The 115,343-nt window shown below is 39.5% G+C and carries 92 protein-coding genes and 5 tRNA genes (1 of these 97 running past the window's edge); 57 read left to right on the top strand and 40 right to left on the bottom strand.

The annotated features are described in order from the left end of the window. The 4 genes from ACWICE_RS09535 to ACWICE_RS09520 form a co-directional block, all read left to right on the top strand. On the top strand, positions 1–876 hold the 3' portion of the coding sequence (locus ACWICE_RS09535; RefSeq protein ID WP_454298212.1) for a dipeptidase. It extends 213 nt beyond the left edge of the window; only the last 876 of its 1,089 coding nucleotides appear in the window; its start codon lies off the left edge, out of view; it ends in the stop codon at positions 874–876. A gap of 822 nt (positions 877–1,698) precedes the next feature. Beyond that, positions 1,699–4,869, top strand: coding sequence for a SusC/RagA family TonB-linked outer membrane protein (locus tag ACWICE_RS09530; RefSeq protein WP_454298211.1), 3,171 nt, complete (start codon positions 1,699–1,701; stop codon positions 4,867–4,869). Between the two features lie 8 nt (positions 4,870–4,877). Beyond that, positions 4,878–6,707, top strand: a complete 1,830-nt coding sequence (locus ACWICE_RS09525) for a RagB/SusD family nutrient uptake outer membrane protein (protein WP_454298210.1) — start codon at positions 4,878–4,880, stop codon at positions 6,705–6,707. A gap of 11 nt (positions 6,708–6,718) precedes the next feature. Beyond that, complete coding sequence (locus ACWICE_RS09520; RefSeq protein ID WP_454298209.1) at positions 6,719–7,687, top strand: discoidin domain-containing protein; 969 nt, start codon at positions 6,719–6,721, stop codon at positions 7,685–7,687. An 82-nt stretch (positions 7,688–7,769) separates the two neighbouring features. Here ACWICE_RS09520 and ACWICE_RS09515 read toward each other — a convergent pair whose 3' ends face one another. After that, positions 7,770–8,330 (bottom strand): hypothetical protein, encoded by a 561-nt coding sequence (locus ACWICE_RS09515; protein ID WP_454298208.1) that lies wholly within the window; start codon positions 8,328–8,330, stop codon positions 7,770–7,772. 225 nt (positions 8,331–8,555) lie between these two features. Between ACWICE_RS09515 and ACWICE_RS09510 the strand changes: the two genes are divergently transcribed. Next, positions 8,556–9,080, top strand: coding sequence for a hypothetical protein (locus ACWICE_RS09510; protein WP_313259430.1), 525 nt, complete (start codon positions 8,556–8,558; stop codon positions 9,078–9,080). 108 nt (positions 9,081–9,188) lie between these two features. Here ACWICE_RS09510 and ACWICE_RS09505 read toward each other — a convergent pair whose 3' ends face one another. After that, entirely contained in the window at positions 9,189–10,484 is a 1,296-nt protein-coding gene (locus ACWICE_RS09505; RefSeq protein ID WP_454298207.1) for a CitMHS family transporter, read from the bottom strand. A 212-nt stretch (positions 10,485–10,696) separates the two neighbouring features. Between ACWICE_RS09505 and ACWICE_RS09500 the strand changes: the two genes are divergently transcribed. From ACWICE_RS09500 to ACWICE_RS09485, 4 genes are all read left to right on the top strand, one after another. Beyond that, entirely contained in the window at positions 10,697–11,818 is a 1,122-nt protein-coding gene (locus tag ACWICE_RS09500) for a hypothetical protein (RefSeq protein ID WP_454298206.1), read from the top strand. A 240-nt stretch (positions 11,819–12,058) separates the two neighbouring features. Continuing rightward, positions 12,059–16,039: a LamG-like jellyroll fold domain-containing protein gene (locus ACWICE_RS09495; protein WP_454298205.1), complete on the top strand. Its 3,981-nt coding sequence runs from the start codon at positions 12,059–12,061 to the stop codon at positions 16,037–16,039. A 215-nt stretch (positions 16,040–16,254) separates the two neighbouring features. Continuing rightward, positions 16,255–16,728, top strand: a complete 474-nt coding sequence (locus tag ACWICE_RS09490) for an LIC11966 family surface protein (protein WP_254527301.1) — start codon at positions 16,255–16,257, stop codon at positions 16,726–16,728. A gap of 271 nt (positions 16,729–16,999) precedes the next feature. Next, a complete protein-coding gene (locus tag ACWICE_RS09485; RefSeq protein ID WP_454298204.1) occupies positions 17,000–19,525 on the top strand; it encodes a tetratricopeptide repeat protein in 2,526 nt (841 codons plus the stop codon). Between the two features lie 149 nt (positions 19,526–19,674). Here the strand turns inward: ACWICE_RS09485 and ACWICE_RS09480 are convergent, their stop codons facing one another. The 4 genes from ACWICE_RS09480 to ACWICE_RS09465 form a co-directional block, all read right to left on the bottom strand. After that, positions 19,675–19,881, bottom strand: a complete 207-nt coding sequence (locus tag ACWICE_RS09480) for a hypothetical protein (RefSeq protein WP_454298203.1) — start codon at positions 19,879–19,881, stop codon at positions 19,675–19,677. Positions 19,882–19,965: 84 nt separating this feature from the next. Further along, on the bottom strand, positions 19,966–20,952 hold the full coding sequence (locus ACWICE_RS09475) for a lipoate--protein ligase (RefSeq protein ID WP_454298202.1): 987 nt from the start codon (positions 20,950–20,952) through the stop codon (positions 19,966–19,968). Between the two features lie 454 nt (positions 20,953–21,406). Beyond that, positions 21,407–21,598, bottom strand: coding sequence for a 30S ribosomal protein S21 (rpsU, locus tag ACWICE_RS09470; RefSeq protein ID WP_093097788.1), 192 nt, complete (start codon positions 21,596–21,598; stop codon positions 21,407–21,409). A gap of 82 nt (positions 21,599–21,680) precedes the next feature. Next, positions 21,681–22,313 (bottom strand): HAD family hydrolase, encoded by a 633-nt coding sequence (locus ACWICE_RS09465; protein WP_454298201.1) that lies wholly within the window; start codon positions 22,311–22,313, stop codon positions 21,681–21,683. Between the two features lie 86 nt (positions 22,314–22,399). Here ACWICE_RS09465 and ACWICE_RS09460 point away from each other — a divergent pair. After that, positions 22,400–22,473: transfer RNA gene (locus tag ACWICE_RS09460), tRNA-Ile, on the top strand. A gap of 1,123 nt (positions 22,474–23,596) precedes the next feature. Here the strand turns inward: ACWICE_RS09460 and ACWICE_RS09455 are convergent. The 3 genes from ACWICE_RS09455 to ACWICE_RS09445 form a co-directional block, all read right to left on the bottom strand. Further along, positions 23,597–23,668, bottom strand: a tRNA-Arg gene (locus ACWICE_RS09455). 89 nt (positions 23,669–23,757) lie between these two features. Further along, a complete protein-coding gene (locus ACWICE_RS09450; RefSeq protein ID WP_454298200.1) occupies positions 23,758–24,390 on the bottom strand; it encodes a hypothetical protein in 633 nt (210 codons plus the stop codon). Positions 24,391–24,403: 13 nt separating this feature from the next. After that, positions 24,404–26,713, bottom strand: a complete 2,310-nt coding sequence (locus ACWICE_RS09445) for a TonB-dependent receptor (RefSeq protein ID WP_454298199.1) — start codon at positions 26,711–26,713, stop codon at positions 24,404–24,406. Between the two features lie 174 nt (positions 26,714–26,887). On the opposite strand from ACWICE_RS09445, the gene ACWICE_RS09440 reads away from it, so the two are divergent. Beyond that, positions 26,888–27,073: a hypothetical protein gene (locus ACWICE_RS09440; RefSeq protein ID WP_454298198.1), complete on the top strand. Its 186-nt coding sequence runs from the start codon at positions 26,888–26,890 to the stop codon at positions 27,071–27,073. A 98-nt stretch (positions 27,074–27,171) separates the two neighbouring features. On the opposite strand, the gene xerD is transcribed toward ACWICE_RS09440, so the two are convergent. Further along, positions 27,172–28,065, bottom strand: a complete 894-nt coding sequence (xerD, locus tag ACWICE_RS09435; RefSeq protein ID WP_454298197.1) for a site-specific tyrosine recombinase XerD — start codon at positions 28,063–28,065, stop codon at positions 27,172–27,174. 122 nt (positions 28,066–28,187) lie between these two features. Here xerD and ACWICE_RS09430 point away from each other — a divergent pair, with 122 nt between their 5' ends. Further along, on the top strand, positions 28,188–31,046 hold the full coding sequence (locus ACWICE_RS09430; protein WP_454298196.1) for a M16 family metallopeptidase: 2,859 nt from the start codon (positions 28,188–28,190) through the stop codon (positions 31,044–31,046). Positions 31,047–31,063: 17 nt separating this feature from the next. Here the strand turns inward: ACWICE_RS09430 and ACWICE_RS09425 are convergent, their stop codons facing one another. Continuing rightward, positions 31,064–31,405 (bottom strand): hypothetical protein, encoded by a 342-nt coding sequence (locus ACWICE_RS09425; protein WP_454298195.1) that lies wholly within the window; start codon positions 31,403–31,405, stop codon positions 31,064–31,066. A gap of 451 nt (positions 31,406–31,856) precedes the next feature. Further along, entirely contained in the window at positions 31,857–32,255 is a 399-nt protein-coding gene (locus ACWICE_RS09420) for a hypothetical protein (RefSeq protein WP_454298194.1), read from the bottom strand. Positions 32,256–32,459: 204 nt separating this feature from the next. On the opposite strand from ACWICE_RS09420, the gene ACWICE_RS09415 reads away from it, so the two are divergent. Continuing rightward, entirely contained in the window at positions 32,460–33,446 is a 987-nt protein-coding gene (locus ACWICE_RS09415; protein ID WP_313259399.1) for a hypothetical protein, read from the top strand. A gap of 68 nt (positions 33,447–33,514) precedes the next feature. Here ACWICE_RS09415 and lysS read toward each other — a convergent pair whose 3' ends face one another. Further along, on the bottom strand, positions 33,515–35,233 hold the full coding sequence (gene lysS / locus ACWICE_RS09410; RefSeq protein WP_454298193.1) for a lysine--tRNA ligase: 1,719 nt from the start codon (positions 35,231–35,233) through the stop codon (positions 33,515–33,517). Between the two features lie 269 nt (positions 35,234–35,502). Here lysS and ACWICE_RS09405 point away from each other — a divergent pair, with 269 nt between their 5' ends. The 6 genes from ACWICE_RS09405 to ACWICE_RS09380 all read left to right on the top strand — a co-directional run bounded on the left by ACWICE_RS09405 (position 35,503) and on the right by ACWICE_RS09380 (position 40,473). Further along, positions 35,503–35,751, top strand: a complete 249-nt coding sequence (locus ACWICE_RS09405) for a type B 50S ribosomal protein L31 (RefSeq protein WP_093096812.1) — start codon at positions 35,503–35,505, stop codon at positions 35,749–35,751. A 75-nt stretch (positions 35,752–35,826) separates the two neighbouring features. Further along, positions 35,827–37,029, top strand: a complete 1,203-nt coding sequence (locus tag ACWICE_RS09400) for a putative sugar nucleotidyl transferase (RefSeq protein ID WP_454298192.1) — start codon at positions 35,827–35,829, stop codon at positions 37,027–37,029. Between the two features lie 23 nt (positions 37,030–37,052). Next, complete coding sequence (tpiA, locus tag ACWICE_RS09395) at positions 37,053–37,820, top strand: triose-phosphate isomerase (RefSeq protein WP_454298191.1); 768 nt, start codon at positions 37,053–37,055, stop codon at positions 37,818–37,820. 3 nt (positions 37,821–37,823) lie between these two features. Then, entirely contained in the window at positions 37,824–38,666 is an 843-nt protein-coding gene (gene prmA / locus ACWICE_RS09390) for a 50S ribosomal protein L11 methyltransferase (RefSeq protein WP_454298190.1), read from the top strand. Continuing rightward, entirely contained in the window at positions 38,667–40,037 is a 1,371-nt protein-coding gene (locus ACWICE_RS09385) for a UDP-N-acetylmuramate--L-alanine ligase (RefSeq protein WP_454298189.1), read from the top strand. A 106-nt stretch (positions 40,038–40,143) separates the two neighbouring features. After that, positions 40,144–40,473 carry a helix-turn-helix domain-containing protein gene (locus ACWICE_RS09380; RefSeq protein ID WP_093096800.1) on the top strand — a complete coding sequence of 110 codons (330 nt, stop codon included), beginning with the start codon at positions 40,144–40,146 and terminating at the stop codon, positions 40,471–40,473. 135 nt (positions 40,474–40,608) lie between these two features. On the opposite strand, the gene ACWICE_RS09375 is transcribed toward ACWICE_RS09380, so the two are convergent. Further along, positions 40,609–41,469 (bottom strand): sigma-70 family RNA polymerase sigma factor, encoded by an 861-nt coding sequence (locus ACWICE_RS09375; protein ID WP_093096797.1) that lies wholly within the window; start codon positions 41,467–41,469, stop codon positions 40,609–40,611. 301 nt (positions 41,470–41,770) lie between these two features. On the opposite strand from ACWICE_RS09375, the gene ACWICE_RS09370 reads away from it, so the two are divergent. Further along, positions 41,771–41,977, top strand: a complete 207-nt coding sequence (locus tag ACWICE_RS09370; RefSeq protein WP_093096784.1) for a helix-turn-helix domain-containing protein — start codon at positions 41,771–41,773, stop codon at positions 41,975–41,977. Here the strand turns inward: ACWICE_RS09370 and fmt are convergent. Next, the gene (gene fmt, locus ACWICE_RS09365; RefSeq protein ID WP_454298188.1) at positions 41,974–42,906 is read right to left on the bottom strand and encodes a methionyl-tRNA formyltransferase; all 933 of its coding nucleotides are present in this window, start codon (positions 42,904–42,906) and stop codon (positions 41,974–41,976) included. The genes ACWICE_RS09370 and fmt overlap by 4 nt on opposite strands. Positions 42,907–42,998: 92 nt before the next feature. On the opposite strand from fmt, the gene ACWICE_RS09360 reads away from it, so the two are divergent. The 4 genes from ACWICE_RS09360 (at position 42,999) to ACWICE_RS09345 (ending at position 48,062) form a co-directional block, all read left to right on the top strand. Next, a complete protein-coding gene (locus ACWICE_RS09360) occupies positions 42,999–44,216 on the top strand; it encodes an ABC transporter permease (protein WP_254527282.1) in 1,218 nt (405 codons plus the stop codon). Between the two features lie 108 nt (positions 44,217–44,324). Beyond that, positions 44,325–46,460 (top strand): cation:proton antiporter, encoded by a 2,136-nt coding sequence (locus ACWICE_RS09355; protein WP_185212235.1) that lies wholly within the window; start codon positions 44,325–44,327, stop codon positions 46,458–46,460. 17 nt (positions 46,461–46,477) lie between these two features. Next, positions 46,478–47,740 (top strand): NADP-dependent isocitrate dehydrogenase, encoded by a 1,263-nt coding sequence (gene icd, locus ACWICE_RS09350; RefSeq protein ID WP_185216409.1) that lies wholly within the window; start codon positions 46,478–46,480, stop codon positions 47,738–47,740. 64 nt (positions 47,741–47,804) lie between these two features. Continuing rightward, on the top strand, positions 47,805–48,062 hold the full coding sequence (locus tag ACWICE_RS09345; RefSeq protein WP_454298187.1) for a hypothetical protein: 258 nt from the start codon (positions 47,805–47,807) through the stop codon (positions 48,060–48,062). Between the two features lie 230 nt (positions 48,063–48,292). Here ACWICE_RS09345 and katG read toward each other — a convergent pair whose 3' ends face one another. Continuing rightward, positions 48,293–50,572: a catalase/peroxidase HPI gene (gene katG / locus ACWICE_RS09340; RefSeq protein ID WP_454298186.1), complete on the bottom strand. Its 2,280-nt coding sequence runs from the start codon at positions 50,570–50,572 to the stop codon at positions 48,293–48,295. Positions 50,573–51,027: 455 nt separating this feature from the next. Between katG and ACWICE_RS09335 the strand changes: the two genes are divergently transcribed. Continuing rightward, on the top strand, positions 51,028–51,414 hold the full coding sequence (locus ACWICE_RS09335; RefSeq protein WP_185212231.1) for a hypothetical protein: 387 nt from the start codon (positions 51,028–51,030) through the stop codon (positions 51,412–51,414). Positions 51,415–51,520: 106 nt separating this feature from the next. Here the strand turns inward: ACWICE_RS09335 and ACWICE_RS09330 are convergent. From ACWICE_RS09330 to ACWICE_RS09320, 3 genes are all read right to left on the bottom strand, one after another. Beyond that, positions 51,521–51,605: transfer RNA gene (locus ACWICE_RS09330), tRNA-Leu, on the bottom strand. A 5-nt stretch (positions 51,606–51,610) separates the two neighbouring features. Then, a tRNA-Gly gene (locus ACWICE_RS09325) sits at positions 51,611–51,683 on the bottom strand. A gap of 64 nt (positions 51,684–51,747) precedes the next feature. Continuing rightward, the gene (locus ACWICE_RS09320; RefSeq protein WP_454298185.1) at positions 51,748–52,239 is read right to left on the bottom strand and encodes a regulatory protein RecX; all 492 of its coding nucleotides are present in this window, start codon (positions 52,237–52,239) and stop codon (positions 51,748–51,750) included. Positions 52,240–52,308: 69 nt separating this feature from the next. Here ACWICE_RS09320 and ACWICE_RS09315 point away from each other — a divergent pair, with 69 nt between their 5' ends. Genes ACWICE_RS09315 through ACWICE_RS09305 form a run of 3 tightly spaced genes read left to right on the top strand, consistent with a single transcriptional unit; the run spans position 52,309 to position 55,990 of the window. Next, positions 52,309–54,744, top strand: coding sequence for a bifunctional UDP-N-acetylmuramoyl-tripeptide:D-alanyl-D-alanine ligase/alanine racemase (locus ACWICE_RS09315; RefSeq protein WP_454298184.1), 2,436 nt, complete (start codon positions 52,309–52,311; stop codon positions 54,742–54,744). A 1-nt stretch (position 54,745) separates the two neighbouring features. Continuing rightward, positions 54,746–55,372: a DUF502 domain-containing protein gene (locus ACWICE_RS09310; protein ID WP_454298183.1), complete on the top strand. Its 627-nt coding sequence runs from the start codon at positions 54,746–54,748 to the stop codon at positions 55,370–55,372. Between the two features lie 9 nt (positions 55,373–55,381). Then, positions 55,382–55,990, top strand: a complete 609-nt coding sequence (locus ACWICE_RS09305; RefSeq protein ID WP_454298182.1) for a hypothetical protein — start codon at positions 55,382–55,384, stop codon at positions 55,988–55,990. A gap of 79 nt (positions 55,991–56,069) precedes the next feature. On the opposite strand, the gene ACWICE_RS09300 is transcribed toward ACWICE_RS09305, so the two are convergent. The 9 genes from ACWICE_RS09300 to ACWICE_RS09260 form a co-directional block, all read right to left on the bottom strand. After that, the gene (locus tag ACWICE_RS09300; RefSeq protein ID WP_254527272.1) at positions 56,070–56,462 is read right to left on the bottom strand and encodes a hypothetical protein; all 393 of its coding nucleotides are present in this window, start codon (positions 56,460–56,462) and stop codon (positions 56,070–56,072) included. Positions 56,463–56,579: 117 nt separating this feature from the next. Beyond that, entirely contained in the window at positions 56,580–57,650 is a 1,071-nt protein-coding gene (locus tag ACWICE_RS09295; protein ID WP_454298181.1) for a PA0069 family radical SAM protein, read from the bottom strand. A 55-nt stretch (positions 57,651–57,705) separates the two neighbouring features. Beyond that, complete coding sequence (gene ppk1 / locus ACWICE_RS09290) at positions 57,706–59,838, bottom strand: polyphosphate kinase 1 (RefSeq protein ID WP_214648411.1); 2,133 nt, start codon at positions 59,836–59,838, stop codon at positions 57,706–57,708. Between the two features lie 600 nt (positions 59,839–60,438). After that, positions 60,439–60,819: a hypothetical protein gene (locus ACWICE_RS09285; protein ID WP_254527270.1), complete on the bottom strand. Its 381-nt coding sequence runs from the start codon at positions 60,817–60,819 to the stop codon at positions 60,439–60,441. Further along, a complete protein-coding gene (locus ACWICE_RS09280) occupies positions 60,819–61,397 on the bottom strand; it encodes a DJ-1/PfpI family protein (RefSeq protein ID WP_185212224.1) in 579 nt (192 codons plus the stop codon). The genes ACWICE_RS09285 and ACWICE_RS09280 overlap by 1 nt, the downstream gene beginning before the upstream one ends. A gap of 18 nt (positions 61,398–61,415) precedes the next feature. After that, positions 61,416–61,982 carry an NADPH-dependent FMN reductase gene (locus tag ACWICE_RS09275; RefSeq protein WP_454298180.1) on the bottom strand — a complete coding sequence of 189 codons (567 nt, stop codon included), beginning with the start codon at positions 61,980–61,982 and terminating at the stop codon, positions 61,416–61,418. A 315-nt stretch (positions 61,983–62,297) separates the two neighbouring features. Then, positions 62,298–62,867 carry a pentapeptide repeat-containing protein gene (locus ACWICE_RS09270; protein ID WP_454298179.1) on the bottom strand — a complete coding sequence of 190 codons (570 nt, stop codon included), beginning with the start codon at positions 62,865–62,867 and terminating at the stop codon, positions 62,298–62,300. Positions 62,868–62,889: 22 nt separating this feature from the next. Beyond that, complete coding sequence (locus tag ACWICE_RS09265) at positions 62,890–63,462, bottom strand: Crp/Fnr family transcriptional regulator (protein WP_454298178.1); 573 nt, start codon at positions 63,460–63,462, stop codon at positions 62,890–62,892. 43 nt (positions 63,463–63,505) lie between these two features. After that, on the bottom strand, positions 63,506–65,191 hold the full coding sequence (locus ACWICE_RS09260) for a pseudouridine synthase (RefSeq protein WP_454298177.1): 1,686 nt from the start codon (positions 65,189–65,191) through the stop codon (positions 63,506–63,508). Positions 65,192–65,336: 145 nt separating this feature from the next. Between ACWICE_RS09260 and ACWICE_RS09255 the strand changes: the two genes are divergently transcribed. The 4 genes from ACWICE_RS09255 to ACWICE_RS09240 all read left to right on the top strand — a co-directional run bounded on the left by ACWICE_RS09255 (position 65,337) and on the right by ACWICE_RS09240 (position 68,211). Then, positions 65,337–66,296 (top strand): aldo/keto reductase, encoded by a 960-nt coding sequence (locus ACWICE_RS09255; protein WP_454291226.1) that lies wholly within the window; start codon positions 65,337–65,339, stop codon positions 66,294–66,296. A gap of 27 nt (positions 66,297–66,323) precedes the next feature. After that, positions 66,324–66,794 carry a Dps family protein gene (locus ACWICE_RS09250; RefSeq protein WP_185212218.1) on the top strand — a complete coding sequence of 157 codons (471 nt, stop codon included), beginning with the start codon at positions 66,324–66,326 and terminating at the stop codon, positions 66,792–66,794. Between the two features lie 148 nt (positions 66,795–66,942). Continuing rightward, positions 66,943–67,761 carry a ZIP family metal transporter gene (locus ACWICE_RS09245; protein WP_185212217.1) on the top strand — a complete coding sequence of 273 codons (819 nt, stop codon included), beginning with the start codon at positions 66,943–66,945 and terminating at the stop codon, positions 67,759–67,761. Positions 67,762–68,013: 252 nt separating this feature from the next. Then, the gene (locus tag ACWICE_RS09240) at positions 68,014–68,211 is read left to right on the top strand and encodes a hypothetical protein (protein ID WP_454298176.1); all 198 of its coding nucleotides are present in this window, start codon (positions 68,014–68,016) and stop codon (positions 68,209–68,211) included. A gap of 475 nt (positions 68,212–68,686) precedes the next feature. Here the strand turns inward: ACWICE_RS09240 and ACWICE_RS09235 are convergent, their stop codons facing one another. From ACWICE_RS09235 to gyrA, 3 genes are read right to left on the bottom strand one after another with little or no spacing between them, the layout of a single operon-like run. Continuing rightward, positions 68,687–69,862 carry a tetratricopeptide repeat protein gene (locus tag ACWICE_RS09235; protein ID WP_254527263.1) on the bottom strand — a complete coding sequence of 392 codons (1,176 nt, stop codon included), beginning with the start codon at positions 69,860–69,862 and terminating at the stop codon, positions 68,687–68,689. Between the two features lie 17 nt (positions 69,863–69,879). Beyond that, entirely contained in the window at positions 69,880–71,013 is a 1,134-nt protein-coding gene (locus ACWICE_RS09230; RefSeq protein ID WP_214648410.1) for a tetratricopeptide repeat protein, read from the bottom strand. Further along, positions 70,976–73,540 carry a DNA gyrase subunit A gene (gene gyrA / locus ACWICE_RS09225; RefSeq protein ID WP_454298175.1) on the bottom strand — a complete coding sequence of 855 codons (2,565 nt, stop codon included), beginning with the start codon at positions 73,538–73,540 and terminating at the stop codon, positions 70,976–70,978. The genes ACWICE_RS09230 and gyrA overlap by 38 nt, the downstream gene beginning before the upstream one ends. Positions 73,541–73,881: 341 nt before the next feature. Here gyrA and serC point away from each other — a divergent pair, with 341 nt between their 5' ends. The 4 genes from serC (at position 73,882) to lysA (ending at position 78,500) form a co-directional block, all read left to right on the top strand. Next, a complete protein-coding gene (serC, locus tag ACWICE_RS09220; RefSeq protein WP_454298174.1) occupies positions 73,882–74,949 on the top strand; it encodes a 3-phosphoserine/phosphohydroxythreonine transaminase in 1,068 nt (355 codons plus the stop codon). 5 nt (positions 74,950–74,954) lie between these two features. Further along, on the top strand, positions 74,955–75,902 hold the full coding sequence (locus ACWICE_RS09215) for a D-2-hydroxyacid dehydrogenase (RefSeq protein WP_185216387.1): 948 nt from the start codon (positions 74,955–74,957) through the stop codon (positions 75,900–75,902). Positions 75,903–76,017: 115 nt separating this feature from the next. Continuing rightward, positions 76,018–77,331, top strand: coding sequence for an aspartate kinase (locus tag ACWICE_RS09210; protein WP_454298173.1), 1,314 nt, complete (start codon positions 76,018–76,020; stop codon positions 77,329–77,331). A 5-nt stretch (positions 77,332–77,336) separates the two neighbouring features. Then, positions 77,337–78,500, top strand: coding sequence for a diaminopimelate decarboxylase (lysA, locus tag ACWICE_RS09205; RefSeq protein ID WP_454298172.1), 1,164 nt, complete (start codon positions 77,337–77,339; stop codon positions 78,498–78,500). Between the two features lie 265 nt (positions 78,501–78,765). On the opposite strand, the gene clpB is transcribed toward lysA, so the two are convergent. Beyond that, positions 78,766–81,366, bottom strand: a complete 2,601-nt coding sequence (clpB, locus tag ACWICE_RS09200; RefSeq protein ID WP_185212208.1) for an ATP-dependent chaperone ClpB — start codon at positions 81,364–81,366, stop codon at positions 78,766–78,768. A gap of 244 nt (positions 81,367–81,610) precedes the next feature. Here clpB and ACWICE_RS09195 point away from each other — a divergent pair. Beyond that, positions 81,611–81,683: transfer RNA gene (locus ACWICE_RS09195), tRNA-Thr, on the top strand. A 52-nt stretch (positions 81,684–81,735) separates the two neighbouring features. Here ACWICE_RS09195 and ACWICE_RS09190 read toward each other — a convergent pair. Together ACWICE_RS09190 and ACWICE_RS09185 are read right to left on the bottom strand one after the other, a co-directional pair. Further along, positions 81,736–81,972: a hypothetical protein gene (locus ACWICE_RS09190; protein WP_185212207.1), complete on the bottom strand. Its 237-nt coding sequence runs from the start codon at positions 81,970–81,972 to the stop codon at positions 81,736–81,738. A gap of 2 nt (positions 81,973–81,974) precedes the next feature. Beyond that, positions 81,975–82,823 (bottom strand): universal stress protein, encoded by an 849-nt coding sequence (locus tag ACWICE_RS09185; RefSeq protein ID WP_185212206.1) that lies wholly within the window; start codon positions 82,821–82,823, stop codon positions 81,975–81,977. A gap of 200 nt (positions 82,824–83,023) precedes the next feature. Here ACWICE_RS09185 and ACWICE_RS09180 point away from each other — a divergent pair, with 200 nt between their 5' ends. Together ACWICE_RS09180 and ACWICE_RS09175 are read left to right on the top strand one after the other, a co-directional pair. Beyond that, positions 83,024–83,632 carry an RNA polymerase sigma factor gene (locus ACWICE_RS09180; protein WP_454298171.1) on the top strand — a complete coding sequence of 203 codons (609 nt, stop codon included), beginning with the start codon at positions 83,024–83,026 and terminating at the stop codon, positions 83,630–83,632. A 12-nt stretch (positions 83,633–83,644) separates the two neighbouring features. After that, on the top strand, positions 83,645–85,018 hold the full coding sequence (locus tag ACWICE_RS09175; protein WP_454298170.1) for a hypothetical protein: 1,374 nt from the start codon (positions 83,645–83,647) through the stop codon (positions 85,016–85,018). A gap of 1 nt (position 85,019) precedes the next feature. On the opposite strand, the gene ACWICE_RS09170 is transcribed toward ACWICE_RS09175, so the two are convergent. Continuing rightward, positions 85,020–85,631: an HAD family hydrolase gene (locus tag ACWICE_RS09170; protein ID WP_185212204.1), complete on the bottom strand. Its 612-nt coding sequence runs from the start codon at positions 85,629–85,631 to the stop codon at positions 85,020–85,022. Between the two features lie 87 nt (positions 85,632–85,718). Then, positions 85,719–86,909, bottom strand: a complete 1,191-nt coding sequence (locus ACWICE_RS09165; RefSeq protein ID WP_185212203.1) for a proline dehydrogenase family protein — start codon at positions 86,907–86,909, stop codon at positions 85,719–85,721. A gap of 95 nt (positions 86,910–87,004) precedes the next feature. Here ACWICE_RS09165 and ACWICE_RS09160 point away from each other — a divergent pair, with 95 nt between their 5' ends. The 14 genes from ACWICE_RS09160 (at position 87,005) to ruvB (ending at position 106,699) form a co-directional block, all read left to right on the top strand. Continuing rightward, entirely contained in the window at positions 87,005–87,211 is a 207-nt protein-coding gene (locus ACWICE_RS09160; RefSeq protein ID WP_454298169.1) for an RNA-binding S4 domain-containing protein, read from the top strand. Positions 87,212–87,298: 87 nt separating this feature from the next. Further along, complete coding sequence (aroB, locus tag ACWICE_RS09155; protein ID WP_313259333.1) at positions 87,299–88,363, top strand: 3-dehydroquinate synthase; 1,065 nt, start codon at positions 87,299–87,301, stop codon at positions 88,361–88,363. 5 nt (positions 88,364–88,368) lie between these two features. Further along, a complete protein-coding gene (locus ACWICE_RS09150; RefSeq protein WP_454298168.1) occupies positions 88,369–89,094 on the top strand; it encodes a ThuA domain-containing protein in 726 nt (241 codons plus the stop codon). 517 nt (positions 89,095–89,611) lie between these two features. Continuing rightward, positions 89,612–92,884, top strand: coding sequence for a SusC/RagA family TonB-linked outer membrane protein (locus ACWICE_RS09145; protein WP_313259330.1), 3,273 nt, complete (start codon positions 89,612–89,614; stop codon positions 92,882–92,884). 28 nt (positions 92,885–92,912) lie between these two features. Beyond that, positions 92,913–94,604, top strand: a complete 1,692-nt coding sequence (locus ACWICE_RS09140) for a RagB/SusD family nutrient uptake outer membrane protein (protein WP_313259327.1) — start codon at positions 92,913–92,915, stop codon at positions 94,602–94,604. A gap of 120 nt (positions 94,605–94,724) precedes the next feature. Further along, positions 94,725–96,020, top strand: coding sequence for a D-alanyl-D-alanine carboxypeptidase (locus ACWICE_RS09135; RefSeq protein ID WP_454298167.1), 1,296 nt, complete (start codon positions 94,725–94,727; stop codon positions 96,018–96,020). A 43-nt stretch (positions 96,021–96,063) separates the two neighbouring features. Next, a complete protein-coding gene (locus tag ACWICE_RS09130; RefSeq protein WP_454298166.1) occupies positions 96,064–97,380 on the top strand; it encodes an MFS transporter in 1,317 nt (438 codons plus the stop codon). Continuing rightward, positions 97,380–98,111, top strand: coding sequence for a (Fe-S)-binding protein (locus tag ACWICE_RS09125; RefSeq protein WP_454298165.1), 732 nt, complete (start codon positions 97,380–97,382; stop codon positions 98,109–98,111). Before ACWICE_RS09130 ends, ACWICE_RS09125 begins: the two co-directional genes overlap by 1 nt. 20 nt (positions 98,112–98,131) lie before the next feature. Then, on the top strand, positions 98,132–99,010 hold the full coding sequence (locus ACWICE_RS09120; protein WP_185216369.1) for a sugar phosphate isomerase/epimerase family protein: 879 nt from the start codon (positions 98,132–98,134) through the stop codon (positions 99,008–99,010). A 482-nt stretch (positions 99,011–99,492) separates the two neighbouring features. Then, complete coding sequence (locus ACWICE_RS09115) at positions 99,493–101,076, top strand: peptide MFS transporter (RefSeq protein WP_313259322.1); 1,584 nt, start codon at positions 99,493–99,495, stop codon at positions 101,074–101,076. Between the two features lie 201 nt (positions 101,077–101,277). Next, the gene (locus ACWICE_RS09110; RefSeq protein ID WP_185212194.1) at positions 101,278–103,068 is read left to right on the top strand and encodes a peptide MFS transporter; all 1,791 of its coding nucleotides are present in this window, start codon (positions 101,278–101,280) and stop codon (positions 103,066–103,068) included. Between the two features lie 21 nt (positions 103,069–103,089). Next, entirely contained in the window at positions 103,090–104,622 is a 1,533-nt protein-coding gene (locus ACWICE_RS09105) for a peptide MFS transporter (RefSeq protein WP_454298164.1), read from the top strand. Positions 104,623–104,912: 290 nt separating this feature from the next. Continuing rightward, positions 104,913–105,647: a polyprenol monophosphomannose synthase gene (locus ACWICE_RS09100; protein ID WP_454298163.1), complete on the top strand. Its 735-nt coding sequence runs from the start codon at positions 104,913–104,915 to the stop codon at positions 105,645–105,647. Positions 105,648–105,676: 29 nt separating this feature from the next. After that, positions 105,677–106,699: a Holliday junction branch migration DNA helicase RuvB gene (gene ruvB / locus ACWICE_RS09095; protein ID WP_185212191.1), complete on the top strand. Its 1,023-nt coding sequence runs from the start codon at positions 105,677–105,679 to the stop codon at positions 106,697–106,699. On the opposite strand, the gene ACWICE_RS09090 is transcribed toward ruvB, so the two are convergent. The 3 genes from ACWICE_RS09090 to ACWICE_RS09080 all read right to left on the bottom strand — a co-directional run bounded on the left by ACWICE_RS09090 (position 106,691) and on the right by ACWICE_RS09080 (position 111,306). Then, entirely contained in the window at positions 106,691–107,248 is a 558-nt protein-coding gene (locus tag ACWICE_RS09090) for a hypothetical protein (RefSeq protein WP_454298162.1), read from the bottom strand. The two genes, ruvB and ACWICE_RS09090, sit on opposite strands and share 9 nt — an antisense overlap. 62 nt (positions 107,249–107,310) lie before the next feature. Next, positions 107,311–109,794 carry a DPP IV N-terminal domain-containing protein gene (locus ACWICE_RS09085; protein ID WP_454298161.1) on the bottom strand — a complete coding sequence of 828 codons (2,484 nt, stop codon included), beginning with the start codon at positions 109,792–109,794 and terminating at the stop codon, positions 107,311–107,313. 87 nt (positions 109,795–109,881) lie between these two features. Further along, positions 109,882–111,306 (bottom strand): ATP-dependent DNA helicase, encoded by a 1,425-nt coding sequence (locus ACWICE_RS09080; RefSeq protein ID WP_454298160.1) that lies wholly within the window; start codon positions 111,304–111,306, stop codon positions 109,882–109,884. A gap of 73 nt (positions 111,307–111,379) precedes the next feature. Here ACWICE_RS09080 and ACWICE_RS09075 point away from each other — a divergent pair, with 73 nt between their 5' ends. From ACWICE_RS09075 to coaD, 3 genes are read left to right on the top strand one after another with little or no spacing between them, the layout of a single operon-like run. Further along, positions 111,380–112,165 carry a DUF3822 family protein gene (locus ACWICE_RS09075; RefSeq protein ID WP_313259310.1) on the top strand — a complete coding sequence of 262 codons (786 nt, stop codon included), beginning with the start codon at positions 111,380–111,382 and terminating at the stop codon, positions 112,163–112,165. Further along, on the top strand, positions 112,156–112,689 hold the full coding sequence (gene rsmD, locus ACWICE_RS09070; protein WP_185212186.1) for a 16S rRNA (guanine(966)-N(2))-methyltransferase RsmD: 534 nt from the start codon (positions 112,156–112,158) through the stop codon (positions 112,687–112,689). The genes ACWICE_RS09075 and rsmD overlap by 10 nt, the downstream gene beginning before the upstream one ends. 2 nt (positions 112,690–112,691) lie before the next feature. After that, entirely contained in the window at positions 112,692–113,165 is a 474-nt protein-coding gene (coaD, locus tag ACWICE_RS09065; RefSeq protein WP_185212185.1) for a pantetheine-phosphate adenylyltransferase, read from the top strand. On the opposite strand, the gene ACWICE_RS09060 is transcribed toward coaD, so the two are convergent. Beyond that, the gene (locus ACWICE_RS09060; protein WP_454291211.1) at positions 113,157–114,467 is read right to left on the bottom strand and encodes a DEAD/DEAH box helicase; all 1,311 of its coding nucleotides are present in this window, start codon (positions 114,465–114,467) and stop codon (positions 113,157–113,159) included. The two genes, coaD and ACWICE_RS09060, sit on opposite strands and share 9 nt — an antisense overlap. Positions 114,468–114,887: 420 nt before the next feature. Here ACWICE_RS09060 and ACWICE_RS09055 point away from each other — a divergent pair, with 420 nt between their 5' ends. Beyond that, complete coding sequence (locus ACWICE_RS09055) at positions 114,888–115,130, top strand: hypothetical protein (protein WP_313259304.1); 243 nt, start codon at positions 114,888–114,890, stop codon at positions 115,128–115,130. Positions 115,131–115,343: the final 213 nt, after the last annotated feature.

The raw sequence follows: 115,343 nt of genomic DNA, 5'->3' as shown, positions 1-115,343 counted from the left end.
GTAGAGCACGGAAGTGTTCTTCCAGGTTGGTTATCTCCCGAACAGGCATGGGCACAAACTCAAGGGCAATTAGCTTGGTACAAAGCGATGGAAGAGGATGGGCAGCTAAAAATGATCCGGACAAAAGCGGAACTAGATGCCCATGTCGCGCATTGGAATGATAATATTGGAGATGTGAAAAAAGCCATCGGATATATCCTTAGCTTGGAAGGTGCTGATTCCATCGTTAACCTGTCAAATCTTGAAAAGGCATATGATTATGGCCTTCGTGCACTTGGTCCCGCCCATTATGGACCAGGTCGGTATGCCAATGGTACGGATTCCAGTGGAAAGTTAAATCAGGATGGAATTGCCTTGCTCCAGGAAATGGACAACCTCCATATGATCCTTGATGCAACCCATCTCAATGACGATGCATTTTGGGATGCTTTAGATCGATATAAAGGGCCTATATGGGCCAGTCACAACAACTGCCGGACATTTGTTGATCATAACCGTCAATTTTCTGATGATATGATCAAGGCTCTGGTTGACAGAAATGCTGTTATTGGCGTTGCACTGGATGCTTGGATGATGGTCCCAAATTGGGTACGGGGGACATCTACTCCAAAAGAAACAGGTTGCAATATGGAGATCATGGCCAACAATATCGACCATATCTGTCAGATTGCCGGCAATACCAACCATGTAGCAGTAGGCAGTGATTTGGATGGCGCATTTGGAAGAGAACAATGTCCCTATGATCTGGAAACCATTGCCGATATCCAAAAAGTATTCCCGATCCTAAGAAATAGAGGCTATGCGAAGGAAGATATACAGAAGATTGCAAACGGCAATTGGTTGAGGTTTATGAGGGGGAGTTTGAACCAAGATTAAAGGAATTAGAGGATGGATCAAGAACTGGGAATGAACGAGGATGGGGTTCGACTTTGCTCACCACGAGGATTGGAGGATTGGCCAAGATTATTGTTTTTCCCTCCCAGTTATTAGTTTTCAAGGTTGATAGAGACAAATTGGATGGGCCAGACGGTTTAAACGAAAATACGTTACTATAAATGGGTAATTTACGACAATCTGCCCTAGAATGGCTGAAATATTTTAGAAAGGTATTGAACAATATAAGGTAGCGAAAAAAAGGTATTCGATTAATCGAATGCCTTTTTTTGTTAATTCTAGGTAACTTATCGTAACAGGGACTTTCTTGCAAAAAAAATAATCCAAATCTTGATCCATCCTCTCATCCTTTCCATCCTGGTTCAAACTAAAAATTTTAATAAACCCCTAGCATTTTCATTTTTTGACCTCCATTTTTCCTTAAATTTTCATCCTATCTGTTTTATCGATTTTAGTCTGACCTGACTTTGACCTTATTCGAGACATATTCCGAATTTTCCGAATATGGGTCGAATGAATCTCGAATTTGTCCCGATTGCACAACTCAAATTTTTATTGATTTTCAGGTTCATGTTATACATAATAAATTGTGTAACAAAATTGTTATTAACGTAGGGTTAATATTAGTAAATGCCTAAAATAATGGTTTTAGCACAGTAAAAATCGGGTTATGTGTTTTTATTGATTTAATTTTTTAATGAAAATCCCTGAATTCGTTAAAAATTTACGCAAACGATTGCTGTTTTTTTTCCTCTAATTAACTCTTATCATTACCCCAATAATCAATTTTACTAACCGCTAACTATGAACATGAAAAAGGGTCAACCTATTAAAAAACCTATGTCCAATGTTTTTAAGCTTGTCCCAAAATGGGGTCAGGTTTCCGTAGCAACCTTATTGATTTCATCGATGTGTCCAATTGATGTTTTAGGTGCCACAAACATTTCGGAATTATTTCCAGCCGTAACCATGATCGATCAACAGCAGACCGTTTACACAGGAACGGTGAAGGATGCCAATGGTAATCTTTTGCAGGGGGTAACCATCTCCGTAAAGGGACAGACCAAGGCGCTGACTTCTACCGATGCCAATGGTAGGTTCGTTGCTGAAGTACCATCAGATGGTACCCTTGTTTTCAAATTGGTAGGCTTTGAATTCCTAGAAGTGCCGCTGACAGAAAATGAAAAGGACATTACAGTAACTTTAAATGAGGATCTGGCAGGAATCGATGAAGTTGTTGTTGTCGGATTCGGTACGCAGAAGAAAGAAAGTAATGTGGGCTCGCAGGCGACAATCAAGCGAGAAGAGCTCAAGGTTCCAGTTGCTAACTTAACGACAGCTATTGCAGGTCGTTTAGCTGGGGTTGTTGCGACGCAACGCAGTGGAGGTCCTGGTTCTGGTGGTGCAAACCTGTTTGTTCGCGGGGTATCTACTTTCGCAAGTTCACCTCAGTCACCATTATTGATCGTCGACGGAGTACCAGATCGTGATATCAACAATATCGATCCAGAGGACATCGAAAGCTTCACCATCCTGAAGGATGCAACCGCCACTGCCGTTTACGGTACGAGAGGTGCGAATGGGGTTATTATCATCAATACCCGTAAAGGTAAGGCTGGTAAACCTTCCATTTCTGCCGAACTGCAACAGGGTATCACAGGATTTACGTACCTGCCTGATTTCGTAGATGGACCGACCTTTATGGAATTGTTCAACGAAGGTTTGACTATGCGTGGTAAACAACCTTTCTACACACCTGAAAGAATAGAATTGCACAGAACTGGTGCCGATCCGGATCTATATCCAAATGTGGATTGGTATGATGTGCTTTTTAAGAACAATGCAACCAATAACAGGGCAAACGTTAATATTACCGGTGGTGCAGATATCGCCCAATATTATTTGTCTTTAGGCTATTACAACGAAACCGGTCAGTTCAGGACTGAAGATATCGACACCTACAATTCAGCATTGAAAGAGGATCGATTTAATTTTACCAGTAATTTGACCGTCAATGTAACCCCAAATACCAAGATTGATTTTGGTATCAATGGTTTCTTGAAAAACTATAATGAACCGGCAAGGGGTAGGGACTATATTTTCGCTTTGGCGACTCAGACCTCACCACATGTAATTCCAGTTCAATATTCGGATGGCTCATGGCCATTTGTGAAGGGTGCAACAGAAAACCCATTTAAGGCTTTGACCCAATCGGGTATCAATAACAGATATGATAACGTGGTTCGTTCCAACCTGAGATTGACCCAGCAATTAGGGTTTGTAACTGAAGGTTTGAGTGCTAATGGATTATTCGCATTTGATGCAACGGTTCAATCCGTTCTTTCTAGGGTGAGAAACCTGCCATCTTATTTTGCTGAAGGTAGAGATGATGAAGGCAATCTGATCTTGAACTTGACGGATGCAGGATCTCCAGACCTAAACTTTGGATTGGGAAGATCATCAACCCGCCGTCTATATGCAGAAGCTTCTTTGAACTATAACCGTGCATTTGGAGACCATGAAGTTGGCGGTTTATTGTTGTTCAACCAAACCGATTTCTCCGATGCAGCTTCCAATGTAGGTTCTTATCAAGCGGCAATTCCTTACAGAAATAGAGCATTGGTGGGAAGAGCAACTTATGCTTACAACAGAAAATACCTATTTGAATCCAACTTCTCTTATTCCGGATCTGACAACTTTACGCCAAACAACCGTTTTGGTCTGTTCTCTTCCGTAGGTTTAGGCTGGGTGATCTCGAATGAGGAATTCTTTGAACCATTTAAAGAACATATTGATCATTTGAAATTACGCTATTCCTATGGTTCTTCAGGAAACTCAAATACCGGAAACCGTTTCTTGTACCTAACAAGATTTTCGCAAGATGGTGGTTCCTATAATTTCGGTATTCCAGGATCTCAAAGAGGTTTTACAGGTTATGTAGAATCCTTGATGCGTGGTGATGTAACTTGGGAAACTTCCTACAGACATAATATCGGTTTCGAGATCAATCTGTTCAATAGCGAATTGCAATTCATTGCTGAGTTATTTAAGGAAGATAGAGAAGGTATCTTGATGCAAGGATTGGATATTCCTTATGTATCGGGATTTAATTCTGGAAACGTTCCATATAAAAATATCGGTGAAACAGCCAATAAGGGTATCGACTTGACCTTGGAGTACAACAAGCAAATGACCAATGGTTTCTTTATGGCAAGAGGTACGATGAACTACAACTCTAACCGTGCTGTGAAAGATAACTTACCACCATGGGCATTCCCATACCTTAACAGAGAAGGTCACCGTATCTCTCAACGTTTCGGATACATTGATCAAGGTTTGTTCAAGACTGATGAGGAAATTGCAAACTCAGCATCTCAAGCTGGTGATGTACGCGTAGGTGATATCAGATACAAGGATTTAAATGGAGATGGTATCATTAACTCCAATGACCAAACTGCCATTGGATATGGCTCAACACCATTGTTGACTTATGGTATTACCTTAGGTGGAGGATTTAAAGGATTTGATATGAGTTTATTCTTCCAGGGTTCAGGTTTGGTGGATCTTAACTATGCAAGTGGTTTCGCAGTGACCCCGTTCTCGCAAGGTGCGACTTACGGAAACATGTACACCAATCTATTGGATCGTTGGGATCCAAATAACCCAGATAAAGAAACTTTATACCCAAGGTTGTCAACCAACGAAACCGTTACGACCAACTACTATGGAAGTACATATTGGTTGCACCGTTCGGATTTCATTCGCTTGAAGCAAGCCGAATTTGGTTACAACTTTACAGACAGATCATGGTTGGATAAAATTGGTGTTTCTAAGTTCCGGATCTATCTGAATGGAACCAATTTGTTCACAATTTCAAACTGGGATTTCTGGGATCCAGAAATGGGAGATGGTAGAGGAGCAGCTTATCCTATCACACGAGTTTACAATATGGGGATAAGACTAAATTTTAAATAAGAACAGCAATGAAAATCAATTATAAAAATATTACGTGCATGTTGTTGCTTGCAGCAACGACGATGTCCATGAACAGTTGCAACGATAAGTTCTTCGATGCACAACCGGACAACCTATTGAATATTGAAACCATTTTTTCCAACCGTAGGCAGACAGAAAACTATTGGGGAGGTTTGTATTCTCCAATCCAAGATGTTTGGGATCAGCCATATAGTTACTTTTGGTCAGCGATCACCGACGAAATGGATGTATCCAATTGGCAGGAATTCCCAGCGAATTCAGGGGCATTATCAGCGGATAATGTAAATACCATGTATGTCAATTATTACAATAAGATCAGACAGGCTCAGATTTTCATTGATAATGTTGATCGCTGTACAGAACTATTGACAGCAGAGAATGGTGCTACATTGGTGAAAGAATACAAAGCAGAGGCGAAATTCTTAAGAGCTTTTTATTACTGGTCGGTCATGAAGATGCATGGTCCAGCGGTAATCCTTCCTTTGATCAGTGAAGAGGCTGCGGGAGATAATTACCAGATTCCTAGAAGTTCTTGGGATGAGTCGGTTGCCTTTGTTATTGCACAGATAGATGAGTCGATCAAAGACCTTCCGGTTGAACATTTCCAAGCGGGAACGACAACAGCTGATGGTACACAATTAGGTCGAATCAATAAAATGGTCGCCGAAGCTGTAAAATCTGAAATTCTATTGTTCCATGCTAGTCCTTTGTACAATGGTAACACGGCTATGGCCAATTGGAGAAACTTAGATGGTAAGCAATTGATCAATCCAACATATGATGCTTCACGCTGGCAAAAAGCTGCTACCCAAGCAAAAGCGGCAATCGATTTAGCCGAAGCAAATGGTAAGGCCTTATTTGTAAAAACGGGTGCCAACGATTTTGAAACAGCCTTTCTTTCCACTAGAGATGTATTCTGGGACGGATACCAAAAAGAAGGTATCTGGTTAAGACCAGCGACCAACCGTTACCAATGGGAAATCCATGCCTCACCTAGAGCGATCTCGGGTACAGCATACAATGGATTGGCAGTTGTTCAAGAGTTGGTGGATGATTTCAGGATGCAAAATGGACAAACGATCCAACAAAGCAATACTTACAATGAAAACACCTATTCAAGTGTAGAGACAAGATACTATGCAGAAGGAACCAACAAAATGTATATGGACCGTGAACCAAGATTCTATTCCTATATCACATTTAATGGATCATTGATTCCGGGAGCTCCAAAAACAGGGATGAAATGGGTAGAGTTTTTCGCAACAGGTAATTCAGGTAAAAATGGTGCCCCTAGGGATTGGCCTAAAACAGGTTATACCGCTAGAAAGAATGTTCACCCCTCATTTTCTGTGGACCCATCGAATGCCACTAACCGTGCAGCCATGTTGATCAGGTTATCGGAGCTATATCTAAACTATGCTGAGGCATTGAATGAAGCACAACCTAACCATCCAGATGTATTGGTTTACTTGAATAAAGTTAGAACTAGAGGCGGACTTCCTGCTTTGACTTCAGGTTTATCACAAGCGAGAGTAAGACAAGAGATCCGTACTGAGCGTAGAGTGGAGTTATGTTTTGAAGGAAAGCGCTTTTTTGATGTAAGAAGATGGAAAGTTGCTGACCAAGAAGGTTATAGACAAGGGGGTAATTATGAAGGAATGGATATGACCAAAGGTACGGCTATCAATAGTCCTGATTTCTATAAACGTGTGCCAGCAGTATTGAGAGCACCATGGGAGGACAAAAATTACTTTATGCCTTGGCATCAAATGGAAATTGACCGTAATAAACAATTGGTACAGATTCCAGGCTATTAATCATGAATTTTATGAAAAAGAATAATAAATCATTTATTGCAATCTGTATAGGGTTATTGGCCATGGTTTCCTGTAAGGAAGACATCCCAACCTATGAAGAATTGAACGATACCCGAGAAGAAGCGAAGTTAAATGTACAGAAGGCTTCTGATGGTAGACAAGACCTTGTGCTTTTTCCGCAGGTCGATGAAAGAAAAGACCAGTTTAGGGTTAATTATGGTGGCGTAGGTTTACCGGCTGAAGATCTGCGTGTAAGCTTTGCCCAAGACCAAAAAGCATTGGATAGTGTCAATAAGATCCGTGAAATCAATGGACAGGAGTTACTATTGCCATTTCCGGCAGGAAGTTTCAATATCGATAGGGAGTCTGTCGTGATCCCTAAGGGGAAGACCAGCTCTGAATATCTGACATTGACCTATAATCCTAAGAAGTTTGATCTGAGCAAGGAATATATGTTGGCTCTAACGGCTTCGAATGATCAAGGATATTCCTTTTTCCCTACTGGGAAAACCATTCTCTATTATGCAGCGGTAGTGGAGAAGGTTCTTCCAAAAGCAAAATGGGAGGCTAAGGCAGATTCTGAGGAGCTGACTGGAGAGGGAGAATCAAATGGTAAGGTAAAATTTGTGATTGATAACAGTATCAATACGTTCTGGCATACGCAATGGCAGGGTGGTCAACCAAAATTCCCGCATTGGGTAGAGGTTGATTTCAAGGAAGATCTATATGTTACTCAGATTGGTTTGACCAGGAGGCAGAATGATACCAATGGCTTTAAAACCTTTGATATTTTAGGTAGCACCGATGGAACCACTTGGAAAACCCTAGCTGCTGATCAAGTTATGGAAAGGACAGAAATCGAGATGCAGAAATTTGCAGTTCCAGCTCAATACCTGAAAAAGATCAAGATCAATATTAAGGACAATTTCAACAATCAGGCTTCCACTCATCTTGCTGAAATTGATGTGATTGGGTATTAAGAAAAGCGTTAGTTAAGTTTAGATAATTATTAGATTAATTAGGTTATGGTCGTTTAGCAATAAACGGCCATTTTTTATCCCTTTAGTCTGTAAAGTTTTCGTTGTAGTAATCCTTGGACAGAATGCTGAATTTCCATAGATTAATTTTTTGATAGTTAGCCATTCTCACTTTTGTTGTCACAGTCTGGATTACACTAGATTTTCCCTTATAAAGTTGTATCATCTTATCCCCCCTAAAGTGGTTGTCCGATAAATAGTAGTTGTTAGATTTTAATTTTAAACGGTAATTTTTAAAGATTTGAGGGTTATAGATATCAATAGAGATACTTTTTATAACTTTTTGAGGCGTGATTAAAAGATAGATTCTTGTCTCTTCATTTTTCTTGGTAAAGTGGCTTTTGGCGAATCCTCCAACTTTATTGGCCAGGTACTCGGAGGCATTGGATGCTGTATAGTTCAAGATTATTAAAGTGTTGTTATTGTCATTTGTTAAGCTGACTATTTTCCAATCTTTCTTTTGAAGATAATTTATGCTTTTGTCGGCATGCATCTTTTTGAGCATAATAATTTGCTTAAGGGATAGATTTTGGGCATAGTTTAAAGAACTGATAAAGAATAAAATAAGGGTAAGTATATGTTTCATTTGAAAAAGTTTATGCAAAATTATATTAATATTTCCTATTAGTTAAATGTTTGTTAAAAATTTAATGTATTTTTAATTGTCTAGCATTTTGCTAATCTTGATGGAAGAAGTCGTATTCACGCGCTGAGATAGCCGTTAATATTTACTTAAAATCCAATAAATTGAGCATAAATGATTATTTTATGCTTGATAACGATTTAATATTAACACACTAGCTAGTTTACTATGGAAAACAAATTGGAAAAGGCATCCTTAGAATTGATCAAATCGCTTAAATTACCAGCATTAGTTTCAGAAATTTTCAATGGGAATATTTCAGATCCGGAGATAGATGAATTGATGAAATATGATTATCATAAAGCTGACTCGATTTTTGAATTAAGTGAGGAAGGACGAGAAATCTATCATGTGGAAAGATTTATGCCAATTTTACAATTCAATAGTTCACAGATATTGGCTTATGATGTTTTGCGATCAGGATTTATTCTCTATGATTTGGAGGTAGGAATAGAAAATCCACATGCCTATACCTGGGATGGTGTATGGTTAGATGAGGTTTCTTTTTGGTGGGAAAACGAATGGCAGGACGATGAAATCCGTAAGGTGGCCAAAGCGCTTGATTTGAAATACGTTGATGAAATCATAGAAAGTTTGGAGCAAAATGATGAAGAAGGTACGCTTTCCACTTTTGAAGAAAAAGATGCTTGGTTGAATAAAATGATTAATAAATATGGATTGAGGGTGGGATAAAAGGTATTCTTGGATTGCCGTTAGGATGGATCTATATCGGATTAGAAACCGATATAGATCCATTTTTTGTATTATATCATGGGATTATGATGTTGAACCTTTTCTGAATTACATCCATAAATACATAATGAACAATAAGACGATGCCAAAAGCCCATACCCAGAAGAAAGCATATTTAATATATTTTCCCAATTCCACATTGGCTAATCCCACTGCCAACCAAACAGCTGGAGCAAAAGGGCAAATAAATGTACCTACAATATTTCCTACCATCATAAATTGTATTGCCCTGCTGCTATCGACTCCATATTCCGAAACGATCTGTTCGATGACAGGAAATAAAGCGAAATAGGTCGCGTCTGTACTGAGCAAGAGTTCAATTGGAACACCGAGAAATGCGATGATATAGTGTAGATTGGGAACCGCCTGTTTTGGTAATACTTTTACGAGATCATTGGCAATGGATTCAAGCATACCACTTTCGCTGAGGATACCCATAAAAGATCCTGCAACAATAATTATGGAAGCCATTAATAAGGCATTGGGGGCATGAGCTTTTATCCGTTGCATCTGTTGATCTTTTTTTGGAAAGTTTAAGAAGAGAACGATACTGCAGCCCAACATAAATATTAATCCCGGTGGCAATATTCCAGAGAACAATAATATGAAGATAAATAGAGCAATCAGACTGTTTAACCAAAGTGGTTTAATATGTTTTTTGTCAATATGTGTTGTATGTTCCATTATTTCTGGGTTTTCTTCTTCAAGTGTTAGATCAACCAACTTTCCATTGTTCTTCACTTTCTCTCGCCAACCAAAATAAAAGGCCATCATCAGGACCAACAAAAAGCCCATGATCTGTATTGGAATCAAAGGTTTCCATAAATCAAAGGGGTCCATTTCCAGAACAATGCCGGCTCGGCCCATTGGGCCTGCCCAAGGGATCAGGTTCATGACTCCAGCACTTAAACCAACCAAGAGGAGTAGCAAATGGGGGCTCATTTTTAGGCGTTGATAGATAGGGAGCAATGGAGGAATCGTTAAGAGGAAGGTTGATGCTCCGGACCCGTCAATATGGGCTATGGCAGCTATTATTACCGTACCGCAAGTGATGGCTATCGGATTGGAACCCGTTTTTCTCAGAACAAAATTTATAAGGGGGTCGAAAAACCCGATATCCTGCAATATCCCAAAAAAGAGGATCGCAAAAATAAACATGACAGCAATCCCAGTAACTTTATTGATTCCTTCAGTATAGAAGGTTGCAATTTCACTTTGGGAAAACCCCGCCAGCATTGCAGCCGCAAGCGGGACAATACTCAGAACAACAATGGGAGAAAATCGCTTACCCATCAAAAGAATAACAATTACCAGGATTGTTATCAAGCCAATAATACTTAGCATATAAGATTTATTTTAATTGATTATCTAGGGAGATATATTTTAAGCAACAAAAATTAATCATTGATAAAATAATTATCTTTACAATTGGGATGCAAATTAGTGATCTATTCAGGAATTAATAGGAGATAAGGAATTCGGAATGGTTTCTAAAGCTGTATAACGCTTTCCGAAATATTTCCGAAAGAACTAAGGGCTTAATTATCAAAAAATTTATGGTGGTTTTATCTAACAAGGAGGATTTGATTGAATTAATTGAACGGGTAATTGAAAAGTATGAAAAAGATACAGGCAATATCATCAATAAAAATACCAATCGGGAAAATTATGTAAAATTGGCCAAGGTCTTGAGTGAAATCAGTAAACAATTGCCGTATACTTCCTCGGACCTATTACATGAGGAATATGAAGAAGATGTGCAGCCTAACCTTGGCTATCCTAATCGAAAATATGATATTACCGGTGGTCAATTGAAAGATGCGTACTTTGGGATCGTCAATAAGCCTCGACCATATCTGATCGATGCATGTTTAATTTATCTGACGGGCAAGGGGGCTGGAGCAATTCGAGAATTTCAATGTGCAACAGCTACTCGCTGGTCTTTGCTTCAAAGAAATTTGGGGCTGAAGCCTAAAACGCTAATCACCTTACTTGTATCGAGTTTTGTCCTTATCCTGATATTTGGAATTACTGTACTTCAATTAGGCAGAAATAAGAATATTGAAACTGCTTACCAACCTACATCAGCTGAAATAAAGGCTTTATCTGGGATTTGGCTGTACTATACTGGAGCACCTCAAGCTAGATCCAATGAACCGGGACGATTTCGTCAATTTGTAAACAATATCGTGGAAGTGAAGTACCATGAGGGGAGGTTTGAATTTATTCGGCATGGAGCTAATATCAATCATTATGGTCATATGGTCTACAATTCGCCTTCAGTTGTGTCAATCCATAGTTATGTGAAGCGAAAGAAAAATGGGGAAGTCCTATCGCCAAGTCATTCTTTGGCAAGGATGGATAGCTTGAATAGGAGTATGGTTGCATTATCTGCTACCTGGAGCTTTGAATCAGACAATAGGGATGAAATCATTGCTATCCGTAATCTATATAAAAAGCTGGCAGATGAGGGACGTTTGTCGGAAATCAAAAATACACAGGACAATGCAGCCTGTAAATGCAAGATTATGGAATGGCGGTTTGGAAATAATAGCAAACAATTTAAACTTCAATACCAACATTTGGATAAGCACGAAAATGAGGAATTGAAAATGAATTTGAATGAAGAAAGTATCTTATTGTTGAAGCCTCGAAAGGATGTAGTTTTGTTGGAATAAAATCATGTTTATTTACTTGAATCTTTTCATTAGTTTCTTCTTGATTATTAATAAATTATAAGCGGTAATATGCTGTTCTTCAGTTTGTTGCCTTCTTCCCTAAGTATTTTTGCCACTTCACTCATTTACGGTTGCTATTCACTCATAACCAAGCTTTTGCTACTGTTTAACTAGTAGTTTTAAGGTTCCATTTTTATCAATAGATAATTTGGTTCTTTCTATTATTTAAACAAAATTATCATGGAAAACTTGTTTTCATTTAAGGTTAAGGAAGGTCAGATACTTCCTGATACCGGAGTGCTCAAAAATCTGAATTGGAAGACGGTGGGAGAAGTTGGTTTGGAAGGGACGGCGATGAAGCTTTCCGATTCGCACGTGGACATGGAATTAGAAATACCGGATGATCAGCTCAATGAATTTACCTTGACATTGGAGGTAACTCCAGACCAGGTAAATGGAAATAAACAGATGATTTTTGAGAGTGAGGGGAAACCGATCTCACTTTATTTGGATCCTAACGGAAATTTGATCACAGAAATGGAAAGTGATCAAGGCGTGAAAAGTTTAATGAGTTCCGAACCAATGCCAGCAGGCAGGGCTAGTACCATCCGCGTGTTAAAATATGCCGATGGAAAGGCCGAATTGGAAGTCAATGGGAAAGTCGTGGCCACTGATGCCAATATGGGCAAAATAAATAATTGGGGCAAACAGCAATTCCGTTTAGGGGGATCCTTTAATGGTTCTGCCAATTCTTTCCAAGGGAGCATTGCTAAAATAGAAATGGAAAATGGTGCGATTAGCTCAAGCTTGCTGCAGGAAAGGGCAAAAGAGGTGGGCATCATTTCGCAAAAGATTAAAGCAGCATTAGATATTCAAAATATCCTAGTCCATATAGATTTTAATGAAGGAAGAAGTCAATTAAAAAGGATCAAGCAGGTCATGCAGTCCTTAGGGATTAAGTCTATCGATGATTTGGGTACCTTGAAGTTGGATGGGAGTAAAAGTATTAAGCCAGGCGATGTATTGATTGGCAGAAAGAGATCTTTTTTAGACTCGATTAGATGGGAGTCTGTGTCAGAAGCCTTCAATTCGGCAACCATTACCTCCAAAGTGGATATGTTGAATAATAAACTGGGGAATGCCAAGAGCTTCAAACATTTTGATATCAAGAAAACTACAGTACCTAATATACTGGGGCGAGGAGGAAACAGAAGGAGAGGTATAAATTTAGGTGCTTCCAATCCAAAGTCTACCGGGATGAAATGGAAGGATCTTTTTAAGGAAACCGATGGAAAAATAGAATTAAAGAACAAGACCGATTTCAAGAAAACCTTTGAAGCGATAAACCCTTCTTTATGGCCTACTTTGACGGAAGGTTATCAGGTCATGGGAGGCCCATCAGTAATCGGGCAAAGGGAGACGGTCATCATTGCCAAAAAGATTGATTTAACCAATGTGCATTTGGAGGTTTCAACTGATGTGGAGACCCTGACGATATATGCGGAAGAGTTGATCTGTGGGCCAGATGCGTGGATTATTTGGAAAAGACCAGGTGGATTTACCCCGGCACGCACGGATGATCCTTATTTGAATGGTTTACCGAATTATAACCGTTCACCGCGGAGTCGGGACTATGATAACCATACCGGAAGGCAAGGTGGTCGAGGAGCTGATGGTATGGTTGGGCAAAATGGAGCGGCAGGTAGAAATGCACCCAATTTAAAATTATGGGTAAAGGATTTGAAGAATCTTCCAAATATAGATTTGAATGGTGAAAACGGTATTCAAGGAGGCCAAGGGCAACGCGGTGGGAATGGTGGCAAAGGAGAAGGCGGACGATTTGGGAAAGCGTGGTTTTGGGGTTCTTGCTATAGTGAAGGTGGGAATGGAGGCCGTGGTGGGGACGGTGGCAACGGTGGAAATGGAGGAATTGGTGGGGTGGGAGGAAATGCCGGTAATATTTCCATCGGAGTACTTATAGGAACTTTGGAACAATCTGTTACCCAACAAAGTTTTAAATGGAAAAATCAAGGTGGGCAGGCAGGTTTTGGAGGTCCCGGAGCTGAGGGTGGTGATGGTGGACAGGGTGGCAGACCGGGAAATGGAGAGGATTGCCATGGTGCCAGGGCTGGTGATACGGGAGCGAAAGGACAACGTGGTTATGATGGACCTTTGGGGCAATATAATGGACAGGATGGGGAAAATGATTTTTTTCAATTCACTCAAGCTGATTGGGATGAACAGATGACCTTGCCATTTATTACTTCCGCAAGCACCTATGAAGTGTTTCCAGGTGATAAAATAATCCTCAAAGGAAATGTCTTTACGAGTGCTGATACCTTTATTTATGATGGAACTGTAACCTTGTCGAAAAACTTGCTTCCTGATGGTACCATGGAAGTGACCATGCCGGCCGATGCAAAGGGTGGCTCTAAGGTGATATTTTTTAAGAGAGCCTCAGATAATAAGGAAAGTAATCGCATCATTGTTCGGATCAAACCTCAACTGGATGAGTTTGTAAACGGACTGATTCCGGGTTCTTTGGTGGAGGTCACAGGAAAAGCATTTTTGGATGGAGCAGCGATCTTGGTCAATGGTCAGAGTCTACCTACCACGGTTTCGAACGCTGGAACAAAACTGAGTTTTACCATGGTAGGTGTCGATGAGGGAATGCAGGTGGGAGTTGAAAAATCCTTACAGGTCCAGAATCCTGATGGTATGCGCAGTAATATCCGTGTTGCCAAGGTGAAGGGTATTCTAGAAATTCGCTTTAAGTATGGTCACAACAATTTAGGATTCCATAATCCTAACATCGGTAAGCCAAGTTGGGATACCTTTAAGGCAACCTTTGGAAGTTCAGAAGTTTGGCATGAGACGATCGATCCCATATTTGGACATCCTATCCTTACCGCTGCATTTTACGCCTTTTATTATTACTTCCTGAAAGGGAAGGGAGATGGTGGTTTAGCTACAGGATTTTGTACATCGATGTCGGCCAAGGTTGCCGATAACCTGTTCAATGAGAACCTGAATATCTCGACCATTCCTCAGGCAGATATTATGACTGAACTCACCGGTATTCATGGCAAGTTGTTGAGCAAGGAATCTTTGCTTTATTTTCATGATTGTGGAAGAAGGGCAGGCAAGAATATTGAGACTGCCATAAGACAGATTGAAACCACCTTCTTGAAAGGATGTGACCGGAATAATTCACCATTGCTGTTTTTTGTTCCTTCGGGTGAAGTTTGGGATAGTGGCTATTTTGATAAGTTAAGTGATTCACATTGTATCTTCCCTTATAAATTTATATATCCTGACAATCATCCCGGAGCGCAGCTTTCTGCTGATGGAAAAACAACGATTAATAGTTTGGATGGCGTGCAGCTCAAAGTATGGGATTGCAATAACCATGATAATGAAGATTGTTTCCTAACTTTTTCTTTAGAAGATGGAGAATTGCGATATAGCTACAACAAGAAGGCGGGCTTTACTTTAAGTAACGGAATTACCTTAGCTATGATGAGCAATGGAGCCTATAATCTTGCGGATCATGATATGCCGTTTTCTGGACCTTTTGGTTTGAGCACTTTTATTTTAGACTTTTTGTTGAGCCCAGCAGATATTGAAGTTACCGATGCTGAAGGTAGAAAGACCGGTAACTTTGATGGAAAGCTGTATAGTGATATTCCAAACAGTCATCCTTGTTATCTTATCCCTGGAGCTTATCTGTTGCCATTTGGACAGAGCTTGACCCGTAATATCAAAGGCACTGCAAATGGCAGCTATACATACAATAGTATCATGCCGGATGGAGCGATGATAAAGCTAGAAAACATAGAAACCAAGAAAGATGAACGTGATATCTTGATGGTTAATGCAGATGCTACACAGATTAGATTAAAGAGTCAAAGGAATAAACCATTGGGACTGACCTTTTCCAGGGTCATTGAAAATGAAATCCGAAGTATTAGCATAAAAGGATTGCAATTGCATGAAACCGAAGATGTGGACATGACCTTGGCACCCGACTTAAGCTTCTGTCGATTTGCTAACCCAAAAATGATCTCCGAGGTATCGGTTGAAGCAACCGTAATGGATGCTACAAAAGCTATAAAATCGAAACTCATGAAGAGCATACAGGTTCAAGCCGATGCTGACTTGGTATTTGCCATGAGTAATTGGAAGGATATGAACTTTCAATTGGATTCTATTGCTTACTAGCAAAAATCAGTGGCAAAAAGATTGATTTTGAAGCCATATTATTAAGGTTTTTGACCTGATTTACGGGTTGGCAGTTGAATAATTAAAGTATTATTAAAAAATCCCTGATTTCAGCTATAGGTATGCACTTGTTTTTGGAATAAATTTGTAATAACAATTTGAAAGTATGTTTCAATATTGGATTTGAAAACAAGTAAAAAATAAAAAAGCATATTATGATAAGAAAATCTTTTGCATGCCTAGCCGTATTAGGCGCATTGACCCTAGGAAGTTGTGGATCTAGCTCGAAGAATGCAGCGGAATACAACAATTCAATCATTACAGTGATCAATGAGAATGAGTCACATATTGCCAATATGAACTCAGCAATGACCTCTGCGGATTATGCCAAAGCAGAAACCGTACGTGGCGAATGGGAAAAAGCTTTAAGTGCTGATATCAAGAAAGTAGAAGATCTTGGTGATTTTAACGGAGACGGTGAATTTCAGAAAGCTGTCGTGGATGGCTTAAAAGGTTACCAGAAAATAGTAACGGATTCTTATCCTAAATTGATCGAAATCCGTAAGAACAATGTTGAAGATCCAGCTACGGAAACTAAGTTGTTGGATGATATCAATAAAGCGTTTGAAGATGCTGCGAATAATGTGAACAAGGCTTCAGATGCCTTCGAAGCAAAATACAATAAGTAGGTTATTATTAAGTCAAATAAAAATAGCCCTGACCTGAAGGTTGGGGCTATTTTTGTTATAATAATTCTTGATTTTAATCTATATAGAGAAATAATTCCTTTTGTTCCAAATGTAAATATATTGGCATTGAGTTTGCCTATTTCCTTACAATCCACCTGAATGTGATAGGAATTTTTTAGTTTTGGGTATCACACTTTAGGGGGAGAACATAAATCATTATTATTTCCATCAGGAAAGAATGTTTGGGAAAGCTATGAAATACGGACGAACAATGATACTTAAACAGAGGATTCGCAATAATTACTTAAAATATATACTTACCGGAACCTTTTCCGTTATGCTGGTTGCAGGCTATGCGCAAGAAGAGAAAAAGGAGCAGGTGCCTACCAAACCATTGGAAAGAACTAAACCACAGGATATGGATTCCATTGAGGTGGTTAGGGATTACCGTCCAATGTTGGCCGATGCAGTAAAGATGCGAAGGAGTCCGGAGATGAACATCGACCGGAAAGCTTTAGAGGTCGAACTTCGCCAGATTGCAGCGGGGATGTATTTTAAGAAGAATGGTTTCAAGGAGCCATATCACTTTCCTCTTCCGCAGAAATATCCAAATGCTAAGGGCAGCAATATTGACAACAACAGGATCGGTATTATTGCCTATAGGGGTACGGAATTTGAAAGAGCGACTTCCATTCTGAAAAAAGTAGAGCCGGGAGATGCTTTTTATCAAAGTTCCATTATCGCCTTAGGCTATATGGCTCAAGAAAGCGGAGATAAACAAGGCGCTCGTGACGCTTTCTATAAAGCTTCAAGACTTAGTTTCGACGAAGATCTAAAGGCAGATGCGCTATATAACTACGCTAAAATCTTATATGACCTGGACTCTGTCCAAGCCTCTTTAGTTCCCCTTCAGCAATTTATTCAAATGACCTATGACAATCTTGACAAAGAGGAGAAAGGTTCAGAGACTACAGAAGTAAGAATGGCTAAGGTTTTGGCGGGTTCCAGCAATTTTCAGGTTGCTGTCTACCTATTGGAATCATTCGACAATAGGGAAGAGGTTGCCGATAGGGTCTACCAGAAGATAACCTATTACAGAGGGTTGGAGTTTTACAATGAGCGTGCCTTCGAGAACAGTATTTCCATGTTCATGCGTTCCGAGAAATACCCGTTTGATACAGAAATGGCAGCATTAGCTACCTATTGGAAGGCAGAAGCCATGTACGAGGTCCGTAAATACGGTGAAGCGGTCGATAACTTTACCAAATTCCTTCAGTTGCCCGTTGCCAAACAAACCTCTGTGTACAATTATGCAAATTATGCCTTGGCATACTCAGCATTCCGTATCAACAGATATAGTGTGGCGGCGCAGTACTTTGAACGCTTTCTTGCATATGAAGGAGGGGGATTGGATAAAAACACCCGATTTGATGTGATTGCGCGATTAGGCGATTCTTATCTGTCCATGCGAAACTATGGAAAAGCCAATGAATACTACGATCAATTGATCGATGAAAAGGCACCAAATCAGGATTATGCCTTGTTCCAACATGGTATTATCCAAGGATTGCAGGGCGACAATGAAGCCAAGCTCAATACTTTGCGTTCAGTAGTGGAGAAATTCCCAGGATCCAATTATGCAGATGATGTGGCCTTTGAAATCCCATATATCTATTTCGTGAAAGGTGATTACGATGTTGCAATCGAAGGTTTGCAGAAGATGATCGAAAAATATCCTCGTAGTAGCTATGTTCCGAGAGCATTGATGACCATTGGGCTTGTCCAATACAATAAAGACGATTCCGAAGCTGCGATGGCTACCTTTCAGAAAATTGTAAAGGATTACTCTAAAACCAGTGAGGCCTCACAAGCCTTGCTATCCATAGAAAATATATATCTTGATCAAGGTGATGCTACCAGTTATATCCAATATGCTACCAGTACGAATATCACTGACCTGAGTCCAGCAGAACAGGATAACCTAGCTTTTCAAGCCGGTAATACCTTATTCAACAGAGGGCAATATGGTCCAGCTGTGGAAGCCATCAATGCCTATTTTGATAAATTTCCGAAACCTAGGCAAGAGAAACATGCGCGATACATCAGAGGGGTGAGTTTGTACCATACGAACCGACCTGAGGAAGCCTTGCATGACCTGAACATCATCTTGAACGACTGGACAAGCCAGTACACCGAGAAAACCTTGATGACTGTCGCTGCGCTGTACCTTAAACTGAAGGAATACAACGAAGCTATCGTGCACCTCAAAAAACTGGAACTCAATTCAGATTATAAGGATAACTATGGCTATGCCATTACCAACCTGATGATCTGTTATTATGAAATCGGTGACTATGAGCAGATGCAGAATTATGTGGAACTGATCAAGAATTACAATAATGCAACCGAGGCAGAAATTGCAACCGCCCATCTTTATAGCGCCAAAGCTTATGAGAAAGAAGGGAATGCAGAGTCTGCTTTGAAGGAGCTGAATCTGGCAGCACTGAAAAGTAAGGCTACAGCCAGTGCAGAAGCTAGGTACCGTGTAGCTGAATTGCAATATGCCAAGAAACAATACACAAAAGCACAGGAATCAGCCTTTGATGTAATCAATAACATGGATAACAATGATTATTGGGTTGCAAAGAGCTTTATTCTCCTTGCTGACACCTATGCCCGCAAAGGCGATGCTGTTCAGGCAAGAAGTACTTTGGAGAGTGTTATTGAAAATTACGAAGGCGATGATGATATCATCCCTGAAGCAAAAGATCGTTTGCAGAAATTGAAAAAGAAGTAAATGCCAAAAGGTTGATTTATGAGCTTAAGAATTTATAATTAAACCATAAATAAAAGAGAAAGCCTTTCAGGACATCCTGAAAGGCTTTCTCTTTTTATAAGGATTCATTACATGAAGATATGTTAATACATTATTCTCAAAATTTTCTATTAGAGGATAAGTGTAACAGAATAAAAAAGCGTGTAATAAGCATTGGTATCTTTTACCCATTGAACCTGAACAGGAAGCACATTTTTTATGTCCTTGATATTATTTTCCTCAATGTAGGCTTTTATCTTTGCCTCTATTTTTATTCCGCCAGTATATTTTTCATTGGCATGAACATCAACGCTGCCTGTTATTACCTTTATTTCCATATAAATATTTTTCCTGTTATTATTATAGATTGAGAGCTGTTGATTTGAATCTTAAATTCACATCAGCACCCGCTAGCATTCCAACTACCTAAATAAAGAGATGATTTCATCCACCGTCACCTTGCCAAAATATGCCGTAAGATCAACAGAATTTAGCAAAGTTCGGATATCTTCTTCATTGTGGTTGATGCCGACCAGCTTAGCTTCAAGCTCTTCAATAGGCTTAGAAGCAAAGAAATCTCCGAAGATCTTTACCGCATTGATCACTCCACCCTGTAAAACATCCATGTGGAGCTCTATAAAACCAGAAGGGACTTTGATCGCATTTTTGAAGTTATACATTGGTGAAAAACCAAAGTTCCAGTCCCAAGTGCCATATTTTTCAGCAATTAACTTTTCTACAGCTTTCACGTCTTCATCCGTCAACTCATAAATGCTCGCCTGCGGATTATCAATCATCATCTGATCGATTAATGCTTGCTTTATATGGTCTATGCTCACATGATCGGACAAATATTCTTTCAGGTTTATCACCCTTGAGCGATTGGATTTTACTGCCTTATCCTGATACTTTAATGGGTTTATCTTCAATGCATCTGCCAAGATACTCATCTCCGAATCAAACAATATGGTTCCATGTTGGATCATCTTCCCAGCTTTGGCAAGCTTTGCATTCCCACTGAACTTCTTGCCATCCACCAATAGGTCATTACGACCTTCCAGACGACCAGGTATTCCAAACTGATGTAATACGTTGAGTACCGGCTGGGTAAACCTCGCAAAGTCCATAAACTCTTCCTCAATTAACTTCGTATGGAAAGAAAAATTCAGGTTGCCCAAATCATGGTATACCGCACCACCACCAGACATCCTCCGAACCACTTTAATACCATTCTCCTGAACATATTCTAGATTGATCTCTGCCAAAGTGTTCTGGAACTTTCCCACAATAATTGCAGGAGCATTGATGTATAATAGAAATATAGGTTCAGTAGGGTATTTATAAAGTAAATATTCTTCTAGCGCAATGTTGAAATATGCATCAATAGAAGATGAATCGATAATTAACATATTTTTTATAGGATAAAATCAAAGCTACTGAAAATTTAAAGGAATTGGGATTTGCCTGACGGCAAGCTCCCAATTTTTTATGAAATGATTGAGGAGGTATAAGTTTGTTTAGATAACCCCTGGAAGGGGTGAAATATTTTTCTATACCTTTTTGTGTCACCCTGAGGGCAGCCCCGAAGGGTCTCGGAACTATCCACAATCATTTGAAATAGATTGTTCATCTTACGATGACAACGATCATTAAAAAAATAAAAATAGATTCTTCGTTTTACTCTGAATCCCTCTCTGAGATCTTGTGTACCTCTGGTGACAATGGAAAAGGATAACTTATGTGCGACTTAATTCCTGCAGGGGAGCAGAAGTATTTTAGGTTAATACAAAGCTGATGTTCGCTGGAAAACCCTCAACTATATACAATAAAAAAAGCTGCCCTTGAGCAGCTTTTTTTATATTATTACGCATTATCTTGATTTAAAGATTGCTTATAAATAGCCTTCTTAACTTGGATACGACGAGCAACAGATTTTTTCTCATAAGCTTGACGCGAACGTAATTCTCTTAAAACACCAGTCTTCTCGAATTTCTTCTTGAAACGTTTTAATGCTCTATCTAGAGATTCTCCTTCTTTTACATTTACAATAATCATAGCTTTTTTGTATACCTCCTTCCGTCGTGAAAATTCTTGGTCTGCAAAGATAAGTAAAGCAATGACATTACGCAAGGTAATTCTAATATAATTTCAAGTCAGCAACAATCTGCTCCAATGGCCTCTCTGCGCTGCACAGAACTGTCTGGATACCAATCTTTTTTGCGCCTTCCAAATGCTGCGGACTGTCATCGATAAACAGCGATTCTTCGGGAATTAGATTATTCTGCTCCAATACACGTTCAAAAATTGCAGCATCCGGCTTGCGTAAACCCTCTAAATGGGAATAATAGGTCCGTTCAAAAAATACATCATTACTAGGGACGCCATATTTCTCCTGGATATGGTTCATGCAATAAGCATAATGCAGTTCATTATTATTGCTACAAAGGAAAGTACGGTAATTGTCCCTTAGATTCTCCAAGATTTCATGCTTTCCCTCGGGTACACCAATCAATAAGGAATTCCAGGCAGTATCTATCTGTTCATCGCTTAGATCGTATCGATCGGCCTTCTTACGGACGCCGTCCCGAAACTCGGGAACAGAAATCTCTCCTTTGTCAAAAGCGTCAAACAAAGAGTCCTGACCGTGATGTCCAAAAAAATCATCTACGTTTTTAATCCCTAAATCCATAAAGGCTTGACGCACTTTAGGAAAGTCAATCATAAAGATTACATTTCCATAATCCAGAATAACATTTTTAACTTTTTGCATATAAAAATTTTGTTTTCTCGTCTCAAATATCGATAATTGCATCGTCAAAACGGGTATCCAATACCCATTTTAACAGCACAAAAACTGCGCCTATAGCTCAGTCGGTTAGAGTAGAAGACTCATAATCTTTTGGTCCCTGGTTCGAGCCCAGGTGGGCGCACATAACAAACTCCCTCTCCATTAAATGGTTGAGGGTTTTTTGTTTGACTAAGCAACCGCAAAGTTGCGTAAGTAAAAATTGGCTTTTAAAATTTTTGAATCAGAACCCTATCGGGTTCCATTATTTTAGAAAGACATGACCCGTTTGCCTGGAAGTAGCGCAAAAAGATATTCGATTAATCGAACATCTTTTTGCATTAGCCCTATTTTGTTCGATACCATTTCTAAAATAATTCTGCCATTCTAGGGCAGTAAATCACAAAAATAACTTTCCCTTCCTGGTGTCAACCTGAGGCACGAAGGTTCTCGGAACCATAAAAACATTGATTGAACTGGCGAACAGGTCATCCATCCTCGATGGATAATGACACGTTTTGAGACAATTCCGTACATATTATTCACGATTCGTCCAGAATAGTAAATGTCTCGGAGAGGGATTCAGAGCGCAACGAAGAATCTATTTTTTATTATTTTTTAGAATTGTTGTCATAGTAAGTTTGAGAAAGTATAGTTGGAGATCAATCGGGAAACCCTCAGTGTGACACAAAAAGGGAATAGAAAAACATTTCACCCACGCTGTGGGTTATCCTTTGAACGCTATACCTTTCTACAAAGATGTCACCCCCTCTAAGGGTTCTCTTTCAATCGATTCAACCTATTACAAAGATGTCAGCCTCGCTAGTGGTTTTTGATTAGAAGAATTAGTATTTAGACATGTTGGAAATAGTTGGTCCTTTTTTTATACCTCTAGTTTTTGGAGAATATTCTTGCCATGGAGAAGGTTTGTTTTTAAAATATTAGAAGGATCTGCTCATAAAATGATAAAATAATCCTGTTTTTTTGACTGAAAATTTGGGGATATAGTAGGGGTTTTATTCGAGGCATTTTCGAGAATGATTCGGGAATAGTATTGGAATACTATTGCTCATTTTGCGAATTTTCAATATATGTCTCGAATGAGGTCAGAATTAAGGCTGCAAGTATTGGCTAAATATAAAAAGATAAAGGTTAAGGTCCTGTTTCCAATTTTTATCAATTTGGAAAAGTTTTCGTTTGGCAGGAGTCTAAATACTAAATACTCCCTACTATATACTAAAAAAGCCGCTTTAAGCGGCTTTTTTCAGTACCTCCGGTAGGAATCGAACCTACATCATCAGAACCGGAATCTAACATTCTATCCATTGAACTACGGAGGCGGCTCGCCAAAAATAATACTTTTTATGGGTTTTATACAACAATAGCCTGCTGATTTTAGCAAGCTATTGATTTTGAGCATCTCAATGTATTAATGACCTTCGTGGCCTTCTGCTACAAGGTGCAATTCCACTTTAAGATCTAGGTCGTTTGCACCACCGAATTTGTTGAAATCTGGATTGAAGATATCAGTTTTAGGATTGATCGTATTCTTGACGCCAGGGTTTAAGTGGCGCATCAAATAACGGAAGGTAAAGCTGTCTGAAGCTTTCAAAACTGTGATATATCCTGTAATACCTACGTTAGCGGCTTTACCATCGGCTGTTTTATCGCTGTATTCTGCTGCAAGTGTACCTGCAGGTGCACCCAAAAGGAATGCAAAATGCTGGTCAGCACGGTCGATAAAGGTTTGTTGGCTTTCACGACCAGCAAAATCTTTGACCATTAGTTCGAACTTGTATGATTTTCCTACTTCCAAATGAACATGAGCACCTACTGGTGGAAGGAATTTCTCGCCTGTAAACTCCACTTTTTCGATTTCAGGATTAGCGATATCATGGTAGTGGTAATGGTCATCGTGTTTTTCAGCTTCCACTTCGGTAAAGGTCAAAGTTGCTGCACTCACTTCTTCTTGGTCGATTTCTGGAGTAGGGTCGTCCTTAGAACAAGATAGGAAAGTGAAGAAAGAAGCTAATATGAATAAAATAAAGATGTTTGATTTCATGATGTGATTTTTTTTAGAATTTATAGTTAAGTGATAGAATAAAATTCCTTCCTGGGCGGTGGGCATAGTACCTAAAACGGTCCATGTAATCTTTGTAGCTTGTATTGAAAAGATTTTCAACGGCCAAGGAAAGTTGGAGCTGCTGTTTATTAATAGTTAGTGGATGTGTAATATATGCATGAAATAAGTGGTATGCGGCTGGGGGAGCAACGTAATCCGTTCCTTCAGTATACCTATTCTGTTTGGCTACATACTCATGGCTCAGTTTGATATATCCTTTTTCAGGACCAGCATAATACCACTGTACGGCATTCTGTATCCTGTCTGATGGGATATAGGGCAAGAAAGTGTCGGTACTGATGTTCTTGGCCCGGACTAGGCTAGCTTGCAGGGTGTATTGAAGGATTGGCATAAACTTCCATTTCAATTGAAGGTCTGCACCATAGAATAGCGCTTTGTCCTGTCCATAACTAAATACTGGAAAGGTACCACGGATGGTCTGGCGCACAGAATCTGGATTTGGCGCAGCGTAGATATAATTATGGATATATTGTCCAAATACATCTGCTGTCAAGGCTAAAGTTTCAGATTTATGGGAAATGGAATGAACCCATTTTAATCCTTGCTCTGCTTTGAGGTCCAAGTTTCCGATTTCATAGATGCCGGCACCGTGGTGTACACCATCGCTGTACAGTTCGTTGGCTGTAGGCGCACGCCAAGCAAGGCCAATGCTGCTTTTGTATTGCCAAGCAGGATTGATATTGAACGCTGCTGCAATGGAGCCAGAGAAGTTATGGAAGCTACGAGTATCCTCCAACAGATATTGCTGAGGGACTGACTGTTCTTTATCGGTATATTTATAACGATATCCTGCTGCGTCGAAATACCGATAGTCGTAGCGCCAACCTGCTTCCAATAGCCATTTGTCGAATTGGAATTGATGGATCCCGAAAATGCCCAGGGAATAATTATCGAAGTTAGGGATGATAGGAGTGGTGCCCGTTCCGGCGGTATTATTGTTTACCTGATTACCTAGATCGATCCCAAAACTATGCGATTTCGCCTTCAGCATCACTTCGAGTTGTTGTGCGGTCAATACCATATCCGACATGGGAATATTGTCTGCAACCGCTCTGCGCATATCAAATTCCTTGCGATGGTTCTGCTGGAAAGAATATTGGGCTTCCAGTTGAAGTCCGCTGTTCAGTTTGTATTGATATTTTAATTTCCCTAATTGATGGGTTACATCTTGTTTAGGGGCATTGATCTTATAGCTGAAATCGTATTTTTCAAATGGTTCCCCATTTTCTATCCGCGCATAGATATCTACGATACTTCCTATATGGGCTCCATAGAAAACCCCCAGTTCAGTTGAAAATCTGCTGTAATATGCTTCCAAGAAATTGTTTTCCTTGCGGTACTGTACCGTTCCGGAGAAATTGATCTCTTCAACGCCGGTATTTCCCAATATATAATTTGGAGTCCTGCTATCGCCAAGTTTTTTACCTGAACCTTGAAGTTTCCAAGCTAAGCCTTCGATGGATTTAATTCCGCCTTGTAATTGTAAGTTGGCAGATCCACCGCGTCCATTGGACTGGGCAATAAGATCGGCTCGGCCGTGGAATTTGCTAGGGTCGATTTGCTGAGCCTTCGCGATCAATACTCCGCCCAATGCATCTGCACCATAGCGAACTGCCTGTGCACCTTTGATGACTTCAAATTCATCTGCCGTAAAGGGGTCCATTTCTGGTGCATGTTCCATTCCCCATTGCTGTCCTTCCTGTTTCACTCCGTTGTTCAAGAGAATAATCCGGTTGGAATGCAAACCATGGATGACCGGTTTTGCCACTGAATGGCCCGAATTTAGAATGGAAACACCCGAAAGCTTAGAAAAGACCTCAGCGGCTAACTTACCCTTGCTTTCTTCGATCTGTTCTTTATCAAGCTTTGCTCTGACAGCTGCTCGTTGTTCTTCAACTTGTGCAGAAACATGTACTGCGTCGATTTTCTCGGTGTAGCTTTTCAATTTGATTTTCAGAACAATATCAGAATCCACATGAACTGGTTGTTCAAAGGTTTCGTAGCCTAAGGCCGTAACTTTTAGCGTAAGGTGTTGATGTCCTTGGCCCACCTTAATCTTAAAGTTGCCATGGGTATCGGATGAGGTATTGATGTCTGAGTTATCGATTCTGATATTTGCTGCAAATATCGGTTGATCGTTCTCATCCATGACCATACCTTTTATGTATTGATTGGATTGGGCCTGTGCCACAGCGCTATTCAAAATAAATAGGATGAGCACGGTCCATGCATATTTCAACATGTATGTTGTGGTAAAAAAAAAAGTGTTAAATGCTATTTATTACACGTTTGGGGTATAATAGGCATAGGGTGGAGCCCGAAGGCTTTTGCTGGATTTGGGTTCCAAAATCGGAGCTTCAAAGACTTGGATGCTTTGAATCGTGTTTAATAGAAAACCTTTCGGATTAGATTCCCAATGGAAAGGGGGTTCAATCTGTATACCTTGCTGAAAGAAAAGAAAACAATAGTGACAGTCCTCTCCGTGGGAATGATCGTGCTGATGTTTATGATTAACTTCGCAGGCATCTTGGTTTTCATGGGAATGATCATGGCGGTGCAAAACGATCAGGCTGATGGAAAGGAACATGATGCCAATCCATAAGGATGATATTACCTGTTTATACGACCTCAATAATCTAATCACAGTGCAAAGATAAGTTAAATGCAATGCTGTTGCAAATTAAATTAAACTTTGTTGCATTATGACCTAGGGTGAAACTGGGTAATTACACTTTGTAGGTATTCTTTGTCGATGTGAGTATAAATTTCGGTAGTCGTAATGCTCTCATGGCCAAGCATATCCTGTACTGCCCTTAAGTCTGCACCACCTTCCACAAGATGGGAGGCAAAACTATGGCGAAAGGTGTGGGGGCTGATCTCTTTGCTCAGACCAATCTTATTGGCGAGGTCTTTAATGATCAAATAGATCATGACTCGGGACAATGGTGCGCCCCTGCGATTTAAGAAAACATAATCTTCTTTGCCAGGTTTGATTACCTGATGTACACGGATCTCGTCCAAATAAAGCTTTAGGAACTTGATCGCTTGCTGACCTATTGGGATAAGTCGTTCTTTATTTCCCTTTCCTTCCACTTTTATGAACTCCACATCAAGGAAGAGATTCGATATTTTGAGGTTGCAAAGTTCAGAGACCCGAAGTCCACATCCGTATAGGATTTCGAGGATGGTTTTGTTCCGCATGCCTTCTGGCGATGAAAGATCAATGGCAGCGATAAGTTCGTCGATTTCTTGGATACTGAGAACAGCAGGGATTTTTCTGGAAAGGCGAGGGGACTCGATCAATTCAGCTGGATTATTTGGAAAGCCATGTTCAATCTGAAGGAATCCGAAGAAAGTCTTAATGCCAGAAAGGAGTCGGGCTTGGGTGTATTCGGAAACGGCGAATTCATTGATCCATTGCAGAAATTGCTGTATATGTTGGGTTTGGAATTGCTTCAGTTCAATTTGTTGTAATTCGGCAAAACTCTGAAGTTTTTGGACGTCATTTAAATAGGCTGCAATACTATTGTCACTCAATCCTCTTTCCAATAATAAGTAACGTTTAAAATCCCTTTTTGTCAGTTCCCAATCCATTTGTTAAAAATATATAATTCTATAGTTTGAATAGAAGATTTGTTTTAAAGCTAAATAAATTTATTGTAGATTGCTTTCCAAATATAATTTAGTAACCATTCTAGTAAATTTTTTTTGAAATTATGAAACTTCTAAAACCCTTGGCATTAGCATTTTTATTGCCTTTTGCAACAGAAATGGCTAGTGCTTATGTGCCAACAAACTTTAACCCAGAGGCGAAGGTCATCTTGATGAATGACTCCCTGAAATGGGACGCTAAATTGCCATTTGATAAAGATGTTATTAAAGGCAAGTTAGCAAATGGATTTCAATACTATATACGCAAAAACTCGGAACCGGAAAAACGTGTGACCATGTACTTGGCGATGAAAGTCGGTTCTATCCTGGAAAATGAAAAGGAATTGGGATTGGCGCACTTTATGGAGCACATGAACTTTAATGGTCTTAAACATTTCCCTAAGAATGATTTGATTGACTATTTGCAAAAAGCAGGTGTCCGTTTTGGATCGGACTTGAATGCCTATACCAGTTTTGATGAAACTGTCTATCAATTGCCTATTCCTTCTGATGATCCTGAATTGTTAAAAAATGGATTACAGGTAATGCGTGATTGGGCACAGGATGCCTTATTGGAAACCGACGAGATCAATAAGGAGCGTGGCGTAATCATGGAAGAGATGCGTGGTGGTAGAGGTGCTCAGCAGCGTATGCGTGATCAGTACATCAAAGTGATGTTAAATGGCTCGCGCTATGCAGATCGCCTTCCAATCGGAACGGAACAGGTGATCATGAACTTTGATCCGGAAGTTATCCGTAATTTCCATGCTGAATGGTACCGTCCTGATCTACAATCCTTAATTATTGTAGGGGATGTAGATCCTCAGCAGATGGAGGCGGAAGTGAAAAGATTGTTCTCGGACATGAAGGTTCCTAAGACCATAAAACCGCGTACAGAATACAAAGTTGATCTATTAAACAAGAACCAATTCATTAAGGTAACAGATCCAGAAATGACCTATACCGTTGGTCAGATCATGATCAAGCACCCAGAAGAAAAGGTAAATACGGTCAAAGACTATAGAAGAGAATTATTGAAAGATGTCTTCAACCAAATGATCAATGCCCGTTATAGTGAATTGAGTCAATCTGCCAATCCTCCTTTCATTCAAGGTGGTGTGGATATCTCGGGATTCCTTGGCGGATTGGATAATTTAGGTGCATTTTTCGTTTCTAAACCTGGACAGTTCGAAGAAGGATTTAAAGCAGTGGTCAGAGAACTTGACCGTTTCCAAAGGTTTGGTTTTACAGAAACTGAATTTAAACGCGCTGTCAGCTCGATTGCGAAAAATAATGAGACTTCTTATGTGGAGCGTGACAAAAGAAAGTCAGAAAGCTATGTAAATGCTTATCTGAACCATTTCTTGAAGGATGGTCCTGCATTGAGCAATGAAGATCGCTATGAAATCACGAAACAATTATTGCCGACATTGACCCTAAAAGAAGTGGAAGCTGTTGGAAAGGAATTCTATAAGGATATAAACCGAGATGTTTTGATCTTGGCTCCGGATGCAGAGAAAGACAAACTTCCTGAAGAAGCCGCTGTAAATTCATGGTTTGCAGCTATCGAAAAGGAAGATCTAAAACCGTATGATGATAAGGTTTCTGATTTGCCAATGTTGTCTAAAACCCCAGTTAAGGGTTCGATAAAATCTGAAAAATCAATTGATGGGATAGAAACCAAAGAATTGACCTTGAGCAATGGGGTTAAGGTTCTATTGAAACCGACCAAGTTCAAGAATGATCAGATCATGATCTCTGCTTATAGCCCAGGTGGTACTTCATTATATTCAGATGCTGACTATATGTCTGCTTCTTTTGCTGGAAATTTAGTGAACAGTTCAGGTATCGGACAATTGAATACCGTGGAATTGCAGAAAAGCTTGACCGGCAAGGAAGTCAACATCAGTCCGTACATTACAGAGCGTTCTGAAGGGTTGAGAGGTGCTACAGACAAGGAGAGTTTGAAAACTGCCTTCGAAATGGTCTATGGATATTTTACAGAGCCTAGAATTGAGGATGATGTGTTCCAAAGTACCATTAGCAAGCAAAAGGACATGATGGCAAACCGTGAAAACGATCCAAACTTCGTTTACAGTGATGCTATACAGCGTACGCTTTATGGAAATAGCATCCGTCGTGTTCCTTATGGTATTAACGAACTTGATAAAGTGAACCAAGCTAGAGCGTTAGAGATCTATAAAGATAGATTTGCCGATGCTTCTGATTTTACTTTTGTGATTGTTGGTTCCTTCACTGAGGAAGAAATCAAACCATATTTAGAAGAATATGTTGCTTCATTGCCAACAACAAACCGTGATGAAAAGCCTAAGGACCTGAACCTTTATGAAAAAAATAAGGGAGTTGAGAAAATCGTAAATAAAGGTAAAGAGGCGAAGGCCATGGTTCGTTTGACCTTATATGGAGATTATACCTATAATGAGCAGGAGAACATCAATGCAAGCGCTGTGGAGACTATTCTAACCAATAAATTGATCGAGCGCCTTCGCGAGGAAGAAAGTGGTGTTTATGGAACTGGAGCAAGGTTCTCCTACAGTAAATTCCCTAAACCAAGATATTCCTTCCTGATCGTTTTTGGAACAAGTGTGGACAAATACCCTTCCTTGATCAATTCATCCATGGATGAGATCAAAAAGTTAAAAGCCAATGGTCCATCACAGGTTGATCTGGATAAGTTCAAGATTGAAGAAAAGCGTCAGTTGGAATTAAGCCTAAGGGAAAATGGTTTCTGGGCAAGTGAAATACTTGGTTCAGTTCAGAATCAAACGGATCCAACCAATGTTACCCGTTATCTGGAAGAACTAGATAAAGTAACCGTGGAGTCTGTCAAAGAAGCCGCAAATAAGTACCTGAAAGAAGAAGACTTCTATAAGTTTATTCTCCTTCCGGATGCCACAAAATAAAAACAATAGCCCCCGCCTTAAAACGGGGGCTTTTTGTTTTTAGACAGTAAATGGATTTGAACCAGGATGGAAGGGATTGGAGGATAGGCCAAGATCATGGAATTAACCAGGATGGAAGGGATTGGAGGATAGACCAAGATCATGGAATTAACCAGGATGGAAGGGATTGGAGGATAGACCAAGATCATGGAATTAACCAGGATGGAAGGGATTGGAGGATAGACCAAGATCATGAAATGTATCAGGATGGAAGGGATTGGATACACCAAGATCATGGCATGAATTAGGATGGAAGGGATTGGAGGATAGACCAAGATCATGGAATGAACCGGGAACCTAAGGATTAGAGGATAGACCAAGATTGCAGCAATATGGGGTTAGAAAGGTGTCAAATTTGGTAGGTAAAGAACCCCTTTTGGGGTTCCATTATTTTAGCAGAGATGGCACGCTAGCCTGGAGGTCACGCAAAAACGCTGTATTGTTGGATACCATTGCTAAAATAATACTGCCCTTCTAGGGCAGTATGCCGTAAAAAAGATTTTTTTCTGGAAATTAAACTTGGGATTGCTTAGCTAGAAACATAGTTCTAACCAACTTGTAATTGGTAAGCACGAAAATTCTCAGAATAAACACAGCATACTTCTTTATGAAATTTTATGTTAGCCATTTTGGCGTACAGTTCCTCAATCGAAGATTTAGGATTACATTTTTTTTTAAAGAATTGGGAGTGCGATAATAGTTTTGCTGCTCTAGCCGTTCCGACGTCTTGTTGTCTTATGTCTAATGTCTTGTGTCTAATGTCTAACCACCTTATTTCTCTTTCATCTTCACATATTTATGTGAATAGCAATCAAAGCAGTCTTCTTGAAGGGTTAGAGTGCTGTCTTGTCGATAAACAAATACCTTATGGGGAGCTTCATTGAACAACCAGCTGTCCTTGTTATTGAGCATGGACTTGGTTAGCGTGAGTTTATAGGGCAGGGTGGAGGTCAGTTCACCATTTTCATAATAGTACACGCTGTCTTTTGTTATTTGAAGGTGCTTGATCTCTCTTGTAGATTCGGGAGTTTTCGTGATTCCGGCAAATCCTCCGGAGGTTTCAATCCATTGCCAATTCCCAATGATTTTGGGTGGTTTTGTGCTGCTGCCTTGGTTGCTTGCGCAGGCAGCCAAAAGTGGGATGAAGTATATAAAATTGAGCTTTTTCATAGATTTTGTTTTAAGCCATATTGTCTAAAATAAGTAAACGGTAAAATATTTCAATTGTTTTGATTAGATGGAATACCTTAATTTTTAGCTATGATTTGAAACTGAAAAATTATTATAATAAAAAACCCATTTTTCATTAATCTTTTGACTGTTTCGATTGTCATAAAACATATATTTACATTTATTAATTGTTTGATAAAAATTATGAAATCACATTCTATTAAAATCATTGCTTTTTCATTATTCGTATTTATTTCGTGCTCAAAAGAAAATAATATTCCTATACAGGAAGATGAAGAGCAGTATAAATTTGTTTCTATTGCTGTTGATGATAAAAATGATGAATTTTTGGTTGATGAGCTTAATGCAGACCAGATTTATCCAGGAAGGATATTCAATTTAAAAAGTCAACAAAATGGATTTGACTTGGATTATTTTGATGCGTATAAAAAGCAACCAATAAGTTTCAGTATCTCTCAGATGAATCTTGCTTTCGAGAATGAAAAATTTGAAAGTTTCAAGCAGTTTCAGGACCTTATGATAGAAAATAAAGATAGAGCGGTAAAATATTTGGAATCAACTGCTGGTTCTGGACTATATTTTAATGATTTCAATATGTTTAAGGGCTATTTTGTTAATGTGAAGGAAAGAGATCTATTCTATAAGGAGATGTTGGGTTACAAAGAAGTAAAGAACAGCGTATTTGGTTTTGATAAAAGTTTGACTGTAAATCCACGAATGAGTTTACCTGATCAAAATGAATTGATCTTGCAATCTGATTATGACAAAATAAAAATCAACAATCCTGATCTGTATTATGTTAATTGGGTCTATTATGGTCTGGTTTCTTATTATGTCCTGCAATCAGACTTTCCTCAAGCGGAATTTGTTAATGCATATGAAAAATGCGTAAAGGATATCAAATTATCTGCCCAAGAAATGAAAGTTTTAGATGAAACAAGATTCGTTGTTTATCATCGTAATAGTGGCATGAAAGAAACGTTGATTGAGAAGGCAACAGGAGCTGAAAAAATCAATAGTTTATTTAAACGTTGGACAAAGATTAAAAAGGAAAGTATTTTGGAATTGAATTATCCATTATATTTTACAGCTGTAAAATTGGGTAGTTTCAGTAAATATTTTCAGGAGTATAAGTATGATTATATGACAAAGCAATTAGTTGTTAACTAATCCACATATAGGATTAAAAAAAAGCTCCAATGATTATTCAATGGAGCTTTTTTAATGTTTTGTTATGTTTATTCGAACCAAGCCAAGACTTCGTCTTTTGTTGGCATGGCAACGTCTAATTTCATTTTCTTACGCATTCCGCCCAAGTCATTGAAAACTTTGTTTGGGTTAGCTTCTTTAAGAAGTTCTATGGTCGTGAATCCCATTTTTTGAAGAACGGGAACCCAAGCTTCAGGAATTCCTTGTTCTACATAATCAGCAGTTGAAGCAACTTTTGCAACTTTTTCAGGACGCATCTGAGGGAAGAACAGTACTTCTTGGATTGAAGGGGTGTTGGTCAAGAACATGATCAATCTGTCCATACCGATTCCTAGTCCTGAGGTAGGCGGCATGCCATATTCCAATGAACGCAAGAAATCTTGGTCAATGAACATGGCTTCGTCATCACCTTTCTCAGAAAGTTTTAATTGATGTTCAAAACGCTCTCTTTGATCGATAGGATCGTTAAGCTCAGAATATGCGTTTGCAATTTCCTTACCGCAGACCATTAATTCAAAACGTTCAGTCAATTCTGGATTGTCTCTATGTTTTTTGGTCAACGGAGACATTTCGATAGGGTAGTCCGTGATAAATGTAGGTTGGATAAAGTTTCCTTCACATTTCTCTCCGAAGATTTCATCGATCAACTTTCCTTTACCCATCGTTTCATTCACGTCGATTCCCATGCCTTTTGCAGCCTGACGGATTTCGTCCTCTGATTTTCCTGTAATGTCAAAACCAGTGAATTGTTTGATCGCATCTGTCATGCTCACCCTAGGGTAAGGCGCTTTGAAATCAACCTGATGCTCTCCAAAGGTAGCTTCTGTTCTTCCGTTTACTGCAATGGCACAGTGCTCTAAAAGATTCTCTGTGAAATCCATCATCCAATTGTAGTCTTTATAGGCTACATAGATTTCCATTACGGTAAATTCTGGGTTATGTGTTCTGTCCATACCCTCATTTCTGAAGTTTTTGGAGAACTCATACACTCCATCAAAACCTCCGACGATCAATCTTTTCAGATAAAGCTCATTGGCGATACGCAAATACAATGGGATATCTAATGCATTATGATGGGTAATAAACGGACGTGCAGCCGCTCCTCCAGGGATTGCCTGTAAGATCGGAGTCTCTACTTCCATATATCCAGCGTTGTTGAAGTATACACGCATGGCGTTGAAAAGCTTCGTACGCTTAACAAAAATCTCTTTATTATGGGAGTTTACGATCAGGTCAACATAGCGCATTCTATAGCGTTGTTCTGGATCTGTAAAGGCATCAAAAGTCTTTCCGTCTGCTTCCTTAACGATAGGAAGAGGTCTCAAAGCTTTGGTAAGTACCTTTAAGGTTTGGACGTGGATACTGATTTCTCCCGTTTGGGTGGTGAACACAAAACCAGTGATACCAATGATATCACCGATATCCAATAACTTTTTGAATACGGTATTATATAAGGTCTTGTCTTCGTCAGGGCAGATGTCATCACGTTTTACGTAAGCTTGAATACGTCCGGTCGAATCTTGAAGTTCCAAGAATGAGGCACTCCCCATCACACGGCGACTCATGATACGTCCGGCAAAACTGATGCTCTTATAGTTGATCTTATCTCTTTCGTAGTTTTCTAAAATATCTTCAGCCGTAGCATTTACTTTGAACTCTTCAGCAGGGAAGGGGTCAATGCCTAGGTCGATCAAGGCTTTCAGGTTTAGCCTTCTTTGTTGTTCTTGTTCAGATAATCCGATGCTCATTTTACGTACAACTTATAATGTTGAGCAAAAGTAAGAAATTAGAACTATTTAAAGATGCTTATACAGAAAAAAGGCTTGTATTTGACGGGATTTGTTTACTTTTGTAATTCTGCTGATGAAAATTCTCGGAAATGTATTTGCTGATTCAAAGGCAAGTAGAACTTATTCACAGGTGTGGAAATGAATTTGTTTATGTTTTTTGTATTTGAATGAAAAATAAATTATCTTTGCACCTCAATTGTTGAATTATATAGTAATCATAAGATAAAATGAAAAAAGATTTGCATCCATCAAACTACAGATTAGTTGTATTTAAAGACATGTCTAATGACTACGCTTTCGTTACTAAATCTTGTGTTGATACAAAAGAAACTATTACTTGGGAAGATGGTAACGAGTACCCATTGGTAAAGTTAGAGATTTCTCACACATCACACCCATTCTACACTGGTAAGATGAAATTGGTTGATACAGCTGGACGTATTGATAAATTCCGTAGCCGTTACAACAAAAAGTAATATTCTTTACTATAAAGAAACTGATATTATCCCGATAAAGTTTATTTGTCGGGATTTTTTATGTACATTTATTTCATGTCGCTAACCATAGTTTTATTTGATAACGCGCACTGGCGTAAGCGTCTCTTTCCTTTTGCTTCAACCCGTCCGGTTGGCAATATCAGAACAGGTATTTGTACATTGAATGAAAAATGGGAGCATATTTTCCAATCTCCGGTAACTTATTTTACTGCTGATCATCTATCCGGAAAATACCCCTTTGAACATCAGGATTCTCCTGAATTTCTTTTTATCAGGGCCAATGTCCTGCCTTCTGAAAGCTTGGTCAAAGAATTGAAAGCAATGGAAAAAGGAGATGTGCTGGTCGATGAAACTTCATGGATCGCCATCAAGACCAGCGAACCTAGTCTGGACCTTGAAAACCTATTTGAAAGTTACAATCCCATCAAGTCATCTTCTGAAATACACTGTATAAACTTTCTGGAAGATATATTCCTTCAAAATAAATCCCAAATACTTTTCGACTATAATTTATTGACCGCTGGTCGCCAATCTGCTGCTATCAGTGAGACTAACATGGTTTTTGGTTCTTGGATATTTATTGAAGAGAGTGCTCAGGTGGAAGGAGTAAGCTTAAATAGCTTGGAAGGGCCTATTTATATAGGAAAGGATGCAAAGATTGAAGAAGGGGCGTTTTTGAAGGGTTATGTGGCTATTGGTGATGCTGCCAGGGTGAAGTCGGGAGCGAGGATATATCCAAATACCAGTATAGGTCCGGGAAGCACCGTTTGCGGAGAAATCAATAATACGGTGATCTGGGGAAACAGTGCCAAAGGACATGAAGGCTATTTAGGTTGCTCTGTGATCGGCGAAGGCTGCAACATAGGAGCCGGATCCTCCAATTCGAATCTGAAAAACAATTGGCAATTTGTACGGTTGTTTGATTATGAGGATCTTAGCTACCGTGAAACCAGTGAATATAAATGTGGATTATTTATGGGTGACTATGCGATGTGTGCCATAAATTCTTCATTTACAACAGGGTCCGTAATTGGCGTCGGCTCACAGATTGCAATGTCAAAATTTATTCCCAAATTTGTGCCTGATTTCAGTTGGTTGACCGACAGAGAATCGACTGCTTATACTTTTGAGAAATTTATCGATATGATGGAGCGAAGGGAACAAATAACAGGTTCGGATAGTCTGCAAAGCAATCTCTCCATTTTCAAATATATATTTGATGATGTCAAATACCTACATGTGGAAAATCAATCTTAAACATATAATAAATACAAAACACTATGCGTAAAAATATTGTAGCTGGAAACTGGAAAATGAACATGGATTATGAGCAAGGAATTAGCTTGTTCTCAGAAATCGTGAATATGGTGAAGGACGAGGTGATTGGAAACCAAGAAGTCGTTGTATGTAGCCCATTTATCCATTTGGCAGCAATTTCTAAATTAAGAGCTTCTACCAAGAATGTATCTATCGGTGCCCAAAATATTAGTCAACACGAATCTGGTGCTTATACTGGTGAGATCTCTGCATCGCAGGTGAAATCTACTGGTGCAGAATACGTGATTTTGGGACACTCTGAACGCCGTGCTTATTTTGGTGAAACAGATGAGCTTTTGGCAGAGAAAGTTGATGCCGCACTTAAGCATAATCTAAAGCCTATTTTCTGTATCGGTGAAACTAAGGATGAGCGCGAGTCGGGTTCATATTTTGATGTGATCAAAACACAATTGAGCAAAGCCTTGTTCCACTTAGATGCAGAAGCTTTTAAAAACATCGTTTTGGCCTATGAACCGGTTTGGGCAATCGGAACTGGATTGACAGCTAGCCCTGAGCAAGCTCAAGAAGTCCATGCTTATATTCGTAAAACCTTAGCTGATCAGTTTGGTCAAGAGGTTGCTGACAATACTAGCATTCTTTATGGTGGTAGTGCCAATCCTTCAAACGCACAGAGCCTATTCTCTCAGCCTGATATCGACGGTGGATTGATCGGTGGTGCATCATTGAAATCACGTGATTTCTTGCAAATTATTAACGTTTTTAACGCTTAAAATATGAAGTATACAGCAGTTGCTTTTACATCCTCCAATATTGAGGAATGGCAAAAGGATTTGCTTATAGCTGAATTGGCAAACCTTGGTTTTGATACTTTCGAGGATCAAGACCAAGGTTTTGTTGCTTATATTCCAGCTGCCAACCTGGATATCCAGGCTCTTGAGACTGTTTTGGTCGCCGAAACAGAAGGCTATGACATTTCCTATGAGGTGAAAGAATTGGAGAACAAGAACTGGAACCAAGTTTGGGAAAGCAATTTTAGTCCTATTGTAGTCGATGATCAATGTTATGTTCGGGCTACTTTCCATGAGGATAAGCCTGAATATCCTTATCAGATCATCATTGATCCGAAAATGTCTTTCGGAACAGGCCATCATCAAACTACCTCCATGATGCTTTCCTATATCCTGGAAAATGATTTTGAAGGAAAGACTGTTTTAGATATGGGCTGCGGAACTGGGATCTTGGCGATCCTGGCTTCTAAAAGAGGGGCATCGAATATTCTTGCCGTTGATTTTGATCCCATCTGTGTGGAAAGTGTGTTGGAAAACAAGCTGCTGAACCATGTAGACAATATTGAAGCTAAATTGGGCTCTAAAGAGGCAATAGAAGGCAAAAAATTTAATACTATATTGGCAAACATCAATAGGAACATCTTGTTGGATCAATTTGATGTATATTTTGCTGACCTTGAAAATCCTGGAGAGTTGTACATCTCCGGTTTTTATGATGGTGAGGATTTAGAAATCTTAAAGAACAAAGCTGAAAGCTTAGGTTTTCAATTTGTAGAAAAAAAAGTGCTGGATACCTGGTGTGCAGCCAAATTCATTAAAGCAAACTAAATGCGCATTCATTTTATTGCCATAGGCGGAAGTATCATGCATAATTTAGCTATTAATTTAGCTGAACAAGGCCATCAAGTAACGGGTTCTGATGATCAAATCGTAGAGCCTTCGAAATCTCAGCTTCGTGAAGCTGGTTTGTTGCCGAATGAGCTTGGTTGGTTCCCGGAAAAGATTACAGAGGATATTGATGCTGTAATTTTGGGGATGCATGCCGATGAAAACAATCCTGAACTACAAAAAGCTAAGGATTTAGGGATCAGGATCTACTCCTTCCCTGAATTTGTCTATGAACAGAGTGCCGAGAAAACACGTGTTGTCATCGCCGGTACGTATGGTAAAACAACCATTACCAGTATGATCATGCATGTCCTGAAAAAACTGGGACGGAATTTCGATTATCTGGTTGGGGCTCAGTTGGAAGGATTTGATGACCTTCTGCAATTGAATCCTGAAAATAATTTAATGATTATTGAAGGGGATGAGTATTATGCTTCAGCGGTTAATAAGCAATCAAAATTCTTAAAATATAAGCCCAATATTGCCTTGATCAGTGGTATTGATTGGGATCACTTTAAAACCGTTATCACAGAAGAAGAATATTTTAAGCAGTTTGAGGACTTTATACGTACGATTGTACCTAAAGGCACGCTAATATATAACAAGGACGATAAAAACACCAGAGAAGTGGTCGAAAAGACCATGGATATCAAAATAAATCGCCATGGTTATAAATTGCCAGAGTATACCATTAACAAAGGCGTAACATACATCCATGTCGCCGATGAGAATATTCCCTTAAAGGTTTTCGGAAAACATAATCTATCCAATATTGCTGGGGCTTTCACGGTTTGTGAGTGGCTAGGAGTGAAGCGAGATGAGTTTTATGGCGCAATCCAGGATTTTAAGAGCTCAATCCGGTACCTTGAGTTTGTCGCCAGCCAGAACGGAAGTGTAGTATATCAGGACTTTGCACACACGCCAAGTAAACTGCGGTCCAGTATCCATGCCGTTAAGGAACAATTCCCGAATCAGGCATTGGTAACTGTCATTGAATTAAATGCCTACGACAGTCTTGACTCTGAGTTTATTACGGAATACGCAAATTCGATGAATGAATCGGATTTCGCTGTCGTATTCGTTAATACATCACTTATAAAGGAAAAAAATATTGCTTTAGATAACTTAATTTGGCGTTTAACTGAAGCTTTTAACCATCCTTCCTTCCATGTGATCACGCAAATGTCTGATTTAGAGGATTTTTTGGAGACTTTTAAGTCTAATGGGTATAATTTGCTGTTTATGAGTTCAAACAACTACAATGGAGTAAATATGAGTAGTTTTGCAGATAAATTTTTGAGAAATTTTTAACATTCTTTCTGAATTTTTTTAAAATTTTAATAATGGGATTTTGAAATTTACTTTATTTGTTTAAATTTGATAATTACTTAATAAATAAATATTTTACATTTTACCCATGAATGCATTAGGAAAAAAAATTAGATTACTTAGACATCAAAAAGGATGGAGTCAGGAGGATGTAGCAAAAAGGCTAGATATTTCGATTCCCGCTTTTTCTAAGATTGAAACTGGAATTACTGATGTCAATTTATCGAGATTAAACCAAATTTCTAAATTGTTTGGATTATCTCTTGTACAATTGTTGTCTACTTCAGACCCTGAAGAAGACAAACAAATTCAGAATGAAGTAAACGAGCTTCAAAAACGTCTTCAAGCACGTGAAGTAGAAGTTATCGATTTGCAAAAAAAGGTAATTGACTTATACGAACAATTACATAAGAAATAACAAAATTATTTCTAAAAGAAAAAGCCTTGTACATTGCGTGCTAGGCTTTTTTTTATTTTCAGTGAAAAAATATTAAACAAAAAAAATGCGCAATTTTACTTGCGCATCCCTATTGTTAAATCATAAAGTCTCTTATTATCCTAAATATGATTTTAGGATCTTGCTTCTAGAGGTGTGTCTCAGACGCTGTAACGCCTTGTCTTTAATTTGACGCACACGCTCCCTAGTCAAGCTGAATTTCTCTCCAATCTCTTCCAATGACAATTGATGGTTTGATCCTAATCCGAAGAACAATACAATGATTTCTCTTTCGCGCTCTGTTAAAGTAGCCAACGATCTTTTGATTTCTTCCGATAATGACTCATCGATTAATGAACTGTCAGTGTCAGGGTCGCTGTTTTCCAAAACGTCCAATAGGGTGTTTTCTTCACCTTGTACAAATGGTGCATCCATAGATACGTGACGTCCAGAATTACTTAATGTATCCGAAACTTTGTCAACCGTGGTTTCCAAAATATCCGCTAATTCTTCTGGAGATGGTTCACGCTCATATTCTTGCTCCAATTTTGAAAATGCCTTGCTGATTTTGCTTAAGGACCCTACTTGGTTCAATGGTAAACGAACGATACGAGATTGCTCAGCAATTGCCTGTAAAATTGATTGACGAATCCACCAAACTGCATAAGAAATAAACTTAAACCCTTTTGTCTCATCGAATCTCTTTGCTGCTTTTATTAAGCCTAAGTTCCCTTCGTTGATCAAGTCCCCTAAGGTCAAACCTTGATTCTGGTATTGTTTTGCAACGGATACTACGAAACGTAAGTTGGTTTTTGTTAATTTCTCCAAAGCAACCTGATCGCCTTCACGAATTCTTTGAGCTAGAATAACCTCTTCTTCTGCCGAAATTAAATCTACCTTGCCGATTTCATGCAAATACTTGTCTAGTGATTGCGATTCACGGTTGGTGATGGATTGTGTAATTTTGAGCTGTCTCATCTAAATAAATAAACCTTTCTTTTCTGAAATGTTTGCAAACATAACGAATTTATCCCAATTATTTCTAATCTTATTGTAATTTATTAACTCATTATGAGTTAGTTATCTGTGGTGAGTTGATGTTATACTAACATCAAAAATCATTCCAAAAACCTGTCAATCTCGCCGATTTACAAGTATTTAACACACATTTAACTAATTTTTCTTGCGTATTTCATTTTCCTTTTTCTCGTTATAAAACAAATCGAAACATGAATTGTTTTCATCAATAATATTATTCAAAAGCAAAAATAGATCTGTTATGCCTATAATTGTTCATTTAGACGAAATCATGTCTCAGAGAAAAATGTCTCTGAATGAATTGAGCGCAAAAGTTGGTATCACACTTTCCAACCTTTCCATAATTAAAAACCAAAAGGCTAAAGCAATACGAATCAGTACGTTGGATGCGATTTGCAAAGCCTTAGACTGTCAGCCTGGTGATATTTTTAAGTATGTAGAAGATTAATCTGTCAATTTGTCCAAGCGAAAGCCCCTAAGAAAATCACTAACTAACATTCTCTTCTTTCCTTCAATTTGTACTTCAGTAAGTTTTAGATAACCGTCTCCAGTTGCAAATTTCAAACTCGTTTTTCCATCCGATAGGTAAGAACCAGGTAAATCATTGTGTCCCGTAATTTCTTTTTCAGCCGAATAAATCTTTAAGACCTTGCCATCTAAGTGGGTAAATGCCGCGGGATATGGACTGAGACCCCTGATTAAATTATAAACTTCTTCTGTACTTTTATTCCAGTCGATCAGGCAATCCTCTTTAAAGATTTTTGGAGCATGCTTTAATTCTGAATTCTCCCCTAAATCATCCTGTGGGATTGGGTTGATGTTGCCTGTTTTTATGGCATTTACGGTTTTTATCAGTAATTCTGCTCCAGCAAACATCAATTTGTCATGAAGGTCTCCGGCATTATCGGTGTCGGAAATAGGGACTTCTGTCGAATATAGGATGTTCCCAGTATCAATTTCATGCTGCAATAAGAAGGTCGTGACACCTGAACTTTTTTCTCCGTTAATAATTGCGTGATTAATTGGAGCTGCTCCGCGATAATTTGGTAGTAATGATGCATGTACATTGATTGTTCCCTTCTCCGGCATGTTCCAGACCAATTCAGGTAACATTCTGAAAGCAACCACCACTTGCAAATCTGCACGGTAGGATTTTAATTCTTCCAAAAAGGTGAGGTCTTTTAATTTTTGCGGCTGAAGCACAGGGATGTTTTGTGATACCGCAAATTGCTTTACAGCGGATTCATGGATTTTCTGGCCTCTTCCTGCAGGCTTATCAGGACCCGTAACTACTGCAACCACTTCTTCACCCGCATCGATCAATGCTTTCAACGAAGCAACTGCAAAGTCTGGGGTGCCCATAAATATAATACGCATATATGAATAAATTACCTTAAGGATGCTAAGACATCCTTATTGTTGGACGACAAATTTTATTAACTTTGCGAAGTTACAAATTTAATTTAAGCTTGAATTTTCCATATTTCTTAGCCAAGAGGATCACACTTGAAGGAAACCGTACGTTTTCCAAATTAATCGTGCGCGTCACTATTGGGGCTTTGGCCTTGGCTATTATGGCTATTATTCTTGCTGTGGCAATCCTTAATGGATTCAAAAGCGAAATTACGGAAAAACAAAGGGGCTTTTTTGGTGATATCATTATCCTCAAGAATGAACAAAATGACTCCTATGTCAATTCCCCAATTTCAATGGACGAAAAGCAATTAGCTCGAATCAAACAAAACCCCAATGTTTTAGAGGTTTATCCTTTTGCTACCAAGGCCGGTATCATGAATGTGAAGGGGGAAGTTGAAGGAGTCCTGATGAAAGGGATCGATAAAGACTATGACCAAGACTTTCTGTCCAAAACAATCCTTGAAGGTGATACCATAAACTTCTCTGCCGAAGATGCCGATAATCAACTCTTGATTTCTTCCTTGATGGCCAATAGGCTCCATCTGAAAGTTGGTGAAAGCTTTATCATGTACTTCATCCAAGAGCCGGTAAGGAAACGAAAATTTGTTGTCAAAGGAATCTTCTCCACCAACTCCGAGGAACTTGATAAAATATATGTGATCGGTTCGCTTCCCTTGATCAGAAGGTTGAACAATCTCGAGGATCATCAAGCTGGTGGTTATGAAGTCCGTGTTAGGGACTTTAACCAACTCTTTAAAACTACAGATGAGCTAAACAATAATTTGGGGGTAAGTCTATATGCTACCAATGTTGTCATGCAAATGCAGGATATCTTCAATTGGCTGAATATGCTCGACATGAACGACAATATTATTTTTGTTCTGATGGTGGTGGTGGCAGTCATCAACATGATCTCAGCATTATTGATCTCCATTTTGGAAAGATCACCGATGATAGGGATGCTTAAGGCATTAGGGATGAGAAACACAAAGATCAGGACTGTTTTTCTGTACAATTCATTATACCTTATCGGATACGGACTTGTCCTTGGCAATCTGGTAGCCTTAGGTTTATACGCATTCCAGACCAGTACGCATTTTTTCAAGCTCGATCCAAGCATCTATTATGTTTCCTTTGTGCCCATGGAAATATCATGGATGGCAGTTTTATGGCTAAATGTTTCACTCATTGGCATTGCCTTGGTCACTTTGTTTATTCCATCCATGTTGATCTCGCGGATATCACCGATAAAGACCATACAATTCAAGTAACATTCTTGCCAAATTACTGGCCCTAATCATTATTTACCTTAATTTTCATTATCTTTCCGATGAAAACAATCTCAGTTTTCAATTGTATTGACTTACAGAAATAATTATATGAGCGACAAAATTTTTGACCACTTAATCCACGCGTTCGAAGCACCACTAACTAATCCGGTGCTTATATTTTCTCTAGTACTCTTCATTATTTTATTGTCACCCATATTACTGAGACCCATCAAAGTCCCAGGTATTATAGGACTGATTATCTCAGGGATGATCATTGGCCCGCATGGACTGAACTGGTTGGAAAAGAATTCCGCTGTAGACCTTTTTTCTACCATAGGATTACTTTACATCATGTTTATTGCAGGTTTAGAGCTAGACATGAACGAATTCAAAAAGACCAAGCACAAGTCTGCCATGTTCGGTCTTTTCACCTTTATTATCCCGATTTCCATTGGATTTCCGGTCTGTTATTATGTCTTGGACTATAGCCTGCTCACCAGTATTTTGATTGCGAGCATGTTTGCCACCCATACTTTGGTTTCTTATCCTATTGTTAACCGTTACGGTATTTCGAAGAACGAGGCCGTTGCTATTACCATTGGGGGAACTATCTTGACGGATACCGCGGTGTTGATCATTTTGGCTGTCATCAAAGGTGCTTCACAGGGTGATATCAACAATGAATTCTGGGTAACCCTAGGTATTTCCTTTGCGATTTTCCTATTTATCATGTTCGGCGTCATTCCAAAAATCGCGAAATGGTTCTTTGAAAAGGTTGAAAGTGAAAAAACTGGACATTATATTTTCGTGCTTACCGTGGTGTTCTTTGCTGCTTTCCTTGCCGAGATGGCAAACCTTGAACCTATCATCGGAGCATTCGTTGCCGGATTGGCATTAAATAAACTGATTCCCCATTCATCCGCTTTGATGAACCGGATCGAGTTTATTGGTAACGCAATATTTATCCCATTCTTCTTGATTTCCGTAGGGATGATCGTCGATATTGGTGTGATTACCAATAGCACGGGATTGACCGTGTTTTATGTAGCCGGTGCATTGACTTTGGTAGGTATCGTAGGTAAGTTCTTGGCAGCTACGGCGACCCAATGGGCTTTCAAATATTCTACCAACGAGAGGAACCTGATCTTTGGCTTAAGTAATGCCCATGCGGCAGCGACCCTAGCTATTATTATGGTCGGATATAATAACGATATTATTGATGAGAATGTCCTGAACGGTACGATTATGCTGATTCTTGTCAGCTGTATCATAGCATCTATAGTCACTGAAAATGCTTCCAAGAAAATTGTATTGGAAGGAAGACAGCATGAAGAACATATTGAGCATGTGGAAGAGCATGACGAGCAGATCGTCATCCCTATTGCGAACCTGAATAATATGGAAGCCATCCTAGATTTTGCCACCTTGGTCAAATCAAAGAAATCTCCGCATCCATTGAATATCCTAAGTGTTGTGCCGAACGATGAATTGGCCGAAAGAAACCTGCATCAAGCCAGGCAGAACCTGGATAAAATGGCGAGATATGCCTCAGGTTCAGAAACGGAAGTCGAATTGCAGACCAAGGTCGATTTCAATATTGCAAACGGGATCAGTAGGGCATCCAAAGAAGCTTTTGCAGACTGTCTAATCTTAGGTTGGCCAAGTGCAACGAGCTTTGTTGAAAAGATCGTAGGTGAAAAAACCGAAAGTATCCTGAACCGAACAGACTCTACCTTGATGATGTGCAGGATCGAGAAACCGTTCATTACCAATAAGTCCATCACCGTTTTCGTTCCGCCATTAGCTGAATCTGAAGTAGGATTCGCTTATTGGATGGAGAAAATGACCAAGTTGGCATCCGAATTGACCCTGCCTATTACCTTCGTATGTAATCATAGAAGTCATCAGGCCATCATCCAGATGCTGGATTCCCTGAAATCTAGTGTTCCTGCAACTTTTGAACACTATGAAGATTGGGACAACATCTATGGATTGGCAACATTTAGCAATGCCGACTCGATGTTAGTCTTTGTTTCTGCTAGATATGGTGATGTTTCCTATCGAGATTCATTGGACGGACTTGCAAAGAGAGTAGGAAAGTACTATAAAAATCAGAACTTACTATTGATCTTTCCTTCTCGTCTTGAGGACCAACATATTGATGAATACGAAGATATCCAAACTGCGCCTATCTTTAGAAGGATCAGCCGTGAAATTGGGAATATGTTTAGTAAAGATAAATAACAATAAATCAGATTATTATGTCAGATAAGATCAGTATAGATTCAACAGGTAAATTATTAGTTCCCGATCAGGTTACCATACCTTTTATTATCGGCGATGGAATCGGTCCTGATATTTGGAAAGCTTCAGTAAGGGTTTTTGATGCAGCAGTTCAAAAGCTATATGCTGGAAAGCGTAAAATAAATTGGAAAGAGGTCCTTGCTGGAGAAAAAGCTTTCAATGAAACCGGAAGCTGGTTGCCAGAAGAAACCTTGGATGTTTTCAAGGAATACTTGGTAGGGATCAAAGGACCATTAACCACTCCAATTGGAGGAGGTATTCGTTCCTTGAATGTAGCATTGAGAAAAGAGTTAGATCTATATGTCTGCCAACGCCCCACAAAATGGTATGAAGGCGTTCCTTCGCCGGTAAAACATCCCGAAAAAGTGGACATGGTAGTTTTCAGGGAGAATACAGAGGATATCTATGCAGGAATTGAATTTGCTGCGGGTACCGCTGAATCCAAAAGGATCCAAGATTTTCTAAAGAATGACTTAAACGTCGATTACAACTTCAGCAACAGTACTGGGGTAGGATTGAAGTTTGTCTCTGAAGAAGGATCAAAGCGACTTATCCGCGCGGCAATTGAGTTTGCATTGGCAGAAGGACGTAAATCCGTAACGCTGGTCCATAAAGGCAATATCATGAAATATACTGAAGGGGCCTTTAAAAACTGGGGTTATGAATTGGCAGAAAAAGAGTTTTCCGACAAAGTCTATACTTGGAACCAATGGGAACAGACCAAGGCTAAGGATGGTCAGGATGCTGCAAATGCGGAGCAGAAAGCAGCTGAACAAGCCGGTAAACTGATCATCAAAGATATTATTGCCGATAACTTCCTTCAGCAGATCCTGTTGGCACCACAAGATTATGATGTGATTGCCACCCTGAACCTGAACGGAGATTATATTTCAGATGCTTTGGCTGCCATGGTAGGAGGAATTGGAATTGCCCCCGGAGCGAATATTAATTTCAAGACCGGCCATGCCATCTTTGAAGCGACACATGGTACTGCACCAAGGTTCGCAAATACCAATACCATGAATCCTTCATCTGTAATCCTTAGTGGGGTTATGATGCTGGAATACATGGGCTGGATAGAAGCTGCAGATGCCATTGTTGATGCATTGGCAAAAACCATCAAGGATAAAACGGTTACCGTAGATTTCTATAACTTGATGGAAGGAGCAACACTTCTCAAAACATCGGAATTCGCAGATAAAATCATCGAAAAGATTTAATACTTTGCATTTCATGCATAAAAGCTGAACTTTACAAGGTTCAGCTTTTTTTGAATCATTATTTATGCAAAAATCAGATATCCCAAATTTTATCAGCTCTTCAGGCGTCTTCAATGTGCAGGAACTTGAACAATTGGCCAGTATTGAAGAAATCCCCACGGACGGAGAAATCGACAGCTTCAAATACGAACCCGAAATCCAGGAACTATTAAACGCCTTTATCGGCGATGAAAGCACCCGAATAACACACCAACTCCTCAAAGCCAAAGAATTCCTTAATCAAGGAAGGGTAGAAGAGGCATGGAAACTTATGCTGCTATAAAATAGAAAAGAGTGGAAGGGTTCCACTCTTTTCTATTTTATAGCAGCAGTTTCGAGATATGAGATTTGAGTATTGAGATATTAACCGTGTCAACTATATCTATAAAATAGACATAAGACATAAGACATAAGACATATGACATATGACATTAAAACAAAGACATGTTTCAATCCCTGTGTCGTCTTAAATTTCCGGTTTCTATCTCATATCTCACATCTCAAATCTCTGTACTAAATTTCAAACCTATCAGCATTCATCACTTTGGTCCATGCTTTCACAAAATCCCTAACGAATTTCTCTTGTGCATCAGCACTTGCATAAACCTCAGCTACGACGCGGAGCTCAGAGTTGGATCCAAAGACTAGATCGGCTCTAGTTCCTGTCCATTTCGGTTGGCCAGTCTTGCGGTCCGAACCAATGTATAGTTCTTTGTCCTCAGATGCTGCTTTCCACGAAGTATTCATGTCAAGCAAGTTCACCAAGAAGTCGTTGGTCAATTGACCTGGACGATCAGTGAAAACACCATCTTTAGAACCGTCGAAATTAGTATCCAATACACGCATACCTGCCAAAAGAACGGTTAATTCAGGAGCTGTAAGATTCAATAATTGAGCTTTGTCGATCAATAATTCTTCAGTACTTGAAGTGTATTTTCTTTTCTTGTAATTTCTGAAACCATCAGCGATAGGCTCTAAGAACCCTACAGATTCCACGTCGGTCTCCTCTTGCGAAGCATCCATACGACCTGGAGTAAATGGAACTTTAACCTCGTTTCCAGCATCTTTAGCTGCTTTTTCAATCCCTGCATTACCTGCAATAACAATCAAATCCGCAATGGACAGCTTCTTGCCTGTGGTTTGTGCTTGGTTGAATTGGTCTTTTATATTTTCCAATACGCCCAGTACCTTATTCAATTGCGCTGGATTGTTTACTGCCCAGTCCTTTTGAGGCGCTAAACGAACACGCGCACCATTGGCACCTCCGCGTTTGTCAGAACCACGGAAAGTAGAGGCTGAAGCCCATGCTGTGGAAACTAATTCAGAAACACTTAAACCTGAAGATAATACCTTGTTTTTAAGGTCTTCTACATCCGCTTCGTTAACCGTTTCATGGTTAAGTTCAGGAATTGGATCCTGCCATAGGAATTCTTCAGCAGGTACATCCGGGCCTAGATAGCGGGAGCGTGGCCCCATATCCCTATGGGTCAACTTAAACCATGCTTTTGCAAATGCATCAGCAAATTCATCTGGATTTTCTAAAAACCTACGTGATATTTTTTCGTAAGCAGGATCAACCCTCAAGGAAAGATCCGTCGTCAACATCGTTGGCTTACGTTTTTTATTAGGATCAAATGGATCAGGAATAACATCATCAGCATCTTTTGCCACCCATTGAAATGCACCGGCAGGACTTTTGGTCAATTCCCACTCATACCCAAATAGGTTTTCAAAGAAATTATTACTCCATTGTGTCGGCGTTTCTGTCCAGATTACTTCTAGGCCAGAAGTGATAGCATCTGCACCAACTCCTGAATTATAGGTGCTTTTCCAACCTAAACCTTGATCTTCTAAACCTGCAGCTTCCGGTTCCTTGCCTACATGGTCCGCTGGACCGGCACCATGGGTTTTTCCGAATGAGTGACCACCTGCGATAAGCGCAATGGTTTCTTCATCGTTCATCGCCATACGGCCAAAGGTATCACGGATATCTTTCGCAGCCAATAGCGGGTCAGGATTACCATCTGGACCTTCTGGGTTTACATAGATCAATCCCATTTGAACTGCCGCCAATGGATTCTCCAGGTCCCTGGAATGCACATCGCCATCCGCTTTTTCTTCACCCGATAGCACACCATGGTCTTTATCTACGATTCCTTCTGAACCATGCGAATATCTTACATCTCCACCTAACCAAGTATCCTCAGATCCCCAGTATACATCCTCATCGGGTTCAAAGGCATCCACACGACCACCTGCGAAACCAATGGTCTTGAATCCCATAGATTCCAAGGCTATATTTCCGGTCAATACCAATAAGTCTGCCCAAGAAAGTCTCTTGCCGTATTTTTGTTTGATTGGCCACAATAATCGCCTTGCTTTATCCAAGCTCACGTTGTCTGGCCAGCTGTTCAAAGGAGCAAATCGCTGCTGTCCTGTCCCAGCACCTCCGCGACCGTCACCTACTCTGTAGGTACCCGCTGAGTGCCATGCCATACGTATGAATAAACCACCGTAATGACCAAAGTCGGCAGGCCACCAATCCTGCGAATCGGTCATCAAAGCATGAAGATCCTGTTTTACTGCCTCTAGGTCCAATTTCTTGAATTCCTCAGCATAATCAAAATCTGGATCCATCGGATCAGATAGACTTGAATGCTGACGCAATAAACTAACCTTTAATTTTTTTGGCCACCAATCTGAAATTGTGGTTCCTCCGCCCGCAACCGTCAGATTCTGTTTAGCACTTCCATTATGAAATGGGCATTTGCTGATGTCATTTCCATTTTCCATATCTCTGAATTTATTTTCTATATAATATTTAAGTTAAATCGTATTAAATTGAACATCAAGGTGCATCGACTTAAATTCTCTGCCCTCTGCTTTAAATTTAACTAAAGATAGATAAATAAAACCTAAGATTATCATGCGTCTTGATAGATTTTATCTATGTAACATCAATGAAAAAATTAATAGTTTGAGAGGAATTTTAATATAGTTAAACTTTGGAAAACGCACTTAGGAAACGCTCAAGAGGATCAGATAAGATAGAGGTCTCAGGTACAATAGAAGGTCTAAGGTAAGGATAGAAGATCAGGCAAGAGTAGAGCTATCAGGTTTAAAAATTAGTTAATACTCCATTGCAAAATCAAAATATAATAAGCGCTTTTTCGTTATTTTATATGGTATTTCAATGACAGTATGATAAGCCCCGATTAATATTGCTCTATATAACTAAATTAAATGCTATGAAAAAGAAACCAATTGTTATAGTTCTTGTCACTATTCTCTTGATTCCCAATTTACCTGTAATCAATAAGTATGTCGCTCATCGATTGGATGAGGGGCATTTCAGATATGCTAACTTAGATGGGTCGTATACAACGACACAGCATTTTTCATTTAAAAGCCCAGCGTTTTCAATGTTTGGATTTAATCAATTTATTAAAGAAACATCTCCAGCAAAAGAAAATCAAAAGCTGTACCGACTGTACAAAATTAATCCGTTATGTTTTTGGAGGTGGAACAATTATCTAAAAAAATCTATACATTTTGAATATAAGGATTGGGAAAATATCGAAAAGAACAGGCAAAAGAAGGGGATAGATACCAACTCAACTTGGCAAAAATTCTAGCATCTTACATAAACAATAGGAGGAATAAGAATAGCAGGTTCAGGTCTAAATACTAAGTACTAAATACTGTTATACTAAAAAAGCCGCTATAAGCGGCTTTTTTCTGTACCTAGGGCGGGAATCGAACCCGCACTCCCTTAACGGGAACAGGATTTTAAGTCCTGCGTGTCTACCAGTTCCACCACCTAGGCAACTGAGCGAAAGACGAGATTCGAACTCGCGACCCCAACCTTGGCAAGGTTGTGCTCTACCAACTGAGCTACTTTCGCTTGACGTGGTGCAAATATAGAGAGAAAATTGAAATCCTAAAATTATTTTTTCAAAAATATTTCATTAATCCCCCAATCCATTGTCTTTCAGTATCTCTAAGATCAAATTATTTTCATACCCTCGGCCCAAGGCATATTGATAGAGTTTATTTCTATGTTTATAGGGGTCTGACTCTTTAATTAAGGCCGATTTCTTCTCCAAGATCGACCTCAATTTCTCAAAATAATCGTTCGGGTCGAGCTCCTTCATCGCAATCTTGATCAAGGGAGCTGAAACCTGTTTCAATTTCAATCCCTGCATGATCTTGATGCGGCCCCAACCTTTTATCCTAAACTTCCCCAGGACATAGGCCTTCGCAAAACGCTCCTCATTGAGGAAATTATTTTCTATAAGGTAGCTGATAATATTTTCAACATCCTTACTATGTAAACCCCATTGGTATAATTTGTCACGAACTTCCTGTTGTGATCGCTCTTGATAGGCACAATAGGATTCGGCTTTCCGCTTGGCTTCCAGGGGAGTATAGGTTCTCTGTTTTTTAATAGGATCATCCATAATGCAAATCTTCAAAAAATGATGAACTTTTAAAAAAAATGATGAACTTCGTTCTTTATTTGCAGAATCATGTATACTATTAAATTTATTTGCGAGGAATTAAATATAAAACCTTTGATATCAAATGATTTAACGTCTAAAATCAGCGAACTAGTATACGATAGCCGTAAGGTAAACAATCCTGATGAATCTCTATTCTTTGCCCTAAAAGCCACTCGTGATGGTCATGATTTTATTCCAGATGCCTATAAGAAAGGGATCCGTAACTTCGTTGTCTCCCATTCCGTAGCCTTTCTGGAGGATAAAAACGATGTCAATATCATTCAGGTCAATCATGTATTGCATTTTATGCAAGAACTGGTTGCATACCATAGAAGGCAATTCCATTATCCGATAATTGGAATTACCGGCAGTAATGGTAAATCTATAGTCAAAGCTTGGTTATTTCAGCTGTTGATTCCAGAAAAGAAAGTTTACCAAAGTCCCAAAAGCTATAATTCCCAACTTGGGGTCGCATTATCCTTATGGAACTTGGGACCACAATATGATCTTGCCCTAATTGAAGCTGGAATCAGTGAACCTGGTGAAATGTCCAGCTTACAACAGATGATACAACCTAATATTGGAATTTTCACTAATATTGGAGTGGCGCATTCCCAGAATTTCTCAAGCAAGCAAGAGAAATTAAAGGAAAAAATGAAACTTTTTTCCGAGGTGGAAACCTTGATCGCCGGATCTGAATATATCGAAAGAGAAGATATCGATCCCAAAATCCGCTTGGTAACCTGGGGAAGAACGGATATGGATCAGATCCAATTGATCCATGAAGAGACCCATAGCCAACTCAGTAAACTAAAGATCAGGATAGGTGAGGTTATCTGCATATGCCAGGTTCCTTTTACCGACCGCGCATCCATCGAAAACATAATGAGCTGTATAGCTTGCATGTATTTTATGGGTTACGATCCAGAGACCATCGTCGAAAGGATCCAAAACCTTAAGCCACTGGAAATGCGGCTGCAATTAAAGAAAGGGATCAATAATAGTTCGATTATCGATGATTCCTATTCCAATGACCTCGCATCTTTAAAGATTTCCCTGGAGTTTTTAAATCAACAGAACCAACACAGCAGCAAATCGCTAATCCTTTCTGAAATGGAAGGATTGGCTGAAAGTGAAAAATTACAGCAAAAACTGATTGCCTTGCTGAATTCTTCCCAACTCCAAAAGTTCATTTGGGTTGGTAACAGATACCCATGGTTTAAGGATATTGAAATAGATCTCATAAAGGACTATTCCAGTACTGAAGAATTTCTGGACCATTTGGCCGAATTGGATCTCAGTAATGAAAGTATCCTGATCAAGGGTGCGCGAAAATATCAATTCGAACGTGTAGTACAAAGGTTGGCCTTAAGGTCTCATGGGACGGTTCTTGAGATCAATTTGAATGCAATTTCAAACAACCTGATGTTATATCGCTCATTGATCCCTAAGAACGTCAAGCTTATGGCCATGGTAAAGGCTTTCTCTTATGGCAGTGGAAGTTTTGAAGTGGCAAATCTCTTGCAATTCAGCAAGGTCGATTACCTGACCGTTGCCTTTGCAGATGAAGGCGTAGAATTAAGGACTGCTGGCATCGCTTTGCCAATCATGGTCTTAAGCCCAGATCGCGACACCTTCCAATCCTTGATCCAGCATAATCTGGAACCCGAAGTCTACAGTATGGATTTTCTGGATGAGTTTTTAGAATTCCTGAAGGAACAGAATATCAGTGATTTCAAGATTCACCTGAAATTGGATACCGGAATGCACAGGCTTGGCTTCTTTCCTTCAGAGATTCCCGCAGTGCTGGAAAAACTCAATGGTCAAAATCAGGTCAAAGTGCAGTCGTTCTTTACCCATTTAGTGGCATCAGGCGATCCAGGCCAAGATCCCTTTACCGAATCACAGATCTCAACCTATCTAGCTGCAGCAAAGCAATTAGAAAGTGGATTGGGCTATACCTTTATAAAACACGTAGCCAATACTTCAGCGATTGTCCGTTGGCCAAAGGCGCATTTGGATATGGTCCGTTTGGGCATAGGGCTTTACGGTGTGGATATGGATAAGAATTTGCCTACCCTTGAACAGGTCAGTAGTCTCAAGACTACCGTGACCCAGATCAAGAATTTACCGGCAGGGGAGACCGTTGGTTATGACCGAAAAGGAGTTCTATCCAGGGACAGTAAAATCGCTACGGTAAAAATCGGTTATGCGGATGGTTATTCCCGCCGATTTGGTAATTCAGTTGGAAAAATGCAAATTAATGGTTTCCTTGCACCCACAGTCGGCAATATCTGTATGGATATGTGCATGTTGGATGTTACCGGACAAAATGTTCAGGTAGGAGATGAGGTCCTGGTTTTTCCAAGCATAGTGCAAGCAGCCTCCGATATCGGTACTATTCCATATGAACTGCTGGTCAATATTTCAAGTCGAGTAAAACGAGTCTATTATTACGAGTAAAATGATAACTAAATTTTTTCAACAATTCTTTTATTACCTCATTAAAGGAACACTGGTCGTAGCACCTGTTGCCGGAGCGATTTTCGTGATTGTTTGGTTGGTGGCGACATTGGATGGCGCATTAAATATTACAGAACATTTTTTGGTTGATGAAACCGGGAAACCGCTTTATATACCAGGATTAGGGATTGTCTCGGTCATTCTTTTATTGACATTGGTAGGTTTTATTTTTACTACATTGGTTACTGCACCCATCCGGAATTGGTTGAGCAGGACGATCAGTAAGATTCCATTGTTCAATACCTTATATTCTTCTATCAAGGATTTTACGGAAGCCTTTGTGGGAGATGCCAAAAAATTCAATGAACCTGTTTTGGTTGAAGTAAACGAATTTGGCCTTAAAAAAATTGGTTTCTTGACCCAGAAAGATTTACATATCATCAACCTCCCTGGTGAAGTAATCGTCTATTTTCCTTATTCCTACTCCGTAGCCGGACAGGTCGTGGTTGTTGCCTCGGAGAAAGTGACCAAGTTGAATATTTCCGCTACTGATGCCATGAAATTAGTGGTTTCTGGAGGGGTAAGCGGTTTGGAAGGTAAAAAGGAGTCCAAGAAAGAACAGAATTAATAGAAAACCATGTTTTGGAAAAATAATTCAAAAAACATCAAGGAGCTGGAATACAAACTCTTGTATTCAGATGCTGAACTTAGTTTTTTGAATGCGCAGACCGAAAGGGAACTTTCGAAGTTGTATTACAATCAATCGACTGAGAATGGAATCCTGAAAAGCAAGTACCAGGAATACCAACAGGAGGTATTGGCCATTTCAAAAAACACCAAAAACTCGGTAGATGAAGAAAGCAAATTGCTCTCAAAATTTATTGACTTGTATGCCGGACTTTCCAGTTCCGAACATTACCATATGGTAGATATAGCTATTGAAGATGTTGAGGCTAAAATACCAGCGTTGCTGCTTTTTCCGATTGTGCAGAATGCAATGATCAATGGATACAATAGCATGCAGAATTTTCCCATGAAACTAAAGTTAAAGGTAAAGGCACAGCAGCTAAGTCTAGAGGTCAGTAACCGCGTAAACCATTACCTAAGCAATCAGGCTGATGATCCTAGGGTCAAGCAATTGGAAAGTAGGTTGTTCTTGGAGTATGCAGATGATTACAATCTCTTTATCAATAGCAATTCCAATCTTTTTAAAATTACCCTACTGATAAAGCTTAAAATAGACTGATAACATTTACTCATACAAAAAAAGAGCAATCAATCTGATTGCTCTTTTTAAGTTAAATTAATCTGTATATATCGAAGTTTTAGTCTCTTTTACAATTGGCTGTCCAAGTTTCTCCTTCATCCGTAGTGTATCCAATTGTCAACTGATCAGCATCAATGGAAATCAGTCCAAGCTTTCCGTCTTCTAAGAACAGTTTATTGTTATCCCCTTTTTGCATCTTAACATTCAAGATATCTGGAATGTCACTATCAAAGATAAAGGAGTAATTAGAACCACCAACTTTGGTGACTGTTACTTTACCATCTGTTGAAGGTACGTTTTTCTCACTATCGTTTTTGTTAACATAACTGATTTTTCCTTTGTATTCATCCACAAATATGTCGTTATCTGCCGGATCATCGTCCTTTGAACATGCAGAAACTGCGAACAATACCACAAACAATAGACTCAGTAATTTCATTGATTTTTTCATAGTGCAAATTATTTTATCGTTTTTCTATAGTTTATCGCTACACTATGTCCAAAGGATATGCCAAGCAGGTCGCAACATAGCTGTTACAACATTATTTTAACATAATTTTAACATTCCTTAACCTAATGTTTCAAATAGGTTTAATTGGGGATTTTGTTGCTTTTTGAAGTGTGAGAGGTCATATTCAAACATACTTTGGTTCAATTTATTCTTCTTGCAATGAAGTCTGAAACTATCTCGGATAATTTCAGCAATCTGTCCTGTACCTCTCATCCTGTTTCCAAATTCACTATCATTTACTTTACCGTTATGGCATGCCTGAATGCTGTGCCAAATCTTATTGGCACGATCTGGATAGGCTTTGTTCAGCCATTCTTCAAAGATCTTTGAAATTTCACCGTTTAAACGGACCACGGTATATCCTGCCCATTGTGCACCTGCAGCAGCAGCAGCTTTTAAAACCTTGGGTATTTCATGGTCAGTAAGGCCAGGTATGACCGGAGCGCACATGATTCCCACAGGGATGCCATTGCTCGAAAGGGTTTCGATCACTTTGAGCCGTTGTTGGGCAGTAGCCGTCCGAGGTTCCATTTTTGAACGGGTCTCCTTGGTCAAGGAATTGATGGAAACAAAGACCATACAGAGGTTTTTCTGCGCCATCTCCATTAAGATGTCCAGATCACGCAATACTAGGCTGTTTTTGGTAATGATCCCTACAGGTTGACCATGTTCCAGCGAAATTTTTAAGATAGCTCTGGTGAGCTTAAACTTGCGCTCTAAGGGTTGGTAACAATCTGTGTTGCCAGAAAGTGAAATAGGGGTTCCGTCCCAATTCTTTCGGGTAATAAAATCACGGTACAGTTTTGGGCTGTTGGACTTGACTAAAATCTTGCTTTCAAAATCTAGTCCAGCACTGTAGCCCCAATATTGATGGGAGTTTCTTGCATAGCAATAAATGCAACCATGTTCACAGCCCTGATATGGATTGGCGGAATATTCCATCCCCACATCAGGACTGCTTACCTTGTTGACTATGGTCTTCGGGTGGATGATGGTAAACTGGGTATTCGGAATATCCTGTTCCCAATCATCGATCCCTTCTGTATGATCTTGTGTATAACTAAGCTTAGAAAATATATTGTGTATATTCTTTTGCGCACCTCTCCCTGAAATAAATCCATGTTCCATCTCACCAATATTTTTACTAAAATACTAAAAATATTAGCAAAATAAAAAATGTCTTTTATTCTTCTACGGGTTCTAATACCGTGGCTTCCACTTGTTTGATCTCTTGGTCATCAGTTTTTGCCTTTAAATAATTGTGGATTTCGATCTGGGACCTACAGATTGGGTCATCGTTGCGGACATACTCATTGTTCTGTTTGTTGTTCAGGACCCTAGCCTTGACATTATCGCGCAATTGGATTTCGAGCATATCCAAAAGCTCATGTTTTAGCTTTTTACTGCTGATCTTAACTGCAGCCTCAATACGATGATCGAGGTTTCTGGTCATCAGGTCAGCGGAAGAAATATAGGTCAGTTCCTTTCCTGCCGCATAAAAATAGAATACGCGGGCATGTTCCAGGAACTCGTCAACAATGCTTATTGCATTGTATGGAACTGCAAATTTTCGCTGGTTCACTGCACAGAATATCCCTCTAACGATTAAATCCACCTGAACTCCCGCAGAAGAAGCCTCATAGATCTTTTTGATAGATTCCTTATCACTCAGTGAATTGATCTTAATGATAATTCGTGCTGGCCTTCCTGCCTTTGCCTCTGCAATTTCCTTGTCGATCAGGGCCGATAATTGCAACCTCATATCAAAAGGACAGATCATCAGATGTTTATTGTGATGGATCTGTTGTTCTATTGGGACCTTCGGTTTTTGCAGAGCATTGAAAATCTTGTTGATGTCAGCCATTACACCCTTGTTGCTGGTCATCAGGCAATAATCTCCATATAATTTGGCGGTCTTTTCATTGATATTGCCCGTGCTCACAAAACCATACTGAATGGTCTTGTTCTGTACCCTTTTTTTGATGATACAAAGTTTGGCATGTACTTTCTTGTTTGGCACGCCAACCAAGACTTTTACCCCCTCCATCTCAAAGCGCTCCTTCCACTCCAGATTATGCTCTTCATCAAATCTTGCACGTAGTTCCAGCATAACCGTAACTTCCTTGCCATTTCTTGCCGCATTGACTAGGGCATTGGCAATCTTGGAATTGCTGGCCATCCTATAGATGGTAGTCTTGATCGATTTTACATCGGGATCCATCGCCGCTTCACGCAATAGATCAATCATCGGACGGAACTCATGGTAAGGGAAGGAGAGTAGGACATCTTTCTTCTGTATAATGTCGGTTACTCGGTCCAGCCCCGTGAAATCGGGATGTTCAAATGATCGGCGTTCTTCCGGTTTCTGATAGGACTTGAACACATCTGGGAAATCCATGAAGTGTTTAAAGTTATGGATCTTCTGACCTGGAATGATGGAGTCCTTCTTGCTAAAGTTCAATTTCTTGATCAATAGATCCAATAATTTAGGGTCCATTTCCTGATCGAAAACAAATCTGGTCGGTTTACCCTTTCTTCTGGTCTTGATTCCTTTACTGATTTTATCCGCAAAAGAAGTGTTGACATCGTTATCTAAATCAAACTCGGCATCTTTGGTTACCTTAAAGGTGTTTGCCACAAACTCATCAAACCCAAAGTAGGAGAATATATACGGTAGGTTTACCTTGACAATATCCTCTACCAGGATAATGTCCTTTTGATTTTTTGCCGAAGGCAAGATTACAAATCGCCCAAGTTGACGGGATGGAAGTTCGATAATGGCAAATTTGGTGTCATATTGCCAATCATCTTTATACATGGCAATCCCTAAGTATAGACTTTTGTCCCTTAAGTACGGCATAGGCTTACTCTCATCCAATATCAAAGGAATAATATTGGTTTCCACCTCTTCATCAAAATAATTCTTGACAAACTCCAATTGTGTAGGACTTAAGTCCTCTGCAGACTTGATATAGACCTTTTGTTTGGCCATTTCTCGCTGCACTTGGTTCCAGATCTTGTCAAACTTCCGCTGTTGCTTGATCACGATTTCCGTAATCTTCTCCAGAATGATCGCTGGAGCTTTGTAGAAATAGCCATTGGACTCCTTCGTGTTTATTTCAGCTGCCCTTTTTAGTGCGGCTACCCGAACCCTGAAAAATTCATCGAGATTATTGGAAAAGATTCCCAAAAACTTAATTCTTAAATGTAAGGGGACTGTTGGATCCGCAGCTTCTTGTAAAACTCGACCATTAAAACTTAACCAACTAATATCTCTCGGGATAAACTTGCTTGCCATTTCTCTATCTATCATCATAGCTCAAAGATGTTCGAGCTTTATTTGGTAAAAGTTAATAAATTAATATCAAATTATTAAATAATCAGGGAAGACAAAAGATATTAATTTAATCTAAGGGTCTCTACCTCTTTAGCTTCTCTAAACTTGATTTTTATAACTATTTGCCAGATTTTAGCTTGAACTTTTTATGTATTTACGGATTAATAATTACCTTCAATTAATTGTCGGTTAAAATTAGATAAAATAACTGTAAATAATAATTAATAAATAAACTATTTGGTAACATTGTGATGGATTGGTCAATAATTTTCGAATAACATAGGAAGATATAAAACTGACAAAATAAAAGAGCATCCAAGAAAACCTGGATGCTGTCATTACTACTATAATCGCAATAAATAAAATGCAATTTAACAACAGCTATTTTCCTGCTTTAATGAATTTAAGAATGGCCTTTGTCATCCAATAAACATCTTTAGGTTAAATTATTGTTTGTTAAATATTTTATTTTTATAAATTTATAAATAAATAATTATAAAAGAAAAAATATTTACGTAAAACAACAAAAGCTGCTATGATTAAACATTGCAGCTTTTGTTGTTTTTATTTTTTAATGGTTTATTTGCTTACTCCTCGACGACTCAAGATATTGATGGCCTCATATTTACTGTTGTCATAGTGGGGGTCTTCGAGCTGAAGACTGGTTGGATATGGCTTACTCTTGTCAAAGAAATAAATCTTCGTCACGCTGCCATAATCATTCACAGGGAACAGATCTGCACATTTATCGTATTGTGCGTTCAATTGATCCTTCACTGTAACAGCGTAGATCCTGATTATCCCACCCTTATTGTTTTCATTGCGCACAAATGCTACCTCTTCAAATCCACCGGGTAGGTCCTCAATGGAGGGTTGGGAATAGGCATCATATATGAAATATCCCAAAATCAAGATCAAGGGGATGGCAATAAACCATATTTTCTTCTTTTTTTTCTCCATTATAGAGTGATCTTTACGCCTAATAGTTTATAGAATTCCTTCAGGATGTTCTGATGGCCAGGCCATGCTGGTGAGGTAACTAGGTTTCCGTCAACTACTGCTTGGTCTGCCGGAATGTTTTTCCAAGTGCCACCTGCCAACTCAATATCCGGACCTACAGCTACATATGCCGTTAAAGTCCTTCCTTGCAATACTTTTGCAGCGGTCAAGACCTGTATACCATGGCAGATTGCTGCAACAGGTTTGTCTTTATCAAAAAAGTCCTTTGTAATCTCCAGGACGCGTTTATTCAAACGGATATATTCTGCCGAACGTCCACCTGCAATATACAGTCCGTCATAATCTTCGGTATTGATCGAATCAAAATCTTTGTTGATTGCAAAGTTATGTCCTCTCAATTCCTTATAAGTTTGATCTCCCGTGAAATCATGGACTGCTGTAGGGACCACATCGCCTTTTTTGCGGTCAGGAGCTACGGTATCCACTTCGATTCCAACAGACTCCATTGCTTGAAAAGGAACCATTGCTTCATAGTCCTCTACGTAATCACCAACTAATAATAATACTTTCTTTGCCATAATATTGAAAATTTAATTTTACTGTTGTCTTTTATTGATAATCTCAGCCATCAGCCGTTTCGTCTTTCTGACTTTTGCCTCCAATTGGCTCCTCAATACATTGCTAATAACACCTTTTCCCTCCTCAAAGTTTTTGCTGAATTCAGGCAGGGAGAAGGTCTCCAAAACTTGGGCAGCATCCCTTGGCATCCTTGCTTCTGCTATTTCCAAAACGGACTGTCCGCCACGGGCACCCTGGCTGGTCGCTAACAGAAAAACCGGTTTCTCAGGAAATACCTTTCTGCCCTTGATCCTGGAAATCCAATCGATCAGGTTCTTGTAGCCCACATTATAATTGCCATTGTTCTCTGCAAAAGAGATGATTATGAAGTCCGCCCAGTCAATATGGGCAGCAAACTCTGTCGCTGCATCGGGAATGCCGATCTCTTTCTCCAGATCCTTTGAAAATAAGGGTAGTTCAAAATTGTTGATGTCTAAAACAAGGATTTCATCATCAACTTCCTTATAATACTTACTTACACTGTTTACTAATTTTTTATTGATTGAATCTGAACTATTGCTAGCTCCAAAAGCCAATATTTTCATATCCATAAATTTAAGGAATATGAATGAGAATTAGTAGGGAAGGTTGAGATATTGACCAAATATGACATTGAAACAATTGCTGATTAAAGATGATTTTGTCAATTTTTGGCGCCTTCATAAAATTTTATTTTGGAAGTTTGGGCCGCTATTTCTTTCGAAATTCATTTTACTCTCATTCGAGACATATTCGGAAAATTCGGAATATGTCTCGAATGAGGTCAAATTGAAGTCCAAAAAACTTAGCTGGAAAACCCAATCATATTTGGGGGTGGATCCTAAAAATCTGTAGGAATAAATTCTGTAAATCAGGTTAGTTTAATGACTAACTGAAATTTTATGTTTTTGCAACAGCCCCGGTAAACTGACCAAGCTAAATTTAGCAGCCTTGATTTTGTTTTGGTCTGGATCGAGCTGTAGGTTTTGAGATCCTCGGAAATCGACCTTTTCAAGGTTGCTATTGAAAAACTGGCTTCCACCTAAATCCGAACCCTCAAAACTGCCATTGCTTAATTGGGCATTTTCAAAATCTACCTGCTGCAACCTGCAGTTTATGAATTTTGTCCCTTTGATATTGCAATTGAAGAAGGAGCTGTGATCTAATGTACAGCCTTCAAACTGTAATTGCAAGTTAAATGGATTGGCGCTGTCAAAACGCATCCCCAGCAATTTGCAGTTTTTAAACTTACAGTCCTGGAAACTGGTTTGCTCTATCTTGGATAGGGAAAGATTGCACTCGGTAAATATACAATCTATAAACTTAACTTCGTTTAGGTTCAGGCCTTCAAAATTGCATTGTTCAAACCTGCAATATTCATACTCTGCCTTTGCGAATGTGTTCTCTTGAAAATTGATGTTTTTGAAGGACTGATCTTCAAAGTATTCCATGCTTAATTATATTTTTATTAACTCAATCGTTTAGGATCTCTTTACGGATTCGGCTTAGGGAACTGTCTGTTACCCCGAGGTAAGAGGCTATATATTTTAGTGGAGCCTGTTGGATAATCTGCGGCTTTTCTTCCATCAGGTGCAGGTAGCGCATCTTTGCAGGTTCGGTGATCATCTCGGTTGCTCTTTTCTTGCTGAGGTAGAGCTCAAAGGCCATCCATGTACGGCCCCATTCCCGAAAGGCTGGGATCTTATGGAAAAGGTCTTGAAATGTTTCATAATCGATTTTCCAAAGACAGCAATCGGTAAGGCATTGGATATATTCTTGGGTCGGTATCCTTTGGAAAATAGAAGCTACTTCGATGACCACTTCATTCTTTCCTGAAAAACCTGTGGTTATTTCATTTCCGTCATAGTCATAGAGATAGGTTCGTACGAGACCGTCCTCCAAAATATAATATTCATTGGCTACCTGACCTTTTTCCAGGATATAATCTCCTTTGGTCAAGTTTATTTTTTCGTGAGCATGATAAATCTGATCTAAATCTGCTGCTTCTAATAGTGGATGTTGATAGGCGTATTTTAATACTTCCATTGTTGGAAATTTATTCTACCAATATAAAGAAAAGCCTTGATAACTAAAATGGATCTTTGACTTCAAATTGGACCAAGGTCTTGGTCATGGGATGAACAAATTGAATAAAAGCGGCATGCAGGTGCAGGCGATCTGCACGCTTCCCATAGAGATCATCGCCGATTATGGCACAGTTTAAGCCTTTTGCATGCGCGGAATGCACCCTTAATTGATGGGTCCTGCCTGTCAAAGGAAAATAATGGATCCGGGTTTTATTACCTTCAATACTGACTACTTTATATTTTGTTTGCGCAGGTTTTCCATGTTCGTAACAAACTACCTGCCTTGGGCGATCATCTAAGTCAACTCGTAAGGGGAGGTCAATCAATCCTTCTTTCCCTTCAATAAGACCATCCAATAATGCCGTATATCTCTTTTTAACGGTATGTTTGATGAATTGATCCTGGATAAACTGATGGGCATCCTTCCTTTTGGCTAGGACTAAGATTCCCGAAGTGGACATATCCAAGCGATGGATAATCCATGGGCTATCAATTTCGGGATATCTGTTTTGGATTCGAGTCTGTACACTGTCTTTTACATTGATTCCGGGAACCGAAAGAAATTCTGCAGGTTTGTTGACCACTATAATGGCTTCATCCTCATAAATAATTTCCAATTCCTTGTCAGCTGCTGGGTTTTCAAGCATAGGATTATCATCTACATCCAAGCCAACGAGCATATGTTCAAGAATGGGTTCACACTTGCCACGGCATGCCGGATAGTAGTTTTGGTGCTTGCGGACTTCCAGGTTAGGAGAGGATCCCCACCAAAATTCAGCCATACAGATCGGTGTTAAATGATGGTTGAAGGCATATTGCAGTAATTTCGGTGCAGCACATTCACCCGCACCAGCAGGAGGCTGGATATTTTTGCTTTCATTAAATATGGCAAGGACCGATTTGGACTCCTGTCTTGCATTCAAGAAGTGGTATTGATCAAAAAGTTGGTTTTGGAGATTCGAAGACCTAGATTTTCGTTCTGCCTTAAGCTCTTCTATCTGATCGAGGATATGGTTTAGTGCATCCTCAGCCAGCTTGATTTGCTGAGAAGACTTTTCTTTCTGTACATCATAATGGTGTTGATCCCTATAGCTTTGTTTGATTAAGTCCTCCAAAAGTTCCTGATATGTTTGCTCAGGCAGACAGGCTTGCTGGGTTATCCTACTTTCTTTGCGTTCCGTCTTGTTCTTCTTATGTAGTTTCCTCAGCTCTGATAGGATCTGTTCCTCATGTTTTTTGCATTGGACCAAGTTTTCCCTTAGCTCTTTTAATTCAGTCGAGTTTTGAAGGGCCTCTATGTATCTATTGATCTGGTTGATGTGCTCTTCTTCTTTTAGAAAGAAGCCTTGGGGATCAAGCATATCGAAAATAGGAGGGACAAAGTACCTATGTTTATTGCTGCCAGCCATTTTTCCTGAAACTGCGGCTAGAAAGCCTAGATTTCCTGCTTGATCCTGCACAACCAGGACCCCGAACATTTTCCCGATGACCAATCCTTCTTGACCATCCTTCAAACCGAAATTATGAATGAAATCATCTTGGACGGCTAAGTATTCTTGTACTTGCTCAGCAGCCATTATGCTCAGTTCATGTGGGTCATAACAAAAAGGAAAGGTAAAACGCAATGGAAGTTCAATTCCTGTTGTATCTTTTTGAAAATGATGGAAGTAGGGGACTGAAGTAGACATTCTTAAATTTTGCAAAGGACAAAAATAATAATAGTTCGGATAAGGCAAGGATTTATCGACTTTTTTATGACAATAAACTCCCTGTAATCGGCCTTAATCCCTCAAAAAATGGCTATATTGTTAATGTTAAAATTAGAAAGCTCATATGGAGAAATCAGTACAACTTGCCCATTCCGATTTACATATCGTACCGATAATTTTCGGTGGTAATGTCTTCGGATGGACTTTGGATGAACAGCAGTCCTTTAAGATCATGGACAGTTTTGTGGATATGGGATTTGATGCCATCGATACGGCAAACAACTATTCACATTGGGTTCCAGGAAACATAGGTGGCGAGTCTGAAACCATTATTGGAAATTGGTTCAAAGAAAGAAAAAATAGGGATAAAATTGTCTTGATGACTAAAGTCGGTGGACGGTTTGGCTATGATAGCCAGAAAAATACGAAAGCCTCCTACATCAAGGAACAGGTCGAACTGTCTTTAAAAAGGCTTCAGACTGATTATATCGACTTATATCAAACGCATTATGATGATACCAGCACTCCGGTCGAAGAGACCTTAAGGGCATACGACGATTTAATTAAAGAAGGAAAGGTAAGGTACATCGGAGCTTCGAATATATCAACGGAGCGCCTGATCGAGAGTTTAGATACCTCTACCAAGCTCTCTTTGCCTGCCTATATCTCTTTACAGCCCGAATACAATCTTTATGATCGGGAGAAATATGAACTTGAATATGAGGCCACTGCCAAGGAGTACGGTCTAGCGGTTATTCCTTATTATTCTCTGGCCAGTGGATTCTTATCAGGGAAATACCTTACGGATGATGATTTTTCGAAGTCCGCAAGGGGAGAGGGTATTGAAAAACGCTATTGGAATGAACGCGGAAAAAGGATTGTCGCAGCATTGAACGAGGTAGCCTCTGCATACAGAACTTCTGCTTCTTCAGTTGCCTTAGCGTGGCTATTGGCCCAACCAACCATTACTGCTCCAATTGCAAGTGCTACAAAAGATGCCCATTTACAGAGTTTTGTTGCTGCATTGCAATTGAGGCTAGGCGAAGAAGCAATTGAAAAACTAAATGACGCTAGTCGTTATTAATATATATTAAACATAAAATTAAAAGCTATGAAAACAGATATCGGAATAAAAGAACAAGACACTAAAGTAGTTGCAGGAATTTTGAACAAACTTGTGGCTGATGAAAATGTGCTGTATACCAAAGTCAGGAATGCACATTGGAATGTGGAAGGTCCGGACTTCCATGCCCAGCATATCTTCTTTGAAGAGCTCTATTCGGAATTGGCTGAAATAATCGATGAGGTTGCAGAGCGTGTTCGTGCCATCGGTCACTATGCCGTAGGAACATTGAAAGAATTCCTGGAGCTTACCCAGCTGACTGAAATGAAATATAAAAAGAATGATAGTCAGGGTTTTATATCAGAATTGTTGAATGATTACGAGAGCTTGATTATCTCTTTAAGGGAAGATATTAAGTTAGCTGAGGAGCATAATGATGCTGGTACAGAGGACTTTCTGGTTGGCTTGTTGGAGAAACATGAGAAAACTGCTTGGATGTTGAGATCGCATTTGAGATAATCTAAATTTAAAAAGCTCTGGATCATTGGAATCCAGATGGACAATTTTACGAAAGCACCCATAGGGGTGCTTTTTGTTTTTTGCTGTTATTTTTTAGTTTTCTAGTTTAGAATGGTTAATTTCAAAAAATTATTCTCCGCTGGATCAAATGATAGAAGAATTAGTAGAATTTCTTGGAAAACAGAGTGCCGTAGTTGCTGCATTATTTGCTGGATTGTTTACTTGGGGTGTAACAGCCTTGGGAGCCGCCAGCGTATTTATATTTAAAGGGGTAAATAAAAGATTGCTGAACGGGATGCTCGGTTTTACGGGCGGGGTAATGATTGCAGCAAGTTTCTGGTCACTATTGGCGCCAGCCATTGAAATGAGTTCAGGGGAAGGTTTCAGCAAGGTTATGCCATCGGCAATCGGATTTGTCCTGGGTGCACTTTTCATCTTTGGCTTAGATAAGCTGATGCCCCATCTTCACCTTAACTTCTTGAAATCTGAAGGTCCAAAATCCTCCTTGCACCGTACTACCTTATTGACCATTGCGATAGCCTTACATAATATTCCTGAAGGTTTGGCGGTCGGGGTTTTATTTGGTGGTGCAGCCTCTGGAGTTCCTGAAGCGAGCATCACAGGGGCGGTCCTATTGGCCATGGGTATCGGCTTGCAGAACTTTCCTGAAGGTGTTGCAGTATCCATGCCCTTACGCAGAATGGGCCTATCAAGATGGAAAAGTTTCCAATACGGACAGCTTTCAGCAGTGGTAGAGCCAATTTTTGCCGTCCTAGGAGCCTTTGCCGTTGGTTTCTTTATGCCAGTTCTCCCATATGCACTTTCTTTTGCCGCTGGAGCGATGTTGTTCGTCGTTATTGAAGAAGTTATTCCAGAAACACAACAGGAAGAACACTCCGATATTCCGATCCTTGGATTTGTGTTGGGTTTTGTCGTGATGATGGTGTTGGATGTGGCTTTGGGCTAGATTAAGACATTAGACAATAGACACAAGACCATATCACGCTTGGTAGGGACTTATTGAATAAGCCAGATAGGCAATGTCATAAAGTTTAGTTTTTTCTGTCATGCTGAGGAACGAAGGAACTCGGAAAATGCGAACTTTCAAAATCCAAGACAACCAACATAGTATTGGCGTACAGTTCCTTGTCTTTCGATCAAGGATGACAGGGTCGCCGTTTTTTTTCTGTCATGCTGAGGAACGAAGCATCTCGGAGCAATGCGAACTTTCAAAACCCAAGACAACCATCATAACATTGACCTACAGTTTCTTGACCTTCGGTCAAGGATGACAGGGTCGGCGTTTTTTTTCTGTCATGCTGAGGAACGAAGCATCTCGGAGAAATGTGAGCTTTCAAAATCTAAGACAACCATCATAACATTGACCTACAGTTTCTTGACCTTCGGTCAAGGATGACAGGATCGGAACCTTACAGATTCTTCACGAATTGTTCAGAATCAGAGATGCGATAAAGAGGGATTCAGAGCACAGCTAAGAATCTATTTTTTTGATTTCTTTAAGGATCATTGTCATCGTAAGTTTGAGCAAACTATTTCCTTTCTTCAGGAAGATTCATTAAAAACATTCCACCCACGCTGTGGGTTGGCCATTTCAAATATCTAGTTTTTACAAAGATGTCAGCCCCCTCTGGGATTTTACGTCTACAGTATCTTAGACTTTCCTTCCTGGTTTAAATGTCTGCGTGCGTATGCATTTACGCCTCTACAGTATTGTAGACTTCCCATAGCGATATTGGGCCATCCTCTCATCCCTTCCATCCTGGTTCAAATCCCAGATCTTGGTCCATCCTCTCATCCCTTTCATCCTGGTTCAAACCAAAAAAAAGGGATGACCATCTGATCATCCCTTTTATTATGTTGTATTGCTAAACTTAGTTTAGCGCTTCGATTTTAGCTTGCAATTCGGCAGATTTTGCTTCGTCGTTCATAAAATCATAGTAGTTTTTAAGGTTTCTTAAAGCATCTACGTTTTTAGCGTCAAGTTCAACAGCTTTTTCCAAGTAAGGAACCGCTCTTGCGATTTTACCTTTGATAGCTTCTACTTTTTTGTTGTATTCAGCGGCAGGAACTGATTTGTCTTCGTTTAACTTCATCAATTCATCACGACCACCATTCATGATAACTACGGCAGCATTGGTGTTTGCTTCCAGGTAGTTAGGGTCGATCTCGATTGCTTTTTGGTAAGAAGCTAATGCTTTTTCAGGATCTCCTGCAGCACCATAAGCAAGACCTAGGTAGTAGTGAAGGCTTTTGTTCTGTGGGTCTTTTGATAATTGAGACTCGATATCAGATACAATCTTAGCTTCATTTCCAGTGATCAGGTTCAATTCGATGTTCTGAACAACAGCATCGTTATCATTAGGATAAGCCGTTACTGCTTCAGCAGCAGCAGCGATTGCTGATGTAGTATCACCTTTTTGAAGGTATAGTTTAGGAAGGTCCACCATAATTGTTTTATGGCTAGAGTATTCCTTAACTGGAACTAGCTCTTTGTATTTTTCGATGGCTTTGTCGTATTCCTTGTTCTGAACTGCCGCTAGACCGGAATAGAAGGTAAGGGTAGTATCACCAGGAAGGTAAACTAAAGCGTCGCTAAAGTCTGAATAAGCTGTTTTATAATCTTGTTTATCCCAAGCTGCAACACCTTGGTTGAATTTGTATTGACCTAAAGTCTGACCCGCAACAGTGATGTTTTCAGCGTGTTTTTTGTCTTTGTCAAGTTCAGTAGCTTTTTTGATTGCGTCTTGCGCTTTGGCAGCGTCTTCTGCATTCTTGTCTAAGCTAGCTAAGTTTGAGTAAACTAGGGCATAATATGTCCATGCTTCTGGATCATCTTTCGTTTTGTCATGTACTACTGCAGCATCGATTGCTTCTTTTGCAGCAGTAAGGTTTGATTTACCTAATTCAGCAGAACCTGCTCCCTTAAGTTCTTCAAACTTTACAATTGCAGCTTTTGCTTTTTTCACATTGCCCGACTGTGCGAAAAGGGCAGTGGAACTGGTTGCAAAAAGCAATCCTACAAATAATATCGATTTTCTTAAATTCATATCTATTTATTGTTTGTTTAATTTGTAAGTTGGTTTAACAAAAGATTCACTCGGTCTAATTGAGCTTCATCTTCAGTCTTTTGATAGAATAAAGCTAAGGATTTCAAAGCATTTATTTCATAAGGCTTAATTTCATTTGCTTTTAGCAAATAATTTTGGGCATTATATTGTGCTTCTTGATTTTCATTATCCTTCAAGAAAGTATTCAAGTTGATTAGACCTAGGGCTAGATTAGACTCATAGTTATTTGGGTCCAATTCAAGTACTTTCTCATAATATGTCTTAGCTATCTCTAAATTATTGGCATTTTCATTTGCATATCCTGCCAAGTAATTTAATTCTATATTTTCCGGCTCGAGTTTGATGGCCTGTTCAATAATAGGAACGATGGCATCATATGCATCACTTTTTGCATATTTATCGATCAGCAAGAACAGCAAAGCTTTGTCATCAGCATATTTGGTCCTTCCTTCTTCCAAGGTTGAGAGCGCTTGTTGCTTCTCATCCAGTTGGTCGTATAGATTGGCCAATTCGATATACTGGTTTGGAGTCATGTTACCAGCTTCATGGATCTTTCCATAATACTTGATGGCTTCCTCCGGTTTACCTGCTTTGCTGGCTAAAAGTGCTAAATTGTAGGTTACATCTCCACTTTTGGCATCTAAGGCATCAACCTTGCTGAAATCTGCAAAGGCTTCGTCAAACTTTTTGTTTTCTAGCGATTTGTTTGCGCGATAAATCAGTGCGGCAGCCAAGTTTTGGTTGACATAGCTTATTTCTCCAGAGTATCCCGGTCTGTCTTTCTTATCGATTTTATCCATCGTCTGATAAGTCAGATCGATAGGGTCAGCATTCAACTTAATGGTCCTTGCAGAATCTGCATAAGCAATTGAACTCAAAACCATGGCTCTTAAGACATTCACGCGCGTTTTGGAAGAGTCGCGTCTTGTCTTGTAGATATTGTCGATTTGTTTCCTGGCATTATCAAGGTTGGCGATGTTACCAGTTTGGGTGTATAATGCAAAGGCATTGCTGGCTTCTTTATAAGCCGACTGTCCGAAAGCACTATTGGCACCCAATAGTAATATAGCTCCTAAAGCACTTGAAATATATCTATTCTTGTTCTTCATTCTCCGTGTTAGCTGATTCATTGTCTGTTGAGTTTTCTGCTCCTTCAGCACCTTCAACGTCTAATTCCTCTTCTTCCTCTTGTCTTTCAACTTTGGTCACTGATGCAATTTCGTCGTTGTCTTTCAAAGTGATCAATTTCACACCTTGGGTAGCACGACCCATTACACGTAAGCTTTCAACTCCGATACGGATTACAATTCCAGATTTATTGATGATCATCAAATCGTTCTCATCAGTAACACCTTTAATAGCAACCAATTCACCTGTTTTGTCCGTAACGTTGATTGTTTTTACACCTTTACCACCACGATTGGTAATTCTATAATCATCGATATCGGTACGTTTACCGTATCCTTTCTCTGAAACTACCAGTACAGTGGTTTCTTGATTATTAACACTAATCATGCCAACTACCTCATCTTTTTCATGCGCTAAGGTAATACCACGAACACCTGTAGCTGTCCTACCCATCGGTCTTACGGTCGATTCATTGAATCGGATCGCACGACCAGAACGAAGAGCCATGACGATTTCGCTCGTACCATTGGTCAATGTTGCTTCCAATAATTGGTCACCGTCATTGATGTTGATCGCATTGATACCATTTGCCCTTGGTCTTGAGTAAGCTTCAAGTGAAGTTTTCTTGATGGTACCTTTCTTAGTACACATGATGATAAAGTTGTTCTCAAGGTATTCTTGGTCCTTCAGGTTGGTTACCTTAATATAGGCCTTGATCTTCTCATCTTTTGGAATATTGATGATATTCTGAAGGGCACGACCTTTAGAAGTACGGCTTCCTTCAGGAATTTCGAATGCCCTTAACCAGAAACATCTACCTGCTTCCGTAAATAACAATAGGTAGTTATGTGCAGATGCTGTAATGATATGTTCTGTAAAGTCTTCATCGCGGGTTGTAGAGCCAATAGCTCCTTTACCACCACGACCTTGTACACGATACTCGGTTAATGGAGTACGTTTTACGTAACTGTTGTGGGAGATTGTGATTACTACCTCTTCATCATCGATGAAATCTTCCATACGAAGGTCTTCCGCAGAATGAACTATATGAGAACGTCTTTCGTCGCCATATTTCTCTTTTACTTCCATCAGTTCATCTTTGATGATCTTGAAGCGAAGGGATTCATCAGCAAGTACTTCTTTCAAGTATTCGATGGTTTTCATCAACTCAGCATATTCTTCCTTGATCTTGTCGCGTTCCAGTCCTGTCAACCTTCTTAAGGTCATGTCCAAAATGGCTCTAGCTTGGATATCAGAAAGCGCAAAACGCTCCATCAAGCCAACACGTGCATCTTCTGGTGTATCTGAATTACGGATCAATTTGATTACCTCGTCTAGGTGATCTAGAGCAATTAGGTAACCTTCAAGGATATGGGCTCTTTTTTCAGCTTCAGCTAATTCAAACTTAGTCCTACGGATAACCACATCATGTCTATGTTCAACGAACTCATGGATCATATCCTTTAAGTTCAACATTTGTGGTCTACCTTTTACTAAGGCAATGTTGTTAACCGAAAAAGAGGTTTGCAAAGCGGTATGCTTATATAGGTTGTTTAGAACCACATTGGCATTCGCATCACGTTTTATTTCATAGATAACGCGGATATCTTTAGAGGATTCATCCCTGATTTCCGAGATACCTTCGATTTTCTTTTCTTGAACCAAATCGGCAGTTCTTTTGATCATCTCCGATTTGTTGACTAGGTAAGGGATTTCTGTTACGACGATGATCTCTTTACCGGTCTTGGTAGTTTCGATTTCCGCCTTAGCACGCATCACGATACGGCCACGGCCAGTTTCGAAAGCTTCTTTTACGCCATTGAAGCCATAGATCAGACCGCCAGTAGGGAAGTCAGGTCCTTTGACATAGGTCATCAATTCCGAGATTTCGATATCTCTGTTGTCGATATAAGCAATGGTACCATCGATAACTTCGCTCAGGTTGTGCGGAGCCATATTGGTTGCCATACCTACGGCGATACCAGATGCGCCATTGACAAGCAGGTTCGGGATACGGGTAGGAAGAACGGTAGGTTCTTCAAGGGAGTCGTCAAAGTTTAATTTGAAATCAACGGTGTCTTTGTTAATGTCCGCCAACATTTCTTCGGTAATCTTCCTTAAGCGAGCCTCTGTATAACGCATCGCTGCTGGTGGGTCACCGTCAATCGAACCGTAGTTACCCTGTCCATCGACTAGGGGATAGCGCATGGACCAGTTTTGGGCCATACGGACCATGGTGTCATAAACGGATGAGTCACCGTGTGGGTGGTACTTACCGAGTACATCTCCAACAATACGAGCAGATTTTTTATAAGGTTTACCACTCGTTACCCCAAGGTCTAGCATACCATACAATACACGACGGTGTACTGGTTTCAGACCATCACGGGCATCAGGTAATGCGCGTGAAACGATTACCGACATCGAATAATCGATGTAGGCAGATTTCATTTGGTCTTCGATATTGATGGGGATGATCCTGTTTTCAGCAGGAACTAAATTGTTTTCGTTTTCTGTTTCTTCAGCCATTATATTTTGGTTTCAATCAATATAATAAGTGTTATATCTATAAAAGACACGTAACAGGCGAAGATACACATTTTTTTAGGTTTTTGGTACGGATTTCATCATTAAAGATATCCACAATGGAGGCGATTTGTTAATATTTTTCATAAAGTTATTTGTTTAAACAGGTATATTTGTTCAATGAGAGAATGATACCAAATGTCTTTTTAATTTAAGATATTTTAAACAAATATGGATTTTGTTTTAAAAATTTTTAAAAATATTTTACCTTTGGGCATTCAAATTAAGGTCAAACGATTGTTTAATCGTTAACCTCCTAATTTTTAACAAATTATACAAGTCTAATGAAACATAATTTCGGTGCAGGCCCATGTATTTTACCAAAAGAGGTTTTTGAAGAAGCTTCAAGAGCGGTAATTGATTTTAATGGTACAGGTTTATCAATCTTGGAAATTTCGCACCGTTCCAAAGAGTTTGAGGAAGTCGTAATCGAGACTGAGAAATTGGTCCGTGAATTACTGGAAGTTCCTGCTGGATATTCCATTTTATTCCTTCAAGGGGGTGCGAGTCAGCAATTTGCCATGGTTCCTATGAACTTATTGCCTGAAAATGGCAAGGCTTCATACCTAGATACAGGTGTTTGGGCAACAAAAGCTGCCAAAGAAGCTAAAAAAGTAGGACAGGTGGAAATGGTTGCTTCGTCGAGTGACAAAAATTACAACTATATTCCAAAGGATTTTGTAGTGCCATCGGATGCTGCATATTTCCATTACACTTCAAATAATACCATTTACGGAACAGAAGTATTTGAAAAACCTAGCACATCGGTAACAACCGTTGTTGATATGTCTTCTGATATTTTGAGTAGAACAATCAATGTGTCTGAGTTTGGTTTGATCTATGCTGGTGCCCAAAAGAATATGGGTCCTGCAGGTGTTACGTTGGTAATCATCAAAGATGATCTGTTTGCTAAGTCTGGTCGTACCATTCCAACGATCTTTGATTATGAAGCACATGCCAAAGCGGGTTCTATGTACAATACGCCGCCAGTATTCTCCATCTATGTTTCCATGTTGAACCTACGTTGGTTGAAAGCTAAAGGTGGAATTTCGGTAATTGAACAAGAGAATATCATCAAGGCACGTACTTTATACGATGAGATTGACCGCAACCCATTCTTCAAAGGAACGGCAGCCGTGGAAGATCGCTCTAGAATGAACGTGACTTTCGTGATGGATACGCCTGAGTTAGAAGCAGAATTTTTGGCCTTAGCTAAGGAGCGCAATTTAATCGGTATCAAAGGCCACCGTTCAGTAGGTGGATTTAGAGCATCGATCTACAATGCATTGAGCATCAGTTCAATTAATGCATTAGTGGATACGATGAGAGAATTTGAAGAAAAGAAGAAATAATTACTATGAAAATTTTAGCTAACGATGGGATTGATCCTATCGGTAAAAAAATATTAGAGGATGCGGGCTTTGTAGTGGATACAAACCATATTCCTCAAGATGAATTGATCAATAGATTGAATGAATATGATGCAGTTACGGTACGTAGTGCAACAAAATTACGTCAGCCTTTGATCGATGCTTGCCCTAATATCAAGGTTATTGGTAGAGGTGGGGTCGGCATGGACAATATTGATGTGGATTACGCACGTTCAAAAGGTATCGCTGTAGTGAATACGCCAGCGGCATCTTCACATTCAGTTGCTGAATTGGTATTTGCACATCTATTGAATGGTGTTAGGTTCCTATACGATTCTAACCGTAAAATGCCTGTAGAAGGAAACAGCAATTTTGCTGGATTGAAAAAAGCATATGCTGCAGGTTCTGAATTGCAAGGAAAAGTATTGGGTGTTGTTGGTTTTGGCCGTATCGGTCGTGAAACTGCTAAGATCGGTTTAGGATTGGGAATGACGGTGATCTATTCAGATTTGTTTGAAGGACCAAATTCTCTGACTTTAAACTTTGCTGGAGATGTAAGTGTCAATGTCCCTGTTGAGCAGGTTGATATCGATGCCATCTTCAAGAAATCAGACTTTATTTCCCTGCACGTTCCATTCACAGACAAGCCTGTTATCGGTAAAGAAGAGTTTGCATTATTAAAAGATGGTGTTGGCTTGGTAAATGCTTCCAGAGGAGGCGTTATTGAAGAGTTAGCTTTAGTGGAAGCGTTGAATTCTGGTAAAGTTGCTTTTGCTGCGCTTGATGTGTTTGATAATGAACCGACTCCAAGAGCGGAAATATTGAATCATCCTAAGGTTTCCTTGACTCCCCATATTGGTGCTGCAACCAATGAGGCGCAAGAACGAATCGGAGAGGAACTAGCCCAGTTATTGATCGATAACTTGAAGAAGTAGTTCTTCCGCATTAAATTATATGCGGCACAAAAGCTTTTATTTGCATTTGTGCCGCTTTTTTTTGTTAAAAGACTTATATTCACAACCTCGTAAAAACAAATAGTTTAAAATAGATATGAAAATTCTAAAATTCGGTGGAACATCCGTAGGGAGTGCTGAACGTATCCAGAGTTTATTGGATATCGTTAATCCCGCAGAGCGTCAGATTGTGGTGCTTTCAGCAGTGGCTGGAACGACAAATGCATTGGTTGAAATCTCTAAAGCTTACTTGAATGGTAAGAAGGATGAAGCCAAGGAATTGATCAAGGAACACAAGAACAAGTACGAAGCTTTAATCAAGGAACTCTTCAGCACTGAGAACGGATATAAGCAGGGTAAGGAATTGATAGATTATCATTTTAACTTAATTGCATCTTTGTCGAACGATCTTTTTACACCTACGGAAGAAAAGATCATCCTGGCACAGGGTGAATTGATGTCCACTACATTGTGGCATCTTTACCTGAGTGAAAAAGGCATAAAATCCGTATTGCTTCCGGCTCTTGATTTTATGAAAATCGACGAGGACAATGAGCCAATGGTTCCATTCATCAAAGAGAAATTGGAAGCGATTTTGGCTGAGCATCCTGAAAATAGCTTATTTATCACGCAAGGATATATCTGTAGAAATTCCTTTGGTGAAATCGATAATTTACGGCGTGGTGGATCAGATTATACCGCATCATTGATCGGTGCTGCCATACAAGCCGATGAAATCCAGATCTGGACGGATATCGATGGTATGCATAACAATGATCCTAGAATTGTAAAGGGCACTACACCGATTGCAGAACTGAGTTTTGACGAAGCTGCCGAGCTGGCCTATTTTGGGGCTAAGATCTTACATCCGCAGAGTGTGTTTCCAGCGCAACGGTATAATGTGCCAGTTCGTTTGTTGAACACGATGGACCCCCAAGCTTTTGGAACTTTGATTTCTAAAAACGGTGGACAGAAAGGGTCGATCCGTGCGGTTGCAGCGAAAGATGATATTACAGCAATCCATATCCATTCATCAAGAATGTTGTTGGCATATGGTTTCCTGAGAAAGATCTTTGAAATTTTTGAACGTTATAAAACGCCAATCGATATGATTACCACTTCAGAGGTGGCTGTATCCTTAACAATTGATGATACCAAAAATTTAGATGATATCATCCGAGAAGTGGAGGATTTTGGAAATGTAAGTGTCGATAGAAATCAAACGATCATCTGTGTAGTGGGTGATTTTGGAGCTAATACACATGGTTATGCTGCGCGAGTTTTAGATGCAGTGAAACATTTGCCATTGCGCATGGTTTCTTATGGAGGTTCAGATTACAATGTCTCCATGCTTTTGGATTCTGAACACAAGGTAGAAGCATTAAGGTCGTTACATAATAGAATTTTTTAAAGAGAATGAACATCAATCAAATTGATTTAGGACGTTTAAACGAATTTGAAACTCCATTTTATTACTATGATCTGGACCTGTTGAATGAAACATTGGACAGGGCCAAGGCAGCAGCTGATAAAAGAGGATTTCATGTTCATTATGCACTAAAAGCTAACTTTAATGACAGGATTTTAGATTTAATCCAATCTAAAGGCTTTGGTGCGGATTGTGTAAGTGGAAATGAGGTTCAAAAATCAATTGATTCTGGTTTTCCTGCCAATCAGATTACCTTCGCTGGTGTTGGGAAATCCGACAAGGAGATTAATTTGGCATTAAAGCATCATATTTTTGCTTTTAATGTGGAATCTATCCAAGAGCTATTGGTAATCAATGAATTGGCGGCTAAACAGAACGTTAAGGCTCAAGTTTCGTTGCGCATTAATCCGAATGTAGATGCCCATACGCACCATTATATCACCACCGGTTTAGATGAAAATAAATTTGGTGTGCCCAATTCTGAATTGGAAAAGGCGGCTTCCGTATTAAGGGAATGTGATCATATTGATCTGTTGGGTCTGCATTTCCATGTAGGTTCGCAGATTACCGATATCAATGTGTTCAAGAGTCTTTGTGTAAAGGTAAATGAGTGGAAGAATTGGTTTGAAGAGCGCGGAACTACCATTAAAGTATTGAACGTAGGTGGTGGGCTAGGCGTGGATTATCATGAACCAGATGCCCATCCTTTTGCTGACTTTGAAGCTTATTTTGATGTATTCGATAAGTTTCTGGAAAGAACTCCACAACAAGAGGTGCATTTTGAACTGGGCCGTGCTTTGGTAGCACAAGCAGGAACTTTGTTGAGCAGGGTATTGTACACTAAAAGCGGGGTTAAGAAAAACTTTTTGATCCTTGATGCAGGTATGACCGAGCTTATGCGTCCAGCATTGTACCAGGCATTTCATAAAATCGAAAAATTAGGCAAAAACGAAGGTGTTGAAAAATTGAACTACGATGTGGTTGGGCCAATCTGTGAGAGCTCAGATTGTTTTGGAAAAGAAGTAACACTTCCTGTTTCAGAACGTGGAGATCTGATCGCTATCCGTACTGCAGGTGCTTATGGCGAAGTAATGGCTTCGAAATATAATCTTAGAGATGAAATCAGGTTTGTGTTTTCTAACGAGATTTGAGAAATGAGATTTGAGATATGTGATAGTAGAAAGGGATTTTTAGGGATTTTTAGTTATTAGACAAGGGATATAGAAATTGTGGGACGTTTAATATCTCAATACTCAAATCTCAATACTCATATCTATATCTCGTTTGATATCTCAATACTCAAATCTCAATACTCATATCTATATCTCGTTTGATATCTCAATACTCATATCTAAATACTCATATCTAAATAAAAAAGAACTCCTGAGCTAAATCAGCTCAGGAGTTCTTTTTTATTTATTCCTCATTCTTGTTGAGGAAGACGAATTTTCCATCAAATGCATCCAGTTTGATTACGGAATCTCTGGATATTTTTCCTGATAGGATCTCTTTAGAGAGTTCGTTGAGGATTCTTTTTTGAATGACACGTTTCAATGGTCTTGCACCATAGACAGGGTCGTATCCTAATTGTGCTAACCAATCTAGGGCTTCGTCGGAGGCCGTTAGGAAGATGTTTTGTTCAGCAAGTTGTTTTTCAACCCTGTTAAATTGCATCCTAACGATATCACCAATTTCTGTTCTGGACAGCGGAGTAAACATGATCACCTCATCAATACGGTTCAAGAACTCTGGACGGATAGATTTTTGCAATAGATCCAGGACTTCATCCTTTGTTTTCGCTACGACTTCTTCTCTGTTCTCATCATTCAATTTAGAGAAATTCTCTTGGATAATATGAGAACCGGTATTGGAGGTCATGATGATGATGGTGTTCTTAAAGTTTACTACACGGCCTTTGTTGTCTGTCAAATGGCCATCATCCAATACTTGTAATAGGATATTGAATACATCCGGGTGTGCTTTTTCGATTTCATCTAATAGCACCACTGAGTATGGTCTACGACGTACGGCTTCGGTTAACTGTCCGCCTTCGTCATAACCCACGTATCCTGGAGGCGCTCCGATCAAACGCGATACGGCATGTCTTTCTTGGTACTCCGACATATCGATCCGGATCATGGCCTGTTCGTCATCGAATAGATATTCTGCCAAGGCTTTTGCAAGTTCGGTTTTACCGACCCCTGTTGTACCAAGGAAAATAAAGGAACCGATTGGGCGTTTAGCATCACTCAATCCGGCCCTTGATCTACGGATCGCATCAGCAATAGCTTCAATAGCCTCATCTTGTCCTGCGACACGCTTATGTAATTCTTCTTCCAGGTTCAATAGTTTTTCCCTTTCGGATTGAATCATTTTACTGACAGGGATACCGGTCCATTTTGAAACCACATCAGCGATATCTTCGGAAGTTACCTCTTCCTTAAGCATACGGCTGCTGTCTTGTTTCTCTGAAAGTTCTTTTTTCAAAGCATCCACTTTGTCCTGAGCTTCCTTGATCTTACCGTACCTTAATTCTGCAACCTTTCCGTAGTCGCCCGCACGTTCAGCCTGTTCAGCTTCCAGTTTGTAGTTTTCTATGTTTTGAGCCTCCGCGTTGACCTGATCCACCAAGGTCTTTTCAGATTGCCACTTAGCCCTTAATGAATCTCGTTCATTGGAAAGGTTGGCGATGGTTTCTGAAAGTTCAGAGATTTTCTTCTCGTCTTTTTCACGCTTAATCGCTTCTCTTTCAATTTCCAGTTGCATGATCCTTCGTTCCAGTTCATCGACCACAACAGGAACTGAGTCCATTTCGAGCCTCAATTTGGACGCTGCCTCATCGACTAGGTCAATGGCCTTGTCTGGTAAGAATCGGTCCGTAATGTATCTTTGTGAGAGTTCTACAGCCGAAATGATAGCCTCATCCAGGATCCTAACTTTGTGGTGGGTTTCGTAACGTTCCTTGATACCACGTAGGATAGAGATCGCATCTTGGGTATCTGGTTCTTCCACCATCACTTTCTGGAACCTACGCTCTAAGGCTTTGTCCTTTTCGAAATACTTTTGATACTCGTTTAGGGTCGTTGCACCGATTGTCCTCAACTCACCACGCGCCAATGCAGGTTTCAGGATGTTTGCAGCATCCATAGCGCCCTCACCGCCACCAGCACCAACTAAGGTGTGGATCTCATCAATGAACAGGATGATTTCACCGTCGCTGTCGGATACTTCCTTAACTACAGCCTTTAGGCGTTCTTCGAATTCACCCTTATATTTCGCACCGGCAACCAATGCACCCATATCCAAAGAGAATACGGTTTTGGTCTTCAAGTTTTCAGGAGCATCACCTTTTATGATTCGGTAGGCAATACCTTCGGCAATCGCTGTTTTACCTACTCCGGGCTCACCAACCAAGATCGGATTGTTCTTTGTCCTACGGGATAAGATCTGCATGACGCGTCTGATTTCTTCATCGCGACCGATTACAGGGTCGAGTTTGCCAGATTCAGCATATTCATTAAGATTCCTAGCATATTTGTTCAATGCATTGTAGGTTGCTTCGGCATTTTGGTCAGTTACCCTTGAATTTCCCCTCAATTCTTTTATTGCGGTTTTTAGGTCTTTTTCAGTGACTCCTTGGTCTTTCAATAGGCTGGCAACCTTGTCGCCGGATAGCAATAGTCCTAACAGGATATGCTCAATGGAGACGAACTCATCGTTAAATTCCTTCAAAAAGCTTTGCGCTTTCTGTAATACAGCGGTAGCGGAGTTGCTTAGATAAACATTGCTTCCGCTTACCTTAGGGTAGGATTCGATAATTTTATCGACCTCTTGGCTCAGGTAGCTGATATTGACGTTTAGTTTCTTGAGTAAATGGGAAATGACATTCTCATCTACTGATAATAAGGCTTTCATGATATGCGCTGGCTCGATCGCTTGTTGCTGATGGCCAGATGCAATTTCTGAAGCTTTTTGTATTGCCTCTTGGGCTTTGATTGTAAAGTTGTTAAAGTTCATATGTAGTTTCGCTATATGTAATAAGAGGTTAACAAAAGGAATGCCTACAGTGTTTTTAGTTATTTTACTGTAATATTGACAGTTAAATTTAAATACACATGCCAAAAAGACATACGGCAACTAGTTTTTGTAAAAATAATGGCTTGTAGGTCATTTAGTTAGTGTTTTTGTAAGAATGAAGGAGTTCAAAAGATTTGTAAAATTGATATGAAGTTCACATATTTGCATCGCTTTTAAGGGAAATGCCTCCTTAGCTCAGCTGGTAGAGCAACTGACTTGTAATCAGTAGGTCATTGGTTCGATTCCGATAGGAGGCTCAAAAAGAGGGTATCAATTGATACCCTCTTTTTTGTTTTTCTATTTTTTTTTCTATTTGAGCATCATCGCCTCTTTATGGTTCAGTACCTGTTTAAAGGTTGGTGTACCGTTTTGGAAAAGGCTTTTATGGTGCGGTGCAGGGATCAGGACTTTTACTTCATATTTTTCGAGTGGGATAAAGAATAGAATTCCATGTTCGACAAAGTTTTCATCTGTTATCTCTGTGAATTTCTCTGCTTTATCGTTGATACGATTTAATGATTCTAATTTTTTAATGACCTGCTGCATGTTTATTTTTCTTCATGAAAAACCAATATTGGCACCTTTGAATGCAGAGCAAGGTTATTGCTGATGCTGCTGTTGAATAGGCGATCAAAGAAGCTTCGGTTTCTCTTAACGACACCTAATATATCAATATTGTTTTCAAGGATATAATTTGCAATGGTATTTTCTATGCTTTCAACCTCATCCAGGAGAACATAATTAATGTTTTCTTGTGGAAATTCCTTTTGCCAAGCTTCCGTCTGCAATAGTACATCGGCCACTTTATCATTGTGCATCACGTGTAAGCATTCGATTTTAGCATCCACAGCTTTTGCCATGATGAGCATTTCCTTCAACGCGGATTTGTCCTTTTCACGGAATAGAGTCGTGAAGACAGTGCGCTTGATACCTTGATATTTAGCATGTGGAGGAACCGCAAGAACTGGGTTTTGGATAGACTTGATAACACTTACGGTATTGGTTCCGATTAATTTGGAAAGAAATCCAGATTCACCATGTGTTCCCATAACCACCAAATGGATCTTTTCGCGTTCTACAATGCTTTTTACCACTGAAGCGACCGGCCCTTCTTCAAAAAGAAAAACTAATTCAACTTCTTGCATCCCGATCTCGGAAGCGATCTCTCGGAGTTTTTGGGTTTTCTTTTTATAGACCTCGAATTGGTTGAGCTCAATGGTCTGATAGACTTCTCCTAAAAGTTCCGGTTGTCCACCGTGCGTTGCGGAAAGTACCGGCTCTAGATAGGAGTATAGCACATAAATCTTGGCATCAATCGATTTGGCAATATGTAATGCATAGAGGAACGCATTATTGGCGATTTCGGAAAAATCTGTAGGAAATAAGATGGCTCTCATAGTCGTTAATTTTGTGTTTGTTAAATTTACCAAATAATGGGCAAGGAATTAATGACCTTTATCATTATTTTATACCAACTGTAGCATGGAATTGTTTTATATCGTTATCCTAATATAGAATATTTATAGCAGGATTTGTATGAATAAAGCTTAGCTTCATCTATAGTTTTTTTAATTACAGAAGATTAGAGAAGACATAGGTGGGAATTTTAAGGAAATATCTCAGTAACAGTACAGCATTGAACCTAAGGACAGCTTTGGAGCAATGTGCTATGTCTAATTCTGAGAAGAGTAAATCCTTCCTATACAAGAAATTCTATGGTTATGTGATGGCTATCGTGATCCGCTATATGAAGCATGAAATGGAGGCTGAGGAGCTCGCCAATGAATGTTTTGTGAAAGCCTTCAATAAGATCAGGACCTTTTCATTGCATGAAGATCCCAATGTTTTAGAGAAGACTTTCAAGTCTTGGATAGCGAGGATCGCAGTTAATACGTCGATCGATGCCCTGCGGGTTCGGAAGCAGATGTATATGCTGGACGATTTGAGTAGTAGTGATACCATACATTATTCCGTAGATAATGGAAGCAGGTTGGAATATGAGGATATGCTTTCCTTGATACAGCAGTTGCCAGATATTCAGCGATCGATCTTCAACCTGTATGAAATTGAAGGTTATTCGCATGAGGAGATAGGGAAGGAGCTGGGAATCCCAGAGAGTACTTCCAGGACTTATTTGACAAGAGCGAAGCAAAAGTTGCGCAAATTGTATTTGAGTCAAATTGATTTAGAAAATATTAAATCCTGATTCGTTTAGATAATGGAAGAGAAGAATAAAAAAGATATTGTCGAACAGATCGTCGAAAAGATGAAATCCATGGAAGAGCTTCCATATAAGGAAGGTGCATGGGAGAATTTTCAGAGTCGATATGGTGCTGCCCCGGTTAAAAGGAACAAAACTTTCTATTGGGCTGCCAGCGCTGCGGCAATTTTATTGTTGGGAATTGGAACGGTTATGTATTGGCCGGAAAATACCTCTAACAATATTGATAATCAAATTACCGCTAACCAAGATCCTGTTGTAGACAATGAAACCGGTATTCAAGATAACGGCGGTGACCAGGATGTTGTAAGCGGTCAGGATGAAAGTGTAATTGGTTCTCAAGGTAATTTAATTGCAAGTCAATCTGATTTGAATACTCCAGTACAAGGGAATGGCCTAATAGCTCAAGCGGGAGTTGAGGATGTTAATGCAGAGATTAGAGGTTACCAGGACCTGGGATTGATATCCAATTATTCAAATGATGGGATTTATCCAGGAGGTATCCAGATCCCTAATGCACTTCATTCCTATAATCTATCCAATAAAAGAGCGAAGATTGAAATGGATAACGACCTGAGAGGTTTCAGGGAAAATAATGTCAATAGCGAATTGGCATATCAAGCCCAAGAGGCAAAGAATGGTGCTGAGCCCTTAATAAAAAATAGGAAATTCAATTTTAGGGAGAAGTTTGATTTAGGGCTTTTCGTTTCTCCGAATTCCACCAATGAACGGTTCAATTTTGGAGGCGGGATGTTGTTAGCCTATAATATCAATAAGAATGTAAGTGTTAGGACTGGATTGGCTTACAATCGCTATGATGTTTCTCAAATGAAAGATCCAGTGGCGAATTCAGAAACTCCTGTAGTGGCCAGTAAAGATGCACTGCAGAAAATTACGGCTAACGGTCTGACCCAGAATTTTGCAAGCAGTAATGCCATCATTCTTCCGAATGTAAATGCAATTTCGGGAAATGTCCAAGCATTGGAAGTTCCCTTGGATGTTCGGGTAAAGTCTAAGTCTGGGTTTTATGCTTCCTCTGGTATAACTTATGCCGCTGTATTCAATCAGAACAGATATGCACATTATGTAGAGAATGCCAATACTGAATTGTTTGGCAATGGTCTTCCTGAGAGTGAGGCGGATGTAAAAACGGCTGTTAAGCAGGTTTCCAGAGCAATCAAGACGGAGGATGAAAACGTGAGCAGCAATGGATTTGGTGGTTTTGTCAATTTCTCCATCGGTAAAGAAATGAAGATGAACAAAAACATCAATCTTTCGGTTGAGCCTTATTTTAAAATGCCTGTAGGCAGTTTTAAAAGAGCAGATATGAATTATACCAACGGTGGTATAAGGATCATCACTAACTTCTAGGCTACAGTTGATCGATACGGACCCAAGCCATTCCAGCAGAAATTGCTCCTTGTACTCCAGGATCACCGTCTTCAAAGACCAAGCAGTCGCTTGGATTGACATTTAAGTGTTCCGCAGCCAATAAAAAAGGTTGAGGAGAAGGTTTACCTTCAGGCGTGTCGCCTGCACAGACCAAAGTCTCATATCTTCCGACTACGTTAATGACATCCAAAGTAATGTTGAGGGTAGAGCGGCTTCCACCAGATACAATCCCAATTTTTCTTGATTCAGCAAAATCATATAGGACCTGTCTGACAAATTCTACGGGTTGTGTCTTTTGAATAAAATGTTCAATAAAGATGGCAGACTTTCGTTTTGCAAATTCAAATCTATCCAAAGGAACCTGATAACGGGAAGAGATTTCATCTGCCACATCCACAGTAGGCCATCCTGCTGTTTCATCGATCAGATCGGGGTTCAATAGAATGCCGTGTTCCTTGGCAGTTTCTACATAAGCAGCTTTATGGGCATGCATATTATCTGCTAGGGTGCCATCGACGTCAAACAGTAATGCTTTGAAAGGGGATGCGATTTCTTTTAGTTTAAGGTATTTCTGATAATTTTCTTCCGTCATGCCGCAAAAATAAGAAAGTCTCCATGAATTGGAGACTTTCGTGATCATTTTATGGTCATACCTTGAATCAAGGTATGCGTGTTAATCTTATTTTTCAGATTTACGACGTTTCAGCTCTTTCATGATTAAGCTCAACTCACGTCCAGTCTGTCCACCTACGGAGGTGTTTTCCTGAGCTCGGCGGAACAGATAAGGCATTACTGATTTTACCGGTCCGTATGGCATATACTTAGCCACATTGTAACCTGCAGCAGCCAAATTGAAAGAAAGGTTGTCCGACATTCCTAAAAGTTGTGCGAAAAACACGTTAGGAAGATTGTGAGGGATGTTTCTTTTTTCAAGTTCATTAGCCAATAACCTGCAGCTTTCCTCATTGTGCGTACCTGCCATCAGGCCGACTGTATCAATGTTGTCAAGACAGAAGTCCACAGCGGCATTGTAATCGGTATCAGATGCTTTTTTGTTAGGTTGGATCGGAGAAGGGTAATTGTTCTCTTTTGCCCTTTCTCTTTCAATTTCCATGTAGGCACCGCGAACAAGTTTGGCACCAAGGTGGAAACCTTGAGTTTTAGCATAGGCAAAATCAGCTTTAAGGGAAGCTAATTTGTCATGACGGTACATTTGATAGGTATTATATACAATCGGGCTTTCCGAATTGTATTTTTCCATCATTTCTCTAGCAATATCATCAATGGTATCCTGGATCCAGGAGTGTTCAGCATCGATAAGCACGCGGATGTCGTTATCATAACAAGCTTTACAGATACGGTCACATCTCTCCATCAGGCGTTTGTATTCCGCTTGTTCTTCAGGGGAAAGTGATTCTTTAGCATCGATTTTGGCCAATAGGTCAAATCTTCCCAAACCAGTAGGTTTGAACACACAGAAGGAGATCAGAGGGTTTGCTTTAGCAGCTTCTACGGTCCTGAGGATTTCAGCGCAGCATGCATCGAAGCTTTCTTCCGAGTCTTCGCCTTCCACAGAATAGTCAAGGATAGTAGTTACATGACCTTTACCAAGGTCTTGGATTGCGGTTTGGCAATCTTGGATACTTTCTCCTCCACAGAACTGTTTGTAGATGGTGTTTTTGATAATGCCTTGAATCGGTAATCCGATATTCAACGAAAAGTTTGTAATTGGTGTCCCTATCTTAATTAGGGTATTGCTCGCGACCATTTTAAATAACCAATACGCTTTGTTAAGGTCTTTGTCGCTTTTGCCTTGAAAGGCAATTTCGGTGTTGTTAAAGTCAAGCTTTAAGGGTGAAGCTATGTCCATATTACTTTAATTTGATGTTGGTAAAATTAGGCTTTTTTTATGAATTAAAAACATAGTTATAATGTAAATACTGTCAATTAAAATTACTTTTGTTTATGCAAACGTTTACATTAGAAGGGGACTATATCCAATTGATCCAATTATTGAAAGTCATGAACTGGGTTGAGCATGGAGCCATGGCTCAATGGGTGGTGGAAGAAGGACTTGTAAAGTACAATGGCCAAGTCGATTACAGGAAAAGATTAAAAGTTAAGGTAGGAGATATCGTGGAATTCGATGGGAATAAATTGAAAGTTCAATAATTCTTAAGCTCTGTAAAATATCTGTTTACAGTTTTAAAAATCCAATTACATTCAATAAAAAAATCTATCTTTAGGTAGAAATTATATATGAAGAAGATTAATAGTTTAGGATACGAAGTCGTATTCGATGATGAGTTAGATGAACTGCAGTCCTTTCTCATTGATCATGATTATTCGCAACTCTTGATACTCGTAGATCGAAACACGAATGATCATTGTTTACCTGTCATTCAGGCTGCCATACCTGATATTGTTGATTATGATATTATTGAGGTAGATCCAGGAGAAGAGAACAAGAACATAGACTTCTGTATAGGTGTTTGGAAAACCATGTTGGACTTTGGCGCCGATCGAAAAGCCCTCATGCTAAACTTAGGCGGTGGAGTAGTAACCGATATGGGCGGATTTGCCGCTTCTACCTATAAAAGAGGTATTGATTTTTTAAATGTTCCTACAACTTTGCTTTCTCAAGTTGATGCCTCCGTGGGTGGTAAGACTGGGATAGACTTGGATAATGTAAAAAACATAATAGGTACGTTCAGCCAACCAAAGGCTGTGTTTATATCCAATAAATTTCTTGAAACATTAGATGACCGTCAGGTCCTTTCGGGATTTGCTGAGGTCATCAAGCATGGTTTGATCCAGGATAAAGATTTATTTAGCCGTTGCAAAACAGTTAGTTTGCCTGTTATACCTGAAGGTATGGTGTACGATTCTGTTGTCATTAAGAATAAAGTTGTTCTAGAAGATCCTACTGAAAAAGGCTTAAGGAAGATCTTGAATTTTGGACATACGATAGGACACGCTATTGAAGGATATTCCTTGGTAACTGATGTAAATCCATTATTACATGGAGAGGCAATTGCTATTGGAATGATTTGTGAAGCTTATCTTTCACATAAGGTTAACAATTTGGATAAAGCCGAATTGGATGAGATAGTCAATTACCTATTGTCAATCTATCCTAAATACAATTTAAATTCAGCAGTTTATCCTGAGTTATTGGCATTGATGAAGAATGATAAGAAGAATGAAGGCAATAAACTTGGATTTGCGCTGTTAAGAAAAATAGGAGATTGCGACTTCAATAAATATGTGGAAGAGGATTCCATCATTGAGAGTCTAGATTTTTATCAATCAAAAACCAAATAAATCAAATGAAAAGAATTTGCATACTGACCCTAGTCTGTTGTTTAAGTATCTGTTTTACTTTTGCTACAGGAATTGTAAAGCCAAAGAAAGTTTTAGTTTTTACCAAGACAGCAGGTTTTAGGCATGACAACATTGAAGAAGGAGTGAAGGTCCTGACCAAATTGTTGAAGGATGAAAACATTGGAATGTTTCATACGGAGGATGCAAATGTCTTTTTAGCGGATTCATTAAAGGATTTTGATGCTGTTTTGTTCTTTAGTACTACCGGTACCATCTTAGATGAGCAACAAAAGGTTGCTTTCCAGAATTTTTTGAAATCTGGTAAAGGTTTTATGGGTGTTCATGCAGCGACAGATACAGAACACGACTGGCCATGGTACAATAATTTAGTAGGAGCATATTTTGCCAGCCATCCTGCTGTGCAAGAAGCGAAAATTGATGTAAAGAACAGGAAACATTTGGCTACAAAGCATTTGCCAAAGGTATGGATGCATAAGGACGAATGGTATGACTTCTCCAAAGTTAAACCTGATCTTAAGATTTTGATGACCATCGATGAGAAATCCTATGAAAATGGAAAAATGGGTGATTTTCATCCCATAGCTTGGTACCAGAAGTTTGAAGGAATAAAAGTCTTTTACACAGGCTTAGGACATACGAAGGAATCTTTATACGAACCGAACTTCCAAAAACAGCTCGTGGGAGGGCTAAAATATGTTTTAGGTTATTAATTGATTCTCAATAAATGATAATAAAAAGGAGGTATTTTACCTCCTTTTTTTATTGTAAATAAATTGTTGCGGAAAAGTCTTGTTTATTAAAAATTATTCATAAATTAGTTCTAATTGTAAACTTAATTCTAAACAAAATCAATTCCTGTTAATATTGTATTATTCCATTTTTATATGAAGGAAAAGTACAACAGAAATTTAAAAGTGTTTGATGTACACTTTGTTAACATTAAGCAGAGGGGGTGAAGTGAAAGGGAAAGTACCATAAATACCGATAACTTTAATAAACTAAATAACTTTAACTAACAGCTTATGACACACGAGTACTTAAATCCAATTAGTAAACCAAAATAACTTAAAAGACTACATTTCTTTTTAGGAAGATAGATTTCCCATAAATGGGATTTCTATGGCTTTAAATAATAAATATTTAATTCATGGCTTTGCTATGCCTTGAGATTAAGATTTATTGCATCATTGAACTAATAATTTAACAAACTAACTAACAAATTCTATTATGGGAAGATCAATGAAGTTCCATAGCAATTCTTTTATTCCCAAAAGACTGCTAAAAAATGGACTTCTGATTTCAATGGGCGTGCTCGCGATGAGCAGTGTCTCCGCATCAGAAGTTTCAATTTGGAATAAAATCGCTATGCATCCATTATATGCGATGCAAAGTCCAGTAAAAGGTAAGATTATTAACCAGGCAACTCAAGAGCCAATTGCTGGAGCTACCATTAAAATCGTCGGCAAGACGTCGAGTACCTCATCAGATGCTTCTGGAAATTTTGAAATCGATGCGCAAGCAAACGATGTCCTAATCATTTCCTATGTAGGTTTTGCTTCTGCTCGTTACACGATCAGCTCTACCACTCAACCCATTACCATTACGCTTACAGAAGATAGCAGTAATCTGGAAGAAGTGGTTGTAACTGGTTATGGTACGCAAAGGAAGAAAGATTTGACAGGATCCGTTGCAGTTGTAAACGTGTCGGAATTGAAGTCTCAACCTGCAGGTAGTGCCGTTGAAGCTTTGCAAGGACGTGCAACAGGGGTTCAGATTGTCAATGACGGTGCTCCAGGTTCAACTCCTCAAATCCGTATCCGTGGTTATTCAACCATTAACAACAACGAACCACTGTACATCATCGATGGTGTACCTTATGAAGGCAAGTTGAGCTGGTTGAACCAAAATGATATTGAAAGTATGCAGGTGTTGAAGGATGCTTCTGCAGCTTCAATCTACGGTGCCCGTGCGAACAACGGGGTTGTAATCGTGACGACCAAATCTGGAAAAGAAGGAAGTACCAAAATCACCTTAGATGCCTATGCAGGCGCAGGTGTTCCAAACAAGGGCTCCTTTCCCAAGATGCTGACTCCTCAGCAGATTTTGGATATCGACAATAAATTCAATGGAACGAGTTTGCAGCTTCCTGACTATCTATTGGCCGGTTCTAAAACCAACTGGGATGTGACAGCAGCAGATGCGGACATGAACAAGTACAATTATTTTGCTAAAGATCGTGCATCGTTCTATCAAATTACTAAAGCCAATAAAGCAGGTACGAAGTGGTTTGATGAATTATCGCAAACTGCTCCAATCCAATCGTATCAATTAGCTGCCACGGGAGGAAATGAAACTTCCCAATATGCTTTCTCAGGAGGCTACCTTGATCAAAGAGGTAGTATTATTCATACCGGTTTCCGTCGTTATAACGTAAGGACCAATACCCAATTCAATGCATTCAATAAGAAACTAAGATTTGGTGAAAATCTTTCTTATGCTTATACAGAAGGTCATGGTATGGGTGTTAACCCAAATACTGCGGGTGGTTATCAGGGAGAAGGATCTGTATTGGGATTCGCTTACCGTATCCAGAACATTATCCCAGTGTATGATGAGGGTGGAAACTTTGCGGGTTCATTTGGTAAGGATTTAGGAAACGGTGAAAACCCAGTGGCTTTAGCTTATCGCGCTAAGGATAACATGAACCGTTCGAATTTCTTCTTCGGTAATGCATTTGCAGAGTACGACATCATCGATGGTTTGACATTACGCTCAAACTTCGGTTTGAGATATGAAAACTACAATGGCGTAAGTTACACTTATCCAAACCCAGAGTTCTCTGAAGGTAGTTTCAATAACGGTATGAGTGAATATCAGGGATATACCACAGAATGGACTTGGACCAATACTTTAAACTACAAACCTAATCTAGGTGAAGATCATAGTCTTAACGTAATGGTAGGTACTGAGGCCATCAAAAACCGTAACCGCGGTATTGATGGAAGTAGGAATGGTTATTTCATCATGAACAGTTTAGACTATTTGTATCTAAATGCAGGTAGTTCGAACTTCAACAATAATGGTTCTGGTTCAATTGGAAGTATGTTCTCATTGATGGGAAAAGCAGACTATGCTTACAAAGACCGTTATTTATTGAGTTTAATTGCTCGTCGTGATGGTTCATCCAATTTCGGTGAAAACCATTTATACGGGGTATTCCCAGGGGTAAGTGCTGCATGGCGTATTTCTCAAGAGGAGTTTGCAAAAAGCGCAGAATGGTTAACTGACTTAAAACTTCGGGCAGGTTACGGGGTGACAGGTAACCAACGTATCCCAGGATTCCAGTATTTGAACAGATATTTAGCTTCCTTGACAGAATCTTCATACCCGATCAATAATGGTGTAGTGAATGGTATCTGGCAAAACTCTTACTCTAACCCAGATATTAAATGGGAGCAGGTTAAATCATTGAACGTAGGTTTGGACTTCACGGTATTGAACGGTGATTTAGACGGATCGATCGACTGGTTTGACAAGAAAACAACTGATATGTTGTTCTTGGTCCCACTTCCAGCTGCTGCTGCGGGTAGAGCTGCCTCTCCGTACCAAAATATCGGTGATATGAGCAACAAAGGATTTGAGTTCTCTTTGGGCTACCACTATGGACACAGACAAGAGAAACCATTTACTTTGGATTTAGCTGCTAATTTCTCAAACTACAAAAACGAAGTGGTTGCATTAGCTCCAACCGTATCACAGGTTAACTATGGTGCCTTCCGTTCTATGGAAACTTCCATCTTACAGAAAGGTCAACCATTCGGTTCATTCTATGGTTATCAAGTAACCGGTATCTATCAAAGTGTGGATGATGTAAATAATTCACCTTCATATGATGATGCAAGACCAGGAGGTTTGAAATATGCAGACATAAATGGAAACGGTGAGATCGACCCAGGTGATAGAACTATTATTGGTAATCCACACCCAGACTTCACTTATTCATTGAATATTAACGCTGCTTACAAAAACTTTGACGTATTGTTATACTTCTATGGTTCCCAAGGAAATGACCTGTATGAAGCTACTCGTTACTTTACAGACTTCGGGGTATTCCGCGGACAAAAGAGCGTAAGGGTATTAGATGCATGGAGTGAATCAAACAAAGGTAGCAATATCCCATCTCTACCTAATCCAGCTGACAAAACAAGTGCGATGGAATACGCAACATCCTCTTATTATGTACAGGATGGTAGTTTCTTGAAGCTTAAGAATTTCCAAATTGGATATAACTTGCCAACTAAAAAGTTATTTGGTGAGAACACTACATTCAATAGGTTAAGATTATATTTAGGTGTTACCAACTTATTCACGATTACCAAATACGAAGGCTTAGATCCTGAGGTTTCAGCTACTCCATCTGCATACCCAGCATTGGGTGTTGACTTTGGGGTATATCCACAGGCTCGTCAGTACACATTTGGACTTAATTTAGGATTTTAGTAGGTAGAGAATATTAAATAGAACAATCATGAAACGAAATAAATTAATGATTCTTTTAGGCGCGGGAATGCTACTTGTTACTTCCTGTGGAAAAGAATTTTTACAGAAATTACCTCAAGGCCAGTTGTCTGAGCCTCAGGTAGGGAATAAAGATGGTGTGGAAGGTGCGCTGATCGGTGCATACAGTATCTTAAATGGTAATGTAAGTGGCACTTGGGGCAACTATGCTTCTGCACCTAGCCAGTGGCTATTTGGTGAAGTTGCATCAGACAATGCACACAAAGGTTCAGAGCTTACAGACCAGACACCAATGAACATGATCGAAACCTATAATGCGATCAGTACAAATGACAACCTGTCCCAAATGTGGCAAGTATACTTTGAAGGGATTTTACGTTGTAACAATACCTTGAAGTTACTTACCGCAGATCAAGCAGGACCAAAGGAAATCTCTGCCGAGCGAGCTAAGGAAATCGAAGCTGAGGCAAAGATGTTGAGAGGCCATTACAACTTCTTCCTATGGAGGATCTTTAGAAATGTCCCAATCATTACCGAAGCAACGACAACTGCTGAAGCACAGACCATTCCAAATGACAAGGATATTACTCCGGCTATTGAAGAGGACTTCAAATTTGCGGTCGCTAATTTGCCAGCTACCAAAATCAAAGATGAGTTTGGTCGTATGGACAAAAATGCTGCAAAAGCATATTTAGGTAAGCTTTATCTATACCAAAAGAAATACGCTCAAGCATTGACTTTGTTTAAAGAGGTTATGGCAGGTAAGGATATCACGACCATGCCTTACTGGAATAACTTTGATGTAACGAAAGAAAACGGACCTGAAGTGGTGATGGTTTCAAAACACGCCATCAATTCCAATGGTGCTGCTGATAACTCCAACGTAGGGGATATGTTATCCGGTCTGTATGGAAGTTCACCAGTAGGATGTTGTGGATTCTATCAACCAACTATTGATTTGGTAAATTCATTCCAGGTAGATGCCAATGGTCTTCCATTATCAACTACCGCTTACCGTGCTACTCCATACCTTTCCGATTTGAAAAACCCAACAGATTCATACGTATTAGATGTGAACTTGAAATTCGACCCGCGTTTAGATTATACCGTTGGTCGTAGAGGTGTTTCATATTTGGACTATGGAATTATGCCAGGTAATGCATGGATCCGTGACGCTAAATACGCTGGACCTTTTGTAACCATCAAAACCATGATCCCTGTATCTCAATTTGCTACCAATGCAGCTCCGGGAGCCAATTACCTTACCGGTTTGGATGTGAATATCATCCGTTTAGCTGATGTGTGGTTGATGGCTGCAGAATGTGAGGTTGAAGCAAATAACCTTCCAGGAGCTTTGAAATTGGTGAATGATGTTCGTAAGCGTGCTGCTACGCTTCCTGCAAAGAAAACAGGAACCGGTGCCAATGCCGCAGCATATAACGTGAAGCCATATCCAGCCTTTGCTTCCCAAGCTGATGCGCGTACTGCCGTAAGAACGGAACGCCGCATCGAATTGGCAATGGAAGGACACCGTTTCTTTGACCTTGTACGTTGGGGAGTAGCTAAATCAGTATTAGAAAGCTATTCAACATTTGAAGGTTCATTTCTGCCTGCTTACAAAGGTTTAACCTTCTCTGCAAACAGTGAATACTGGCCTGTTCCTCAGGTAGAGATCGACCGTAGCAATGGGGCTTTAAAATAGAACTATTAGGTTAATTCAATAAAAGAAGATGGGGCTGGTCGAAAGATCAGCCCTTCTCTTTTTCTATAAAATCTTTGTTTCATACTTCCTTAAATTCTAAACAATGATTATGTTTACAATATGAGAAGCATACTAATCCTAATGGGGTTATTGGCCTGCTTGACAACCAAAGCGCAATCTACCCTCAACCTAAATGATGAATTCCAAAAATCAACCGTTTTACCAAAGCATTACTACGGCTTTAGTCTTTACGATGTCGATCAACAACGCTTTGTTTACAACCATAATCAGGACAAACATTTTACTCCAGCATCAAATACCAAGGTCTTCACTTTATTTGCCTCCCTAAAGCTCATTGGTGATTCTATCCCAGGGATTGCATATGTTGAACGTGGAGATTCCTTGATTTTCTGGGGAACCGGTGATCCTAGCTTCTTACATCCAAGGTTAGATAATGGAAGAGTGTATAACTTCTTAAAAAACAGCAATAAAAAACTATTCTACTCAAGTTCTCCTACGCAAGAACCAACTTACAGAAACGGTTGGTCGATCGAAGACTATGAATTCTACTACCAACCAGAACTGTTTCCTTTTCCGATCTATGGTAATGTTGTGCAGTTTAGGGAGGTTTATGGCAGACTCAGATTATTCCCAACCTATTTCGAACGCGATGTAAAGCAGCTATCTGATACAACAACTCGATATAGAATACATAGAGCAATGGAGAATAACAGCTATGAAATCAATGAGCTTCCTTTGCCTAAGAATTATGTCAATGAAAAACCTTTCCGCCCTAGTGATAGCCTTTTGGTGCTATTGCTACAGGATACCTTGAAAAAGGATGTTGGATTGGTAAATCAGAAGCTGCCTCAGGATTTCAAGATCTATAATTCTGTAGAAAAAAGGGCAGTAGAACGCGAAATGATGCTTCCAAGTGATAATTTCTTGGCTGAGCAACTAAACATGGTTGCATCCTTCTTGAAATACAATAGCTTCAAAACAGAAGACTTGCGCCAATATATGACCGACACCTATTACAGCAAATTAAGTGATAGCATTGAATTGAGAGATGGTAGCGGTTTGTCGAGTTACAATAAAATAACACCAAGGAGTATGGTGGAGGTTTTGCTTCAGATCAGTAATGAAGTCCGTGATGAGAACGCCAAGCTATATTTATTTCCAGCAGGAGGATTAGAAGGCACGCTAAAGAATGTTTACCCAACACCGGGAGGAAAGGCCTTTGTTTGGGCTAAAACAGGAACAATCAACAGTGTTCACTGTCAGAGTGGTTATATCATAACCAAACGAGGTAAGCGCTATGTTTTTTCTTTTCTGAACAATAATTACTTGGGGAGTTCAAGTCCAGTTCGCAAGGAAATGGTACGGATAGTTACCCATATCTACGAAAATTTTTAAACCAGTTCTAAAATCAAATGGTATATTCGCATAAGCAAATCTTATGAAAATATTCAAGAAGAATGATAAAAGATTAATCAGATCATGGTCCATGTACGATTGGGCCAATTCTGCCTATAATCTGGTCATCAACTCCACCATTTTTCCAGTATATTATACGGCCATCACGAAAAATCCGGAAACCAATGACACGGTTTCCTTTTTTGGTATTGAGGTCATTAATACTGCACTATCCAATTTCGCACTTTCCATTGCTTATTTATTGATGGCTTTAGGCTTGCCGTTTATTTCAGCATATTCTGATGCGGCAGGAAAGCGTAAGTTCTTCATGAAGCTCTTTACCTATATCGGTGCCATTGCCTGCATGGGATTGTTTTTCTTTAAGATAAATTCCTTGGAATGGGGGATCTTCTGCTATGCAATAGCTGCTATGGGCTATATTGGCGGAGTAGCCTTCAATAATTCCTACCTGCCTATTATTGCTACGCCAGATCAGCAGGATAGGGTCAGTGCACAGGGATTTGCCTATGGCTATGTTGGATGTGTGACACTTCAGATCATTTGTTTCGTGTTTATTTTTAAACCAGAGTGGTTTGGGATCAGCGATGCTTCTTTCCCTGCAAGATTTTCATTTCTATTGGTGGGACTTTGGTGGTTGCTGTTCGCGCAGATTCCATTCCGATTCTTGCCAAGAAATAGACCTACTGTAGGTTCTGAGCGCTTGCCTTTCTTTACGAAAGTGAAGAAGGAATTCAGCAGTGTATTGGGACAAATAAAACAGATCGAAGCCATCAAGACCTTTTTACCGGCCTATTTTTTCTATTCCATGGGAATTCAGACGCTATTGATCGTTGCTGCGGCATTTGGAGAAAAAGTGTTGAATTTAGGTGCAAGTAAACTGATTGCATCCATTTTATTGATACAGATCGTAGCAATTGGTGGGGCATACATCATGTCTGTTGCAGCCAAAAGGTTTGGAAACATCAAGGTTTTGCTTGTTGTGGTGTTCTTCTGGATACTGATTTGCTGTGCCTCATTCTATATGACTACGGAATATCAATTTTACGGAATGGCCTTTGCTGTAGGATTATTGATGGGAGGGATACAGTCCTTGTCTAGGTCGACCTATTCTAAGCTTATCCCAGAACATATTGAAGATACCACATCCTTCTTTAGTTTCTATGATGTTTCGGAGAAGGTAGCCATAGTGATCGGCTTATTCAGCTTTGGTATCATTGAACAGATCACGCAAAACATTCGATATTCGGCATTGTTCCTGTCTGTATATTTTATCATCGGGTTTTTGTTGTTGTTTCGTGTTTTAAAATTTAATAAATTACAGATTATTGAAAGCGATTAATGCATAAAGTAGAGTTATTTATCCCTTGTTTTATTGATCAATTATATCCTGAAACAGCCTTTAACACCGTAAAACTATTGGAGAAGGCAGGTTGCAAGGTCATATACAATACCGATCAGACCTGTTGTGGACAATCAGCATATAATGCCGGATTTTGGGATGATGCCAAGAAAATTGGCCAGAAGTTCCTGAATGACTTTCATGAAGAACATCCCATCGTCAGTCCATCGGCATCCTGTGTGGGAATGGTTAGGGGAGGTTATGATGATCTTTTTACCAATTCCATTGAGCACAATAAGTGCAGGGCCATACAGCGCAATATTTTTGAAATCAGTGATTTCTTGGTCAATGTTTTGCAGAAGGAATACTTCGGGGCAGAATTAGTCGGGACAGCGGTCTATCATGATTCCTGTTCAGCATTACGGGAGTGCAAGATCAAGGATGAACCAAGGCGCTTATTAAGCCATGTAGGAGGATTGGATATCGTAGAAATGAGAGATCAGGAATCATGCTGCGGTTTCGGTGGTACCTTTGCGGTTAAATTTGAAGGAATATCGACGGCCATGGCGGAACAGAAAGTTCAAAACGCCCTGGATGTCAAGGCGGATTATATTATATCTACTGATTCGTCCTGCTTATTGCAATTGCAGGCTTATATTGAAAAAAATCAACTTCCCATTAAGACCATGCATCTTGTCGATGTATTGACTTCTGGATGGGCTAATATCTAATAACTTTATATAACAAAATCATGAGTTCAAGAAGAGAGTTTTTAAGAAACTTAGGTCTAGTAACAGCTGGAGTAACATTAGCACCTTCGCTAGATGTATTCGCTGCTAAGAAAGACTGGTTTCAAATTTCATTAGCGGAATGGTCTTTACATAAAAAACTATTCAAAGGGGATTTGAAAAATATTGATTTTCCTGAGTATACAGCAAAAAACTTTGGTATCCATGGAGTTGAATATGTAAATCAATTCTTCAAGGATAAAGCTAAGGATATGACTTACTTAAAAGATTTGAATAACCGTGCTAAGGACAATGGCGTGAAAAACGTATTGATCATGGTGGACGGGGAAGGAAGTCTAGGAGATCGTGATGAAACTAAACGCAAGCAGGCTGTAGAGAACCATTACAAATGGATCGATGCCGCTAATTTCCTTGGATGTCATGCCATCCGTGTAAATGCTGCGGGTGAAGGAACTAAAGAAGAAGTTAAGGAACAAGTGGTTAAAAGCTTGTCTACCTTAGCTGATTATGGAAAAAAAGGTAAGATATCTGTAGTCGTTGAAAATCATGGTGGAATTTCTTCCCACGGTGATTGGTTGGCAGATGTATTGAAAACTGTAGGTAAGAAAAACTGTGGTAGTTTACCAGATTTCGGTAACTTCTATGAGTACGACCGCTATCAAGGGGTTAAGGATTTAATGCCGTATGCTAAAGGCGTAAGTGCTAAATCTCATGCTTTCGATGCGAATGGTAATGATACGGGAATCGACTATGCCAAAATGATGCAGATCGTTAAATCCGCTGGCTACAATGGTTATGTAGGTATCGAATTTGAAGGTGATAAGATTTCTGAAGACGAAGGAATCAAATTAACAAAGGCTTTATTGGAGAAATTCAAATAATAGTCAAGAATATGATAGAAAGAGGCAAGGATTTATATTCTTGCCTCTTTTTTATTTGATTTAACCAATTCCATGTTTTGTCGTAGCATCGTAATAAATTGTTTACACAACTATTTTATTTTTTATTTTCCGAGAATTCGCTGTTACTGCCTTTTGATTTTGATTGAAATTCTAAAAACAAGAAAAATAAATTTATTTCTAAAAAAGTATAGATTCTTTACCTTTTTTACGCTCTAATTTGTGTTGCGTTTCAAAAATATCAACAGAAGGATTGTTTTCATTTAAATCTTTCATTAAAAAAATTAATAGGACTTTGGTGGATTGATTAAACTTTTGGCTGAAATTGATATCTTAACAATTGAATGTTAAATACCGATAAGCCTGTTAACTTAGTATTAATTGTAAATAAAAATTTGTTAATTTGCTATCCGTAAAAAATATTGTTCTAAAAAAATCTTAATTAACGTAAATATCAATAACCGATGAATCAAGAAAAAGACCAAGAGTTGGTCCAGCACCTTGCCAAACAAGGAGTTGACGACAAAATGGTAATGGGACATCCTGCAAGTCTATTTGTCCTATTCTTTACTGAGATGTGGGAGCGTTTCAGTTATTACGGAATGAGAGCCCTTCTGACCGTATTCCTAATCACTGAAATTTCTAAGCAAGGCTGGGGATGGAGCAATAAAGATGCCATGGAATTGTATGCTTGGTATACAGGCTTGGTTTATTTGACACCATTAATAGGAGGGATGATTGCCGATAAGTTGACCGGTTACCGTAAAGCCATCCTTTTAGGTGCCTTAATCATGACCCTAGGTCATGCCTCAATGGCTCTCGAAGGGACTTCGCAATCCTTTTTCTATGTCGGACTTGTCTTGATGATCTTAGGTAATGGTCTATTCAAACCAAATATTTCATCCATGGTAGGTCAGTTATATCCAGATACATCTGCGAAAAAAGATGCAGGTTATACAATTTTCTACATGGGTATTAACTCAGGTGCATTCTTAGGAATGTTATTATGTGGTTATATCGGTGAAAAAGAGGGTTGGCATTACGGATTTGGATTAGCTGGGGTATTTATGTTCTTCGGTATGATCCAATTCTATTTCGCACAAAAGATCTTTGGTGTAATCGGTGAAAAACCAGGTACTGTTCATTCACCAGAAGAACATGTCCACAACATTCAGGAAGAAGACCATACGCCTAAAAACGTGGTTAGAGACCGTTTGGTAGTGGTAGCCGTATTGATGATTGCCAGTATCTTTTTCTTCTTTGCCTTTGAGCAAGCCGGTGGATCGATGACCATTTTTGCAAAGAACTACACCCAACGTGTCCTTGATGGGGATACCGGTGAGATCTTTAAATGGGTAGATGCAGCCTTGACCATATTCCCGATCCTGATCGTAACATATGTCCTTTTCAAATTATCACAACAGATTTTCAGCAAGTATCCTTTGACCGTAATTTTTACAGCCATCTCTTTTGCTATCATCTGGGCATTGGGTATTTGGAAAGTGAATAAGGAATTCTCTGTTGAAACGACAGAAGTTACAGTTTCTTGGTTCCAGATCTTGAACTCCTTCTTTATTATCACGCTTGCTTCTTCCTTTTCTAAATTATGGGAAAAGGTATGGAATCCTTCAGGTCCAGTGAAGTTTGCTTTCGGATTGATCTTGGTAGCCGTAGGTTTCCTTGCTTTGGCATATGGATCGATGTCTATCCCTTCAGGTGCGCAGACAGCCTCAGTGAGCATGATCTGGTTAATCTTGGCCTATTTCTTTCATACAACTGGAGAATTATGTGTATCGCCGGTAGGTCTTTCTTATGTAAGTAAGCTTTCGCCTAAGAAATTTGCTGGTTTGTTATTTGGATTATGGTTCACTGCCTCTGCGATTGCTAACTTTATCGCAGGTATGACCGGTTCATTTATTGATAAGATTACCGAAACTTACTCGATGACCGTTTTCTTCTTGATCATCGCAGCTCTTCCAATTTTGGTTGCTTTCCTATTGTTGATCTTTAATGGTAAATTAAAGAAAATGATGCATGGCATCCAATAATTGAAGATTTTAATTCATTTTGAAAAATTTTTGAAACAAATATAAAAGCCGAATCCTAACAACATTCGGCTTTTTTCATTCAAAATAATAGACCCTTAGAGGCCTTAAGAAAATTTAACCTTAGCATTGAATCCTAAGGAATCCTGAAAGTTTTTTTATTTTTACAAATTCAAACTTAGCGTTTGATTGAAATTACAGTTTATGAGTCAAGCTTCAGATGCTTCTTTTTCAGAAGAATTAGAAAAACAGGGAATCGATGGAAGCCTTGTATTAGGTCACCCATCAGGTTTATTTGTTTTGTTTTTCACAGAAATGTGGGAGCGTTTTTCCTTCTACGGAATGCGCGTGTTACTTATCAATTTTTTAACCAGTGCAATTATTTCAGGTAGTCCATTTTCCGGATGGGGTTGGGATCCAGTCCAAGCCGGTGCATTATATGGTACCTATGCCATGTTGCTGTATATCTCACCCATATTTGGTGGTATTTTAGCCGATAAGTATTTGGGGTATCGATATGCCATCGTTATCGGGGCTGCCATCATGACCCTAGGGCACCTGTTCATGGCTTTTGATACGCCGCTGTTTCTTTATCTAGGTCTCGGAGCATTGGTTGTCGGTACGGGATTCTTTAAGCCGAATATGACCTCCATATTATCCGAGATGTACAAGAAGTTCCCTCAGAAGAAAGATGCTGCCTACACCATATTCTATATGGGGGTGAATTCAGGCGCTTTCTTTGGTATGATGCTTTGTGGTTATTTAGGGGAAAAGGTCGGTTGGCATTGGGGTTTTGGTTTAGCAGGTATCTTTATGTTTTTAGGAACATTACAGTTCTGGTATGCCAAGCCAATCTTCGGAAAGGTTGGAGATAAGCCAACGGCAGAGATAAAAGCTGAAAAAGCTGAAGCTGCAGCCTTGGCAAATCCAGATGATAAACCAAATCCATTTACAAAATTAGATATCTTCCTGATTGTTATCATGACCATCCTAGGATTGGGTTATGCATTCAATGACCCACTATCTAAGATTTCAGGCATTGATATCTTCTCCAGTCTTCAGATGGGATCTATGGCTGGCCAAAATGTTGCCATATTTGCAGCATTGATCATCTTCCTGTTTGTTGTTATTTCAAGATTGTCCAGATATACAAAAGTTGTTCGAGACCGATTGATTGCCGTCATAATCTTTGCGTTTTTCGTTATCTTCTTTTGGATGTCCTTTGAGCAAGGTGCCTCTTCCTTGGTCATTTTCGCTCGGGATAGTGTCGATAGAAGTTTATCAGGAAATTCCCTGACTATTTTCAATGTGGTCAATAGCTTATTGACTATCGTTCCATTAATCTTCGTGACCTATGCGGTCACCATGCTAACCAAAAAGACTTTTGGCAAAGCACCACTTTCCAATATAGTTCAGGTGATTTGTTTTACAGCAGTATGGGGTTTAGCCTTATGGATGCTGTACCGTGAGTTCACTGCCGAATCTTCAGAGATTGCGGTTTCATGGTTCTCCATCATGAATTCCTTCTTTATCATCACATTTGCCAATTTTGTGTCTAAAATATGGGATTCCAAATATAATCCACCAGCAACCGTGAAATACGGAATGGGCTTGATTGTCATGGCGATTGGTTTCGGGTTATTGGCCTTTGGTGCAAATGGACTTCAAGAAGGCGTAAAGGTTTCTATGGTCTGGTTGATTCTGGCCTATATGTTCCATACCCTTGGCGAGCTCTGTCTTTCACCGGTAGGTCTGTCCTATGTTTCTAAACTTGCCCCTGCCAGGATGATAGGATTTATGTTCGGGATGTGGTATTTGGCATTGGCTATCGGGAATAAATTAGCGGCCATTATCGGGGGGCAGATTGAAATCATTACCAATCAGTATTCCTTGAGTACTTTTTTCTTGATATTTACCATTGTGCCGATCGGAGCTGGGATTATCGTGATGTTGCTTCACCCAATCGTGAAGAAGCTGATGCATGGCGTAAAATAGAATCTTAATACAATTAATATAATGGCTACTGAGGCGCATAAAACTCTTGAGGAGATTCAAGATTTTAAAGGCAAATATCCGAAACAGATCTGGAGACTTTTCTTTTCCGAGATGTGGGAGCGATTCTGTTTTTACGGAATGCGCGGGATGTTGGTCTTCTTTATGATTACACAACTGAATTTTGGCGAAAAAGAAGCCAATCTTCAATATGGAGCTACCCAGGCATTTGTTTATGCCTTTACCTTCATCGGGGGGCTCTTCGCAGACAAAATCCTAGGTTTCAGAAAATCCCTCTTTTTTGGAGGATTATTGATGATCGTAGGGTCTGTGTTACTAGCAATTGATACCCACCAGTTCTTCTTCTTTGGTTTGGCCTTTATCATTATAGGAACAGGATTCTTCAAACCTAATATTTCAACCATGGTAGGGGAGCTCTATAAGGATAATGACAACCGCCGTGATGCCGGATTTTCACTGTTCTATGCAGGGATTAACCTAGGTGCATTTTTAGGTGGATACATCTGTGTTGCTATTGGGAAGGGCTACATGTTGAGTTCTGTCATTGATGAGGCTCACCGTTGGAATGTCGCTTTTGGCCTTGCTGCCTTAGGTATGTTGATCAGTTTGATCAATTTCCAATTTACCAAGCATGAGTTAGGACCGATTGGTCTGCAACCTGGACATCCAGACGCTATTGTTAAGTCTAAGCCCCTCCCAAAATGGGTGGAATATGCAGTGTATGCGAGTACCTTGATTTTCGTGCCCTTGATCCAAGTGATGGTCTCCAAAACCGAGTACACAGACTATTTTATGTATACCATTGGTCCATTGACTTTGATCTATCTTTTCTATGAGATGTCCAAAGTCGAGAAAAAGGAACGCCATAAATTGCTTGCCGCATTGATATTCATTTTATTTTCTATTGTATTCTGGGGTATTTACGAACAGAGTGGAGGTTCATTGAGCATCTTTGCCGCCAATAACCTAAATGATTCTGTGGCAGGCGGAGCTTTCCGTTTGGACCCTAATGGAGTCAATAACTCAGGTGGGGCATTCTTCATTATTATTTTGGCACCGCTGTTTGGACTGTTATGGTTGTGGTTAGCAAAAAGGAAAATCGAACCCAATACCATTATTAAATTTGGTTTAGGCTTTATCTTCCTTGGCTTGGGCTATTATGTATTGTTCGCTACGCGTTTCTTCGCGGTTGAAGGTATGACATCCTTAGACATATTTACTGCGGCACTATTGGTGATTACGATAGGGGAGCTTTGTCTTTCACCAATAGGTCTATCCATCATGACCAAATTATCCCCAGCTAAACTACAAGGGATCATGATGGGAATGTGGTTTTTGGCCAGTGCCTATGGGCAATACGTTGCGGGTCTAATCGGAGCCAATATGGCCGAAGCCCGAGAAGGTGCATCTTTGATGGATAAGCTATTGACATATACCGAAGGCTATAAGCAATTGGGCTTATATTCCTTGATCGCAGGTGCAATCTTGATTATTCTATCTCCATACATTAAGAAATTAATGCATGGCGTAAATTAATATTTAATTCAACAATTAATCAAATGCCGGGTGGGAAATCATCCGGCTTTTTTGTATGTGTTAATTAATCCTGTATTTGGTCTCAACGGATATCGAGCGAAACCCAGATCCCGCTCGACCATCGGAATAGATCTTGGCCCATCCTCCAATCCATTCTATCCTGGTTCTCGCCCAAATCTTGGTCCATCCTCTAATCACTTGCATCCTGGTTCAATCCCCCAATATCTTCTGGTACCGAACCCAATTGTTTGAGACTAATTGCTTAACTTTACGCCATCAAAATTTAAGGCGTGTCAGATAGCATTGTAATCATTCCTACATATAACGAAAAGGAAAACATAGAACGAATCATACGAAAGGTCTTTTCATTAGAAGTAGATTTTCATATCCTTATCGTTGATGATGGATCTCCGGATGGAACTGCAAATATCGTGAAAGAACTTCAGGCTACTGAATTCGCTGATCGGCTCTTTATCGAAGAACGAAAAGGTAAATTGGGATTAGGTACAGCCTATATCCATGGGTTCAAATGGGCTTTGCAGCGTTCGTACGAATTTATCTTCGAAATGGATGCTGATTTTAGCCATAATCCAGATGACCTGATCCGTCTGCGTGAGACCTGTAAAACAGGCGCTGCCGATATGGCGATTGGTTCCCGATATATTAAGGGTGTAAATGTAGTAAATTGGCCTATGAACAGGGTTTTGATGTCTTATTTTGCATCAGCTTATGTTCGGTTGATTACCCGGATCAAAATCCAGGATGCTACAGCAGGCTTTGTTTGTTTTAGGAGAGAGGTGCTAGAAACCATACCTTTAGATAAGATCAAATTTGTGGGCTATGCCTTTCAAATTGAAATGAAGTTCACGGCCATACAATATGGTTTCAATGTTGTGGAAATTCCTATTATTTTTACAGATAGGACCTTAGGTACTTCAAAAATGAGCACCAAGATATTTAAAGAAGCTTTCTTTGGAGTAATCCAGATGAAAATCAATAGTTTGTTTAAAAAATACGAGAGATAATTGTTCACTAAAGATTTGTGTTCTAAGATATGAATGAAAACCTTGACCCCAATCCTGAAAGATTAACCTCGACTGATAAAGACTTGGAGAGGGTGCTTCGTCCGCAGACTTTCGAAGATTTTACCGGTCAGGCTAAGATATTGGAGAACCTTTCCATCTTTGTTAAAGCAGCTAAGCTCCGTGCCGAAGCGCTTGACCATGTACTGTTACATGGCCCTCCCGGATTAGGTAAAACTACCTTATCCCATATCATTGCCAATGAAATGGGCGTAGGGATCAAAATAACTTCAGGACCTGTATTGGATAAACCGGGCGATCTAGCTGGGCTATTGACTAATCTTGAAGAGGGAGATATTCTTTTTATTGATGAGATACACCGTTTAAGCCCCTTGGTTGAAGAATATCTGTATTCCGCAATGGAGGATTTCAAAATCGACATCATGCTCGAAACGGGTCCAAATGCACGTTCTGTGCAGATTTCTCTAAATCCTTTCACCTTAGTGGGAGCAACGACACGTTCTGGTTTATTGACAGCACCGCTAAGGGCTCGTTTTGGAATCAATTCCAGGTTGCAATATTATGATTCCAAACTATTGACGGATATCGTCATGCGTTCTGCCCAGATATTAAAGGTTCCTATTTCGGAAGAAGGGGCTTATGAAATTGCCAGAAGAAGTCGAGGAACCCCGAGGATCGCCAATGCTCTTTTGAGAAGAACACGTGACTTTGCACAAATCAAAGGAAATGGATCTATTGATAAAGCCATCGCTCAATTTGCCCTTAATGCCTTGAATGTGGATGAACATGGCTTGGATGAGATGGATAATCGTATCTTGAGTACCATTATCGAAAAATTCAAAGGTGGACCTGTAGGGCTAAAAACCATTGCCACCGCCGTGGGAGAGGATGAAGGGACCATTGAAGAAGTGTATGAACCATTCTTGATCCAAGAAGGCTATATCATGCGGACCTCAAGAGGAAGGGAATGTACGGAATTAGCTTTTAAGCATTTGGGGAAGACACATTTCAATAAAGGAAATACCTTATTTTAATCCCATTTTAGCTAATCTATTTAAGATATAGGTACCTCTGCTCCTTAAAGCAGGGGTATTTTCTTTTTCTAGGCTCAGTTCAATGATAAGCTTTAATTCTTTCGCAACCCATTCAAAAGAAGGGATTAACCTATACAGGATATCGAAGGCATTGACCTTTACAGCAACAGGACAATCGTTCAGGTCAATGATGGCAAAGCTCTTTGCCAGGATTATTTCTCTTTCTTTCTCAGTTAAGGTGATACTTGCGTTGGATTTGGATAGCATCCACATCAATAGCTTAGTATAGCTCCTTAAACTGCTCCAATTTTTCAGGTCTCGGTAATTTATTATCAATCTTTTATAGATAGCATTAAAGTGTTCTGGGTTCTTCAATAGGATATGTTCCATTGCCCAGGCACTGCGAAAACATAAGCGGGGATTATTATCTTCTATACTCCATTGAAGAAGTTGATCTAGGCTGATTACCTTTAAAATTTCCTTATTTAAATCAGAAGCCCCAAAATGCATTAGGGCTTCTTTAAATTTATCTTCAGTTTTTTCGCTCATATTATACCCACTAAAATGGATCATAAAATAAGGATAAAAACTGTTTATATTAAAATGGAATTTTATTTGAGTGGTTTTTCCCGATTCATTTCCATCATATCCACCTCATTCATTTCAGAAGAGCCTAAAAGGTGCTGACTGAAGTAATCTGCCATTCTCCAAAAGAAATATTCGGTCATATCGCCAAATCCATGTCTTTGGCCTGGCAATAATAGGAAATCAAACCTTTTATTGGCTCTGATTAAAGCATCTACCATGCGGATTGAATTCGCTGGATGCACATTATTGTCAATATCCCCAGTTACGATCAATAATTTTCCTTTTAAATTCTTTGCCAGTTCTGTGTTCCGTTGGATATTATAGCTAAAGGTGGTGTCGCCTTTTGCACTGATTTCTTCTTTCACGCCGTGGTGCCTTTCGCTCCACCAACGGTTATAGATGTTGTTTTCATGGTTACCTGCGCCAGAAACAGCGACCTTAAAGAAATCTGGGTAGACCAACATAGCGGCCGTAGACATGAAACCTCCGCCTGAATGCCCGGTAATCCCAACTTTACTGATATCTATGAACGGATATTTATCGGCTAATTGTTCAGCTGCGACCTTTTTATCTTCCAATCCATAATCGCGAAGGTTTCCATAACCATAGGTATGGTACCATTTTGAACGGGAAGGATGTCCGCCACGGTTACCTACTGAGATCACGATAAAACCCATCTGTGCCAATCTGTCGATCCTGTCCATGGATTTTCCAAAGCTTTTGTTTACTGCTTCAGTCTGTGGTCCTGGATAAACATATTCAATGATAGGATAGGTCTTGGTTGAATCAAAGTCGAATGGCTTGTACATCACGCCATATAGGTCAGTTATCCCATCTCCAGCTTTAACCTTAAAAGGCTCAGGGAATTTATAGCCTGCTGCAAATAGGTTTGATAGATCGGTTTCTTCCAGTTTCATAATCAGCTGTCCGTTAGCATTGTATAGGTTGCTAACTGGAGCTGTATTTACCCTAGAATAATTATCAATGAAGTAATTACTGCTTTCACTGCTCATGACCTGATGGTCGAAGTCTCCCGGGGTCAATAATTTTATCGCACCACCGCTCTTATTTACGGAGTAATAATACGAATAGTAAGGATCCATGTTTTTTTCCTTACCATTCGCCTTGAAGTACAAGGTTCCTGATTCCTCATTGTAACGGGTCAAATCGTCACAGTGGAATTCACCTTTGGTGATCTGATTGATCATTCTTCCATTTTTATCATACAGATAGAAATGTCCCCAACCATCTCTCTGGGACCAATGGATAAATTGACTGCCATTATTGACGAAATAAGGCTTTTTGATATCTTGGTAAACATTCGAACGCTCTTCTAATACCGTTCTGCTGTTTCCGTTCACATTTACGGCAACAATATCTATACGCTTCAAATCGCGACTGGATCTGGCTATATAGAATTCTTCATCGTTCCCCAACCAATAGTTGATGTAATGTTTGCCTTTGTAGCTTTCTTTTGTTCTGTCCTTATTCCAGTTGCTGATCGTTTGATTTTTGAAAGCAGCTACATTGATCTGCTTTGCTTTTAATGTACTACTATCGAATAAATAAAGCTCAACTTCAGTTGAATCGGTTTCACCTGGCATCAGGTATTTGTAGGTTTCCAAGGTAGGGCGTTTTGCTGCTACATTGTTAATCACCCATAATGCGCTGTATTCTCGGTTATCTTTGCGGGTCAAAGTGAAATATTTTCCATTAGGTGACCAATTGATCCAAACAGGTTTTCTTTTTTTCTTCTCCTCATCTTCGGATTTCTTATCACCTGTCGTGACACTGTATTCATCCCCACCCCAGGCATAATATTGTACACCATCTGTGGTGATCTGATGCTCAACTATCGTGGAATCCTTCTCATCTTTTTGGGCCTTTAGGTAATTGCTATAATCCATCCAATATAGATTATAGTTCTTGGCATAATAGACCCTGCTGGTATCCGGATTGAAATTTGCCCAGAACAGTTTGGTCTTTTCCTTACTGTCTTCACCTAATTCCCTTAGGTTGCTGTTGCTGATGTTATATTCGAAATAATACAGCTTCTTTTTGATGGTATCTTTCTTGTTCGTCAGCTTTTGGATTTCTTCTTTTGTTTTTACTGTATCCTTTGTGCTTTGTACTTCGAATCGAATCAGGTTTTCATTATCCATGAAACGAAGGTTCCTGATTTCTAGATGTTGTGCATCAAATGGGTTTTTGACAATGGAAGTGATCCTGGAAGCCATATCAGCATGGTCAAACAATTCAGACTTCTTTTTGGTTTTTGGATCTACCAGGTACCATTTTTTGCCTGATGGACTATTGTATTCGTACCAGAATTTATCACCAAAATTTATCCAATTGGGATTGACCTCTGTAGAGAAGATCAATTTACTAAGTTTGCTTGGTGAAAACTTAGAAGCCAATTGGTAGTTTGGTTTGGTTAAGGTAGATTTTTCTTGTCCTTGAGAAATTGTAAAACTTAGCAATAGGACAAAGGTTAAAAAATGCTTCATTTGAGTAATTTAGTCAATATTTGATTCAGCGAAAATATCCAATTATTGACCCAAAAAAGAAGCTATCATGTATTATTTTTGATAGGATTAGGCTTCGTAAAACTTTTCGTTGAAATTAACCAGGAATAGCTCTTGGCTTGCACGGGTGATGGCCGTATATAACCAGCGCATGAACTCCGTGTTCAGCATTTCATCGTTCATGTAGCCTTGGTCAACGAAAACCAATGGCCACTGTCCACCCTGGGCTTTATGACAGGTTATCGCATAAGCAAACTTGATCTGTAGGGCATTGTAATAGGGGTCTTTTTTGATGGAATCCATCCTATCTTTTTTGGCAGGAATATCCTGATAATCCTCAGCAATACTGTTATACAGTTTCTGTTGTTGCTCGTAAGGAAGATTTGGAGAATCTACATAGAGACTATCCAATAAGACCCGACATCGGATTGCATCCCCTTCATTGTTGTCCATAAACTCGAGGTAGAGATCGGCAAACCTAAAGCCGTGCATCTCATGTACATTACTTACTTTCTTGATGACTGCCATATCCCCATTGGCAATAAACCCAGTGTTCTTCTCATCGTTGTCCTGTAACCAATAATAGTTATTCTTGACCACCATGATGATGTCACCACCGGTAATTTCCTCATCTCTAAAGAGGATCTGGTTTCGGATATGCTGATTATAAAGGTTTGCTGATTTATTGGAGCGGCAAATGACCATGGAGTTTTCGATGCCAAATTTATCATAGGCATAGTGCAATCCTTCAATCAGCCGCTCACCATTCATCCGAAAGATATCCTTGAAGGCTTTGGTGACAAACTGAGGATAGCTGTATTCTACAAACTCCTCATCCAATCGGATCTCATTCCTGATTTTGGTGGCATTATAGAGAATTCCTGAATTTTTGTCCTGACGGACCACATCGGTCATTTCATAGGTGAATATCTGCAAACCGAATTCTGCATTCATATATTCAGCGTCCAATGCGGGGCTCTGTTCCAAGCCTACGGGTGGCAACTGCGCCGTATCTCCAACCAGTATCAAGCAGCAGTTCTCACCGGATTGCACAAACTCGATCAGGTCATGCAATAGTCCATTGGAAAACATACTATGGCCTTCATTGCTGATCATGGATGCCTCGTCAATAATAAAAAGCGTGTTTTCGTGTATATTTTCAGCTAAACTGAACTGCATGTCCAGGGAAACCGCATTTTTCTTTCTGTAGATTTTTTTATGGATGGTCAGTGCATTCCTGCCCGAATAGGAGGACATCACCTTTGCAGCTCGTCCAGTCGGTGCCAATAATACCGATCTCTTCTGGAATTTTGGAAGCGTTTTGACCAATGCACTGATGATACTGGTCTTTCCTGTACCTGCATAACCTTTTAGTATAAAGCATGATTCCTCAGAAAAGGTATGCAAAAATTCCCCCAGTAGGGCAAATACCTGTTCCTGCTGTTGCGTTGCTTGGTGTGAAAACTGTTGTAAAAGGCTGTTTTTTATCTGCACAACCCAAAGTTATCCAAAAGGTTGGTCAATCCAATTTTAAAAACTAATTTTGTGTTTATACCATCTGCAAAGAATGAATTATACTTCAAAACAATTTCATATTCATTATATAACGCAATACACCCTGATCGTTAAAGCAAATTATCAGTATGATAAATTATATGTTTTGGATCAAGACAATCAACTTTTGCTGTACATGAACTTTGAAAGCCATAATCCTTCTGAAGAGGCACTCAAGCTATTGAGCTTACCTTTTCAAAATGTTTATGTCAGTATTCCAAGCCATAACCTGACTTTTGTACCGGATGACCTTTATCAAGAAGTAGATCTGGAGAAATATCAGGAATTTATGGAGAATCCTGCTCAGGAAATGAATCGCACTTCGATCGATTTCTTGCAAATCCAGGCATTTTACCAATCGGATGTATTATTGCAACACCGATGGAAAACACTTTTTCCTGACGCTAAATTTGTTCCTGAATTTAAACTCAACCTGCTTCAGGCCAGACAATTTATTCCTTTAAAAGGCGATGTGTTAGGTGTTGTTTTTGATGATAACTCAGCTGATATCTATCTATTTATCAATGGTCAGTTCAAGTTTTATAATACCTTCGAGATTGTAAGCGATGATGACCTGAGTTACTTTATCTTGAACATCTTCGATAACTTTGGAATTGAAGGAAAGGTTAATAAAGTCCTATATTCTGCTATCCATGCAGACCAATCCTTTATTCAAAAACTGAGAACCTATTCTAACGAACTGATTGAAATTTCGGCAAGTAAACCAGCTGTTTCTTTAGATGATGAATCTGAGGATTACAACAAAAGCTACTTAATAGATTTACCTACATGCGAATAATTGGAGGAAAGGCTGCCGGACTGCGGTTAAACCCTCCGCAAAACCTTCCTGTAAGACCAACGACGGATATTGCAAAAGAAGCCCTGTTCAATATCTTGAACAATAGGATTGATTTTGATGGACTGGAATGCTTAGATTTATTTGCTGGAACAGGTAATATATCCTTTGAATTGGCGTCTCGAGGGGTTAAGAAGGTAAATGCTGTGGACTTGCATGGAAAATGTGTCCTATATATTACGGAGACTTCTAAAAAATTAGATCTTTCCCAGATCAAGGCCAGAAAGGCTGATGTTTTTAAGTTTATTAAAGCGGATAAGGAAAGCTATGATTTGATTTTTGCAGATCCTCCCTATGATTTAGGTCAATTGCCGATGTTGGCTTCCATGGTTCTTGAAAATAACCTCCTAAAGGATGGAGGTCTTTTGATTGTCGAACATCCTAGTAACCGCAAAATGATCGATCACCCCAATTTTGTCGAAACCAGGCAATATGGGAATTCCTCATTTAGCTTTTATTCTAAATAATTATGAAAATAGCTGTCTTTCCAGGATCCTTTGATCCTTTCACCATTGCCCATCAGGATTTAATAAAAAGAGCATTGCCTCTCTTTGATAAGATATATATTGCTATTGGTGTAAATAGTTCCAAGGTGGGAATGATGGATGTAGAAAGCCGCCGATCTTCAATTACGGACCTTTATAGAGACAATGATCAAGTGGAGGTCGAATTCTATAATGGTCTGACCGTTGATTACTGTGAATCTATTGGAGCTAATTTTATTTTAAGGGGTCTGCGAAATGGTACCGATCTCGATTACGAAAATATCATTGCTCAGAACAATTTGTTATTGGCCCCTCAGATCGAGACTTACTTTTTGGTAAGCAGGAGCGGAGAGGCTCATATTTCTTCTACTATTGTTCGCGATATCTGGAAAAACAATGGAGATATCAGTCACCTTGTTCCCGATATCATCCTGCAGTATATCAAGAAATTAGATTAGGTTTATTCTGACTTTTTGTCCCTTGATTTTACCGTTAGTGCCATTTTTGACAACCTTATTGGCGACTTCTGAACGGATAGCCACATAGGAATCATGAGGTTTCACTACGATCAAACCTAAATCATCTTTGCTAATCTCGGGTAAGTTCAAGATATATCCTACGATATCGATCTTGTTGACCTTCTGTTTCTTCCCGGCATTGATCCTTAAGGTCTTAAATTCTGGTTCTTCAGGAATAGGATAGAAGCCATCCAATTCAAGGGTCTCCGCACCTTCTAGATAATGAGCTGCGCGATCCTCATCGGTCAGGATACCATATACATAGCCCTTTTGTCCATTTCTGCCTGCACGTCCGTTTCTATGGATAAATTCATCCTCCTTATAAGGGAATTGATAGTGTACCACATGGTTCATTTCAGGGATATCCAAACCTCTGGCGGCTAAATCCGTGGTCACCAAAATGTTCTGGCTGCCATTCTTGATCTTAATGATTGTCAACTCACGGACAAACTGTTCCAATCCTCCATGGTAAGGAATGCTCTCGATCCCTTTCCCTTCCAATATCTCGGAAATATTATCTACAGCTTCCCTATGGTTACAGAAAACCAAAACCCGTTCGTTCCCAATTTTACAAAGCAATTTGAACAGGGACTCCAGTTTTAATTTAGTACTGCTCATGACCTTATAGTAAGTCAGGTCTGGTCTTAAACCGTGGTTATCTACATAATCCAATTTAATTGGGTCATTCAATTCCAGGAACGCTGGAATCTCTTCCATATCTGTTGCAGATGTCAGGATCTTATGCTTCACATCTCTACATGCCCTGACGATATAGCTTAATTGGTCCTGGAATCCTAATTCCAGTGATTTATCGAATTCATCCAATACCAATGTATGGCAACCTTCCAAAAGTGTAGGAACGCGGTCGATATGATAGATGATCCTTCCGGGAGTACCGATGATCAAAGTAGGTTGCTGTTTTATTTTATCTTTCTCCAGTTGGCTGTTGTTTCCGCCATATAATAAGGCAACATTGATAGCACTGTTCATTTGCTTGATAACCGATTCGATCTGCAATGCTAGCTCACGAGTAGGCACAACGATCATGGCTTTAGTACCTTTACTGATGTTGTCACCCAATAATTTGAACAATAACAAACTAAATGCTAGTGTCTTACCAGAACCAGTAGGAGATAGGAGTACAAGGTCACGGGATGTACTGAACTCTTTTAATACCTCTTCCTGCATAGGATTTAGTGCTTCGATGTTCAGATTTTTTAGATAGGTGTTCAAATGTTGCATGGACAAAATTATCATTAATGATCGGTATTTAAGCTTCCTAAGCTAAATTGAGCAAAAAAATTATAGGTTTGATTTTTTGGCATAGGTTTTGAGTATAAGATAGTATTCATAATTTAGGTTAATAATTGGTTAGTTAAGGATTGAAATCTCCCCGATTTCAATCCTTTTTTCTTTGAGACTAATTTGACCTTATTCGAGGCATATTCCGAAAATTCGCAAAATGGATAAAATAATTTCAAACAGATGTTCGAATGTGTCCCGACTATGTCTCGAATAAGGATAAGATAGAAACTATGCAATCGACAGAATTTTATCCTCCTTTGGGAAGGTAATTGGTGAACTATTCTTTCCTTCGGTTAGCACCTAATTGTTATCCTGACGTAGGAAGGATCTCGGAACAATGAAAACCTAAATTTAGCTATGATTGTCTTGGTGAATAGTTCCTTTACCTTCGGTTGCCACCAAATTGTCGTCCTGACGCAGGAAGGATCTCGGAACAATGAAAACCTAAATTTAGTTATGATTGCATTGGCGTACAGTTCACAATTCTTCAGTTACCACCAAATTGTCGTCCTGACGCAGGAAGGATCTCGGAACAATGCGAACCTAAATTTAGCTATGATTGCATTGGCGTACAGTTCCTGTACCTTCGGTCCAGAATGACAGGCAGTTTTGGGAGGAGAAACGTACAGATTCCTCACTGATCGTTCAGAATCAACATGCGCTAAAGAGGGATTCAGAGTGAAACGAAGAATCTATTGTTGTTAATTTTAGGAATGCTGTCATCGTAAGTTTGAGAAAGTATAGTTTGAGATCAATCGACAAAATATTATTTTGTTGGTCTATATGTTGATCCAGCCGAGAGAGGGAACAAGA

Source organism: Sphingobacterium sp. NPDC055346, from assembly GCF_053645235.1.
This window is presented reverse-complemented; position numbering and strand designations above follow the sequence as displayed.

What these genes read in the sequence shown, in the direction of transcription:
- ACWICE_RS09345 (WP_454298187.1), top strand. Translation starts at nt 47,805, where the DNA reads ATGCAAAAATCAGATATCCCAAATTTTATCAGCTCTTCAGGCGTCTTC.
- ACWICE_RS09525 (WP_454298210.1), top strand. Translation starts at nt 4,878, where the DNA reads ATGAAAATCAATTATAAAAATATTACGTGCATGTTGTTGCTTGCAGCA.
- ACWICE_RS09140 (WP_313259327.1), top strand. Translation starts at nt 92,913, where the DNA reads ATGAAACGAAATAAATTAATGATTCTTTTAGGCGCGGGAATGCTACTT.
- ACWICE_RS09530 (WP_454298211.1), top strand. Translation starts at nt 1,699, where the DNA reads ATGAACATGAAAAAGGGTCAACCTATTAAAAAACCTATGTCCAATGTT.
- ACWICE_RS09105 (WP_454298164.1), top strand. Translation starts at nt 103,090, where the DNA reads ATGGCTACTGAGGCGCATAAAACTCTTGAGGAGATTCAAGATTTTAAA.
- ACWICE_RS09255 (WP_454291226.1), top strand. Translation starts at nt 65,337, where the DNA reads ATGGAGAAATCAGTACAACTTGCCCATTCCGATTTACATATCGTACCG.
- ACWICE_RS09300 (WP_254527272.1), bottom strand. Translation starts at nt 56,462, where the DNA reads ATGAAAAAATCAATGAAATTACTGAGTCTATTGTTTGTGGTATTGTTC.
- ACWICE_RS09370 (WP_093096784.1), top strand. Translation starts at nt 41,771, where the DNA reads ATGCCTATAATTGTTCATTTAGACGAAATCATGTCTCAGAGAAAAATG.
- ACWICE_RS09075 (WP_313259310.1), top strand. Translation starts at nt 111,380, where the DNA reads ATGAATTATACTTCAAAACAATTTCATATTCATTATATAACGCAATAC.
- ACWICE_RS09175 (WP_454298170.1), top strand. Translation starts at nt 83,645, where the DNA reads ATGGAAGAGAAGAATAAAAAAGATATTGTCGAACAGATCGTCGAAAAG.
- ACWICE_RS09165 (WP_185212203.1), bottom strand. Translation starts at nt 86,909, where the DNA reads ATGGACATAGCTTCACCCTTAAAGCTTGACTTTAACAACACCGAAATT.
- ruvB (WP_185212191.1), top strand. Translation starts at nt 105,677, where the DNA reads ATGAATGAAAACCTTGACCCCAATCCTGAAAGATTAACCTCGACTGAT.
- ACWICE_RS09500 (WP_454298206.1), top strand. Translation starts at nt 10,697, where the DNA reads ATGGTGGTTTTATCTAACAAGGAGGATTTGATTGAATTAATTGAACGG.
- ACWICE_RS09495 (WP_454298205.1), top strand. Translation starts at nt 12,059, where the DNA reads ATGGAAAACTTGTTTTCATTTAAGGTTAAGGAAGGTCAGATACTTCCT.
- clpB (WP_185212208.1), bottom strand. Translation starts at nt 81,366, where the DNA reads ATGAACTTTAACAACTTTACAATCAAAGCCCAAGAGGCAATACAAAAA.
- ACWICE_RS09505 (WP_454298207.1), bottom strand. Translation starts at nt 10,484, where the DNA reads ATGCTAAGTATTATTGGCTTGATAACAATCCTGGTAATTGTTATTCTT.
- ACWICE_RS09280 (WP_185212224.1), bottom strand. Translation starts at nt 61,397, where the DNA reads ATGGCAAAGAAAGTATTATTATTAGTTGGTGATTACGTAGAGGACTAT.
- ACWICE_RS09245 (WP_185212217.1), top strand. Translation starts at nt 66,943, where the DNA reads ATGATAGAAGAATTAGTAGAATTTCTTGGAAAACAGAGTGCCGTAGTT.
- ACWICE_RS09475 (WP_454298202.1), bottom strand. Translation starts at nt 20,952, where the DNA reads ATGTTAATTATCGATTCATCTTCTATTGATGCATATTTCAACATTGCG.
- ACWICE_RS09320 (WP_454298185.1), bottom strand. Translation starts at nt 52,239, where the DNA reads ATGGATGATCCTATTAAAAAACAGAGAACCTATACTCCCCTGGAAGCC.
- ACWICE_RS09060 (WP_454291211.1), bottom strand. Translation starts at nt 114,467, where the DNA reads ATGCAACATTTGAACACCTATCTAAAAAATCTGAACATCGAAGCACTA.
- ACWICE_RS09085 (WP_454298161.1), bottom strand. Translation starts at nt 109,794, where the DNA reads ATGAAGCATTTTTTAACCTTTGTCCTATTGCTAAGTTTTACAATTTCT.
- rpsU (WP_093097788.1), bottom strand. Translation starts at nt 21,598, where the DNA reads ATGATTATTGTAAATGTAAAAGAAGGAGAATCTCTAGATAGAGCATTA.
- tpiA (WP_454298191.1), top strand. Translation starts at nt 37,053, where the DNA reads ATGCGTAAAAATATTGTAGCTGGAAACTGGAAAATGAACATGGATTAT.
- ACWICE_RS09405 (WP_093096812.1), top strand. Translation starts at nt 35,503, where the DNA reads ATGAAAAAAGATTTGCATCCATCAAACTACAGATTAGTTGTATTTAAA.
- ACWICE_RS09260 (WP_454298177.1), bottom strand. Translation starts at nt 65,191, where the DNA reads ATGTCTACTTCAGTCCCCTACTTCCATCATTTTCAAAAAGATACAACA.
- serC (WP_454298174.1), top strand. Translation starts at nt 73,882, where the DNA reads ATGAAACATAATTTCGGTGCAGGCCCATGTATTTTACCAAAAGAGGTT.
- prmA (WP_454298190.1), top strand. Translation starts at nt 37,824, where the DNA reads ATGAAGTATACAGCAGTTGCTTTTACATCCTCCAATATTGAGGAATGG.
- ACWICE_RS09310 (WP_454298183.1), top strand. Translation starts at nt 54,746, where the DNA reads ATGATAACTAAATTTTTTCAACAATTCTTTTATTACCTCATTAAAGGA.
- ACWICE_RS09510 (WP_313259430.1), top strand. Translation starts at nt 8,556, where the DNA reads ATGGAAAACAAATTGGAAAAGGCATCCTTAGAATTGATCAAATCGCTT.
- xerD (WP_454298197.1), bottom strand. Translation starts at nt 28,065, where the DNA reads ATGGATTGGGAACTGACAAAAAGGGATTTTAAACGTTACTTATTATTG.
- ACWICE_RS09135 (WP_454298167.1), top strand. Translation starts at nt 94,725, where the DNA reads ATGAGAAGCATACTAATCCTAATGGGGTTATTGGCCTGCTTGACAACC.
- ACWICE_RS09215 (WP_185216387.1), top strand. Translation starts at nt 74,955, where the DNA reads ATGAAAATTTTAGCTAACGATGGGATTGATCCTATCGGTAAAAAAATA.
- ACWICE_RS09335 (WP_185212231.1), top strand. Translation starts at nt 51,028, where the DNA reads ATGAAAAAGAAACCAATTGTTATAGTTCTTGTCACTATTCTCTTGATT.
- ACWICE_RS09380 (WP_093096800.1), top strand. Translation starts at nt 40,144, where the DNA reads ATGAATGCATTAGGAAAAAAAATTAGATTACTTAGACATCAAAAAGGA.
- ACWICE_RS09415 (WP_313259399.1), top strand. Translation starts at nt 32,460, where the DNA reads ATGAAATCACATTCTATTAAAATCATTGCTTTTTCATTATTCGTATTT.
- gyrA (WP_454298175.1), bottom strand. Translation starts at nt 73,540, where the DNA reads ATGGCTGAAGAAACAGAAAACGAAAACAATTTAGTTCCTGCTGAAAAC.
- ACWICE_RS09125 (WP_454298165.1), top strand. Translation starts at nt 97,380, where the DNA reads ATGCATAAAGTAGAGTTATTTATCCCTTGTTTTATTGATCAATTATAT.
- ACWICE_RS09120 (WP_185216369.1), top strand. Translation starts at nt 98,132, where the DNA reads ATGAGTTCAAGAAGAGAGTTTTTAAGAAACTTAGGTCTAGTAACAGCT.
- aroB (WP_313259333.1), top strand. Translation starts at nt 87,299, where the DNA reads ATGAAGAAGATTAATAGTTTAGGATACGAAGTCGTATTCGATGATGAG.
- ACWICE_RS09055 (WP_313259304.1), top strand. Translation starts at nt 114,888, where the DNA reads ATGATTGTCTTGGTGAATAGTTCCTTTACCTTCGGTTGCCACCAAATT.
- ACWICE_RS09185 (WP_185212206.1), bottom strand. Translation starts at nt 82,823, where the DNA reads ATGAGAGCCATCTTATTTCCTACAGATTTTTCCGAAATCGCCAATAAT.
- ACWICE_RS09090 (WP_454298162.1), bottom strand. Translation starts at nt 107,248, where the DNA reads ATGAGCGAAAAAACTGAAGATAAATTTAAAGAAGCCCTAATGCATTTT.
- lysS (WP_454298193.1), bottom strand. Translation starts at nt 35,233, where the DNA reads ATGAGCATCGGATTATCTGAACAAGAACAACAAAGAAGGCTAAACCTG.
- ACWICE_RS09115 (WP_313259322.1), top strand. Translation starts at nt 99,493, where the DNA reads ATGAATCAAGAAAAAGACCAAGAGTTGGTCCAGCACCTTGCCAAACAA.
- ACWICE_RS09520 (WP_454298209.1), top strand. Translation starts at nt 6,719, where the DNA reads ATGAAAAAGAATAATAAATCATTTATTGCAATCTGTATAGGGTTATTG.
- ACWICE_RS09130 (WP_454298166.1), top strand. Translation starts at nt 96,064, where the DNA reads ATGAAAATATTCAAGAAGAATGATAAAAGATTAATCAGATCATGGTCC.
- ACWICE_RS09160 (WP_454298169.1), top strand. Translation starts at nt 87,005, where the DNA reads ATGCAAACGTTTACATTAGAAGGGGACTATATCCAATTGATCCAATTA.
- icd (WP_185216409.1), top strand. Translation starts at nt 46,478, where the DNA reads ATGTCAGATAAGATCAGTATAGATTCAACAGGTAAATTATTAGTTCCC.
- ACWICE_RS09235 (WP_254527263.1), bottom strand. Translation starts at nt 69,862, where the DNA reads ATGAATTTAAGAAAATCGATATTATTTGTAGGATTGCTTTTTGCAACC.
- ACWICE_RS09150 (WP_454298168.1), top strand. Translation starts at nt 88,369, where the DNA reads ATGAAAAGAATTTGCATACTGACCCTAGTCTGTTGTTTAAGTATCTGT.
- ACWICE_RS09275 (WP_454298180.1), bottom strand. Translation starts at nt 61,982, where the DNA reads ATGAAAATATTGGCTTTTGGAGCTAGCAATAGTTCAGATTCAATCAAT.
- lysA (WP_454298172.1), top strand. Translation starts at nt 77,337, where the DNA reads ATGAACATCAATCAAATTGATTTAGGACGTTTAAACGAATTTGAAACT.
- ACWICE_RS09190 (WP_185212207.1), bottom strand. Translation starts at nt 81,972, where the DNA reads ATGCAGCAGGTCATTAAAAAATTAGAATCATTAAATCGTATCAACGAT.
- ACWICE_RS09295 (WP_454298181.1), bottom strand. Translation starts at nt 57,650, where the DNA reads ATGGAACATGGATTTATTTCAGGGAGAGGTGCGCAAAAGAATATACAC.
- katG (WP_454298186.1), bottom strand. Translation starts at nt 50,572, where the DNA reads ATGGAAAATGGAAATGACATCAGCAAATGCCCATTTCATAATGGAAGT.
- ACWICE_RS09265 (WP_454298178.1), bottom strand. Translation starts at nt 63,462, where the DNA reads ATGGAAGTATTAAAATACGCCTATCAACATCCACTATTAGAAGCAGCA.
- ACWICE_RS09315 (WP_454298184.1), top strand. Translation starts at nt 52,309, where the DNA reads ATGTATACTATTAAATTTATTTGCGAGGAATTAAATATAAAACCTTTG.
- ACWICE_RS09515 (WP_454298208.1), bottom strand. Translation starts at nt 8,330, where the DNA reads ATGAAACATATACTTACCCTTATTTTATTCTTTATCAGTTCTTTAAAC.
- ACWICE_RS09485 (WP_454298204.1), top strand. Translation starts at nt 17,000, where the DNA reads ATGATACTTAAACAGAGGATTCGCAATAATTACTTAAAATATATACTT.
- ACWICE_RS09375 (WP_093096797.1), bottom strand. Translation starts at nt 41,469, where the DNA reads ATGAGACAGCTCAAAATTACACAATCCATCACCAACCGTGAATCGCAA.
- ACWICE_RS09440 (WP_454298198.1), top strand. Translation starts at nt 26,888, where the DNA reads ATGGAAAGGGGGTTCAATCTGTATACCTTGCTGAAAGAAAAGAAAACA.
- rsmD (WP_185212186.1), top strand. Translation starts at nt 112,156, where the DNA reads ATGCGAATAATTGGAGGAAAGGCTGCCGGACTGCGGTTAAACCCTCCG.
- ACWICE_RS09285 (WP_254527270.1), bottom strand. Translation starts at nt 60,819, where the DNA reads ATGGAGAAAAAAAAGAAGAAAATATGGTTTATTGCCATCCCCTTGATC.
- ACWICE_RS09145 (WP_313259330.1), top strand. Translation starts at nt 89,612, where the DNA reads ATGGGAAGATCAATGAAGTTCCATAGCAATTCTTTTATTCCCAAAAGA.
- ACWICE_RS09420 (WP_454298194.1), bottom strand. Translation starts at nt 32,255, where the DNA reads ATGAAAAAGCTCAATTTTATATACTTCATCCCACTTTTGGCTGCCTGC.
- ACWICE_RS09230 (WP_214648410.1), bottom strand. Translation starts at nt 71,013, where the DNA reads ATGAATCAGCTAACACGGAGAATGAAGAACAAGAATAGATATATTTCA.
- coaD (WP_185212185.1), top strand. Translation starts at nt 112,692, where the DNA reads ATGAAAATAGCTGTCTTTCCAGGATCCTTTGATCCTTTCACCATTGCC.
- ACWICE_RS09465 (WP_454298201.1), bottom strand. Translation starts at nt 22,313, where the DNA reads ATGCAAAAAGTTAAAAATGTTATTCTGGATTATGGAAATGTAATCTTT.
- ACWICE_RS09170 (WP_185212204.1), bottom strand. Translation starts at nt 85,631, where the DNA reads ATGACGGAAGAAAATTATCAGAAATACCTTAAACTAAAAGAAATCGCA.
- ACWICE_RS09355 (WP_185212235.1), top strand. Translation starts at nt 44,325, where the DNA reads ATGAGCGACAAAATTTTTGACCACTTAATCCACGCGTTCGAAGCACCA.
- fmt (WP_454298188.1), bottom strand. Translation starts at nt 42,906, where the DNA reads ATGCGTATTATATTTATGGGCACCCCAGACTTTGCAGTTGCTTCGTTG.
- ACWICE_RS09445 (WP_454298199.1), bottom strand. Translation starts at nt 26,713, where the DNA reads ATGTTGAAATATGCATGGACCGTGCTCATCCTATTTATTTTGAATAGC.
- ACWICE_RS09430 (WP_454298196.1), top strand. Translation starts at nt 28,188, where the DNA reads ATGAAACTTCTAAAACCCTTGGCATTAGCATTTTTATTGCCTTTTGCA.
- ACWICE_RS09490 (WP_254527301.1), top strand. Translation starts at nt 16,255, where the DNA reads ATGATAAGAAAATCTTTTGCATGCCTAGCCGTATTAGGCGCATTGACC.
- ACWICE_RS09400 (WP_454298192.1), top strand. Translation starts at nt 35,827, where the DNA reads ATGTCGCTAACCATAGTTTTATTTGATAACGCGCACTGGCGTAAGCGT.
- ACWICE_RS09210 (WP_454298173.1), top strand. Translation starts at nt 76,018, where the DNA reads ATGAAAATTCTAAAATTCGGTGGAACATCCGTAGGGAGTGCTGAACGT.
- ACWICE_RS09385 (WP_454298189.1), top strand. Translation starts at nt 38,667, where the DNA reads ATGCGCATTCATTTTATTGCCATAGGCGGAAGTATCATGCATAATTTA.
- ACWICE_RS09450 (WP_454298200.1), bottom strand. Translation starts at nt 24,390, where the DNA reads ATGAAATCAAACATCTTTATTTTATTCATATTAGCTTCTTTCTTCACT.
- ACWICE_RS09250 (WP_185212218.1), top strand. Translation starts at nt 66,324, where the DNA reads ATGAAAACAGATATCGGAATAAAAGAACAAGACACTAAAGTAGTTGCA.
- ACWICE_RS09240 (WP_454298176.1), top strand. Translation starts at nt 68,014, where the DNA reads ATGCGAACTTTCAAAACCCAAGACAACCATCATAACATTGACCTACAG.
- ACWICE_RS09110 (WP_185212194.1), top strand. Translation starts at nt 101,278, where the DNA reads ATGAGTCAAGCTTCAGATGCTTCTTTTTCAGAAGAATTAGAAAAACAG.
- ACWICE_RS09305 (WP_454298182.1), top strand. Translation starts at nt 55,382, where the DNA reads ATGTTTTGGAAAAATAATTCAAAAAACATCAAGGAGCTGGAATACAAA.
- ppk1 (WP_214648411.1), bottom strand. Translation starts at nt 59,838, where the DNA reads ATGATGATAGATAGAGAAATGGCAAGCAAGTTTATCCCGAGAGATATT.
- ACWICE_RS09270 (WP_454298179.1), bottom strand. Translation starts at nt 62,867, where the DNA reads ATGGAATACTTTGAAGATCAGTCCTTCAAAAACATCAATTTTCAAGAG.
- ACWICE_RS09480 (WP_454298203.1), bottom strand. Translation starts at nt 19,881, where the DNA reads ATGGAAATAAAGGTAATAACAGGCAGCGTTGATGTTCATGCCAATGAA.